At 72.0% G+C, this 112,560-nt stretch carries 111 protein-coding genes, 1 tRNA gene, 1 pseudogene and 1 riboswitch (2 of these 114 cut by a window edge); of the genes and pseudogenes, 43 read left to right on the top strand and 70 right to left on the bottom strand.

Going from position 1 to position 112,560, the window contains the following annotated elements; genetic code table 11:
• The 9 genes in view from rplP to rpsJ are tightly spaced (at most 24 nt apart) and all read right to left on the bottom strand, a layout consistent with a single transcriptional unit that may run on beyond the window.
• Positions 1-257, bottom strand: partial view of a 50S ribosomal protein L16 gene (gene rplP / locus JX575_RS03805; protein WP_186342461.1) — the 5' portion only. 163 nt of this gene lie to the left of the window's left edge; the window shows 257 of its 420 coding nt (coding positions 1-257); it begins with the start codon at positions 255-257; the stop codon falls past the left edge of the window.
• 4 nt (positions 258-261) lie between these two features.
• A complete protein-coding gene (gene rpsC, locus JX575_RS03800) occupies positions 262-1,080 on the bottom strand; it encodes a 30S ribosomal protein S3 (protein ID WP_186342462.1) in 819 nt (272 codons plus the stop codon).
• Positions 1,080-1,523: a 50S ribosomal protein L22 gene (gene rplV, locus JX575_RS03795; protein WP_186342463.1), complete on the bottom strand. Its 444-nt coding sequence runs from the start codon at positions 1,521-1,523 to the stop codon at positions 1,080-1,082. Before rplV ends, rpsC begins: the two co-directional genes overlap by 1 nt.
• Entirely contained in the window at positions 1,520-1,801 is a 282-nt protein-coding gene (gene rpsS / locus JX575_RS03790) for a 30S ribosomal protein S19 (RefSeq protein WP_090969263.1), read from the bottom strand. The genes rplV and rpsS overlap by 4 nt, the downstream gene beginning before the upstream one ends.
• 5 nt (positions 1,802-1,806) lie before the next feature.
• Positions 1,807-2,643 carry a 50S ribosomal protein L2 gene (gene rplB, locus JX575_RS03785; RefSeq protein WP_186342464.1) on the bottom strand — a complete coding sequence of 279 codons (837 nt, stop codon included), beginning with the start codon at positions 2,641-2,643 and terminating at the stop codon, positions 1,807-1,809.
• Positions 2,644-2,667: 24 nt separating this feature from the next.
• Positions 2,668-2,973 (bottom strand): 50S ribosomal protein L23, encoded by a 306-nt coding sequence (gene rplW, locus JX575_RS03780; protein WP_186342465.1) that lies wholly within the window; start codon positions 2,971-2,973, stop codon positions 2,668-2,670.
• Entirely contained in the window at positions 2,970-3,845 is an 876-nt protein-coding gene (gene rplD, locus JX575_RS03775; protein ID WP_186342466.1) for a 50S ribosomal protein L4, read from the bottom strand. The genes rplW and rplD overlap by 4 nt, the downstream gene beginning before the upstream one ends.
• A 2-nt stretch (positions 3,846-3,847) precedes the next feature.
• Positions 3,848-4,513: a 50S ribosomal protein L3 gene (rplC, locus tag JX575_RS03770; protein WP_186342467.1), complete on the bottom strand. Its 666-nt coding sequence runs from the start codon at positions 4,511-4,513 to the stop codon at positions 3,848-3,850.
• 8 nt (positions 4,514-4,521) lie between these two features.
• Positions 4,522-4,830 (bottom strand): 30S ribosomal protein S10, encoded by a 309-nt coding sequence (gene rpsJ, locus JX575_RS03765; protein WP_008360994.1) that lies wholly within the window; start codon positions 4,828-4,830, stop codon positions 4,522-4,524.
• 499 nt (positions 4,831-5,329) lie between these two features.
• Between rpsJ and JX575_RS03760 the strand changes: the two genes are divergently transcribed.
• Positions 5,330-5,752, top strand: a complete 423-nt coding sequence (locus JX575_RS03760) for a hypothetical protein (RefSeq protein WP_186342468.1) — start codon at positions 5,330-5,332, stop codon at positions 5,750-5,752.
• Here the strand turns inward: JX575_RS03760 and JX575_RS03755 are convergent.
• The 3 genes from JX575_RS03755 to JX575_RS03745 form a co-directional block, all read right to left on the bottom strand.
• On the bottom strand, positions 5,728-6,459 hold the full coding sequence (locus JX575_RS03755) for a tRNA (guanine(46)-N(7))-methyltransferase TrmB (protein ID WP_241005326.1): 732 nt from the start codon (positions 6,457-6,459) through the stop codon (positions 5,728-5,730). The two genes, JX575_RS03760 and JX575_RS03755, sit on opposite strands and share 25 nt — an antisense overlap.
• 65 nt (positions 6,460-6,524) lie before the next feature.
• Positions 6,525-7,913 (bottom strand): aspartate aminotransferase family protein, encoded by a 1,389-nt coding sequence (locus JX575_RS03750; RefSeq protein WP_186342469.1) that lies wholly within the window; start codon positions 7,911-7,913, stop codon positions 6,525-6,527.
• A complete protein-coding gene (locus tag JX575_RS03745) occupies positions 7,910-8,368 on the bottom strand; it encodes an Lrp/AsnC family transcriptional regulator (protein ID WP_186342470.1) in 459 nt (152 codons plus the stop codon). Before JX575_RS03745 ends, JX575_RS03750 begins: the two co-directional genes overlap by 4 nt.
• Before the next feature lie 195 nt (positions 8,369-8,563).
• Here JX575_RS03745 and JX575_RS03740 point away from each other — a divergent pair, with 195 nt between their 5' ends.
• The 10 genes from JX575_RS03740 to JX575_RS03695 all read left to right on the top strand — a co-directional run bounded on the left by JX575_RS03740 (position 8,564) and on the right by JX575_RS03695 (position 19,368).
• Positions 8,564-10,009 (top strand): gamma-aminobutyraldehyde dehydrogenase, encoded by a 1,446-nt coding sequence (locus tag JX575_RS03740; protein ID WP_241005325.1) that lies wholly within the window; start codon positions 8,564-8,566, stop codon positions 10,007-10,009.
• A gap of 92 nt (positions 10,010-10,101) precedes the next feature.
• The gene (locus tag JX575_RS03735; protein WP_186342472.1) at positions 10,102-11,355 is read left to right on the top strand and encodes an extracellular solute-binding protein; all 1,254 of its coding nucleotides are present in this window, start codon (positions 10,102-10,104) and stop codon (positions 11,353-11,355) included.
• A gap of 1 nt (position 11,356) precedes the next feature.
• Complete coding sequence (locus JX575_RS03730; RefSeq protein WP_186342473.1) at positions 11,357-12,457, top strand: ABC transporter ATP-binding protein; 1,101 nt, start codon at positions 11,357-11,359, stop codon at positions 12,455-12,457.
• A complete protein-coding gene (locus JX575_RS03725) occupies positions 12,454-13,368 on the top strand; it encodes an ABC transporter permease (RefSeq protein WP_186342474.1) in 915 nt (304 codons plus the stop codon). The genes JX575_RS03730 and JX575_RS03725 overlap by 4 nt, the downstream gene beginning before the upstream one ends.
• 1 nt (position 13,369) lies before the next feature.
• Positions 13,370-14,260 (top strand): ABC transporter permease, encoded by an 891-nt coding sequence (locus JX575_RS03720; protein WP_186342475.1) that lies wholly within the window; start codon positions 13,370-13,372, stop codon positions 14,258-14,260.
• Between the two features lie 30 nt (positions 14,261-14,290).
• Positions 14,291-15,574, top strand: a complete 1,284-nt coding sequence (locus JX575_RS03715) for a saccharopine dehydrogenase C-terminal domain-containing protein (protein ID WP_241005324.1) — start codon at positions 14,291-14,293, stop codon at positions 15,572-15,574.
• Entirely contained in the window at positions 15,571-16,947 is a 1,377-nt protein-coding gene (gabT, locus tag JX575_RS03710) for a 4-aminobutyrate--2-oxoglutarate transaminase (protein ID WP_186342476.1), read from the top strand. The genes JX575_RS03715 and gabT overlap by 4 nt, the downstream gene beginning before the upstream one ends.
• 29 nt (positions 16,948-16,976) lie before the next feature.
• Positions 16,977-18,428 (top strand): NAD-dependent succinate-semialdehyde dehydrogenase, encoded by a 1,452-nt coding sequence (locus JX575_RS03705; protein WP_186342511.1) that lies wholly within the window; start codon positions 16,977-16,979, stop codon positions 18,426-18,428.
• 7 nt (positions 18,429-18,435) lie between these two features.
• Complete coding sequence (locus JX575_RS03700) at positions 18,436-18,915, top strand: AraC family transcriptional regulator (RefSeq protein ID WP_186342477.1); 480 nt, start codon at positions 18,436-18,438, stop codon at positions 18,913-18,915.
• Between the two features lie 9 nt (positions 18,916-18,924).
• Entirely contained in the window at positions 18,925-19,368 is a 444-nt protein-coding gene (locus tag JX575_RS03695) for a VOC family protein (protein WP_186342478.1), read from the top strand.
• Between the two features lie 19 nt (positions 19,369-19,387).
• On the opposite strand, the gene JX575_RS03690 is transcribed toward JX575_RS03695, so the two are convergent.
• The 9 genes and pseudogenes from JX575_RS03690 to JX575_RS03650 form a co-directional block, all read right to left on the bottom strand.
• Complete coding sequence (locus JX575_RS03690) at positions 19,388-19,978, bottom strand: mismatch-specific DNA-glycosylase (RefSeq protein WP_186342479.1); 591 nt, start codon at positions 19,976-19,978, stop codon at positions 19,388-19,390.
• A gap of 27 nt (positions 19,979-20,005) precedes the next feature.
• A complete protein-coding gene (locus tag JX575_RS03685; protein ID WP_186342480.1) occupies positions 20,006-20,380 on the bottom strand; it encodes a VOC family protein in 375 nt (124 codons plus the stop codon).
• 112 nt (positions 20,381-20,492) lie between these two features.
• Positions 20,493-21,686, bottom strand: a complete 1,194-nt coding sequence (gene tuf / locus JX575_RS03680) for an elongation factor Tu (protein WP_186342481.1) — start codon at positions 21,684-21,686, stop codon at positions 20,493-20,495.
• A gap of 72 nt (positions 21,687-21,758) precedes the next feature.
• Entirely contained in the window at positions 21,759-23,876 is a 2,118-nt protein-coding gene (fusA, locus tag JX575_RS03675) for an elongation factor G (RefSeq protein WP_186342482.1), read from the bottom strand.
• 86 nt (positions 23,877-23,962) lie between these two features.
• Positions 23,963-24,433: a 30S ribosomal protein S7 gene (rpsG, locus tag JX575_RS03670; protein ID WP_186342483.1), complete on the bottom strand. Its 471-nt coding sequence runs from the start codon at positions 24,431-24,433 to the stop codon at positions 23,963-23,965.
• Positions 24,433-24,804, bottom strand: a complete 372-nt coding sequence (gene rpsL, locus JX575_RS03665; RefSeq protein WP_135266726.1) for a 30S ribosomal protein S12 — start codon at positions 24,802-24,804, stop codon at positions 24,433-24,435. The genes rpsG and rpsL overlap by 1 nt, the downstream gene beginning before the upstream one ends.
• A gap of 199 nt (positions 24,805-25,003) precedes the next feature.
• Positions 25,004-26,251, bottom strand: a pseudogene (locus JX575_RS03660) (MFS transporter); the annotation flags it as partial.
• Positions 26,252-26,307: 56 nt separating this feature from the next.
• The gene (locus JX575_RS03655; RefSeq protein WP_241005322.1) at positions 26,308-26,751 is read right to left on the bottom strand and encodes a MarR family transcriptional regulator; all 444 of its coding nucleotides are present in this window, start codon (positions 26,749-26,751) and stop codon (positions 26,308-26,310) included.
• 99 nt (positions 26,752-26,850) lie between these two features.
• Entirely contained in the window at positions 26,851-28,338 is a 1,488-nt protein-coding gene (locus JX575_RS03650) for an NCS2 family permease (RefSeq protein ID WP_186342485.1), read from the bottom strand.
• Between the two features lie 66 nt (positions 28,339-28,404).
• On the opposite strand from JX575_RS03650, the gene JX575_RS03645 reads away from it, so the two are divergent.
• On the top strand, positions 28,405-28,692 hold the full coding sequence (locus tag JX575_RS03645; protein ID WP_241005321.1) for a DUF2530 domain-containing protein: 288 nt from the start codon (positions 28,405-28,407) through the stop codon (positions 28,690-28,692).
• A complete protein-coding gene (locus JX575_RS03640; protein ID WP_186342486.1) occupies positions 28,689-29,288 on the top strand; it encodes a class I SAM-dependent methyltransferase in 600 nt (199 codons plus the stop codon). The genes JX575_RS03645 and JX575_RS03640 overlap by 4 nt, the downstream gene beginning before the upstream one ends.
• Positions 29,289-29,298: 10 nt before the next feature.
• Here JX575_RS03640 and JX575_RS03635 read toward each other — a convergent pair whose 3' ends face one another.
• Positions 29,299-30,078, bottom strand: coding sequence for a DUF3027 domain-containing protein (locus JX575_RS03635; RefSeq protein WP_241005424.1), 780 nt, complete (start codon positions 30,076-30,078; stop codon positions 29,299-29,301).
• Positions 30,079-30,188: 110 nt separating this feature from the next.
• Here JX575_RS03635 and JX575_RS03630 point away from each other — a divergent pair, with 110 nt between their 5' ends.
• Positions 30,189-31,613, top strand: a complete 1,425-nt coding sequence (locus JX575_RS03630) for an MFS transporter (RefSeq protein ID WP_241005320.1) — start codon at positions 30,189-30,191, stop codon at positions 31,611-31,613.
• A 31-nt stretch (positions 31,614-31,644) separates the two neighbouring features.
• On the opposite strand, the gene JX575_RS19785 is transcribed toward JX575_RS03630, so the two are convergent.
• Entirely contained in the window at positions 31,645-32,040 is a 396-nt protein-coding gene (locus JX575_RS19785) for a cold-shock protein (protein ID WP_186342489.1), read from the bottom strand.
• Positions 32,041-32,235: 195 nt separating this feature from the next.
• Between JX575_RS19785 and JX575_RS03620 the strand changes: the two genes are divergently transcribed.
• Positions 32,236-34,371 (top strand): S8 family serine peptidase, encoded by a 2,136-nt coding sequence (locus tag JX575_RS03620; RefSeq protein WP_186342490.1) that lies wholly within the window; start codon positions 32,236-32,238, stop codon positions 34,369-34,371.
• Between the two features lie 34 nt (positions 34,372-34,405).
• Here JX575_RS03620 and JX575_RS03615 read toward each other — a convergent pair whose 3' ends face one another.
• From JX575_RS03615 to JX575_RS03605, 3 genes are read right to left on the bottom strand one after another with little or no spacing between them, the layout of a single operon-like run.
• Entirely contained in the window at positions 34,406-35,542 is a 1,137-nt protein-coding gene (locus JX575_RS03615) for an RDD family protein (protein ID WP_186342491.1), read from the bottom strand.
• A gap of 10 nt (positions 35,543-35,552) precedes the next feature.
• On the bottom strand, positions 35,553-36,725 hold the full coding sequence (locus tag JX575_RS03610; RefSeq protein WP_186342492.1) for an FHA domain-containing protein: 1,173 nt from the start codon (positions 36,723-36,725) through the stop codon (positions 35,553-35,555).
• Positions 36,722-37,537, bottom strand: a complete 816-nt coding sequence (locus tag JX575_RS03605; RefSeq protein ID WP_186342493.1) for a PP2C family serine/threonine-protein phosphatase — start codon at positions 37,535-37,537, stop codon at positions 36,722-36,724. The genes JX575_RS03610 and JX575_RS03605 overlap by 4 nt, the downstream gene beginning before the upstream one ends.
• 320 nt (positions 37,538-37,857) lie before the next feature.
• Here JX575_RS03605 and JX575_RS03600 point away from each other — a divergent pair, with 320 nt between their 5' ends.
• The 5 genes from JX575_RS03600 to JX575_RS03580 are packed head-to-tail and all read left to right on the top strand — an operon-like array spanning position 37,858 to position 43,577.
• Entirely contained in the window at positions 37,858-39,876 is a 2,019-nt protein-coding gene (locus tag JX575_RS03600; protein ID WP_241005319.1) for a helicase C-terminal domain-containing protein, read from the top strand.
• 21 nt (positions 39,877-39,897) lie between these two features.
• Complete coding sequence (locus tag JX575_RS03595) at positions 39,898-40,422, top strand: CGNR zinc finger domain-containing protein (protein ID WP_186342495.1); 525 nt, start codon at positions 39,898-39,900, stop codon at positions 40,420-40,422.
• A 19-nt stretch (positions 40,423-40,441) separates the two neighbouring features.
• Positions 40,442-42,088 carry a DNA repair helicase XPB gene (locus JX575_RS03590; protein ID WP_186342496.1) on the top strand — a complete coding sequence of 549 codons (1,647 nt, stop codon included), beginning with the start codon at positions 40,442-40,444 and terminating at the stop codon, positions 42,086-42,088.
• 41 nt (positions 42,089-42,129) lie between these two features.
• Positions 42,130-42,996 carry an oxygenase MpaB family protein gene (locus JX575_RS03585; protein ID WP_206054508.1) on the top strand — a complete coding sequence of 289 codons (867 nt, stop codon included), beginning with the start codon at positions 42,130-42,132 and terminating at the stop codon, positions 42,994-42,996.
• Positions 42,993-43,577, top strand: coding sequence for a hypothetical protein (locus JX575_RS03580; RefSeq protein WP_186342498.1), 585 nt, complete (start codon positions 42,993-42,995; stop codon positions 43,575-43,577). The genes JX575_RS03585 and JX575_RS03580 overlap by 4 nt, the downstream gene beginning before the upstream one ends.
• On the opposite strand, the gene JX575_RS03575 is transcribed toward JX575_RS03580, so the two are convergent.
• Positions 43,564-44,286, bottom strand: coding sequence for a GntR family transcriptional regulator (locus JX575_RS03575; RefSeq protein WP_186342499.1), 723 nt, complete (start codon positions 44,284-44,286; stop codon positions 43,564-43,566). The genes JX575_RS03580 and JX575_RS03575 overlap by 14 nt on opposite strands.
• A gap of 119 nt (positions 44,287-44,405) precedes the next feature.
• On the opposite strand from JX575_RS03575, the gene JX575_RS03570 reads away from it, so the two are divergent.
• Positions 44,406-45,017, top strand: a complete 612-nt coding sequence (locus JX575_RS03570) for an alpha-ketoglutarate-dependent dioxygenase AlkB (protein WP_241005318.1) — start codon at positions 44,406-44,408, stop codon at positions 45,015-45,017.
• 4 nt (positions 45,018-45,021) lie between these two features.
• On the opposite strand, the gene JX575_RS03565 is transcribed toward JX575_RS03570, so the two are convergent.
• The 5 genes from JX575_RS03565 to JX575_RS03545 all read right to left on the bottom strand — a co-directional run bounded on the left by JX575_RS03565 (position 45,022) and on the right by JX575_RS03545 (position 50,938).
• Positions 45,022-45,708, bottom strand: coding sequence for an SRPBCC family protein (locus JX575_RS03565; RefSeq protein ID WP_186342501.1), 687 nt, complete (start codon positions 45,706-45,708; stop codon positions 45,022-45,024).
• Between the two features lie 2 nt (positions 45,709-45,710).
• On the bottom strand, positions 45,711-46,556 hold the full coding sequence (locus JX575_RS03560) for a xanthine dehydrogenase family protein subunit M (RefSeq protein ID WP_186342502.1): 846 nt from the start codon (positions 46,554-46,556) through the stop codon (positions 45,711-45,713).
• A complete protein-coding gene (locus JX575_RS03555) occupies positions 46,553-49,033 on the bottom strand; it encodes a xanthine dehydrogenase family protein molybdopterin-binding subunit (protein WP_186342503.1) in 2,481 nt (826 codons plus the stop codon). Before JX575_RS03555 ends, JX575_RS03560 begins: the two co-directional genes overlap by 4 nt.
• A complete protein-coding gene (locus JX575_RS03550; protein WP_186342504.1) occupies positions 49,030-49,515 on the bottom strand; it encodes a (2Fe-2S)-binding protein in 486 nt (161 codons plus the stop codon). The genes JX575_RS03555 and JX575_RS03550 overlap by 4 nt, the downstream gene beginning before the upstream one ends.
• A gap of 205 nt (positions 49,516-49,720) precedes the next feature.
• Positions 49,721-50,938 (bottom strand): transcriptional regulator, encoded by a 1,218-nt coding sequence (locus JX575_RS03545; protein ID WP_186342505.1) that lies wholly within the window; start codon positions 50,936-50,938, stop codon positions 49,721-49,723.
• A 139-nt stretch (positions 50,939-51,077) separates the two neighbouring features.
• On the opposite strand from JX575_RS03545, the gene JX575_RS03540 reads away from it, so the two are divergent.
• The 3 genes from JX575_RS03540 to JX575_RS03530 all read left to right on the top strand — a co-directional run bounded on the left by JX575_RS03540 (position 51,078) and on the right by JX575_RS03530 (position 54,409).
• Entirely contained in the window at positions 51,078-52,502 is a 1,425-nt protein-coding gene (locus tag JX575_RS03540; protein WP_206054507.1) for an HNH endonuclease signature motif containing protein, read from the top strand.
• A gap of 524 nt (positions 52,503-53,026) precedes the next feature.
• Positions 53,027-53,425 (top strand): VOC family protein, encoded by a 399-nt coding sequence (locus tag JX575_RS03535; RefSeq protein ID WP_186342767.1) that lies wholly within the window; start codon positions 53,027-53,029, stop codon positions 53,423-53,425.
• A gap of 660 nt (positions 53,426-54,085) precedes the next feature.
• Positions 54,086-54,409 (top strand): DUF1499 domain-containing protein, encoded by a 324-nt coding sequence (locus JX575_RS03530; protein ID WP_186342766.1) that lies wholly within the window; start codon positions 54,086-54,088, stop codon positions 54,407-54,409.
• Positions 54,410-54,567: 158 nt separating this feature from the next.
• Here JX575_RS03530 and JX575_RS03525 read toward each other — a convergent pair whose 3' ends face one another.
• Both JX575_RS03525 and JX575_RS03520 read right to left on the bottom strand, forming a co-directional pair.
• Complete coding sequence (locus JX575_RS03525; RefSeq protein WP_186342765.1) at positions 54,568-55,611, bottom strand: S66 peptidase family protein; 1,044 nt, start codon at positions 55,609-55,611, stop codon at positions 54,568-54,570.
• Between the two features lie 180 nt (positions 55,612-55,791).
• On the bottom strand, positions 55,792-56,265 hold the full coding sequence (locus tag JX575_RS03520) for a PGPGW domain-containing protein (RefSeq protein ID WP_186342764.1): 474 nt from the start codon (positions 56,263-56,265) through the stop codon (positions 55,792-55,794).
• Positions 56,266-56,494: 229 nt separating this feature from the next.
• Between JX575_RS03520 and JX575_RS03515 the strand changes: the two genes are divergently transcribed.
• A complete protein-coding gene (locus tag JX575_RS03515; RefSeq protein WP_186342763.1) occupies positions 56,495-57,055 on the top strand; it encodes a DinB family protein in 561 nt (186 codons plus the stop codon).
• A gap of 120 nt (positions 57,056-57,175) precedes the next feature.
• The gene (locus JX575_RS03510) at positions 57,176-57,655 is read left to right on the top strand and encodes a hypothetical protein (protein WP_206054506.1); all 480 of its coding nucleotides are present in this window, start codon (positions 57,176-57,178) and stop codon (positions 57,653-57,655) included.
• 22 nt (positions 57,656-57,677) lie between these two features.
• On the opposite strand, the gene JX575_RS03505 is transcribed toward JX575_RS03510, so the two are convergent.
• A complete protein-coding gene (locus JX575_RS03505) occupies positions 57,678-58,292 on the bottom strand; it encodes a GNAT family N-acetyltransferase (protein WP_186342762.1) in 615 nt (204 codons plus the stop codon).
• 115 nt (positions 58,293-58,407) lie between these two features.
• Between JX575_RS03505 and JX575_RS03500 the strand changes: the two genes are divergently transcribed.
• Entirely contained in the window at positions 58,408-59,562 is a 1,155-nt protein-coding gene (locus JX575_RS03500) for an IS30 family transposase (protein ID WP_206054361.1), read from the top strand.
• A gap of 651 nt (positions 59,563-60,213) precedes the next feature.
• Here the strand turns inward: JX575_RS03500 and JX575_RS03495 are convergent.
• The 18 genes from JX575_RS03495 to JX575_RS03410 form a co-directional block, all read right to left on the bottom strand.
• A complete protein-coding gene (locus JX575_RS03495; RefSeq protein WP_186340277.1) occupies positions 60,214-61,119 on the bottom strand; it encodes a hypothetical protein in 906 nt (301 codons plus the stop codon).
• A gap of 63 nt (positions 61,120-61,182) precedes the next feature.
• Positions 61,183-62,316 (bottom strand): XdhC/CoxI family protein, encoded by a 1,134-nt coding sequence (locus JX575_RS03490; RefSeq protein ID WP_186340276.1) that lies wholly within the window; start codon positions 62,314-62,316, stop codon positions 61,183-61,185.
• Positions 62,309-63,451: a VWA domain-containing protein gene (locus JX575_RS03485; RefSeq protein ID WP_241005317.1), complete on the bottom strand. Its 1,143-nt coding sequence runs from the start codon at positions 63,449-63,451 to the stop codon at positions 62,309-62,311. The genes JX575_RS03490 and JX575_RS03485 overlap by 8 nt, the downstream gene beginning before the upstream one ends.
• On the bottom strand, positions 63,448-64,326 hold the full coding sequence (locus JX575_RS03480) for a MoxR family ATPase (RefSeq protein ID WP_186340275.1): 879 nt from the start codon (positions 64,324-64,326) through the stop codon (positions 63,448-63,450). Before JX575_RS03480 ends, JX575_RS03485 begins: the two co-directional genes overlap by 4 nt.
• 66 nt (positions 64,327-64,392) lie before the next feature.
• Entirely contained in the window at positions 64,393-64,938 is a 546-nt protein-coding gene (locus JX575_RS03475) for an NTP transferase domain-containing protein (RefSeq protein WP_186340274.1), read from the bottom strand.
• A gap of 28 nt (positions 64,939-64,966) precedes the next feature.
• Positions 64,967-65,299 carry a cupin domain-containing protein gene (locus JX575_RS03470; protein ID WP_186340273.1) on the bottom strand — a complete coding sequence of 111 codons (333 nt, stop codon included), beginning with the start codon at positions 65,297-65,299 and terminating at the stop codon, positions 64,967-64,969.
• Between the two features lie 16 nt (positions 65,300-65,315).
• Complete coding sequence (locus JX575_RS03465; protein ID WP_186340272.1) at positions 65,316-65,786, bottom strand: hemerythrin domain-containing protein; 471 nt, start codon at positions 65,784-65,786, stop codon at positions 65,316-65,318.
• A gap of 3 nt (positions 65,787-65,789) precedes the next feature.
• Complete coding sequence (gene narI, locus JX575_RS03460; RefSeq protein ID WP_186340271.1) at positions 65,790-66,518, bottom strand: respiratory nitrate reductase subunit gamma; 729 nt, start codon at positions 66,516-66,518, stop codon at positions 65,790-65,792.
• On the bottom strand, positions 66,515-67,213 hold the full coding sequence (gene narJ, locus JX575_RS03455) for a nitrate reductase molybdenum cofactor assembly chaperone (protein WP_186340270.1): 699 nt from the start codon (positions 67,211-67,213) through the stop codon (positions 66,515-66,517). The genes narI and narJ overlap by 4 nt, the downstream gene beginning before the upstream one ends.
• On the bottom strand, positions 67,213-68,868 hold the full coding sequence (narH, locus tag JX575_RS03450; protein WP_186340269.1) for a nitrate reductase subunit beta: 1,656 nt from the start codon (positions 68,866-68,868) through the stop codon (positions 67,213-67,215). The genes narJ and narH overlap by 1 nt, the downstream gene beginning before the upstream one ends.
• Before the next feature lie 21 nt (positions 68,869-68,889).
• Positions 68,890-72,555, bottom strand: a complete 3,666-nt coding sequence (locus JX575_RS03445; protein WP_241005423.1) for a nitrate reductase subunit alpha — start codon at positions 72,553-72,555, stop codon at positions 68,890-68,892.
• Positions 72,556-72,619: 64 nt separating this feature from the next.
• Positions 72,620-73,882, bottom strand: a complete 1,263-nt coding sequence (locus JX575_RS03440) for an MFS transporter (RefSeq protein ID WP_206054504.1) — start codon at positions 73,880-73,882, stop codon at positions 72,620-72,622.
• A gap of 337 nt (positions 73,883-74,219) precedes the next feature.
• Positions 74,220-74,747 carry a hypothetical protein gene (locus JX575_RS03435; RefSeq protein WP_186340268.1) on the bottom strand — a complete coding sequence of 176 codons (528 nt, stop codon included), beginning with the start codon at positions 74,745-74,747 and terminating at the stop codon, positions 74,220-74,222.
• 200 nt (positions 74,748-74,947) lie between these two features.
• Positions 74,948-76,576, bottom strand: a complete 1,629-nt coding sequence (gene groL / locus JX575_RS03430; protein ID WP_186340267.1) for a chaperonin GroEL — start codon at positions 76,574-76,576, stop codon at positions 74,948-74,950.
• A 234-nt stretch (positions 76,577-76,810) separates the two neighbouring features.
• On the bottom strand, positions 76,811-78,580 hold the full coding sequence (locus tag JX575_RS03425) for a pilus assembly protein TadG-related protein (RefSeq protein WP_186340266.1): 1,770 nt from the start codon (positions 78,578-78,580) through the stop codon (positions 76,811-76,813).
• Between the two features lie 10 nt (positions 78,581-78,590).
• Entirely contained in the window at positions 78,591-79,244 is a 654-nt protein-coding gene (locus tag JX575_RS03420) for a TadE family protein (RefSeq protein WP_206054503.1), read from the bottom strand.
• A gap of 313 nt (positions 79,245-79,557) precedes the next feature.
• A complete protein-coding gene (locus tag JX575_RS03415; RefSeq protein WP_186340264.1) occupies positions 79,558-80,436 on the bottom strand; it encodes a hypothetical protein in 879 nt (292 codons plus the stop codon).
• On the bottom strand, positions 80,433-81,281 hold the full coding sequence (locus JX575_RS03410) for a class I SAM-dependent methyltransferase (protein WP_186340263.1): 849 nt from the start codon (positions 81,279-81,281) through the stop codon (positions 80,433-80,435). Before JX575_RS03410 ends, JX575_RS03415 begins: the two co-directional genes overlap by 4 nt.
• A gap of 165 nt (positions 81,282-81,446) precedes the next feature.
• Here JX575_RS03410 and JX575_RS03405 point away from each other — a divergent pair, with 165 nt between their 5' ends.
• Together JX575_RS03405 and JX575_RS03400 are read left to right on the top strand one after the other, a co-directional pair.
• Positions 81,447-82,688 carry a DUF2157 domain-containing protein gene (locus JX575_RS03405; protein WP_186340262.1) on the top strand — a complete coding sequence of 414 codons (1,242 nt, stop codon included), beginning with the start codon at positions 81,447-81,449 and terminating at the stop codon, positions 82,686-82,688.
• Positions 82,685-83,161: a GDYXXLXY domain-containing protein gene (locus JX575_RS03400; protein WP_186340261.1), complete on the top strand. Its 477-nt coding sequence runs from the start codon at positions 82,685-82,687 to the stop codon at positions 83,159-83,161. The genes JX575_RS03405 and JX575_RS03400 overlap by 4 nt, the downstream gene beginning before the upstream one ends.
• A 22-nt stretch (positions 83,162-83,183) precedes the next feature.
• On the opposite strand, the gene JX575_RS03395 is transcribed toward JX575_RS03400, so the two are convergent.
• The 5 genes from JX575_RS03395 to JX575_RS03375 all read right to left on the bottom strand — a co-directional run bounded on the left by JX575_RS03395 (position 83,184) and on the right by JX575_RS03375 (position 86,856).
• Positions 83,184-83,459 (bottom strand): MoaD/ThiS family protein, encoded by a 276-nt coding sequence (locus JX575_RS03395; protein ID WP_186340260.1) that lies wholly within the window; start codon positions 83,457-83,459, stop codon positions 83,184-83,186.
• A 95-nt stretch (positions 83,460-83,554) separates the two neighbouring features.
• On the bottom strand, positions 83,555-84,832 hold the full coding sequence (gene thrC, locus JX575_RS03390) for a threonine synthase (RefSeq protein ID WP_186340259.1): 1,278 nt from the start codon (positions 84,830-84,832) through the stop codon (positions 83,555-83,557).
• A 10-nt stretch (positions 84,833-84,842) separates the two neighbouring features.
• Positions 84,843-84,983: riboswitch (SAM riboswitch) on the bottom strand.
• Positions 84,984-85,054: 71 nt separating this feature from the next.
• Positions 85,055-85,891 (bottom strand): trehalose-phosphatase, encoded by an 837-nt coding sequence (gene otsB / locus JX575_RS03385; protein WP_186340258.1) that lies wholly within the window; start codon positions 85,889-85,891, stop codon positions 85,055-85,057.
• Positions 85,892-85,970: 79 nt separating this feature from the next.
• Entirely contained in the window at positions 85,971-86,525 is a 555-nt protein-coding gene (locus JX575_RS03380) for a LytR C-terminal domain-containing protein (protein ID WP_186340257.1), read from the bottom strand.
• Positions 86,526-86,562: 37 nt separating this feature from the next.
• Positions 86,563-86,856 (bottom strand): DUF3263 domain-containing protein, encoded by a 294-nt coding sequence (locus JX575_RS03375; RefSeq protein ID WP_186340256.1) that lies wholly within the window; start codon positions 86,854-86,856, stop codon positions 86,563-86,565.
• Positions 86,857-87,057: 201 nt separating this feature from the next.
• Between JX575_RS03375 and JX575_RS03370 the strand changes: the two genes are divergently transcribed.
• Positions 87,058-88,500, top strand: coding sequence for a trehalose-6-phosphate synthase (locus JX575_RS03370; protein ID WP_186340255.1), 1,443 nt, complete (start codon positions 87,058-87,060; stop codon positions 88,498-88,500).
• Between the two features lie 38 nt (positions 88,501-88,538).
• Here the strand turns inward: JX575_RS03370 and JX575_RS03365 are convergent, their stop codons facing one another.
• The 4 genes from JX575_RS03365 to JX575_RS03350 form a co-directional block, all read right to left on the bottom strand.
• Positions 88,539-90,113, bottom strand: coding sequence for an FMN-binding glutamate synthase family protein (locus JX575_RS03365; protein ID WP_186340254.1), 1,575 nt, complete (start codon positions 90,111-90,113; stop codon positions 88,539-88,541).
• 60 nt (positions 90,114-90,173) lie between these two features.
• Complete coding sequence (locus JX575_RS03360) at positions 90,174-90,953, bottom strand: anti-sigma factor (RefSeq protein ID WP_186340253.1); 780 nt, start codon at positions 90,951-90,953, stop codon at positions 90,174-90,176.
• Positions 90,940-91,530 (bottom strand): sigma-70 family RNA polymerase sigma factor, encoded by a 591-nt coding sequence (locus tag JX575_RS03355; protein ID WP_206054502.1) that lies wholly within the window; start codon positions 91,528-91,530, stop codon positions 90,940-90,942. The genes JX575_RS03360 and JX575_RS03355 overlap by 14 nt, the downstream gene beginning before the upstream one ends.
• Before the next feature lie 117 nt (positions 91,531-91,647).
• Positions 91,648-92,286 (bottom strand): fasciclin domain-containing protein, encoded by a 639-nt coding sequence (locus JX575_RS03350; protein ID WP_186340252.1) that lies wholly within the window; start codon positions 92,284-92,286, stop codon positions 91,648-91,650.
• Positions 92,287-92,384: 98 nt separating this feature from the next.
• Between JX575_RS03350 and JX575_RS03345 the strand changes: the two genes are divergently transcribed.
• Genes JX575_RS03345 through pdxY form a run of 6 tightly spaced genes read left to right on the top strand, consistent with a single transcriptional unit; the run spans position 92,385 to position 98,936 of the window.
• Entirely contained in the window at positions 92,385-93,773 is a 1,389-nt protein-coding gene (locus tag JX575_RS03345; protein ID WP_186340251.1) for an alpha/beta fold hydrolase, read from the top strand.
• Positions 93,770-95,128 carry an MFS transporter gene (locus tag JX575_RS03340; protein WP_186340250.1) on the top strand — a complete coding sequence of 453 codons (1,359 nt, stop codon included), beginning with the start codon at positions 93,770-93,772 and terminating at the stop codon, positions 95,126-95,128. The genes JX575_RS03345 and JX575_RS03340 overlap by 4 nt, the downstream gene beginning before the upstream one ends.
• Positions 95,125-96,561 (top strand): aminotransferase class V-fold PLP-dependent enzyme, encoded by a 1,437-nt coding sequence (locus tag JX575_RS03335; RefSeq protein WP_206054501.1) that lies wholly within the window; start codon positions 95,125-95,127, stop codon positions 96,559-96,561. The genes JX575_RS03340 and JX575_RS03335 overlap by 4 nt, the downstream gene beginning before the upstream one ends.
• Positions 96,558-97,253 (top strand): uracil-DNA glycosylase, encoded by a 696-nt coding sequence (locus JX575_RS03330; protein WP_186340249.1) that lies wholly within the window; start codon positions 96,558-96,560, stop codon positions 97,251-97,253. Before JX575_RS03335 ends, JX575_RS03330 begins: the two co-directional genes overlap by 4 nt.
• 22 nt (positions 97,254-97,275) lie before the next feature.
• On the top strand, positions 97,276-98,049 hold the full coding sequence (locus JX575_RS03325) for a class III extradiol ring-cleavage dioxygenase (protein ID WP_186340248.1): 774 nt from the start codon (positions 97,276-97,278) through the stop codon (positions 98,047-98,049).
• 23 nt (positions 98,050-98,072) lie between these two features.
• Positions 98,073-98,936, top strand: a complete 864-nt coding sequence (pdxY, locus tag JX575_RS03320) for a pyridoxal kinase PdxY (protein WP_186340247.1) — start codon at positions 98,073-98,075, stop codon at positions 98,934-98,936.
• Positions 98,937-98,986: 50 nt separating this feature from the next.
• On the opposite strand, the gene JX575_RS03315 is transcribed toward pdxY, so the two are convergent.
• Positions 98,987-99,062, bottom strand: a tRNA-Thr gene (locus tag JX575_RS03315).
• 150 nt (positions 99,063-99,212) lie between these two features.
• Between JX575_RS03315 and JX575_RS03310 the strand changes: the two genes are divergently transcribed.
• A complete protein-coding gene (locus JX575_RS03310) occupies positions 99,213-100,421 on the top strand; it encodes a DUF4032 domain-containing protein (RefSeq protein WP_186340246.1) in 1,209 nt (402 codons plus the stop codon).
• On the opposite strand, the gene JX575_RS03305 is transcribed toward JX575_RS03310, so the two are convergent.
• From JX575_RS03305 to cysS, 3 genes are read right to left on the bottom strand one after another with little or no spacing between them, the layout of a single operon-like run.
• Positions 100,405-101,943 (bottom strand): metallophosphoesterase, encoded by a 1,539-nt coding sequence (locus tag JX575_RS03305; protein WP_186340245.1) that lies wholly within the window; start codon positions 101,941-101,943, stop codon positions 100,405-100,407. The two genes, JX575_RS03310 and JX575_RS03305, sit on opposite strands and share 17 nt — an antisense overlap.
• Positions 101,940-102,902, bottom strand: coding sequence for a 23S rRNA (guanosine(2251)-2'-O)-methyltransferase RlmB (rlmB, locus tag JX575_RS03300; RefSeq protein WP_186340244.1), 963 nt, complete (start codon positions 102,900-102,902; stop codon positions 101,940-101,942). Before rlmB ends, JX575_RS03305 begins: the two co-directional genes overlap by 4 nt.
• A gap of 1 nt (position 102,903) precedes the next feature.
• The gene (gene cysS / locus JX575_RS03295; RefSeq protein WP_186340243.1) at positions 102,904-104,322 is read right to left on the bottom strand and encodes a cysteine--tRNA ligase; all 1,419 of its coding nucleotides are present in this window, start codon (positions 104,320-104,322) and stop codon (positions 102,904-102,906) included.
• A 110-nt stretch (positions 104,323-104,432) separates the two neighbouring features.
• Here cysS and JX575_RS03290 point away from each other — a divergent pair, with 110 nt between their 5' ends.
• Positions 104,433-105,671 (top strand): peptidase C39 family protein, encoded by a 1,239-nt coding sequence (locus JX575_RS03290; protein WP_186340242.1) that lies wholly within the window; start codon positions 104,433-104,435, stop codon positions 105,669-105,671.
• Positions 105,672-106,030: 359 nt separating this feature from the next.
• Here the strand turns inward: JX575_RS03290 and JX575_RS03285 are convergent, their stop codons facing one another.
• The gene (locus JX575_RS03285; protein WP_241005316.1) at positions 106,031-107,548 is read right to left on the bottom strand and encodes a molybdopterin-dependent oxidoreductase; all 1,518 of its coding nucleotides are present in this window, start codon (positions 107,546-107,548) and stop codon (positions 106,031-106,033) included.
• A 37-nt stretch (positions 107,549-107,585) separates the two neighbouring features.
• Here JX575_RS03285 and ispF point away from each other — a divergent pair, with 37 nt between their 5' ends.
• Both ispF and JX575_RS03275 read left to right on the top strand, forming a co-directional pair.
• On the top strand, positions 107,586-108,071 hold the full coding sequence (gene ispF, locus JX575_RS03280) for a 2-C-methyl-D-erythritol 2,4-cyclodiphosphate synthase (RefSeq protein WP_186340240.1): 486 nt from the start codon (positions 107,586-107,588) through the stop codon (positions 108,069-108,071).
• A 7-nt stretch (positions 108,072-108,078) separates the two neighbouring features.
• Positions 108,079-108,762: an IspD/TarI family cytidylyltransferase gene (locus JX575_RS03275; RefSeq protein ID WP_186340239.1), complete on the top strand. Its 684-nt coding sequence runs from the start codon at positions 108,079-108,081 to the stop codon at positions 108,760-108,762.
• Here the strand turns inward: JX575_RS03275 and JX575_RS03270 are convergent.
• Complete coding sequence (locus tag JX575_RS03270) at positions 108,743-109,324, bottom strand: 2-C-methyl-D-erythritol 4-phosphate cytidylyltransferase (RefSeq protein ID WP_186340238.1); 582 nt, start codon at positions 109,322-109,324, stop codon at positions 108,743-108,745. The two genes, JX575_RS03275 and JX575_RS03270, sit on opposite strands and share 20 nt — an antisense overlap.
• 2 nt (positions 109,325-109,326) lie before the next feature.
• Complete coding sequence (locus JX575_RS03265; protein WP_056602200.1) at positions 109,327-109,812, bottom strand: CarD family transcriptional regulator; 486 nt, start codon at positions 109,810-109,812, stop codon at positions 109,327-109,329.
• Between the two features lie 156 nt (positions 109,813-109,968).
• Between JX575_RS03265 and JX575_RS03260 the strand changes: the two genes are divergently transcribed.
• From JX575_RS03260 to JX575_RS03250, 3 genes are read left to right on the top strand one after another with little or no spacing between them, the layout of a single operon-like run.
• Positions 109,969-110,679 carry a UbiA family prenyltransferase gene (locus tag JX575_RS03260; RefSeq protein WP_186340237.1) on the top strand — a complete coding sequence of 237 codons (711 nt, stop codon included), beginning with the start codon at positions 109,969-109,971 and terminating at the stop codon, positions 110,677-110,679.
• A gap of 21 nt (positions 110,680-110,700) precedes the next feature.
• Positions 110,701-111,177, top strand: a complete 477-nt coding sequence (locus JX575_RS03255; protein WP_186340236.1) for a hypothetical protein — start codon at positions 110,701-110,703, stop codon at positions 111,175-111,177.
• A complete protein-coding gene (locus JX575_RS03250) occupies positions 111,174-111,917 on the top strand; it encodes a phosphoglyceromutase (protein ID WP_186340235.1) in 744 nt (247 codons plus the stop codon). The genes JX575_RS03255 and JX575_RS03250 overlap by 4 nt, the downstream gene beginning before the upstream one ends.
• Before the next feature lie 33 nt (positions 111,918-111,950).
• On the opposite strand, the gene phoU is transcribed toward JX575_RS03250, so the two are convergent.
• Positions 111,951-112,560 carry the 3' portion of a phosphate signaling complex protein PhoU gene (gene phoU, locus JX575_RS03245; protein ID WP_186340234.1) on the bottom strand. The gene runs 41 nt beyond the window's last position, so the window shows 610 of its 651 coding nt (coding positions 42-651); its start codon lies beyond the right edge, outside the window — the gene reads right to left on this strand; its stop codon occupies positions 111,951-111,953.

Below are 112,560 nucleotides of genomic sequence, written 5' to 3'. Positions count from 1 at the left end.
CCGGAGCCCATGCGGGTCTCGGCCGGCTTCTTGGTCAGCGGACGGTCCGGGTAGATGTTGATCCAGACCTTTCCGCCTCGCTTGATGTGGCGGGTCATGGCGATACGGGCCGACTCGATCTGCCGGTTGGTCACGTAGTGACCCTCGATCGCCTGGATGCCGAAGTCACCGAAGGCCAGCGTGGTGCCGCCCTTCGCGGCGCCACGACGCTTGGGGTGGTGCTGCTTGCGGTGCTTGACGCGACGGGGCATCAGCATGAGGTCAGGCCTCCTGTCCGGTGCTCGGTGCCGCCTCGGCGGCCGGGGCCGCAGACGTCTCGGCGGGGGCCTCGGCACGAGGGGCGCGGTCGCCGCGCGAGCCACGGCTCGGACGGTCGCCGCCACGGGTGTTGGGACGGCCACCGCGGCCGGGGGCACCGGCGCGGGCGGCCTGCTGGGCCTGGCGCTCGGCACGGGTGCCGGCGACCTCGCCCTTGTAGATCCACACCTTCACGCCGATGCGGCCGAAGGTGGTGCGGGCCTCGTAGAAGCCGTAGTCGATGTCGGCGCGGAGCGTGTGCAGGGGCACGCGGCCCTCGCGGTAGAACTCCGTGCGGGACATCTCGGCGCCGTTGAGGCGACCCGAGCACTGGATCCGGATGCCCTTGGCACCCGAGCGCATCGAGGTCTGCATCGCCTTGCGCATGGCACGACGGAACTGCACCCGGCCCGAGAGCTGCTCCGCGACGCCCTGGGCGACCAGCTGCGCGTCGACCTCGGGGTTCTTGACCTCGAGGATGTTGAGCTGCACCTGCTTGCCGGTGAGCTTCTCGAGCTCGCCGCGGATGCGGTCGGCCTCGGCGCCGCGGCGACCGATGACGATGCCCGGGCGGGCGGTGTGGATGTCGACGCGCACGCGGTCACGGGTGCGCTCGATCTCGACCTTGGAGATGCCGGCCCGCTCCATGCCCTTGGAGAGCAGCTTGCGGATGGCGACGTCCTCACCGACGTAGGACTTGTAGAGCTTGTCGGCGTACCAACGGCTCTTGTGGTCGGTGGAGATGCCCAGGCGGAAGCCGTTGGGGTTGATCTTCTGACCCATCAGGCACCCCTTCCGTTCTTGTTGGCGCGGCCGTTCTTCGTGGCCAGCACGTCGGCCGGCTGCACCGCGAGGGTGATGTGGCTGGTGCGCTTGTTGATGCGCGTGGCCCGGCCCTGGGCACGGGGACGCCAACGCTTCATCGTCGGGCCCTCGTCGACCATGGCGACGGAGAGCACGAGGTCGGCCCGGTTGAGGCCCTCGGTGGTCTCCGCGTTGGCGACGGCGCTCTCGAGCACCTTGTAGACGGTCTCGGAGGCGGCCTGCGGCGCGAACTGCAGCAGGGTCAGTGCCTCGTCGACCGGGAGGCCGCGGACCATGTCGACGACACGGCGGGCCTTCATCGGGGTGATCCGCACGTAGCGGGCGCTGGCGTACGCGCCCGGCTGGTCGCCGAGCAGCGACTCGCGGCGCGCGCTGGTGCGGCTGCGCTCGGTGGTGCTCATCGACGGCGTCCCTTCCGGTCTTCCTTGACGTGCCCGCGGTAGGTGCGGGTGGGGGCGAACTCCCCGAGCTTGTGGCCGACCATGGAGTCGGTCACGAAGACGGGGACGTGCTTGCGACCGTCGTGCACAGCGATGGTGTGACCGATCATGTCGGGCACGATCATCGACCGGCGCGACCAGGTCTTGATGACGTTGTGGCTGCCCTTCTCGTTCTCGGCGTCCACCTTCTTCTGAAGGTGGTCGTCGACGAAGGGGCCCTTCTTGAGGCTGCGAGGCATGTCGGTTACTTCCTACCCTTGCCGGACTTGCGACGACGGATGATCTGGGAGTCGCTGGCCTTGCGCTTGCGCGTGCGGCCCTCGGGCTTGCCCCAGGGGGAGACGGGGTGGCGTCCACCGGACGTCTTGCCCTCACCACCACCGTGCGGGTGGTCCACCGGGTTCATGACGACACCGCGGACGGTCGGGCGAACGCCCTTCCACCGCATGCGGCCGGCCTTGCCCCAGTTGATGTTGGACTGCTCGGCGTTGCCGACCTCGCCGATCGTGGCGCGGCAGCGCACGTCGACGAAGCGCATCTCGCCCGAGGGCATGCGCAGCGTGGCGCGGCTGCCCTCACGGGCGACCAGCTGGGCGGAGTTGCCGGCCGAGCGGGCGATCTTCGCGCCGCCGCCCGGACGCAGCTCCACGCAGTGGATGGTCGTGCCGACCGGGATGTTGCGCAGCGGCAGGTTGTTGCCGGGCTTGATGTCGGCGTTGGGGCCGGACTCCACGGGCGTGCCCTGCGCCAGGCCGCGCGGCGCGACGATGTAGCGCTTCTCGCCGTCGGCGTAGTGCAGCAGCGCGATGCGCGCGGTGCGGTTGGGGTCGTACTCGATGTGAGCGACCTTGGCCGGGACGCCGTCCTTGTCGTAGCGACGGAAGTCGATGATGCGGTAGGCGCGCTTGTGGCCGCCACCCTTGTGCCGGGTGGTGATGCGACCCTGGTTGTTGCGACCACCGTTCTTGGGCAGCGGGCGCGTCAGCGACTTCTCGGGCGTGGACCGGGTGATCTCGACGAAGTCGGCCACCGACGAGCCACGACGGCCCGGGGTGGTCGGCTTGTACTTGCGGATAGCCATATCAGTTCCTAGTCAGGAGCCCGGTCAGGAGACCGGACCTCCGAAGATGTCGATGCGGTGACCCTCGGCGAGGCTGACGATCGCACGCTTGGTGTTGGGCCGCTTGCCCAGGCCGTAGCGGGTGCGACGGGTCTTGCCCTGGCGGTTGATCGTGTTGACCGAGGTGACCTTGACGTCGAAGACCTTCTCGACCGCGATCTTGATCTCGGTCTTGTTGGCGTCCGGGTGGACGATGAAGGTGTACTTGTTGGCGTCGAGCAGGCCGTAGCTCTTCTCCGACACGACCGGGGCGATCAGGACGTCGCGGTGGTCCTTGTGCAGGGTGCTCACTTGTCGCTCTCCTTCTCCTCGGCGCGGGTCAGACCAGCGGCCTCGGCGTCCTCGACGGACTTGAACCAGAAGTCGCCGCCCGAGACGTCGTAGCCGGCGTCGCCCTCGACGAGGTAGCTGCCGGACTGCAGGCCCTGGACCTCGTAGCCCTTGGGGTTCTTGCCGCTCTTGAGCGGAGCCTTCGCGCCGGCCGGCAGGGCCGGCTCGTCGGCGGCCTGCTCGGTCGCGGCGGGCGCGGCCTGCTCGGTCTTCTCGGACTTCGTGGCCGGAGCAGCGGAGGCGCCACCCACGAAGACGTCGTAGGCACCCTTGGTGAAGACCACGTCGTCAGCGGCCAGCACGTCGTAGGTGTTGAGCTGGTCGACGGCGACGATGTGGACCTCGGGCGCGTTGCGCAGCGAGAGCCAGGTGATCGCGTCGGAACGCTCGAGCACCACGAGGTAGCCCACGCGGTCGGTCAGCGAGGTCAGCGCGGCCAGCGCGTCCTTGGTGGAGGGCTTGTCGCCCGACACCAGGCCGTCGACCACGTGGACGCGGTCGTTGCGGGCCCGGTCGGAGAGGGCGCCGCGCAGGGCGGCGGCCTTCATCTTCTTGGGGGTGCGCTGGTCGTAGCTGCGCGGCTGCGGGCCGTGGACCGTGCCACCGCCGGCGAACTGCGGGGCGCGGGTCGAGCCCTGGCGGGCGCGGCCGGTGCCCTTCTGCTTGTAGGGCTTGCGGCCACCGCCGCGGACCTCGCCGCGGGTCTTGGTGGAGTGCGAGCCCTGGCGCGCAGCGGCCTGCTGGGCCACGACGACCTGGTGGATCAGGGGGATGTTGACCTCGACGTCGAAGATCTCGGCGGGGAGGTCGACCTTGACGGTCTTGACAGCCATGCTCAGGCCTCCTGCGTCTTCTTGGCCGCCGAGCGCAGGACCACGAGTCCGCCGCGGGGGCCGGGAACGGCGCCCTTGAGCAGGATCAGGCCCTTGTCGGCGTCGACGGCGTGCACCGTCAGGTTCTGGGTGGTGACCGTGTCGTTGCCCATGCGGCCCGACATGCGGGTGCCCTTGAACACGCGACCCGGGGTGGCGCAGGCGCCGATGGAGCCGGGCTTGCGGTGGTTGCGGTGGGCACCGTGGGAGGCCGAGACGCCGGAGAAGCCGTGACGCTTCATCGTGCCGGCGAAGCCCTTGCCCTTGCTGGTGCCGGTGACGTCGATCTCGTCGCCCGCGGCGAAGGTGTCGACCCCGAGCTCCTGACCCACGGTGTAGGAGGCGGCGTCGGCGGTGCGGATCTCCGCGACGTGGCGGCGGGGGGTGACGCCGGCCTTGGTGAAGTGGCCCGTCTCGGGCGAGTTCACCTTGCGGGCCTCGATCTCGCCGAAGCCGACCTGGATGGCGTTGTAGCCGTCCACCTCGGGCTGGCGGACCTGGGTCACCACGTTGGTGCTCGCGGCGATGACGGTCACGGGGACGACGCGGTTGTTCTCGTCCCAGAGCTGGGTCATGCCGAGCTTGGTGCCCAGCAGTCCCTTGACGTTGCGTTCGAAAGTCTTAGCCATGTCGCGCCTCAGAGCTTGATCTCGATGTCGACACCGGCAGGCAGGTCGAGACGCATCAGCGAGTCGACGGTCTTCGGCGTCGGGTCGATGATGTCGATCAGGCGCTTGTGGGTGCGCATCTCGAAGTGCTCGCGGGAGTCCTTGTACTTGTGGGGCGAACGGATGACGCAGTACACGTTCTTCTCGGTCGGCAGCGGCACAGGGCCGGCGACCTTCGCACCCGTACGGGTGACGGTGTCCACGATCTTCCGCGCCGAGGTGTCGATCACCTCGTGGTCATAGGCCTTGAGCCTGATGCGGATCTTCTGTCCCGCCATAGGTCCCTGTCCTCTTCGATCTCGTACGCCTGGTCTGGTTTCGGTCCCTCGCCCCTGGTGGGCGAGTGCCGCCTGTCTCTCCTCCACCCTCCGACCCCCGCGGTCGGGCGTGTCGCACCCCCGACTGAAAACATCGGGCTTCGTGACACGACCCCTGGGGATCGGTGCTGCTCTGGGTGGCACCCGACGGTTGTCGGATCTGGTCGGGTCTCCGATCACCATGTGACCTGGTGCGGCGCACGCAGACGACTGGCTCGATCAAGGAGACGCGATTCAGAAGTCAAGTGGTGCCGCACCCCGGCGACCCGCCGGAGCAACCGGAACATCTTGACAGACTCCGCACACCCACGCCAAATCGCAGGCGACGGGTCCGACGAGGTCCGGCTCCGGGGGCTCCCCGACGCCGCGCGAGCGGTGCCGGAAGCAGTGTCCAGTCTACGCGGGATCGCGGTCCGCAGCGACTCTTGCCCCTCCCCCGGGCCCGACCTACCGTCGAGACATGACCGCCATGGTCGTGTTCGTCCTCTGCACGGTGGCGCTGGCCGGCGTCATGGGCGCCGCCGTGTGTCCCGCCGAGCTCGACCGGGCCGTGCGGCGGCTGCGGCGGCGCCTCGCCCCGCCCCCTCCCCCGTCGTCGCCGTCCGTCGCGTCCGCGCCGGCGATCGAGGAGCTGGCCGCCGACGTGCGGCGGGTGCGCCGCGTGGCGCTGGCCCCGGCCCCGGGCACCCCGATGGCGCGACGGCGCGGCATCCTGGCGGCCTACGACGACCTGCTCGCCCAGGCGGCGCGGACCCTCGAGGTGCCCGACCTGATGAGCGAGCTGCCCGAGGGCACCGAGCGCGACGCCGAGCGACTGCGGCTCGAGCACCTGCTCCGGGAGGCCGGCCTCGTGCTCGATCAGTCCCGCACGGACCTCCGGTAGCAGAGGTCGACGATGTCACGTCCGACGTCGCGGCCCTTGCGCTCGAACCTGGTGACCGGGCGCTCGGCCCAGCGCTCGACGGGCCCGCCCTCGAGGGTCGGCTCCGCGTCGAGCACCTCGCGCATCTGCACGGCGTAGTCGGCCCAGTCGGTGGCCAGCCGCCAGGCGCCGCCGGGCACGAGCCGGGACGAGGCGAGCGCGGCGTTGGCGGGATTGACCAGGCGCCGCTTGCGGTGCTTGGTCTTGCGCCAGGGGTCGGGGAAGAAGGTCCACAGCTCCTCCACGCTGCCCGGGCCGAGCAGGTTCTCCAGCGACCAGACGGCGTCGACGGCGCAGAAGCGCACGTTGTCGGCGCCCGCCTCGGCGACCCGCCAGAGCGAGTCGGCGATGCCGGGCAGCCACACCTCCAGCGCGAGGACGTTGTGCTCGGGGCGCGCGGCGGCGAGCACCGAGGTGGCCTCACCGATGCCCGAGCCGATCTCGACGATCAACGGGGCGTCGCGACCGAACCACTCGGTGAGCGAGAAGCCGGGGCGGTCGATCGCGTCCTCCGGGATCACCCAGTCGGCGTGGTGGGCCGTCCAGGACTCGGCCTGGCGCGGGGTGAAGCGGCTGCCGCGGCGCGAGTAGGTGAGCACCTCGCGCATCCGGCGCCCGTCCTCGGTGAGCTTGCGGTGCGGGCGGGCAGGGCGTACGACGTCGTTCACGCCCCCATCCTCCCCGCTCCCCCCGGCCGGACGCACATCAGCGTCGGCCGGCCGGGAGGCAGTCCTCAGAGGTGCGCGAGCGCGCCCGTGAGCACCGAGCGCAGCCGCTGCTCGATGTCGTCGAACTCGGGCTGGCCGATGATGAGCGGCGGCGCGAGCTGGATGACCGGGTCGCCGCGGTCGTCGGCGCGGCAGTAGAGCCCGGCCTCCCACAGCGCGCCGGACAGATAGCCGCGCAGCAGCCGCTCGGACTCCGCGTCGTCGAACGTCTCCTTGGTCTCGCGGTCCTTGACCAGCTCGATGCCGTAGAAGTAGCCGTGCCCGCGCACGTCGCCGACGATCGGGATGTCGAGCAGCTTCTCGAGGGTGGCGCGGAACGCCGGGGCGTTCTGCTGCACGTGGTCGGTGAGCCCCTCCCGCTCGAAGATGTCGAGGTTGGCCATCGCCACCGCGGAGGAGACCGGGTGGCCGCCGAACGTGTAGCCGTGCGCGTAGGCGGTCGTGCCCTTCTTGAAGGGCTCGAAGAGCCGCTCGCTGGCGATCATCGCGCCGATGGGCGAGTAGCCGGAGGTCATGCCCTTGGCGCAGGTGATGATGTCGGGCTGGTAGCCGAACTCGGTGGCGCCGAACATCTGGCCGACCCGGCCGAAGGCGCAGATGACCTCGTCGGAGACCAGCAGCACGTCGTACTCGTCGCAGATCTCGCGGACCCGCTCGAAGTAGCCGGGCGGCGGCGGGAAGCAGCCGCCGGCGTTCTGCACGGGCTCGAGGAACACCGCGGCGACCGTGTCGGGGCCCTCGAACTCGATGGCCTCGGCGATGCGGTCGGCGGCCCAGCGGCCGAACGCCTTCTCGTCGTCGCCGACGTGCTCGGGGCGGCGGTAGAAGTTGGTGTTGGGCACCTTGTGGGCGCCGGGCACCAGCGGCTCGAACATCTCCTTCAGCGGCGGGATGCCGGTGATCGAGAGCGCGCCCTGCGGGGTGCCGTGGTAGGCGACGGCGCGCGAGATGACCTTGTGCTTGCCGGGCTTGCCGGTGAGCTTGAAGTACTGCTTGGCGAGCTTCCAGGCCGACTCCACCGCCTCGCCGCCGCCGGTGGTGAAGAAGACCCGGTTGAGGTCGCCGGGCGCCATCGCGGCGATCCGGTCGGCCAGCTCGACCGCGCGGGGGTGCGCGAACGACCACAGCGGGAAGAAGGCCAGCTCCCTGGCCTGCCGGGCCGCGGCCTCGGCCAGCTCCTCGCGGCCGTGGCCGACCTGGACCACGAAGAGGCCGGCGAGGCCGTCGATGTACTCGCGGCCGTGGCTGTCCCAGATCTTGTGCCCCTCGCCCTTGACGATCAGCGGCATCTCCCCGCCGTCCTCGTAGGTCGAGTGCCGCGTGAAGTGCAGCCAGAGGTGGTCGCGTCCGGCGGCCTGGTGGTCGAAGGACTCGTCGTACGGGTGCAGGCTCATCTCGTTCCCCAGTTGTAGTGCTGCTTGTTGAGCTTGAGGTAGACGAAGGTCTCGGAGGAGACCACGCCCTCGAGCTCACGGACCTGACGGATCACGTCGAGCAGGTGCGGGTCGTCCTCGCACACCACCTCGACGAGGAGGTCGAAGCTGCCGGCGGTCGTGACGACGTAGTCGACCTCGCTGAGCTGGGCGAGCCGGTCCCCCACCTGCAGGGGGTCGCCCTCGGTGCGGACGCCGATCATCGCCTGCCGGGCGAACCCGACCTGCGTCGGGTCGGTGACGGCGACGACCTGCATCACCTCGGCGTCGAGGAGCTTCTGCACCCGCGAGCGGGCGGCGGCCTCGGACAGCCCCACCGCCTTCGCGATGGCGGCGTAGGAGATCCGGCCGTCCTCCTGGAGCAGCTCGATGATGCGCTTGGCGGTGTCGTCGAGGCGGACCTGTCCCTCACCCATGCACGTGCTCCCCTGGCTCGCTCATGGCGCAATGGTGGGGGTGGCGGCCCGTCGTCCGCAAGTCGGACAGCGCGGAATCCGTGTGTCGAGGCCGTTAATTCTGCGTTTCCCACACATTCGTCGGTGAGAACTGTGGCGATGGCTCGCTGCCAGGTCCTACCCTCCCTTCACCGAACCCGACCCGGGAGGACACTCGTGACCAGCCCACGCACCCTGCGCAACTTCATCGGTGGCACCTACGTCGACGGCAGCGCCGGCGCGACGAGCGACGTCGTCGACCCGACCACCGGCCAGGTCGTGGCGCACGCGCCGGTCAGCGGGGCCGAGGAGGTCGACGCCGCCTACGCGTCCGCCGAGCGCGCCTTCGGCGAGTGGGGGCGTACGACGCCCAGCGAGCGCCAGCAGGCCCTCCTCGCGATCGCCGACGCCGTGGAGGAGCACGCCGAGGAGCTGATCGCCCTGGAGTCGGAGAACACCGGCAAGATCAAGGCGCTGACCGCCACCGAGGAGATCCCGCCGATGGTCGACCAGCTCCGGTTCTTCGCCGGCGCGGCCCGGGTGCTCGAGGGCCGGGCGGCCGGGGAGTACCTCGCCGGGCACACGTCGTGGATCCGGCGCGAGCCGATCGGCGTGGTGGGCCAGGTGACGCCCTGGAACTATCCGCTCCTGATGGCGGTGTGGAAGATCGGCCCGGCGCTCGCGGCCGGCAACACCGTGGTCCTCAAGCCGAGCGACACCACGCCGACGAGCACGCTCCGCCTGGCCGAGCTCGCCGCGGAGCACCTGCCGGCCGGCACCCTCAACGTGGTCACCGGCGACCGGGAGACGGGTCGCCTGCTGGTCGAGCACCCGACCCCGGCCATGGTCGCGATCACCGGGTCGGTCCGGGCCGGCGCCGAGGTGGCCGCCAGCGCCGCGCCGCAGGTCAAGCGCGTGCACCTCGAGCTCGGCGGCAAGGCGCCGGTCGTGGTGTTCGACGACGCCGACATCGAGGCGGCGGTCGAGGGCATCGCGATCGCGGGCTACTTCAACGCCGGGCAGGACTGCACGGCCGCGACCCGCGTGCTCGTCGCCCCCGGCATCCACGACGACTTCGTCGCCGCGCTCGCCGACTACGCCCGGTCCTCGGCGCCAGTGGGCCTGCCCGACGACGCCGACGCCCTCTTCGGCCCGGTCAACAACGCCACCCAGCTGGCGCGGGTCAGCCGGTTCGTCGAGGACCTGCCCTCGCACGCCACGGTCGCGGCCGGGGGCAACCGACGCACCGACCTCGGCGACGGCTACTTCCTCGAGCCCACGGTCCTGTCGGGGCTGCGCCAGGACGACGACGCGATCCAGAACGAGATCTTCGGGCCGGTGATCACCGTGCAGCGCTTCGCCGACGAGGACGAGGCGATCCGGTGGGCCAACGGCGTCGACTACGGCCTCGCCTCCTCGGTGTGGACCAGGGACTTCGGTCGGGCGATGCGGATGTCGAAGGCCCTCGACTTCGGCTGCGTGTGGATCAACACCCACATCCCGCTTGTCGCCGAGATGCCGCACGGTGGCTACAAGAAGTCGGGCTACGGCAAGGATCTGTCGATGTACGGCTTCGAGGACTACACCCGCGTCAAGCACGTCATGGCCAACATCGAGTCGTGATCGAGTCGTGACCGAGTCGTGAACCGCATGCGGGCCGGCACCACCAGCAGCACCACACCAGACCACTCGGGGGACGAGCGGAGGACTTCTTGATGGCACCGATCACCCGGCGCTCCCGGCGCCCCCTCTCACCGCCCGCCGCCGCGCTCACGGCGGCGGCCGGCGGCGGCCTGAGCCGACGGGCACTGCTGGGCACCGGGGTCGCCGCCGGCGCCGGCGTGGCGCTGACCGGCTGCGCTCCGCCCGCGCCGCCGGCGTCCGGCGGGCTGACCAGCCTCGACCTGCCCACCGACGTCTCGGAGACCGAGAAGATCCTCAACTGGGCCAACTGGACGGCCTACCTCGACATGAACGGCAAGGAGACCCGCTCACCGACGCTCGAGGCGTTCATGGAGCAGACCGGGATCCGGGTCAGCTACACCGAGGACGTCGACGACAACGACTCCTACTACGCCAAGGTCGCCCCGCAGCTGCGCGCCGGCCAGAGCATCGACCGCGACATCTTCACCCTCACCGACTGGATGGCCGGGCGGGTCATCCGCGACCAGCTGTGCCAGCCGCTGCAGCTGATCCAGATGCCCCGGGTCGTCAACAACCTGCTCCAGCCGCTCAAGGACGTCTCGTTCGACCCCGGCCGCAACTACTCCGTCACCTGGCAGAGCGGCTTCGCCGGCATCGGCTACAACCGCGACAAGGTCGGCCGCGAGCTCAAGTCGCTCGACGACCTGTGGACCGACGACCTGAAGGGCCGTGTCGTGGTGCTGTCGGAGTTCCGCGACACCGCCGGGCTGGTGATGCAGTCGCAGGGCGTCGACATCGACAGCGACTGGGGCCGCGCGGAGTTCGAGAAGGCGCTGGACTTCATCGAGCAGAAGATCGAGGAGGGCTACATCCGCAAGGTGAAGGGCAACTCCTACATGGAGGACCTCACCAGCGGCAACGCCGTCGCCGGCATCACGTGGAGCGGCGACATCTTCGTCCTCGCCTACGACACCGACGACCCGAGCTGGACGTTCACCATCCCCGAGTCCGGCGGCACCCTCTGGTCGGACAACCTGATGGTGCCGATCACCTCCACGCACCGCAGCAACGCCCAGAAGCTCATGGACTACTACTACGACCCGGCCGTGGCCGCCCAGGTCGCCGCGTGGGTCAACTACGTGTGCCCGGTCGAGGGTGCGCAGGCCGAGATGGAGAAGCTCGACCCCGAGCTGGCCGAGAGCCCGTGGATCTTCCCCTCGGCGGACTTCATCTCCGAGAGCAACATCCAGCAGTTCCGCGCGCTCGACGCCGACGAGGACATCGAGTTCGCCGACCTGTGGTCCACGAAGGTGATGGGGAACTGACATGGCTGGATTCCGCGAGGCGCGCGGCGACCTCAGGCTCGAGAGCGTGACCAAGACGTTCGGCGACTTCACCGCCGTCGACGACATCGACCTCACCGTCCCCCGGGGCTCGTTCTTCGCCCTGCTCGGCCCCTCGGGCTGCGGCAAGACCACGACCCTGCGCATGGTCGCCGGGCTGGAGCAGCCGACCGCCGGCCGGGTGATGATCGGCGACACCGACCTCACCGGGTCGCGGCCCTACGAGCGGCCGGTCAACACGGTGTTCCAGTCCTACGCGCTGTTCCCGCACCTGACGATCCGCGACAACGTCGAGTTCGGCCCCAAGCGCCGCAAGGACAAGGACGCCGCACAGCGGGCCGACGAGGCGCTCGAGCTGGTGCAGATGAGCCAGTTCGCCGGCCGCAAGCCCGCCCAGCTCTCCGGCGGGCAGCAGCAGCGGGTCGCGCTCGCGCGGGCCCTGGTCAACCACCCCGAGGTGCTGCTGCTCGACGAGCCGCTGGGCGCGCTCGACCTCAAGCTGCGCCGGGAGATGCAGGTCGAGCTCAAGCGCATCCAGACCGAGGTCGGGCTGACCTTCATCCACGTCACCCACGACCAGGAGGAGGCCATGACGATGGCCGACACGGTCGCGGTGATGAACAGGGGCCGGATCGAGCAGCTGGGCCCGCCCGAGGAGCTCTACGACCTCCCCCGCACCCAGTTCGTGGCCAACTTCGTCGGCCAGGCCAACACCGGTGTGGCGACCGTCGAGGGCACCGACGGCGACCACCTCGTCGCCGACGTCGTCGGCACCAAGGTCAAGATCCTCCGCAACCGCTCGCAGGTGCACGACGGCCAGGTCGTGTTCGGCGTGCGCCCGGAGAAGGTGACGGTGTCGCGCACGCAGCCCGACGGCGTGGGCAACGACGTCAAGGGCGTGGTGCGCGACGTGTCGTTCCTCGGCGTGGCGACCAGCTACCTCGTCGACATGCCCAGCGGGACGACGTGGAGCTGCTACGAGCAGAACCTCGACGTCGAGCCGCTCGACCTGCGCCCGGGCGACGAGGTCTGGCTGACCTGGAACCCCGGTCACGCGTTCGGCGTCCCCGTGGCGACCCCATGAGCGGGCTCGCCCACGTGGCGGCGGGCGACACGTCGATCGCCCCGGCCCCGGCGGCCCCGGAGACCAGGAAGCGCGGCTGGACGGCCTACCTCCTGCTGCTCCCGGGCGTGCTGTGGCTCGGCGTCTTCTTCATCCTGCCGCTGGTGCAGCTGGCCTCGGTCAGCCTGCAGAGCCGCTACGCCGGCTTCCCCGGCTACTATTACCGCGACCTCAACTTCGCCAACTACGCGAGCGCGCTGACCGACTACGCGCCGCACTTCGCGCGCTCGTTCCTCTACGCCGGGCTCGCCACGCTGCTGGCGTTCGTGATCGCCTACCCGCTCGCCTACGCGATGGCGTTCAAGGCCGGGCGGTGGCGCAGCCTGATGATGATCTGCGTCGTCGCGCCGTTCTTCACCTCCTTCATCCTCCGCACGTTCGCGTGGTCGCAGATCCTCGCCGACGAGGGCCCGGTCGCCACCGTGCTCAACTTCCTGCACGTGCTGCCCGGCGGGGCCATCATCAACACCCCCGTCGCGGTGGTCGCCGGCCTCACCTACAACTTCCTGCCGTTCATGGTGCTGCCCATCTACGCCTCGCTCGAGCGGGCCGACCCACGCGTCATCGAGGCCGGGGGCGACCTCTACGCCAACGGCCTGACCACCTTCCGCACGGTGACCCTGCCGATGTCGATGCCGGGCGTCATGGCCGGCACCCTGCTGACGTTCATCCCCGCGGCCGGTGACTTCGTCAACATGGAGCTCCTCGGCCCCCAGCGCGGGAAGATGGTCGGCAACGTCATCAACGACCAGTTCCTCGCGATCCCCGGCGGCTATCCCGTCGCCGCCGCCCTCTCGTTCACGCTGATGGCCGCCATCTTGGCGATGGTGTTCCTCTACGTCCGCCGCTTCGGCACCGAGGAGCTGGTCTGACATGGCCACCACGACACGACCCCCGGCGCCGGCGCAGGAGAGCGCCGCGCCCTCCGCGCCCTACCGGCCCTCGGCCGCCAAGCGGGCGCAGCTGTGGCTGGCCAACCACTTCGCCGTCCTGGCGGCGATCCTGGTGCTGGTCTACCTCTTCCTGCCGGTGGCCTACACCTTCGCGTTCTCCTTCAACGACCACGGCAAGACCAACATCGTGTGGCAGGGGTTCACCTGGGAGCACTGGAAGGACCCGTGCGGCGTCCCGGGGGCCTGCGAGTCGCTGGTGACCTCGTTGCAGGTGGGCGCCATCTCCACCCTCGTCGCCACCGTGCTGGGCACGATGATGGCCCTGGCGATGGTGCGCTACCGCTTCCGCGGCAAGCAGGCCAGCAACATCTTGATCTTCGTGCCGATGGCGACGCCCGAGATCGTGATGGGCGCGGCACTGCTCACGATCTTCGTGCAGGGCTTCGCCAACGTCGGGATCAGCCTGGGCTTCGGCACGATCGTCTTCGCCCACATCATGTTCTGCCTGAGCTTCGTGGTCGTGACCGTCAGGGCGCGCGTCCAGTCGCTCGACCCCCGCATCGAGGAGGCCGCGCAGGACCTCTACGCCAGCCCGCTGCAGACCTTCTGGAAGGTCACCTTCCCGCTGATCCTGCCGGGCATCCTCGGCGCGGCGATGCTGGCCTTCTCGCTGTCGTTCGACGACTTCATCATCACCAACTTCGTCTCCGGCAACGAGTCGACGTTCCCCAAGTTCGTCTACGTCGCCTCGCGGCGCGGCATCCCGGCCGAGGCCAACGTCATCGGGTTCTCGATGTTCGTGCTGGCCGTCCTGCTCGTGGTGGGCGCACAGGTCGTGAGCTCGCTGCGCTCGTCGAAGCACACGAGCTGATCCCCACCCCGAGACCGAGGAGACGACGACGTGGCCCAACCGATGCGGGTGCTGATGGTGGGGGCAGGTGGCGTCGGCGACGCCGCCGCCCGGATCGCCGTCGAGCGCGACTTCTTCGAGGCCTGGGTGGTGGCCGACCACGACCTCGCGCGGGCCGAGCGCACCGTCGCCGCGGCGCGCGGACGTCGCCCGGGCGACGAGCGCCTCAGCGCCGCCCAGGTCGACGCCTCCGACACCGACGCCGTGGCGGCGCTCGCCCGCCGGGTGGGCGCCACCCACGTGTTCAACGCCGTGGACCCGCGGTTCGTGATGCCGATCTTCACCGGGGCACTCGCCGCCGGGGCCGACTACCTCGACATGGCGATGAGCCTGTCCGTGCCCCACCCCGACGCACCCCACGAGAAGGTCGGCGTCAAGCTCGGCGACGAGCAGTTCGCCCGGGCCGCCGAGTGGGAGGCGGCCGGGCGGCTCGCCCTGCTCGGCATCGGCGTCGAGCCCGGCCTCTCCGACGTCCTGGCGCGCTACGCCGCCGACGAGCTGTTCGACCACATCGACGAGATCGGCACCCGCGACGGCGCCAACCTCGTCATCCGCGACGACGACGGCAACGAGGTGTTCGCCCCCGGCTTCTCGATGTGGACGATCATCGAGGAGTGCCTCAACCCTCCCGTGGTCTGGGAGCGCGAGAGGGGCGGCGGCGACCTGGAGTCGGGGTTCTCCACGCTGCCGCCCTTCTCGGAGCCGGAGGTCTTCGACTTCCCGGAGGGGATCGGGCCGGTCGAGTGCGTGCACGTCGAGCACGAGGAGGTGCTCCTCATGCCCCGCTGGATCGAGGCCGACCGGGTGACCTTCAAGTACGGCCTGGGCGAGGAGATGATCGGCATCCTGCGCACCCTGCACACCCTCGGCCTCGACTCGACCGAGCCGGTCACCGTCAAGGGCGTGGAGGTCTCCCCCCGTGACGTGGTCGCGGCCTGCCTGCCCGACCCGGCGACCATCGGGCCGCGGATGGAGGGCAAGACCTGCGCCGGCGTCTGGGTGAGCGGCACAGGCAAGGACGGCCGACCGCGCTCGACCTACCTCTACCACGTCGTCGACAACGCCGACTCGATGCGCGACTACGGCGCGCAGTGCGTGGTCTGGCAGACCGCGATCAACCCGGTGGTCGCCCTCGAGCTGCTGGCCGACGGGACCTGGTCGGGCAGCGGGGTCCTCGGCCCCGAGGCCATGGCGCCGAAGCCGTTCCTCGACCTGCTCGCCGCACCGAGACCGGAGGGCTACGGCTCTCCCTGGCACCTGGAGGACCGTTCGTGACCACGCCCCGTGACACCCGCACCCCGCTCTCCCAGCAACGGATCCTCGCCACCGAGATCCCCGGCCCGCGCTCGCAGGCGCTGCACGCCCGCAAGCTCGCCTCCGTCTCCGCCGGGGTCGGCACCACGCTGCCCGTCTACGTCGAGCAGGCGGGCGGGGGCATCCTGCGTGACGTCGACGGCAACCAGCTCATCGACTTCGGCTCGGGCATCGCCGTCACGAGCGTCGGCAACGCCGCGCCCCGCGTCGTCGAGGCCGTGCAGCGCCAGGTCGCCGACTTCACCCACACCTGCTTCATGGTCACGCCCTACGAGGAGTACGTCGCGGTCTGCGAGAAGCTGGCCGAGCTCACGCCCGGTGAGCACGAGAAGCGCTCGGCGTTGTTCAACTCCGGTGCCGAGGCCGTGGAGAACGCCGTGAAGGTCGCGCGCCACCACACCGGCCGCGACGCGATCGTGGTGTTCGACCACGCCTACCACGGCCGCACCAACCTCACGATGGCCCTGACGGCCAAGACCATGCCCTACAAGCACCGCTTCGGGCCGTTCGCCGGCGAGGTCTACCGCGCTCCGATGGCCTACCCCTACCGCTGGCCGGGCGGCGCGGAGGCCTGTGCCGAGGAGGCGTTCGACGCCTTCGTGGCCACGGTCCACACGCAGGTCGGCGAGGACAGCTGCGCCGCCGTGCTGATCGAGCCGATCCAGGGCGAGGGCGGCTTCATCGTCCCGCCGCCCGGCTGGCTCGCCCGCGTCGCGGAGTGGTGCCGCGAGCACGGCATCCTGCTCATCGCCGACGAGATCCAGACCGGCTTCGCCCGCACGGGCGACTGGTTCGCCTGCGACCACGAGGGCGTCGTGCCCGACCTGGTGACGACCGCGAAGGGCATGGCGGGAGGGCTGCCGCTGGCCGCGGTGACCGGGCGGGCGGACGTGATGGACTCGGTCCACGTCGGCGGCCTGGGAGGCACCTACGGTGGCAACCCGGTCGCCTGCGCGGCGGCCCTCGCCGCGATCGAGACGATGGAGGCCGAGGACCTCCCGGGCCGGGCGCGCCAGGTCGAGGCGGCGTTCGTGCCGCGGCTGCGTGCCCTCGCCGAGCGGCACCCCGACCGGGTGGGCGACATCCGGGGCCGGGGAGCGATGCTCGCGGTCGAGCTGGTCGCCGACGGCCCCGGGCGTACGCCCGACCCGGCGCTCGCGGCGGCCGTCCACCGCACCTGCTCGGCGCGCGGGCTGGTGACCCTGACCTGCGGCACCTACGGCAACGTCTTCCGGTTCCTGCCGCCGCTCGCGATCGACGACGACCTGCTCGCCGAGGGGCTCGACATCTTCGAGGACGCCTTCGACGACGCGGTCGGTGGCAGGGTGGGGTGATGGCCGTGACCGACCCCCTGAAGGACCCCATGACCGCCCCCGTGATCGAGACCGTTCCCACCCAGCTCCTCATCGGCGGGGCGTGGGTGGACGCCGAGGGCGGTGGCACCCTCGAGGTGCGCAACCCCGCCGACGAGCAGGTGCTGGCGCGCGTCGCCGACGCCACGCCGGCCGACGGCGAGCGGGCCCTCGCGGCCGCGGCCGAGGCCCAGGCCGAGTGGCGCGCCACCGAGCCCCGGGTGCGCGGGGAGATCCTGCGCAGCGCCTTCGAGCTGCTCACCGAGCGGGCCGACCACTTCGCCCGCCTGATGACCCTCGAGATGGGCAAGACGCTCGCCGAGGCGAGGGGCGAGGTGGCCTACGGCGCCGAGTTCTTCCGCTGGTTCGCCGAGGAGGCGGTGCGGATCCACGGCCGCTACTCCCCCGCGCCGAGCGGCAACACCCGCCTGATCACCATGAAGGGCCCCGTCGGACCGACGCTGATGATCACCCCGTGGAACTTCCCGCTGGCGATGGGCACCCGCAAGATCGGACCCGCCGTCGCCGCCGGCTGCACGATGGTCGTCAAGCCCGCCGCGGAGACGCCCCTCACCATGCTCGCCCTGGCGGCGCTGCTCGAGGAGGTCGGCCTGCCGCCCGGAGTGCTCAACGTGGTGACCACCTCCGACTCCGGCGCGCTGTGCGAGCCGATCATCATGGACTCCCGGCTGCGCAAGCTGACCTTCACCGGGTCGACGGCCGTCGGCAAGGTCCTCGTCGCCCAGGCCGCCGACCAGCTGCTGCGGGTGTCGATGGAGCTGGGCGGCAACGCCCCGTTCCTCGTCTTCGACGACGCCGACCTCGACGCGGCGGTGGAGGGCGCGATGCTCGCCAAGATGCGCAACATCGGCGAGGCCTGCACGTCGGCCAACCGGTTCCTGGTGCACGAGTCGGTGGCCGAGGAGTTCGCCCGCCGGTTCGCCGAGCGAATGGGTGCCCTGACGGTCGGCGACGGCACCCGCGAGGGGGTCGACGTGGGCCCGTTGATCACCGAGAAGGCGCGGGCGGGTGTCCACGAGCTCGTCCACGACGCCGTCTCGTCCGGCGCCCGCGCCCTGGTCGGCGGCGAGGTCCCCGAGGGAGCGGGCCACTTCTACCCGCCGACCGTGCTCGTCGACGTCCCCCCGGGCGCCCGGGTGCTCCGCGAGGAGATCTTCGGTCCCGTCGCGCCGGTCGCCACGTTCGCCGACGAGGCCGAGGCCGTGCGGCGCGCCAACGACACCGAGTACGGCCTGGTGGCCTACGTGTTCACCCGCGACCACGCCCGGGTGCTGCGCGTCAGCGAGGCGCTGGACTTCGGCATGGTCGGGGTCAACACGGGCATCGTGTCCAACCCCGCGGCACCGTTCGGCGGCGTCAAGCACTCGGGGTTCGGTCGTGAGGGCGGCTTCGAGGGCATCGAGGAGTACCTCGAGACCAAGTACGTCGGCAGCGCCCTGTGAGGCGCCGATGACGGTCGCCGCCGGTCAGGTGAGCGAGCAGCGCCGCGTGCCCGGCGACGTCCTGGTCCACCTGCGTCGGGCGCGCGACCACCTCGACCGGCACTTCGCGGAGCCCTTCGACCTCGACCGCCTCGGCTCGATCGCCGGGATGAGCCGCTACCACTTCATCCGGTCCTTCGCCATGACCTACGGCGTGACGCCCGGGGCGTACCTCGCCGAGCGCCGGGTCGAGCGGGCGCAGGACCTGCTGCGGTCGGCGAACCTGACGGTCACCGAGGTGTGCCACGCCGTGGGCTACAGCAGCCTCGGCTCGTTCAGCTCGAGGTTCCGCGAGATCGTCGGAGAGAGCCCGCGCGAGTTCCAGGAGCGTTACGCAGCGCAGGGCAACCCCCGCATTCCCGGCTGCTACGTGTTCATGGCGAGGCTCGTCGAGCGCGGTAGCAGCACCGCAACGCAGGAGAAGCGCGACGACGACCCGCGTCCCTAGGCTCGCCGCATGATCACCAACATCTCCCTCGTGTCCGTCTGGGTGAAGGACATCGACGAGTCCCTCGCCTTCTACACCGACGTCCTGGGCTTCGAGGTCGGCGACGACCTCCAGCTCGGACCCGACTTCCGCTGGACCACCGTGGTGCACCCGAGCCAGCCCGAGGTCAACCTCCACCTCACGACGCCGGGCGGTCCGCTCCCCGACTACCTCATCGAGGCCATGAACCGGGCCCAGGACGAGGGCGGCCTCCCCGGCGTCGGGCTGACCGTCGACGACTGCCGTGCCACCTACGACAGCCTGCGCGCCAAGGGCGTGGAGTTCCTCCAGGAGCCCGAGGAGCGGCCCTACGGCGTCGAGGCCCTGATGCGCGACAACTCGGGCAACTGGATGGTCCTGGTCGAGCAGCGCGACTACACGCCCGAGGACTTCGAGGGCGTCGACATGGGCTGATTGGGCCCGCGCGTGCGGCTCAGTGCCGCGGGAGGTGCGCGACGACCCCCGCGGCCAGGGCCGCCTCGGCGTACGCCCGGGCGAGCGTCTCCACGGTCTCGTGGGCGTTGAGGCCGGACGGGTTGGGCACCACGAACACCCGCGACACGCCCCAGCGCCCGGGCTGCTCACCGACCCGGGCACCGGCCTCGCCGAACGCGGTGCGGTAGGCGGTGATGCCGGCGACAGCCACGACGGTGGGGCGCCGCTCCGCGACGAGCTCGCGGAGCCGCCGCCCGCCCTCCTTCAGCTCGACCGGGGTCAGCTCGTCGGCCCGGGCCGTGGCCCGCGGCACCACGTTGGTGATGCCGATGCCGCGCCGGCGCAGCTCGTCGCGGTCCTCGTCGCTCATGCCGGCCGCCGGGGCGATGGGCCACGGGATGATCCCGGCCCGCAGCAGGGCGGGGTAGAACCGGTTGCCGGGGCGGGCGAAGTGCGACTGCGTGGCGGCGGTCCACAGGCCGGGGTTGATGCCGACGAACAGCAGCCGCAGCGGCTGGTCGGCGTCCGGGAGCAGGTCGGGCACCTCGACGTCGCGGAACGCCTCCAGCTCTGCCTTGGTGAACCCCATGGCGCCCATCCTGCCCTGCGCTGCGGCTCAGGACGGGTCGAGCCCCGATGCGTCCGAAGCGGCCGCCACGCAGAACTGGTTGCCGTCGGGGTCGGCCAGCGTCACCCAGCGGAAGCTGTCGTCCCCCCGGCGCTCGATCAGCGTCGCGCCTGCGGCCACCAGGCGGTCGACCTCGGCGTCCAGGTCGTGCGCGGTGAGGTCGAGGTGGATCCGGTTCTTGCCGGGGGTCGGGTCGTCGACCTTCTGGAAGGCGAGCAGGCCTGGCAGTCCGCCGCCGCTCACCAGGACGTAGTGGCCGTCGTTGGTCTCGCCCACCGTGGCACCGGTCTGCTCGGCCCACCACGAGGCGAGTGACAGGGCATCGGTGGTGTCCATCGTGATCATGCCCAGGGTCAGAGTCATGGCGCCGACGCTAGCGGCCAGCACCGACGGCGAGAAGATGCACGAGACCCCGCCTCCCTGACGGGAGACGGGGTCTCGGGTGGTGCGGGTGCCGGTCAGCGACCGGCGGGGATCACTTGGTGATCTTGGTGACGCGGCCGGCGCCGACGGTGCGGCCACCCTCGCGGATGGCGAAGCGCAGGCCCTCGTCCATGGCGATGGGCTGGATGAGCTCGACCGACATCTCGGTGTTGTCGCCCGGCATGACCATCTCGGTGCCCTCGGGCAGGGTCACGACGCCCGTCACGTCCGTGGTGCGGAAGTAGAACTGCGGGCGGTAGTTGTTGAAGAACGGCGTGTGGCGGCCGCCCTCGTCCTTGCCCAGGATGTAGACCGAGGCGTCGAAGTTGGTGTGCGGGGTGGTCGTGCCCGGCTTGATCACGACCATGCCGCGCTCGACGTCCTCGCGCTTGGTGCCACGGAGCAGCAGACCGACGTTCTCACCGGCCTGGCCCTCGTCGAGGAGCTTGCGGAACATCTCGACACCGGTGACGGTGCTCTTCTGCGAGCCCTCGCGGATGCCGATGATCTCGACCTCCTCGTTGACCTTGACGATGCCGCGCTCGATGCGACCGGTGATGACGGTGCCACGACCGGTGATCGTGAAGACGTCCTCGACGGGCATGAGGAAGGGCTTGTCGGTGTCGCGCTCGGGGGTCGGGATGTAGTCGTCCACGGCCCGCATGAGCTCGGCGATCGAGTCGCCCCACTTGGCGTCGCCCTGCAGCGCCGGGAAGGCCGCCACGCGCACGACGGGGATGTCGTCGCCCGGGAACTCGTACTCGGAGAGGAGCTCGCGCACCTCCATCTCGACGAGCTCGATGAGCTCCTCGTCGTCGACCATGTCGCACTTGTTGAGCGCGACCACCAGGGCGGGCACGCCGACCTGGCGCGCGAGCAGCACGTGCTCGCGGGTCTGCGGCATGGGGCCGTCGGTGGCGGCGACCACGAGGATCGCGCCGTCCATCTGCGCCGCGCCGGTGATCATGTTCTTGATGTAGTCGGCGTGACCGGGGCAGTCGACGTGCGCGTAGTGGCGCGCCTCGGTCTGGTACTCGACGTGCGCGATCGAGATCGTGATGCCGCGCTGCCGCTCCTCGGGAGCCTTGTCGATCTGGTCGAACGCCGAAGCCTCGTTGAGGTCCGGGTACTTGTCGTGCAGCACCTTGGTGATCGCCGCGGTCAGCGTCGTCTTGCCGTGGTCGATGTGACCGATGGTGCCGATGTTGACGTGCGGCTTGGTCCGCTCGAACTTCGCCTTAGCCACTGGGGCTCCTCCTGGTTGTTGTTACTTGACTCGTGGGTGTGGGGTGGTGCTGATGCCGAGGATCCGGCGCGATTACTCGCCGCGGACCTTCTTGACGATCTCGTCGGCGATGTTCGTGGGAACCTCGGCGTACGAGTCGAACTCCATCGAGTACGACGCCTGACCGGAGGTCTTGGACCTCAGGTCGCCAACGTACCCGAACATCTCGGACAACGGCACAAGGGCGTTGACGACCATGTCGCCGTGACGCTCCTCCTGTGCCTGGATCTGGCCGCGGCGCGAGTTGATGTCGCCGATGACGGTGCCCAGGAACGTGTCCGGGGTGGTCACCTCCACGGCGAACATCGGCTCGAGCAGCACCGGCTTGGCCTTGCGTGCGGCCTCCTTGAAGGCCTGGTTGCCGGCGATCTTGAACGCGAGCTCGGACGAGTCGACGTCGTGGTAGGCGCCGTCCTCGAGCGAGAACTTCACGTCGACCATCGGGTAGCCGGCGAGGACGCCGAACTCCATGGCCTCCTGGCCACCCTGGTCGACCGAGGGGATGTACTCCTTCGGCACGCGACCGCCGGTGACGTTGTTGACGAACTCGTAGCCCGCACCGGTGCCCGTCTCCGGGTCGATGTTGGGCTCGAGCGAGATGACGACCTTCGCGAACTGGCCCGAACCACCGGTCTGCTTCTTGTGGGTGTAGCTGTGGTTGGCCACCTTGTTGCGGATGGTCTCGCGGTAGGCCACCTGCGGCTTGCCGACGGTCGCCTCGACGCGGAACTCGCGCTTCATGCGGTCGACGAGGATCTCGAGGTGGAGCTCGCCCATGCCGGCGATGATCGTCTGGCCGGTCTCCTCGTCGGTCTTGACCGTGAAGGTCGGGTCCTCGTCGGACAGGCGCTGGATCGCGGTGCCGAGCTTCTCCTGGTCGCTCTTCGTCTTGGGCTCGATCGCGACCTCGATCACCGGGGCCGGGAACGTCATCGACTCGAGCACGACCTGGTTGTTCGGGTCGCACAGCGTGTGGCCGGTCTTGGTGTCCTTGAGGCCCATGACGGCCACGATCTGCCCGGCGCCGACCGACGCGATCTCCTCACGCTTGTTGGCGTGCATCTGGTAGACCTTGCCGATCCGCTCCTTCTTGCCGTTGACCGAGTTGACCACGGTCGAGCCGGCCTCGAGCTTGCCCGAGTAGACGCGGACGTAGATCAGCTTGCCGAGGTGCGGGTCGGAGGCGATCTTGTAGGCCAGGCCGGCGAACGGCTCGTCGTCGGACGGCTTGCGGGAGATCGACTCCTCCTCGTCACGCGGCGAGTGACCGACGATGGCGTCGATGTCGAGCGGCGAGGGGAGGTACTTCACGACCGCGTCGAGCAGGGGCTGGACGCCCTTGTTCTTGAACGCGGTGCCGCACAGGACCGGGTTGACCTTGTCGGACAGGGTCGCGCGACGGATGGCTGCCTCGAGCTCCTCGACGGCGAAGCCGTCGTCACCCTCCCCGAGGTACTTCTCCATGATCTCGTCGTCGGCCTCGGCGAGGGTCTCGATGAGCTTCTCGCGGTACTCCGCGGCCTGCTCGGCGAGCGCGGCCGGGATCTCCTCGACCTCGTAGTCCTCACCCATCTTGGTCTCGCCGCGCCAAGTGAGGGCACGCATGCCGACCAGGTCGACGACACCGAGGAAGTCGGACTCCGCGCCGATGGGCAGCTGGAGCACGAGCGGGGTGGAGTTGAGGCGCTCGACCATCATGTCGACGCAGCGGAAGAAGTCCGCGCCGGTGCGGTCGAGCTTGTTGACGAAGCACATGCGGGGGACCGAGTACTTGTTGGCCTGGCGCCACACCGTCATGGTCTGCGGCTCGACACCGGCGACACCGTCGAAGACCGCCACGGCGCCGTCGAGGACGCGCAGCGAGCGCTCGACCTCGGCGGTGAAGTCCACGTGGCCGGGGGTGTCGATGATGTTGATCTGGTGGTTCTTCCACCAGCAGGTCGTCGCGGCGGACGTGATGGTGATGCCGCGCTCCTGCTCCTGCTCCATCCAGTCCATCGTGGCGCCACCCTCGTGGACCTCACCGATCTTGTAGGTGATGCCGGTGTAGAACAGGATGCGCTCGGTGGTGGTCGTCTTGCCGGCGTCGATGTGCGCCATGATGCCGATGTTGCGGACCTTGTTGAGGTCGGTGGTGATGTCGACAGCCACTGTTGTGTCTCAGTCCCTCGGAAGTTGGTGGGAGCTCGTGGGGAGAGGGGCCGTACGCCGCGGGGAGCGAGTGCGGCCCCTCGCCGTCACCAGCGGTAGTGGGCGAAGGCCTTGTTGGACTCGGCCATCTTGTGGGTGTCCTCGCGCTTCTTCACAGCGGCGCCGAGGCCGTTGCTCGCGTCGAGGATCTCGTTCATCAGGCGCTCGGACATGGTCTTCTCGCGGCGGTCGGCCGCGTAGCCCACGAGCCAGCGCAGCGCGAGCGTGGTGGAGCGGTTGGCCTTGACCTCGACCGGGACCTGGTAGGTCGCGCCGCCGACGCGGCGGGACTTGACCTCGATGGCCGGCTTGACGTTGTCCATCGCGCGCTTGAGCGTGACGACCGGGTCGGTGCCGGTCTTCTCGCGGCAGCCCTCGAGGGCGGTGTAGACGATGCGCTGCGCCACGGCCTTCTTGCCGTCCTGCAGGACCTTGCTCACGAGCTGGGTCACCAGCTGGGAGCCGTAGACGGGGTCAACGACGAGGGGGCGCTTGGGAGCGGGACCCTTGCGAGGCATTACTTCTCCTTCTTCGCGCCGTAGCGGCTGCGGGCCTGCTTGCGGTTCTTGACACCCTGGGTGTCGAGCGAGCCGCGGATGATCTTGTAGCGGACGCCGGGAAGGTCCTTCACACGGCCGCCGCGGACGAGCACGATCGAGTGCTCCTGCAGGTTGTGACCGACGCCCGGGATGTAGGCCGTGACCTCGACGCCGCTGCTCAGGCGCACGCGGGCGACCTTGCGGAGGGCGGAGTTCGGCTTCTTCGGGGTGGTCGTGTAGACGCGGGTGCAGACGCCTCGGCGCTGCGGGGATCCCTTCAGGGCAGGCGTCTTGCTCTTGGACACCTTGTCCTGGCGGCCCTTGCGGACCAGCTGGTTGATGGTGGGCACCGGGTGGTTCCCTCTCTCTGTCTGCTCTTCACGGCTCGGCGCGTTGCCGGGCTCGGGTGTGTTGCGCTGTTGCGTGTGCCTGTTGCGAATACCGTGGCCAGCCGGGGCCGCGGCAGTGGACGCCGCGAGTTCCGAGCATGGGCATGGGTCTGGACGGGCCAGACACGAGGATTGAGGCTACTCGGGCCTCACGGCAGGGTCAAAATGCCGCGTGGGCGTCCGGGCGGCTCGCCTGGGGGGTGTGCGCGCGTCGCGCCCGCTGGGACCGGAGGTAGAGGGCCGCGCAGAGGGCCGCCCCGGCGATGGTCAGCAGCCCGCCGCCCAGCAATGTCCACCGGGCACCGTACTCCTGGCCGATCCAGCCGATGATGGGGGCGCCCACGGGCGTGCCGCCCATGAAGATCATCAGGTAGAGCGCCATCACGCGCCCGCGCACCCCGGCATCGGTGTGCAGCTGCATGTAGGTGTTGGCGCTGGTGATGAAGGTGAGCGCGGCGAGGCCGGTGACGGGTGCGAGCAGGGCGAAGGTGAGGTAGGAGGGCATCAGCCCGGCCAGCATCACGGTCGCGCCGAAGGCGAGGGCGGCGCCGACGACGAGGCGGTGGCGGACCTGGTTGCGCCGGGCGGCCAGCAGCGCACCGGTGAGGGAGCCGACGGCCAGGAAGGTGCCCAGCAGGCCGAACTCCTGGGGGCCCTTGCCGAAGACCTCGGTCGCCATGAGCGCGGACGTGATCTGGAAGTTGAGCCCGAAGGTGCCCGCGAAGAACACCAGGCCGAGCACGAGCATCAGGTCGGGCCGGGCACGGACGTAGGCCACGCCCTCGCGGAGGGCGCCCGGGCCGCGGTCGGCCGGTGCCGCGGCGGCGATCCGGCTGGTGTCGAGGTGGCGCAGCGACCAGATCGGAGCGGCGTACGACACCGCGTTGAGCAGGATCACCCAGCCGGTGGCGACCGCTCCCCCACCGAACGCCGCGATGAGCACGCCGGCCAGGCCGGGGCCGACGAGCCGGGCGGCGTTGAAGCTCGCCGAGTTGAGGCCCACGGCGTTGGTGAGGTCGCCGGGATCGACCAGCTCGGAGACGAACGACTGGCGGGCCGGGCCGTCGAACGCCGAGGCCGAGCCGAGCACGAAGGCCAGCACGTAGACGTGCCACACCTCGGCGACGCCGGTGACGGCGAGGAGGCCGAGGACGGCCGCGGGCAGCGCCATGCCGAGGTTGGTCAGCTGCAGCAGGCGGTGCTTGGGCATCCGGTCGGCGATCAGGCCCGCGAACGGGGTCAGCAGCAGGACGGGCAGGAACTGGAGCCCGGTCGTGATGCCGAGGGCGGTGCCGCCCGACCCGACGGCGAGCTCGAGCACCAGCCAGTCCTGGGCGACGCGCTGCATCCAGGTGCCGGTGTTGGACACCACCCCGCCGGCTGCGTAGCGGCGGTAGTTGGCGTTGGAGAGGGAACGGAACGTGGGGCTCGTGGGAACTCCTCAGTCGTGCATCGGTCAGGTGGTCAGTCGGCGGCGGCGAGCCGCATCAGGATCGGCGCGGCGTCGCGGAGCGCGGCACGCTCCTCGCGGGTCAGACCGGCCAGGCGCTGGGCGAGCCACGCGTCGCGCCGTTGGCGGTCGGCCAGCACGGCCGCGCGCCCGGCGTCCGTGATCGACACGACGACCTGGCGCCCGTCGGTGTCGTGGGGGCGGCGCTCGACGTAGCCGTCGCCCTCGAGGCAGTTGACCGTGCGGGTCATCGACGGCGGCTGGACGCGCTCCGCGCGGGCCAGGTCGCCGACGGTCTGGTCGCCCATCCGCACGAGCAGGCCGAGCACGACCATCTGCGGGATGCTCAGGTCGTTGTCCGGGTGGCGCTCGGCGGCGAGGCGACGGCGCAGGCGCATGACCCCGGCACGGAGCTCGGAGGCGAGCCCGGCGTCGGAGCGCAGGTCGGGGGACGGCATATCGTTAGCATAAGTCATTACCTCTGCTAACCATTCCGTGACGACCGCGTCGGGTCGGTCACACCCCTCCCCGGAGGGCGGGGAGTCCCGGGACTCGGGTCAGGACAGCAGGCGGTCGATCGGCGTGTAGGCGAAGTAGACGACGAAGAGCCCGGCGACGAGCCACATGAGCGGGTGGACGGCCCGCGCCTTGCCGAGGACCACCTTGATGAACACGTAGGCCACGAAGCCCGCGCCGATGCCGACCGAGATCGAGTAGGTGAAGGGCATCAGGACGACGGTGAGGAACGCGGGGATCGCCACCTCGAGGTCGCGCCAGTCGATCTCGGAGACCTGCTGCATCATCAAGAAGCCCACCAGCACCAGCGCCGGGACGGCGGCCTCGGACGGGATGGCCGAGACGAGGGGGGTGAAGAAGGTGGCGAGCAGGAAGAGCGCGCCGGTGACGACGGCGGCCAGGCCGGTGCGGGCGCCCTCGCCGACGCCCGAGGCGCTCTCGATGTAGGAGGTGTTGGACGAGACCCCGGCGGCACCGCCGGCGATCGCGGCTACCGAGTCGACGACCAGGATGCGCTGCGCGTGCGGCGGCGTGCCGTGCTCGTCGTTGAGGCCGGCCTCGGCGCCGATGGCGGTCATCGTGCCCATCGTGTCGAAGAAGTCGGCCAGCATCAGGGAGAAGATCAGGAGCAGCGCGGCCAGGATCCCCGTGCCGGTGTCGTCGAAGGCTCCGAAGAGGTCGACCTCGCCGAGGGTGTCGAAGGACGGCAGCGCCACCACGTCGCCGCTCAGCGTGGGCACGCTGAGCGCCCAGCCCTTCGGGTTTCCCGCCGAGACCTTACCCAGGTCGCCGATCGCCTCGACCACGACCGCGACCACGCTCGTGAGGACGATCGAGATCAGGATGGCCCCGCGCACCTTGCGCACCCACAGCGCGACCATCAGGGCCAGCCCTAGGCAGAAGACCAGCACCGGCCAGCCGCCGAGGTGGCCGTCCGGACCGAGCTGGACCGGCACGCTCGTGTTGAAGGCATCGGGGACGCGGGTCACGACGCGGGCGTCGACGAACCCGATGAGCGCGATGAACAGGCCGATCCCGACCGAGATCGCCACCTTGAGCTGCTGAGGCACGGCGTGGAAGACCGCCTTGCGGAAGCCGGTGAGCACCAGCGCCAGGATCACGATGCCCTCGAGGACGACCAGGCCCATCGCCGCACCCCAGGTGGTCTCGCGGGCGATCGTGTTGGCCACGAACGCGTTGAGCCCCAGGCCGGTCGCGAGAGCGAGCGGGAAGTTGGCGAACCCGCCCATCGCGATGGTGAGCACGCCGGCGACCAGCGCGGTGCCGGCCGCGATGGCCGCGATGCCGCTGCCCGGCTCGGCGCCGCCGCCGAGGAAGGCGCCGGTCGAGTCGGGCGCGTAGCCGAGGATGAGCGGGTTGAGCACGATGATGTAGGCCATCGTCAAGAAGGTCACGACACCGCCGCGGACCTCGCGACCGACAGTGGATCCGCGCTCGCTGATCTGGAAGAACCCGTCGAGGCCGGAGCCCTGCGGCCGCCGCGGTGCTGTCTGCGTCTTCTCGCTCACGAAACCGCAGTGTGGCACGTCTGCGCCGCCCTCGGGGGGAGTGTCCGCCGCGTGTAGCGTGGAGGCGTGGACCTGGGTGACGAGCAGCCGATGCGGCACGAGATCGGCAGGCGGACCTACGTCGTCGCGCCGGTCGAGCCGCTCGACGTCGACGGCGTCCGCACGACGGAGGTCGGCACGGTCCTGTGGCTGCTCGGGTTCCTGGGCCTGCTGCCCTTCTGGGGTGCCCTCGAGGACAGCGGGCGCACCTGGTGGCTGTGGACCTGCCTGGCCGGCTTCGGGCTGGGACTGTGCGGGCTGGAGTACTGTCGGCGCCGGCGCAGGGAGCGCGCCTCGAGGCAGGACCGGGCGTGACGCTGCCCCCGACCCGCTGGGAGCTCGCCGGCGAGGACAACCGCGGCTACGGCCGCCACTTCGCCGACATCGTGGCCCGCGGCGCCGACGTGGAGGGCGAGGCCAGGCTGGCCGACGCCCTCGTCGCGCGCGAGGCCAGGATCATCGACATCGGCTCGGGCATGGGCCGGGTGGCGGCCGCGCTCGCCGCGCGGGGCCACCACGTCGTCGCGACGGAGCCCGATTCCGCGCTGCGCGAGCAGTCACGGGCGACGTACGCCGACCTCGAGGTCCTCCCCCACGACGCGCTGGCACTCGACCCGGCCGAGCTCGGCACGTTCGACCTCGCCGTGCTCGTCGGCAACGTGATGATCTTCCTCGCCGAGGGCACCGAGCGCAGCGTGCTCGAGCGGGTCCGCGACCTGCTCGCCCCCACCGGGCGGGCGCTCGTCGGCTTCCACCTCGAGGCGGTCAAGGCGGGGAGCCGCACCTACCCGGCAGACGAGTTCGTCGCCGACGCCGAGGCGGCGGGGCTGCGGGTGGTGCACCGCTTCGGCAGCTACGAGCTGCACGAGCCGGTCGACGACTACGCGGTGTGGGTGCTGGCCAAGGCCTGAGCCGGACCGGTCAGATCGGCTCGAGGTCGTCGTCGAGCAGCGTGTCGAAGACGTGGTCGGGCATCGGGATCGGCTGCTGCTTGCGCGCGAGCTTGACCTCGGAGTGGGCGCCGCAGCCGTGGTCGAAGGTCACGACCCGGCCGTCGTCGTTGGCGTTGCCGTTGGCGCACACGCCGAACCGGTCGGCCAGCGAGCCGCTGAGCCGCACCAGGAAGCCGCACGACCAGCAGGTCTCCGGGGCGCCCTTCGCCAGCGGCGAGTCGGGACCACCCGGGCCGGCGTACCAGCGCTCGGCGGCCATGTCGATGCCCTCACGGCTCAGGGTGCGCACCCGCCCGAGGCCGAGGTCGTCGGCCACCCGGCGCACCTGCGCGCGGTCGTCGGCGTCGAGCGGGTCGTCGCCCACCAGGTAGGTCGGGACCAGGCGGGCGTCCTCGTCCTCGACGGGCAGCAGGTCGCCCGGGGACAGGTCGCCGGGCTGGAGGCGCTCCTTGTAGGGCACCCACGGCGGCGCCACGATGGCGTCGTCGCCGGGCAGCAGCACGACCTCGTTGACGGTGATGTCCTTGCCGCGCTTGGCACGGGTGAGGGTGACCGACCAGTACCAGCCGGGGTAGCCGGCGCGCAGGCAGGCGAAGTGGTGGGTGACCACGCGCTCCCCCTCGGCGCGCGCGCCGAGGTGGTCGCCCACGTCGGTCGGGTCGGCGACCTCGAGGACGACGCTGCGGGCGAGCTCGACGGCCTTGGCGAGGACCGAGTCGGCCTTGCCGGCGCGGGTGGGGAGAGCGATCACCGGTGCATCATCGCAAACGATCGGCCGTCCTGTCCCGTCGGGACGGGCGCTGGGACAGGACCGGGATGTCGGGCACGGGCGTCGGACGGGTAGGCCAAGATGGTCCCGTGACGTCCGAGCGCCCCGACCCCGCCACGGGACCGCGGACCGCGGACGCCTCGGGCCCGGCCCGCCGCGGGACCGTGCGCCGCTCGCTCACCGGCGCTGCCCGGGGCGTGCGGGCCGTCGGCCACGGCGCCCGCGTCGTCGGGCGGGGCGCAGGCAGCGCCGGCCACTTCGCGGTCGCCCAGGCGCGGCGCGCCGCCCGCGCCGAGGGCGCCGGCGACTCAGGGCTCTCCCGCCTCATCGAGCTGCACGCGTTCAACGCCGCCGGCGATGCAGCGGTAGCGATCTCGCTCGCCGGCACCCTGTTCTTCCAGGTGCCCACCGGCGAGGCACGCGGCCAGGTCGCGCTGTTCCTCGGCCTGACGATGCTGCCCTTCGCCATCGTCGCGCCGCTCATCGGCCCGTTCCTCGACCGCTTCAGCCACGGCCGCCGGTGGGCGGTCGGCGCGACGATGGCCATCCGCGGCTTCCTCTGCTGGGTGCTCGCGACCGCGGTCGTCACCGAGTCGGCGTGGCTGTTCCCGGCCGCGCTCGGCTGCCTCGTCGCGTCCAAGGCCTACGGCGTGACCCGGGCGGCCGCCGTGCCGCGACTGCTGCCCCCCGACCTGACGCTCGTCAAGGCCAACGCCCGGGTCTCCCTCGCCGGCGTGGTCGGCGCCGGCGTGTCGGCACCGCTGGCGATCCTCGCCTCCACCTTCGGCCCGGAGTGGTCGCTGCGCTACGGCTTCGTGATCTTCGTCCTCGCCACGATCTGGGCCATCCGGCTGCCCGAGAAGGTCGACGCCAGCCACGGCGAGGGCGAGATGGTCCTCACCGGCTCCGCCGACGAGGACCACACGGGGCACCGGCCGCGCACCCGCATCCCGGCCGCCGTGGCGTTCGCGCTGCGGGCCAACTGCGGGCCCCGGTGGCTCTCGGGGTTCCTCACGATGTTCATGGCGTTCCTGCTGCGCGACAACCCGATCGGCGAGTGGAGACCGGAGGTCCTGCTCGCCCTGGTGATCGGCGGGGCCGGACTCGGCAACACGCTCGGCATCACGATCGGGTCGCTGCTGCGCCGCCTCAACCCGGCGATGACCGTGGTGCTCGCCCTGCTGGCCGACGCCGTGGTGGCCACGCTGGCCGCGCTGTTCTACGGGGTGGTGACGCTGGTGCTGCTCGGGCTGACCGCGGGCCTCGCCCAGTCGCTGGCCAAGCTGTCGCTCGACTCGACCATCCAGCGCGACATCCCCAGCCGCATCCAGGCGAGCGCGTTCGCGCGCTCCGACACCACGCTGCAGCTGGCGTGGGTGATCGGCGGCTTCGTCGGCATCGCCATGCCGCTGATGCCGCAGCTCGGCCTGGGCATCGCGGCCGGCGTGCTGGGGGCGTGGGCGACGTTCGTGCTGCTCAGCCGGCCCGCACGCACCGAGCCGGCCCGCGCCTGAGCGGACCCCCGGGGCGGGGGTCGGTGCCCGGTCAGGCGTCGAGCTCGTCGGCGAGGGCCCGGAGCACCTTGGCGGTGCCGCGGGCGGCCGCGCGCTCGGGGTGCCGACCGCGGCGGTAGGTCTCCTCGACGCCCTCGAGCATCTTGATGAGGTCCTCGACGATGGTGACCATGTCCTCGGGCCGCTTGCGCTGGGCGTTGCGCTGGTTGCGCGCGACGGAGGCGGGTGCGTCGAGCACCCGCACCTGCAGGGCCTGGTCGCCGCGGCGACCCTGGGCGATGCCGAACTCGACCTTGGTGCCCGCCTTGAGGGAGGTGGTGCCCTCGGGCAGGGCGTCGGCGTGGACGTAGACGTCCGGGCCGCTCTCCTGCGACAGGAAGCCGAAGCCCTTCTCCGCGTCGTACCACTTCACCTTGCCAGTCGGCACGGTCCACCCCACTCAGCTCGACGTCCGGAGCCACGTGGTGCCACGCGGCCCGGCACAGGATAGGGGGCGGCGACGAGTCGCGCCCACCTGGTTGTCGGGGGGCCTGTGATCTGGTGACATGTCTGCTGGAACCATGGGACGCTCGGGGGCTCACCGCGCTGGGGGCGGGGGCCACGTCGCGGAGCGGGAGGACACGTGCGGGCACGACGGGCAGGACGGATCATCGGCTGCGCCGTGCTCGCGCTCGGCGCCGGGATCGCCGCCCACGGCACCGCCCTCGCCGACGACGCCACCGCCGCCACCTCCGCCGCCACCGCCGCCACCGCCGCCACCGGCGAGCTCACGCTCGTCACCCTGGCGGGCGCCGGCACGTCCGCCGGCCGGGCCGAGGCGCCGGACCTCCTCGCCGAGCAGGACGCCGTCCTCGCCGCCGTCGGGGCAGGCGCACCGGTCTACCGCTGGACCACGGCCCTCAACGGGTTCGCCGTGCGGCTGACGGAGCAGCAGCTGACCGCTCTCGACGACCAGCCCGCGGTGGCGTCGGTCGAGCCCGACACGATCCGGCCGATGGCCGGGCGCACGTCGCTGGCCGCCGTCCGCGCCGCTGCCGCCAGCCCGCGCCTGCGCGGCGGGGCCGGTGTCGTGGTGGGTGTCGTCGACTCGGGCATCGCACCGCAGTCACCCGCCTTCGCCGAGGTCCCCGGGCTCGGCGCCGACCCCGAGGCCTTCGCCGGCGCGTGCGTCGAGGGCCAGGGCTGGAGCGCCGACGACTGCACCCGCAAGATCGTCGGCGCGCGGTGGTACGTCGACGGCTTCGGCGCCGACCGGGTGCGCACCTCTGAGTCGCTCTCGGCCCTCGACACCCTCGGTCACGGCACGCAGGTCTCCTCCGTCGCGGCCGGCAACGCCGGCGTCAGCGTCCGGGTCGACCAGCGGGACGCCGGCTTCTTCGGCGGGGTCGCCCCGCAGGCGCGGATCGCCGCCTACAAGGCCTGCTGGGGCGCGCCCGACCCCGCCGACGACGGCTGCTCCACCGCCGACGTGGTCTCCGCGGTCGACGCCGCCGTGGCCGACGGCGTCGACGTGCTCAGCCTCGCACTGTCCGGCGGGGAGGGCATCGACATCCTCCAGCTCGCGCTCCTGGGCGCCGCCGAGGCCGACATCGTGGTCGTCGGCGCCTCCGGCAACACCGGCGGCTCGGCCTACGCCGCCCACGCAGGGCCGTGGGTGACGACGGTCGGCTCCGCGGTGGGCCGGATGTCCCGCGGCCGGGTCACGCTGCCCGACGGCCGCTCCTGGACCGGCGGCGGCCGGCCCTCCCGGGTGAGCGCGCGCGCCGTCCTCGCGCGGCGCGCGGCAGCCCCGGACGTGTCGCGCCGGGCGGCCGCCCAGTGCCGCCTCGGCGCCCTCGACTCCCGCCTCGTGGCCGACCGGATCGTGGTGTGCGAGCGCGGCGCCATCGGCCGCATCGACAAGTCCGAGTCGGTCGCGCAGGCCGGAGGTCGGGCGATGGTGCTCGTCAACCGGCGTCCCGGCGCGATCACCGCCGACCTCCACGCCGTGCCGACCGTCCACCTCCCCGCGCGGGCGGGGCGCTCGTTCAGCCGGTGGGTGGCCCGGCACCCCGACGCCCGGGTGAGCATGGCGCGCGACGCCGGACGGCCCGGCACCCGCCGCACGGCCCGGTGGAGCGCCTCGGGTGACCCGCGCGGCGTCACCCTCAAGCCCGACGCCGTCGCCGACGGCGATGCCGTGCTGGGCGCGCTGCCGGAGTCCACCGGCCGCAGCTGGGGCGTCTTCAGCGGCAGCTCCGCCGCCACCGCGCACGCCGCCGGCCTCGCGGCGCTGGTGCGGGCCCGGCACCCCGAGCGGTCGGCAGCGGTCGTCCGGTCGCTGCTCGTGACGTCGGCCCGTCCCGTCCCGGGCGCCTCCCCGCTCGCGCAGGGCACCGGCGCCCTCCCCAGCCAGGCGCCGACCGCCCACCTCGCCCTCGACGTAGCACCGCAGGAGTGGCGTCGTGCGCTGCGCCGCCACCTGCTCGCGCGGCTCAACACCAGCTCGGTGCTGATGCCGGCGCGTCGCCAGCGCGCGGTGCGCACGGTGACCAACATCGGCACCCGCCCGGAGTACTTCTCGGTGACGGCCCGCGGCTTCTCCTCCCACCGCGTGCGCGTGCAGCCGCTCGCCGTACGCCTCGCCCCCGGCGAGTCGGCCGACTTCACCGTCACCGTCACCGGGCCGGTCACGCCGGGCCAGCTCGACGACGGCATGCTCGTGTGGCGCGGCGCCCGTGGGGGCGTGACCCGCGTGCCGGTCGCCCTGACCCGCTGACGCACCGCCCGCCGCGACGACGGCGGGGACGGGCTCAGCCCTCCCGGGAGACGACCATCTCGCGGTCGCCGTAGACGACCTTGTCGCCGTCGACGAGCGCGGCGGGCTTGCCCGGGGCGAGCTGGCGCGAGACACCCTGGCGCACGAGCACCGTGCCGTTGGTGGACCCCCGGTCCATGACGACGAGCGTGCCGTCGGATGCCGGGCCGAACTGGGCGTGCGTCTTGGAGACCGACATGTCGGCCGAGGACAGCGGGACCAGGTGGGCCACCTGCTCGCCCGCTCGCGGCTCGGGACGACGCCCGACCAGCGCGAGCCCGGCGATCACGAAGCTCTCGCCGTTGTCGAAGTGGACCCGCCAGCGCGCGGGGGCCGGCGGCATCGCCGCGGCGGCGGGCGGCCGGGGCGGCACCGGGACCGGCTGCTGGACCGGCTGCTGGGCGGGCTGGACCGGGGCCGGCGCCCACTGCGGCGGCGCGGACCGCGCCTGCTGCACCGGCTGCGGCTGCTGCGGCTGGGACTGGGACCGGTGGGCGGGGGCGGGGGCGGGGGCGGGGGCGGTCGGGTCGGCGGGGAGCGCAGGGCGGCGCGTCGAGTGCTCGGGTCGCTCCGGCGTGCGCACCGGCTCCACCGGCGGAGCCGGCACCAGTCGCATCGCGGTGAGGTTGACGATGTGGCGCGGGGCCTCCTGGACCGACGCGTCGTCGGCCTCGTCGGCCGGGCGTACGTCGACCACCACGGTGTGCGCCAGGTGGTCGTGCCAGCCGCGGCGCTGCCGGCCGCGGTCCTCCACGGCCGTCCAGGCCAGGGTGGCCACGCCGATGCCGAACGTCGGGAGCCCGGCCGCCCCCAGCACGAGCTGGCGCAGGAGGGCCGGCCCGACGCCGATCGGGGTGCCGGTGCCGTGGTGCACCACCCGGAGCCCGGTGAGCGCCTTGCCGGGCGAGGTGCCGCTGACGCCGAGCACCACCGCCTGGACGAGCCACAGCAGCGCGGTCGCGCCGGCGACCGCGCCCACCACCGTCCACGGGTCGTCGGAGACCACGAGCGCGGTCACGACGCCGACGGCGGCGATGAGGCCCCAGGCGAGGAGCCGGTCGATCGCGAACGCGACGAAGCGTCGGTCGAGCTCGGCGACGGGGTAGGTCAGGGAGTGGGGGTGGTGGGTCACGGGGCGCTGCTCAGGGGTTCGTCACCTGGATGGTGACACCGTCGCCGAGGTCGAGGACGGCGCCGGGGATCAGGCTGACGGCGATGCCGGGCTTGAGGTCCTCGGGGTCGAGACCGGGCTGGGCGAGGACGGTGCCGTTGGTGGAGCCCAGGTCGGTCGCGATCGCGGAGCCGTGGTCGGCCCCCGCACCCGGGCGGATCTCGAGGTGGGTCGAGGAGATCTCCTGGTGGGGGCTGGGCACGGTGACGACGTGCGGCAGCTCGTGGGAGGGAAAGCGCCGCGCCTCGGGGGCGCGGCCCACCAGCACGGTGCGGTCGACGGCCACGACGTCGCCGGTGGAGAAGACCAGCGAGGCGACGGGCTGTGCGACGACGTCGGGAGCCATCTCCTGGCCCGGGACGGGCGGACGGTCGAAGTCGGCGACCCGGTCCCCGGCCTGCGTCTGGCCGTCGCGGTCGGACCAGTCGTCGGCCACGACCGGGGTCTCGCCGGTGGGCGTCGGGTCGTCGCCCGGAGCGCCGAACTCCATCGGCGCCCCGGCGGCGGGAGACGCGAGGAGGTCACCGGCGGGAGCGGCGGGCTCGACACGGGGCTCGGCGGGCGCCGCGGGCTCGACCGGTTGCTCGGCGGGCGCCGCGGGCTCGACCGGTTGCTCGGCGGGAGGCTCGGGCTGGACGGGGAGCTCCGGGGCGAGGGGCGCAGGCTGCTCGACGTCGGGCTCCTGTGCGGGGGCGGCGACCGGCTCCTCGGCGGGTGACGGCGCACCGAACTCGACCACCGACACGCGGGCCAGCCCGGCGGTGAGGGGGTGGTCGGCGGAGCCCTCGCCGGTGAGGGTGACCCGCACGCTGGTGATCCCGGGGAGCACCCGCTCGGCCCAGGTGGCGCCGGGTGCGGCCGTCACGATCTCGTCCTCGCCGGCCGAGGCGACCGTCGCGGTGGGCGCGCCGCGCACGATCAGGCGCGTCGCGTCGTCGCTGTGGGCGACGAGGGCGAAGTGGTCGAGCGAGGAGAGCCCGGCGGCGAGCAGCTCGTCGAGCAGCGCGTCGGCGCCGGCCCCGGAGTCTGCGAGGTCCCACAGCCCGGCCACGCGCCCGCGCTGGCTGCCCGGCAGCAGGACCGTCACCCGGTCTCCCACCACGGCGTACCAGTCCCCCGGTGCGAACCTGGCCTCAGTGCTCACTGTCGTCCCCCCAGCTTGGATTCAAGACTCTGCAGCTGGCGCTGGGAGTCGTAGGTCGCGTCCTTGACCAATCCCACCACATCGACGACGACCGCCGTGGCGTTGTCGCGACCCCCGGCCGCCACGGCTGCCCGCACCAGCGTGTCGGCCGCGTCGCGTGGGTCGTCGACGGAGTCGAGGATCCCCTCGATCTCCGTGTCCTCGATCATCCCGGTCACCCCGTCGCTGCACAGCAGGAGACGCTCGACCGAGCCGAGGGGCAGGAGGAAGAAGTCGGGCCGGATCCCCTCGGGGCTGCCCAGCGCCCGGGTGATGACGTGTCGCTCGGGATGGACCGAGGCCTGCTCGGCGGTGATGTGCCCGGCGTCGATGAGCTCCTGCACCACCGAGTGGTCGACGCTGACCTGGTCGAGGCGACCGTCGACGATGCGGTAGATCCGGGAGTCGCCGAGGTTGGCCAGGAGCCACTTGGTGACCCCGGCGTCGTCGACGAGCACGGCCACGACGGCGGTGGTGCCGGCGTGCCAGCCGGGGTGGAGCGCGCGGTGCGCGTCGCCGTAGTCGACGATCCGCGACTGGGCCCGCGCGAAGGCCGCGGACACGAGCTCGGCGCCGCGGCGCGGGTCGTAGGCCTCGGCCAGCCTCTGGAACTCCTCGACCACGATCTGGCTCGCGACGTCACCGCCCGCGTGGCCGCCCATGCCGTCGGCGACGACGAAGACGGGCGGCGCGACGAGGTAGGAGTCCTCGTTGACCTTGCGCACCCGCCCGACGTCCGTCGACGCCCCGTGGTGCAGATCAACGTCCAGCATGTCGGCCCTCTTCGCCCCGTCTCGAGATGTGGGGCCGCGGTGACGACCCGGCGAGTAGCGTAGAAGGGATGTCCAGCTCAGAGCGGGCGACACCCGCACGTACCCTCGCCGACCAGCTGCGCAGCTGGCCCGACGAGCGTCTCGTGGCGCTGCTCAGGGCCCGTCCGGATCTCGCCACACCCGCCCCTCAGGATTCCTCGCAGCTGGCCTCGCGAGCTGCCACTCGTTCGTCGATCCACCGCGCCCTCGACGGCCTGGACCGACTCGAGCTGTTCGTCCTTGATGCCCTTCTGGTTGCAGGTCAAACCACTTCGGCGGACGTGATCTCGATCGTCAACGCCGACGAGGCGCGCACGGCGGCGGCGCTGCAGCGACTGCTCGACCTGGCGCTGGCCTGGGAGGGACCGGGCGGCGTGCGCGCCCTCACCGGCGTGGCCGACGCGATGCGCGGGATGCCCGGCCTGGTCAGCGGCCTGCGGCCCTCGAGCCCCGACCCGGCGAGCCCCGCCGAGGTGGCCGCCCGGATCGCCGAGCTGTCCCCGGCCGCGACGGCGCTGCTGCACCACGTCGACGAGCACGGAGGTGAGGCCACGACCGGCTCGGCGCGCCGCACCGCCTCCCCCGCCGACGCCCGCTCGCCGGCCGAGGAGCTCCTGAGCCGGCGCCTGCTCGTGCCCCGCGAGGGCGACGCGGTCGTGCTGCCGGGCGAGGTCGGCCTGGCGCTGCGCGGGGGCAGGACCACCCGCGAGCCGGTGGACGACGTGCCGGTGCTCGCCACCTCGCCCCGCGACCCTGCCCTGGTGGCGCGGACCGCGGCCGGCGCGGCGTTCGACGTCGTCCGCCGCGTCGAGCTGCTGCTCGACCACTGGGGCGTGCAGCCGCCGAGCGTCCTGCGCAGCGGCGGGCTGGCGGTCCGCGACCTCAAGTCAGTGGCGCGTGAGCTCCACGTCGACGAGGCCGGGGCCGCGCTGATCGTCGAGGTCGCCCTGGCGGCCGGCCTGGTCGCCGAGGCGGCCGACCGCGACGGCACCCCCGCGTGGCTGCCGACCGACGAGTTCGACGTCTGGTCCGGCCTGCCGATGCCGGAGCGGTGGGCCCGACTGGTCGGCGGCTGGCTGGCCAGCAGCCGGATGCCGTCGCTCGTGGGATCGCGCGACGCGGCGGGCAAGGCCTGGAACGCGCTCGCGCCCGAGCTCTCCAGCGGGCTCGCCGAGGAGGCGCGCCGGCTCGCCCTGCGGGTGCTGGCCGAGGTGCCCGAGGGCGAGGTGCTGGCGGTCGGCACCGGCGTCGCCTCGCTCGTGCAGCGCATCGGCTGGCTGCGCCCGCGCCGGCCCACGATCTTCTCCGACCTGGTCGCCGCCGCCCTGGCCGAGGCGGCCGCGCTCGGGGTGAGCGGCGCGGGCGGGCTGCCGCCCAGCGGGCGGCACGTGGCGGCCGGCGACCTGCCCGCGGCCGCCGCGGCGATCGACCCCCACCTGCCCCGGCCCGTCGACCACGTGCTGCTGCAGGCCGACCTCACCGCGGTCGCGCCCGGCCCGCTCGAGACCGAGGTCGCCCGCCGGCTGCACCTGCTCGCCGACGTCGAGTCCCGGGGAGGCGCCACGGTCTACCGCTTCAGCCCCGGCTCGCTGCGGCGCGGCTTCGATGCCGGGTGGTCCAGCGCGGAGGTGCGCGACTTCCTGACCTCGGTGTCGCAGACGTCCGTGCCGCAGCCACTGGAGTTCCTCGTCGACGACGTCGCGCGCACCTTCGGCAGCGTGCGCGTCGGCCACGCGGAGGCGTTCCTGCGCGCCGACGACGAGGCGGCGCTGGCCGCACTCGTGCACGACCCGCGCGGGCGGAGCCTGGGCCTGCGCCTGCTCGCGCCGACGGTCGCGATCGCCACGTCCCCCCTCGACGTCCTCCTGCCGCGGCTGCGCGAGCTCGGCGCCGCGCCCGTCGTGGAGGCCGCCGACGGCACCGTGCGGGTGAGCCGACCCGACCTGCAGCGCGCCCGCGCGCGCCGCGGGCGTCGTCCCGCCGGTGCGGTCGAGGCGCGCCAGGCCGCGCAGGTCCAGGCCGTCGCGACCGCCATCCGTGCCGGCGACCGGGCCGAGTCGTCCCGGCCGCGCAGCGCCGAGGCGACGACGACGCCGTCGGGGGCGCTGGCGGCGCTCCGCGAGGCGATCGAGTCGGGCAGCACGGTCGTCATCGGCTACGTCGACAGCCACGGCGCCACCGGCGAGCGCGTCGTCGACCCGCGACGCCTCGACGGCGGCCGGCTCTCGGCCTACGACCACCGCGCCGACGACGTGCGGGAGTTCGCCGTGCACCGCATCACACGCGTCCGCACCGCGTGATCGCGTCCGTAGACTGGGACCATGGACTTCATCCGGTACGCCGAGCGTGCTGCCGCGCTCGTCAACGCCGAGCTGCCCGACGAGGAGGCGCTGCGCGAGCACCTGGCCGACCGCTCGTGGCTGCACCGCTCGCTGGTCGCCGGCGACGTGAAGTCCGTGCAGGCGTTCCAGGCCGAGCTGCGCCCGGTCTTCGAGGCCTCCGACGTCGACGACGTGCGGCTGGTGGTGAGCTCGCTCAATGCCCTGCTCGCCCAGCACCCGGTGACGCCGATGATCTCCGACCACGACCCCGGCAACCTCCACATGCACGTCGCCAACCGTGCCGCGTCGGTCGCCGAGCTGCTCATCGGCGAGGCGCTGATGGGCCTGGCCACCTTGGTCTGCGACCTGGGCGCGACCCGGCTCGGCACCTGCTCGGAGCCGCGCTGCGACCACGTCTACGTCGACACCTCGCCCAACCAGTCGCGCCGCTACTGCTCGGACCGGTGCTCGTCGCGGGCCAACGTCGCCGCGTTCCGCGCCCGCCAGAAGGCCGCCGCCGGATGAGCCGGTCGCGAGGCCACCGATGAACGACGGTCCCCTCATCGTCCAGTCCGACAAGACGCTGCTGCTCGAGGTCGACCACCCGTCGGCCGCCGAGGCGCGCAAGGCGATCGCGCCCTTCGCCGAGCTCGAGCGCTCCCCCGAGCACATCCACACCTACCGGCTCACCCCGCTCGGGCTCTGGAACGCGCGCGCCGCCGGTCACGACGCCGAGCAGGTCGTCGACGCCCTGCTGACCTGGTCGCGCTACGCCGTGCCGCACGCGCTCCTGGTCGACGTGGCCGAGACGATGGGCCGCTACGGCCGGCTCCGCCTGGAGAAGCACCCCGTCCACGGCCTGGTGCTGTCGTCCACCGACCGGCCCGTGCTGGAGGAGGTGCTGCGCGCCAAGAAGGTCGCCGGGATGATCGGCGCCCGGATCGACGACGACAGCGTCGCGGTCCACCCCAGCGAGCGCGGCAACCTCAAGCAGGCGCTGCTCAAGCTCGGCTGGCCGGCCGAGGACTTCGCCGGCTACGTCGACGGCGAGGCGCACGACATCGACCTCGCCGAGGACGGCTGGACCCTGCGGCCCTACCAGCGCGAGGCGGCCGAGTCGTTCTGGGACGGCGGCTCCGGCGTCGTCGTGCTGCCCTGCGGCGCGGGCAAGACCATCGTCGGCGCGGCCTCGATGGCGCAGGCGCGGGCGACCACGCTCATCCTCGTCACCAACACCGTGAGCGCGCGGCAGTGGAAGGACGAGCTCGTCGCGCGCACCTCGCTCACCGCCGACGAGATCGGCGAGTACTCCGGCTCGGTGAAGGAGGTCCGCCCGGTCACCATCGCGACCTACCAGGTCCTGACCACCAGGCGGAAGGGCGTCTACCCGCACCTCGAGCTGCTGGACGCCCGCGACTGGGGCCTCATCGTCTACGACGAGGTGCACCTGCTGCCGGCGCCGATCTTCCGGATGACCGCCGACCTGCAGGCGCGTCGCCGCCTCGGCCTCACCGCGACGCTGGTGCGCGAGGACGGCCGCGAGGGCGAGGTCTTCTCGCTCATCGGGCCCAAGCGCTACGACGCCCCCTGGAAGGACATCGAGGCGCAGGGCTGGATCGCGCCGGCCGACTGCGTCGAGGTGCGGGTCAGCCTCCCCGACGGCGAGCGGCTGGCCTACGCGACGAGCGACCCCGACACCCGCTACCGCCTCGCCTCGTGCACCCACGCCAAGCTCGACGTCGTACGCCGCCTGGTGCACCAGCACGCGGGCCAGCCGACCCTGGTGATCGGGCAGTACATCGACCAGCTCGACGAGCTCGCCGAGATGCTCGACGCCCCCGTGATCAAGGGCGAGACGCCGGTCAAGGAGCGACAGCGGCTCTTCAACGCGTTCCGCTCCGGTGAGATCGGGCTGCTCGTCGTGAGCAAGGTCGCCAACTTCTCGATCGACCTGCCCTCGGCCGAGGTGGCGATCCAGGTGAGCGGGTCGTTCGGCTCGCGGCAGGAGGAGGCCCAGCGCCTCGGCCGGCTGCTGCGGCCCAAGACCGAGGGGCGCAGCGCCCACTTCTACACGATCGTGTCCCGCGACACGGTCGACGCCGACTTCGCGCAGAACCGCCAGCGGTTCCTCGCCGAGCAGGGCTACGCCTACCGGATCGTCGACGCCGGCGACCTCCCGGCCGACGCCTGACGACGGCCCGGCTTTTCGCGGCCGTGGCTAGATTCGGCGGGGTGACCCTTCGCGACCGCCTCGGTGCCGAGCTCTTCCGCAAGGTGGCCGGGCCCGACGGCCCACGCAACCGGCGGCGCGTGCACGGCACGCCCGGACCGCGCTGGTTCGAGCCCGGCTCCCCGATCGGCCGCGTCCACGGCGACGCCTCGATGTTCGTCGGCGGCATCCGCGCGATCATGCTGCAGTCGCTTCACCCGGCCGCCATGCAGGGCGTGGCCGACCACTCGGGCTACCGCGGCGACATGTGGGGGCGGCTCGCGCAGGTGTCGACCTACATCGCGATGACGACGTTCGGCGCCGAGCAGGACGCCCTGCAGATGATCCGCGCCGTCCAGCGCGCGCACGAGTCGGTGACCGGCACCCTGCCCGACGGCACGCCCTACGCCGCCTCCGACCCCCACCTGCTCGGCTGGGTGCACGCCGCGGAGATCGACAGCTTCCTCGTCGCGCACGACCGCTACGGCCACCGTCGGCTCGTCGGCGCCGAGCGCGACCTGTACGTCGCCCAGGCCGCCGTCGCGGCCGAGCACCTCGGCGTCGTCGACGCCCCGCGGTCGGAGGACGACCTGCGCGCGACGCTGGCGGCCTACGGTCCCGAGCTCCGCGGCACCCCGGCCGCCCAGGAGGCGATCCGCTTCCTGCTGCTCCACCCCGACCTGCCCCTGGCCGCGCGGCCGGGCTACCTCTCGCTCGCCACGGCCGCGATCGGGCTCCTGCCCGCGGACGCCCGCCGCGAGCTGCGCCTCCCGCCGGTGCCGCCCGTCACCAACCGGGTGCTGGGCGCCGCGGCCACCCGCGCCATCCGGTGGGCGATGGCCTCGGGCCACGCCGAGGCCCGGGAGCTGCAGGCGGCGACGGCGCGGTGAGCCTCGCGGCGCGCTGGCCCCTGCCCCACCACGAGGCGCTGCGCGACGAGCTGCTCGCGGCGTGGGACCGCCCGGGCTACCACGACCTGCTGCACCTCGACGAGGTGCTCGACCGGCTCGACCGCCTCGCCGGGGCGGGCGCCACCTTCGACCCCGTCACGACCCGGCTCGCCGCGTGGTTCCACGACGCGGTCTACGACGGCGCCCCCGACGACGAGGAACGCTCCGCCGCGTGGGCCGAGCGCGCCCTGCCCGCCGCCCACGCCGGGGAGGTGGCCCGGCTGGTGCGCCTGACCGTGCACCACAGGCCCCGGGCCGGCGACGGTGCCGGCGCGGCGCTCAGCGACGCCGACCTGGGCATCCTGGCCGCCCCGCGGGCGCGCTACGACTCCTACGCGGCGGGCGTGCGGGCCGACTTCGCGCACGTCGGCGACGACGACTTCCGCGCCGGCCGGGCGGCGGTGCTGCGCGACCTCGTCGGGCGCGCGCACCTCTTCGCCACGCCGCAGGCGCGCGAGCTGTGGGAGGACGCCGCCCGGGCCAACCTGGAGCGGGAGCTCGCCGGTCTCAGCGGTCGGTGAGCTGCAGGTAGACCGTGAACCGGTCGTGGCGGTAGCAGGTGCGCGAGACCTCCACGATGCGGCCCTCGGAGACCGCGCGGCGGGCGTGGCGCAGCACCGGGTCGCCCTCGGTGATCTCGAGGACCGCCGCCTCCTCGGCACTGGCCCGGTCGGCGCTGATCGAGTCCTCGACCTCGGTCGGACGCAGGCCGCGGGCGGCGAGCGCCTCGTAGAGGCTGGTCGGGGTGCCGTGCTGGAGGAAGCCGGGAAGCAGCACCTCGTTGAGGTAGGCGTCCTCGACGCACACGATGGCCTGGTCGGCGCGGCGCAGGCGGCGCCAGTGGAGCACGGGGTCGCCGGGTGAGATGTCGAGGGCGCGGGCCACGCCGGGCCCGGCCTGCTCCACGCGGGCGAGCAGCGTCTGCGACTCCGGCAGCATCCCGCGTCGGCGGATCTCCTCGGTGAAGGACGTGAGCCGCCCCGCGGGCTTGGGTGGCTGGGCGACGAAGGTGCCGCGTCCCGGGATGCGCTCGAGCAGGCCCTCGGCGACGAGCGCGTCGAGCGCCTGGCGCACGGTCATCCGAGCGACGCCGAAGCGGGCCACGAGCTCGCGCTCGGACGGTGCTGCCGAGCCGGGGGGCTGGGCCTCGATCAGGCCCCGCACGTGCTCGCGGACCTGGACGTGCTTCAGCGCCCGCTGACGCGGGACTGCCAGGTCCACGTGATCCATGCGTCTCAGGCTAGGACTGGGCCGGATCGGCGTCTCCCCTTTGAGCCAGACCACGGTGAAGCCTTGACGATTTCTTGATGTTCGAACGCGTGTTCGATCCATGGGGTATCGTCGTGCTCGTGGACTTCCAGACGTCCCTCTTCGCCGACGCCCCCGCCGAGCACGCGGGGCTCGCCCCCGAGCGCCGCCAGCTCTCCCGCGGCGCTTGGGTCGACGTCCAGCGCAACTGGCTCGCCGCGCCCGACGACGTCTTCAGCGCCCTCGTCGAGCGGGTGCCCTGGCGCGCCGAGCGGCGCGAGATGTACGACGCGGTGGTCGACGTGCCACGGCTGGTCCACACCTACCTCGCCGCCGACCCCCTGCCCCACCCGGCGCTCGCGCAGGCCCGCGCCGAGCTGAGCGAGCACTACCTGCCCGAGCTCGGCGAGCCGTTCGTGAGCGCCGGCTGCTGCTACTACCGCGACGGCCGCGACTCCGTCGCGTGGCACGGTGACACGATCGGCCGCGGCCGCGCGGCCGACACCATGGTCGCGATCGTCAGCGTCGGCGACCCGCGGCGCCTGCTGCTGCGCCCGCGGGGCGGTGGCGCGTCGATCGCCCTCACCATGGGCCACGGCGACCTCGTGGTGATGGGCGGCTCGTGCCAGCGCACGTGGGAGCACGCGGTGCCCAAGGTCGCCCACGCCGGGCCGCGGATCTCGGTCCAGTACCGCCCGCTCAACGTGTTCTGAGCCCCTACCTCCCGAGCAGCCGGCCGAGCAGCCGGCGCAGCACCAGCAGGCCGACGACCACCGCGAGCGCCTGCTTCCAGTAGGACCTGGCGAGCACCGGGAGCACCGTGCTGCCGAGGTCGAGCGCCTCGGGTTCCGGCTCGGGCTCCGGCTCCGGCTCCGGCTCCGGCTCCTGGGGCACGGGTGGCACCACCGCCGGCTGGGGAGCCGGCTCGGCCGCCGCCTCTGGTGCCGGCTCGGCCACCTCCGGCTCGGCGAGCCGCTGCTCCAGGCAGGCGACGAACTGGCCGAGCAGCTTGTCGGAGACGTCCTGCATCACGCCGCGCCCGAACTGCGCCGGCTTGCCGGTGATCGACAGGTCGGTCGCGACCGAGACGTCGGTGGACCCCCCGGCGTCGTCCATCGAGACCGTCACGGTCGCGCCGGCGGTGCCGTTGCCCCGCTTGTCCTTGCCCTTGGCCTCGACGACGAAGCGGTGGGCCGCGGGGTCCTTCTCCACGAAGGTGCCGCTGCCGTTGTAGAGCAGGGCGATCGGGCCGAGCTTGACCTTCACCGAGCCGGCGAACGACTCCTCGTCGGCCTCGGTGACCTGCGCGCCCGGGAAGCACTCGGCGACCGAGGCGATGTCGTTGAAGTGCGCCCAGGTCTCCTCGACGCCGATCGGGACGGTGAAGCGGTGGCTGAGCTCCACGCCTACGACCCCGCCGCCGTGAGCACCGCCCGGCCGGTGAGCACACGGGCGAGGTGCTGCCGGTAGTCGGCCGCGCCGTTGAGGTCCGACGGCGGGCTGGTGCCCTCCGACGCGAGCTGCGCCGCCTCGCGTACGCCGTCCTCGGTGGCGGTCGCGCCCGCCAGCGCCGCCTCGGTGGCGCGGGCGCGCAGCGGGGTGGAGCCCATGTTGGTCAGGCCGACCTTCGCCTCGTCGATCGACCCGCGGACCGTCGCGGCGACCGCCACGATCGGCCACTGGTGGGCGACCCGGACGAACTTCTCGTAGTGGGCGCCCCAACCGGTGTGCTTGGGGATCCGCACCTCGGTGAGGATCTCGTCCTCGCCGATCGCGGTCTCGAAGAGGTCGACGAAGAAGTCGTCGGCCTCGACCGTGCGGGTGCCGCCGGGGCCCGCGATGACGAACCGGGCGCCCAGCGCGAGCGCCGGCGCGCCGAGGTCGCCGGCAGGGTCGGCGTGCGCCAGCGCCCCGCCGAAGGTGCCGCGGTGCCGGATCTGCGAGTCGGCCACCTCGGCCGCCGCCTTCGACAGCAGCAGGGCGTGCTCCTTGACCAGGGCATGGTCGCGCACGTCGTGGTGGGTGGTCATCGCGCCGATCACGATGGCGTCGCCGTCGTCGCGGATGCCCCGCAGCGAGGAGATGCCGCCGAGGTCGATGACGACCTCCGGGGCGTTGAGCCGCATCCGCAGGACCGGCAGCAGGCTCTGCCCGCCGGCCAGGATCTTGGCGTCGTCGCCGTGCCGGCCGAGCGCGGCCAGCGCCTCCTCGACCGAGGTCGGGGCGAGGTAGTCGAACTGCACCGGGATCACTGGGCTGCTCCTTCCCCGGAGGTGGGGTCCTGGTTGAGCGCGCCCTCCTGGAAGTGGGGCATCGCGTCGGGGGGCGTCTCGGTGGCCCCGCCCTCCCTGCTGTCCTGGATCGCGCGCCACACGCGCTCGGGCGTGCACGGCATCTGGACGTCGGCGACGCCGAGGTGTCGAACGGCGTCGACGACGGCGTTGACGACCGCCGGCGTGGACGCGATGGTGCCGGCCTCGCCGACGCCCTTCGTGCCGAGCGAGTTGGTGGTGCAGACGCTGGGCTCGTCGGTGTGCACGACGTCGAAGGAGATCGTGTCGGCCGACGTCGGCAGCAGGTAGTCGACGAACGACCCGCTCACCAGCGTCCCCGACTCGTCGTGGACGGCCTCCTCCCACAGCGCCTGCGCGATCCCCTGCACCAGGCCGCCGTGCACCTGCCCGGCGACGATCAGCGGGTTGATGATCGTGCCGATGTCGTCGCAGCAGGTGTACTTGCGCATCCTCACCGCACCGGTCTCGGTGTCGACCTCCATCGCGCACAGGTGGGTGCCGTGCGGGTAGTTGAAGTTGACCGGGTCGAAGGTCGCGTCGGCGTCGAGGCTCGGCTCCATGTCCTCGGGGTAGTCGTGCGCCGCGAAGGCCGCGGTCGCGAGCTCCTGGATCGACACCCCCTGGTCGGTGCCGCGCACGGAGAAGCGGCCGCCGGCGTAGTCGAGGTCGTCCGCGCTGGCCTCGAGCAGGTGTGCCGCGAGGTGCTTGGCCTTCTCCACGACCTTGTCGACGGCGCGCACCAGCGCCTCGCCGCCGACGACGAGCGAGCGCGAGCCGTAGGTGTCGAGGCCCTTGTGGGCGATCTGGGTGTCGCCGTGCAGCACCTCGACGTCCTCGAACGGGACCCCCAGGCGGTCGGCGACGATCTGGCTGAACGCCGTCTCGTGGCCCTGGCCGTGGGCGCTGGCTCCGGTGACGATCTCGACCGTGCCGGTGGCGAGCATCCGCACGCTCGCGTGCTCCCAGCCGCCGGCGCCGTAGTCGAGGCTGCCGAGCACCCGGCTCGGGGCGAGTCCGCACATCTCGGTGAAGGTCGACACGCCGATGCCGAGCTGCACCCGGTCGCCGCGCTCGCGGCGCTCGCGCTGCTCCGCGCGGAGGGCGTCGTAGCCGAACGACTCCCGGGCCTTGGCGGTGGCGGCCTCGTAGTTGCCGCTGTCGTACTCGAGCCCGGCCACGGTGGTGAACGGGAACTCCTCGTGGGTGATCCAGTTGCGCTCGCGGATCTCGAGCGGGTCGACGCCGACCTCCGCGGCGAGCTCGTCCATCAGCCGCTCGACCGCGTAGGTCGCCTCGGGTCGGCCCGCGCCGCGGTAGGCGTCGGTGAACGTGGTGTTGGTCAGGACCGTCTGGCACTCGAACCGGTAGGCGGGGAACTTGTAGATCGCGTTGTACATGAACGCGCCGAGCACCGGCACGCCGCCGCCGACGATCGCGACGTAGGCGCCGAGGTCGGCGTCGAGGTGCACCTTCAGGCCGGTGACCCGGCCGTCGCGGTCCGCGGCCAGGGTCAGGGTCTGCACCTGGTCGCGGCCGTGGTGGGCCGCCATCAGGCTCTCGCTGCGGGTCTCGGTGTACTTGACCGGCTTGGCCAGCCGTCGCGCCACGGCCCAGGCGATCCACTCCTCGGGCGTGGTCTGCAGCTTGCCGCCGAAGCCACCACCGACGTCGGGGGCGATGACCCGGATCTTCGACTCGGGCACGCCGGTGGTGGCGGCCAGGGCGAACCGCAGGATGTGCGGGATCTGGGTCGCGGACCACATGGTGAGCTGCTCGCCCGTGGGGTCGACGACGACGCTGCGCGGCTCCATGAAGGCGGGGATCAGCCGCTGCTGGCGGTACTCGCGCTCGATGACGATGCCGCTGGTGCGGGCCTCGGCGATGGCCGCCTCGACGTCGCTGCCGGTCCCGGCCTCCTGGGAGTCGAAGACCCACAGGGCCGACTTGTTGGTGCCGAGGTCGGGGTGGGCGAGGACCTCGTCTGCCAATGCCTTCTTGATGCCGACGACGGCGGGCAGCTCGTCGTACTCCACGTCGACGAGCTCCGCGGCGTCGCGCGCCTCGGCGGCGCTGCGGGCGACCACGACCGCGACCACCTCGCCGGCGAACGCCACGCGGTCGGCGGGCATCGGCGAGTGGGCCGGCGTCTTCTGGTCGGGGGTGATCGGCCAGGCGTTGATGCAGGCGCCGAGCTCCTCACCGAAGTCCTTGCCGCTCAGCACGGTGACCACGTTGGGCGAGGCCTTGGCGGCCTCGACGTCGACGGAGACGATCCGCGCGTGGGCGAAGGGGCTGCGCACCATCGCGAGGTGGAGCATCCCCGGCAGCGTGATGTTGTCGGTCCAGCGGGTGCGACCGGTGATCAGCCGCTGGTCCTCCTTGCGGCGCCGGTCCCTGCCGATCTCGGCCGCGGGGCGGTCCTGCGTGGTGCTCATGCGGGCTCACCCGCCGCCGTCTGGCCGGCGGCGTGGAGGACGCTGCGGACGATGTTGTGGTAGCCGGTGCAGCGACAGAGGTTGCCCTCCATGCCGAGCCGCACCTCCTCCTCGGTGGGCTGCGGGTTCTCGGCGAGCAGGTCGACGGCCTGCATGATCATCCCCGGCGTGCAGAAGCCGCACTGGAGGCCGTGGCACTCCCGGAAGGCCTCCTGCACCGGGTGCAGGTCGCCCTCGGCCGCGTCGGCGAGCCCCTCGATCGTGGTGACGGTGCGCCCGGCCGCCTGCACGGCGAGCACGTTGCACGACTTCACGCTCGTGCCGTCGAGGTGGACGGTGCACGCCCCGCAGTTGGAGGTGTCGCACCCGATCACGGTGCCGGTCTTGCCGAGCCGCTCGCGCAGGTACTGCACCAGCAGCATCCTGGGCTCGACGTCGTCGGAGACCGCCGCTCCGTCCACGGTGAGTTGGATCCTGGTCATGCGGCGCCTCCGTGTGGGTGAGGTGGGTCACTCGGCGCCGACGCTAGGTCGGGCCGGGTTGGCACCCGGTTGGTCGGTGTGGACCAGCCGGCCCCGGGGCGCCGGTGCTGCCGTCCTCGGGCCCACCGGCCAGGAGGGTGACGGAGAGCCACCCGCCCTTGCCGACCTCGACGTCGGTGGGCACCGCCTCGACGTGGGGCTGGTCTCAGCGGGCGCTGGCGAGCCGGCCCTTGAGCAGCGGGGCGACGGGGTGGTGCACCGGGAGCGCGGCGAGGCAGGCCTCGACCACGGCGGTGTCGTACGGCGCGAGCTCGCTGTAGCGCAGGACCGCGTCAGGGTCGGGGGTGGCCAGCAGCGCCTCGCGCACGCTGACGGCGAGGTAGTCGCCCATCTGCGCCAGCGCGGGCGAGTCGGTGCCGGGCAGGAGGTCGCCGCCGTAGGCCCGGACCGCGGCACGCACCTCGCCGCGACGCAGCAGCCGTTGCACCTCCTCGACATCGGTGGCCACCGGCATCGTGAGCCGGTAGGGGCGCGAGGAGAGCTGGCCCGACAGGGCGGCACGCAGGTGGGAGACCTCGGCCTTGAGCGTCGAGGTGGTCACCGAGGCGTCGCCGTAGAGGAGCGCGTGGAGGTGCTCGACCGACAGGCCAGACGGGTGCAGGGCGAGCAGCGCCAGGATCTCGGTCTGGCGCCGGTTGAGCAGCAGGCGCTGGCCGTCGAGCCACACCTGCGCGGTGCCGAGGAGGGTGAGGGTGAGGCCGGGCTCGGCCGGCGCCGCGTCCCCGGCGAGCGTCGTACGCCGGTCGGCGGGCAGCGCGCCCTCGATGAGCCGGGCCATCACCCGTGCCGTCGCGAGGCCGATGGGGTGGGTGCGGTCCCACGTCGTCGACAGGTCGATCACGCCCAGCGGCCGCCCCGTGGCGGGGTCGAACACCGGCGCGGCCCAGCAGACCCAGTTGTGCACGACCTCCGCGTAGTGCTCGGCGCTGAAGACCATCGCGGGCGCGGCCGTGCGACCCGCGATCGCGAGCGCGTTGGTGCCGACGCTGCGCTCGTCCCAGCGCCCGCCGGGCACGAAGTTGACGGTCTCGGCCTTGCGGCGCATCACCCGTCCGCCGTAGGTCCACAGGATCCGGGTCTGGTCGTCGGTGACCGCGATGACGAGGTCGCCGTCCTCGGCGGTGCGCCGCAGCTCGTCCTGCACGCGGGTGACGGCGGTCTGCAGCGGGGAGGCGTTCCAGAGCTCGGCGGTGTCGCCCTCGTCGTCGAGCGGGGCCTGCGTCACGTCGGGGGACACGACTCCGGACAGCTCCCAGCTGCGCAGGATCTCCGGACGGACCGCGTCGGCGTCGCCGGCCTCGACGAAGCGGGTCCAGGCGCGCACGGCGGCCACGCGTCGGGCGTGCAGGTCATCGCTGGTCATGGCGGCTCCCGGTGGTCGCGGCCAACCTAGCCCCCGCGTGATCGCGATCACAGGGGGCCGGACCGCCGTGTCGGTCGGACATCAACGGGTCGAGCGCGCGGCATGGTCATCGTCGGCGACGGAGAGTATAATCGAACACATGATCGATATGCTGGCAGTGCCGCACGCGGGTGGGGTCGAGGAGCTCACCGCCGCCGGTGTGCTGCGTGCGATCCGCGAGCGTCGCCTCGTCGAGGAGCGGGCCGCGGCCGACCAGCTCGTGCTCGCCGCCCAGTGGGCCGACCTGCACCCGCCGGAGTCGATCCACCACGCGGCGTCGTTCACCGTGCCCGGCTGTGAGCACGAGGAGCCCATCGCGGGCGAGGGCACGCCGCTGGTCGCGGAGTTCTGCGTCGCCGAGCTCGGCTCGGTGCTTGGCGTCTCGACGGTGTCGGCGAAGCGGCTCATCGGGCACGCCCTCGAGCTGCGCCACCGCCTCCCGCGGTTGTGGGCGCAGGTCCACGCCGGACGGGTCCCCGCGTGGCGGGCCCAGGCCGTCGCCGAGGTCACGATCCACGCGACACCGTCGCTGACGGTTCAGGCCGCGGCGTACGTCGACGCGCAGGTCGCCGCCGTCGCCGGCCGCATCGGGCCGGCCCAGCTCGACCGGCTGGTCGCCGAGACCATCAAGCGCTTCGACCTCGCCGCCCCCGACCCGGCCTCCGATCCGGAGGACGGCTACCTCGACGACGACCCGCGTCACGCGACGCTCCACGACCAGCACGTGCACTTCGCCGGCACCATGCGGTTCGAGGCCGAGCTCGACCTCGCCGACGCCCTCGACCTCGACCGCGCGCTCGCGCACGGCGCCGCGACCCTGGCCGCGCTCGGCTCACCCGAGCCGCTCGACGCGCGACGGGCCGCAGCCCTCGGTGACCTCGCCCGCACCCAGACCGCCCTCGACCTCCACCACCAGGGCACCCGGACCACCACAGCGACGCGGACCGATGACGGCCTGCCGGTCGCGCGGGAGGTCGTGCTCCACGCTCACCTCGACGCCACGATCTGCGACACCACCGTGTTCGGTCCGACCGGCCGGTTGGAGGAGGGCCAGCGGCTCGTCCTGCTCGACCAGGTCAAGGACTGGTGCGCCGACTCGCGCACGAAGGTCACGATCAGGCCGGTCATCGACCTCAATGCCCACCTCACCGCGCCCGGCTACGCGATCCCCGACCGGATCCGGGAGCAAGTCGTTCTGAGGGACCGCACCTGCGTGTTCCCGTGGTGCACCCGCCCCGCCCGCGGCTGCGACATCGACCACGTCACCGAGTTCGACCACGACGCCGCCGCGGACGGGAGACCGCAGCCCGGGCCGACGGCTACGCAGAATCTCGCCGCCCTGTGCCGGTCGCACCACCGGCTCAAGACCCACACCGCCTGGCGCTACGCGACCACCGCGCCAGGCACGTTCGAGTGGACCAGCCCCCACGGCCACCGCTACCGCCGCGACCCCACCGGCACCACCCGGATCGACGAGGCAGAGACGGCCGCACCGCCGGGCATCCCCCACCCCCGCCGACCATGACCCCGCCCCACACCCCGCCACCCACCCGGTAGCGGGGCCACCGGCACGTCTCACTGGGTGTGTCCCTATTGGCGACGCCAGTTACCGGATCTACCGATGTGAGGGTGCGGGCATTGTCGCGGCTGCGGAGCGACGCTTGGCATGGGGAGTCAGGTGTGGGACTGTCTCGCCATGACGCGACCGCAGGCCCTGGACCTGTTCTTCGGCGCTGGATGGCTCGCGCTCGGTATGTGGAGCGTACAGAGTGGGGAACCACTGGTTGGCGTGGGGTTCGCTGCACTTGGATTCGCCTCGCTCGCGGCAGGCTTCTCGTCGAGAGTGCACGGGTTCATGTACCGCCCGATCCTGCGACGGGGCGCCCGCCGCTGAACGGCACCCACGCCGTGGTCCTGCCTTTGGGCGACTCACATTCACACATCCGGATCTGCCGCGTTGAGGACGGCTACGCTCGCCCGGATCTGGCCGCGACGAGTGCGTCACTCCGGCGCTAGTCGGACGCGCGGGTGCTCAGCCACACTCATGCCATGAAGTCCATCGCTCTACCCATCGCCGACCGCGAGCGGTCGTACCGGTTCTACCGTGACCTCGGCCTGGACACTCCCGGCACAACAGCCGACGATGGGGTGCCCGAGCCGCTGGTCATCGACGTCCAGGGATTCGCTGTCATTCTGGTTCCGACTGACGGCTTTCGCTACGTCCTCAACGGTCGGCCAATCAGCCCACCTACCGCGAGTGAGTGCATTCTCAGTCTCGAGCTGACAGACCCTTCCGACGTCGATTCCTGGCACCGAACGGCGGTCGCTGTCGGGGCAACATCCATCTCAGCCCCCGAAGCCAGACCCTGGGGATACACAGCCGTCGTTACCGACCCGGACGGGCATGCCTGGGAGGCGACCGCAGCGGACAGCGAGCACCCGGCCTGAGGGATCGACCACACGTCACTCCGCCACCTGCCGGCGCAGCTCCAACCGCCTGAAAGCGCCCCGATGCTGGGATGTCCGCCTCGCACCTGCTGGGGCAAGAGCACAGGTGACTCGGTTCGGCTTGAGATGCGGAGGACATGAACTACGTGCCCGCATGGGACCGACTACTGGCGTCGCTGGAGACGTGGGCGTCCCCGCGGGAGCGCCTGACCGCATCAGAAGGCGGTTACTCGCTCTCCCCGCCAACACGCCGTACCTCGTGTGCGACTCAGGCGTCGAGTTGATCGCCTCCGCCACCAGGGATCTGCCGCCCGACGACTTCACTCCAGAGCCCGGCGGGCAATGGGTCGTCACTGACCGAGAAGGCAGGGGCCCGGGGGCATCGAGGTCTCCTACGTGGACGGTTCAGGCACGAGGCGCACCGTTGAGATCGTCATGAGCCCCAACGACTGGGACGAACTTGCCGAGGTCATCGGGATCGAGTCGCGTCATCAGCCGACTCGCTGACTGGTCTGACGACGACCTCTGAACGCCCGGACATGCCGCGGCCAGTGCACTCATCTGCCGATGAGCGGACGCGGCGTTGGCAGCCTGCTTCGGCGCAGATCAGCGTGCATCTAGGCGCGACAGTGGGACTTCAACTCGCAGTACCCTCGCAAGATGACGGTCGCGGTCGAGGTTCACATGGGTATTCGCGCGCACGCAGAAGCCCAGTTCTCAGGCCCGCCTGAGGCGGCTCTTGCGCGGGCACGCGAGGCCGCTGTGCGCATTCCTCGCGCTGGCCTTCGGTCCGTCACAGATGACGCATTCGAGGTGACCGTCGGCATCACGTTCAAGTCGTGGGGTGAGGTGGTGCGCGTGACGGCACTGGCGCGCGAGGAGGGCACCTTGGTTCGCGTTGAATCGCGATCAAGACTGCGCACGACGTCGGCTGACTGGGGAAAGAACAGACGCAACGTAGAGACGGTGCTTCAAGCGCTCTAGCGGAGGCGGCCACTCGTACGCGAGGGCCAGATCAAGGCGGTGGTCCCGCCGGGTTCGCCGAGGGCGCTCGACCGGATCTGCCGATGAGCGAGCCACGCACGATGACGGCTCGGCCTGCTGATGAGGCGCTCGACATCGCCCCGCCGTTCTACTGGTTATCAGCGGTAGTCGGCAAGAATCGCCTGGCGGTGGCCATCGATCGTGACGGTGCCGCCGTAGGGCAGGATCCATTGGGGTCGCGTGTGACCGAACGGGGGACCGACAACGATGCACGCTTTAGAGTTGTATCGCCCGACGATGCTGACGGCCGCGTCCCGCTGCTCGTCTCGCATCTTCTGTCGTTCGTCGGCGGGGGGCTGAACGTCGAAGTTCATCGTCGGCGGGCGCGCGACCACCGCCGCGCGCACGGTCTCCAAGACTCCGCGCTCGCCAAGTGAACGCAGGACCCACCCGAACTGCCTCGCAGAGATGAGTTCCTCAGAAGTCTCTAGGAGCAGCACGCCGCCGTCGAGGACGGTCGAGTCGGCAGGGAAGCGCCCGGCGGTAAGGAGCCATTGGAGGACTTCGACGCATCCGCCCCAGGTGCGACCGGTCACCGTCTGCTGCGGCCCAGCCCAAGTCCATGGTTCGGTCGGTTCCCGCACCCCGTTCTCGCGGAGTGAGCGCGGGTCGTCCCAGTCGATGCCCATGTCCTCAGATTCGCCCGGCTCGACGATCTCCAGTTGTTCGCCTGTCAGCAACGCCGCGCGCAACGACTGCTCGTGAACGGGGTCGACCCCGGCACCAGGACCGAGGTGCACCTGTGTTGACCCACCGTGGAAGCCGGGTACGCCGTGGGTCCACAGCCAGTTCAGGATGTTGGTGTTGTCGCTGTAACCCAAGAACGGCTTGGGGTCGGCGATGGCCAGGTCGGGACGCAGGTGCGGAACCACGGTGATCTGGTCGTCGCCTCCGAGGGTCGAGAGGATGGCCCTGATGCTGGGGTCCGCGAACGCCGCATTGATGTCCGCCGCGCGATCGCTCGGAGTCGCGCCGAGTCTGCGAGTCGTCGGGTACTCCACGGGCTCAAGCCCGGTCACGGTCCGCAGGCGTTCCATGGCTTGCTCGTGGATCGCGGGAGCCACCGCGGGCGCAGCGAACGACGGCGACACGATCGCGACCTTGTCACCCGGTTTAGCCTTCGGCACCGTCAGGAACTCCATGACGCAAGGGTAGGGGGTGCACCGTCTTGGTGGCATGTCAGTTTTGGACGTCCCGCGACGCAGCAGCGGTCCGCCGAACGCACTCATCTGCCGCGATGCGCAGATCTGCCGATGGGCGCGGCGCACCTCCCGCGCCCTCGGCGTCTCTGGTGTCACAAGGTCGTGAAGGTGAACCCGGGATCACGGGCCAAGCTGGTCCTTAGAGGCTCCATCCTGTCCGCTCCCACGGAAGTTCAGGTAGGAGTACACGACCATGGCCCCGGCGACGAGTCCGGAGAAGATGAGGGTGGAGCCGGCGCCCCATCCGCCGAGGAGCCACCAGCGGTCGGCTATCGGCCACCAGCCCGGAACGGGTGGTCGCAACCCCCAGACGATGCCAGTGGCGACGAGAGCGACCACGCCGACGAGTGACGCGCAGATGCGTGGCCATGAGGCGACGCTGTCGGCCGCCGTTCTCAGCGCGGCATTCTTCACCGGGGAGAGTCGGCGTTCGGCCCACCGGTATTGCGTCGCAAGGAGTGCCATCCCGGCAAAGAGCGCGAGCAGACCCGGCCCGGGAAGTACCAGCGCGGCCAGTCCCAGCAGGACCAATATCCAACCAGCTGCCTGGATGGCGAGGCCCTTGACGGCATCGCCGCCGGGAACAGTGGCCATTGTGTGATCTCCTGCACGTGGTCGCCGAAGGTGGCCGACGACCCGCCTGTTGGTTGTGGGTGTCGGTCTGGTTGAGCACTCGTGTCACGAGTGCAAGACGTCTCCTCAGTACCCCTGTCCTGACATGCGCAGCCGCCTGTAGAAGTCCAGAATCGGGATACCCGGATCTGCCGCTGTGCGGAAGGTTGGATCGCTTGCGGCGCGCGCTCCTGGCCAACACCATGGCGGGATGAAGGACGTACCCGAACGCTGGAGTCAGGCGAGCGTCTACCCCGACATGTGGGCAGATCCGGCGGATGATCCCCGCTACAGTGACGGCGTCAGCCCGGATGGCGAGTTGGCGACGGTGCAGGACTACCTGAGCAGTTATCGCTTGACCCTGTTGATGAAGTGCGAGGGGTTGAGTCCCGAGCAGTTGGCGCGCCGCTCGGTGCCGCCGTCGACCATGTCGTTGCTTGGACTCCTGCGTCACCTGGCCGAGGCGGAACGGGACTGGCGCAACTGGATCGTGCCGGGGGAGCCCGCGCCGAAGGTGTACGGCGAGTGTGATGCCGACTTCGAACAAGCCGTCGGCGAGCAGACGACGGTCGACGGCGCCCTCGACGATCTTGCTCGGGAGCAGGCCGCTACTGACCTAGCGTTGGCCGAACATCCGGACCCGGCTGAGCGGATCGGCGAACGTGGTATCGCGGTGCGTGAGTTGTGGGTCCACCGGATCGAGGAGTACGCCCGGCACTGCGGGCACGCCGACCTGCTGCGCGAGTGCATCGACGGCCGAGTCGGGCAGTAGGTCAGCCTCACGCGCGTCGTCTCTTGGGACGAGACGGCAACGCACTCATCTGCCGCTGATAGTGCGCGGGAACTGCCGCGAGAGGACGCACCCGTCCATGTGGGGAACTAGCGTCACCCCATGCCCATCGCCGAGGTCACCCACGACCCTTTGATCGCCACCGCACAGTTGCGGGCCCTCGCCGAGGCTCTCCCGCACGCGGTCTCACTCGCTGTTGATTGTCCTGAGGAGCCGTACGGCGGCATGCTGCAGCCAGGTGACGTGGACGTCCGATTCCGCCAACGAGGCCCCTTCGATTCCGGCGGGCTGGACGTCGTCATCGAGGTTGGGTCGAAGTGGTTCGCAAGTCGTGCCGAGACACGTCAGGAGCGGTGTGACCGGCTCTGCGACGCGGTGGTCAAAGCCAGCGGGACGAAAGAGGTTGGGTGTACCTGTCCTTGCCGGTCGCCGCTTGGGCACAAGGCGATTGACAGGCACGACGTCGAGGGGCGTCCCGCACAGGCCGCCTTGAGGGCGGCTACGCTCGCCCGGATCTGCCGCCTTGAGGGCGGCTATGCTCGCCCGGATCTGCCGCGACTCGTGCGTCCGCCATGCCGATGACAGGCCGTGCGACAACGGACGATTAGTTCCTATCCAGTGTGGGACGCGACCACTTGGCGCGGGTAAGTTCGTAGGCCACCTCGCCGTGCTCCCAGCCAGGTATCTCTTGCCTGTCCTGAGACACCGCACCCGACGCGTACTTCGTCATCCCCAACTTCTCCAGCACGCGGCGCGACCCGGCATTCGCTGCCATGGTGGAGGCGAACACCCGGTCAATGTCGCGGCACGCGAACGCCTGTCGGATCATTACGGTGGCGCCCTCCGAGGCAAGTCCGCGGCCCCAGCCCGAGGCTCGCAGTCGGTAGCCGATGCCAGAGATCTCGGGACGTCCTTCGAATGACGACGCCGACCACCATCCCACGAAGACGCCAGCATGGAACCCGGCCCAGTATCCGAGTCCGCGCGCTGCATCGCTTTGGTGGTCAAGGCGCTGCCGCCACTCTGCGGCGGTTTCATCTGGGGTCGCGCCGCGCCCTCGAATGTAGGTCATGACTGCTGGATCGGAGTTCAGGGCGACCATCAGATCCAGATCCCCGAGTTCGACGGGTCGAAGCACGAGACGATCTGTCGACAGTGAGGGAAGTGTCTGGTGCTGGGATGCAGGGGCAACCACGCGGCGACCATAGCGCTCGGACACCTCTCAACGACGCTCGATCCATCGAAGCGGCCGCAGGTGCCGCCGCGCGCAGTGCGCGTATCAGCCGGCGTTCTCAACCGGTCAGCGCAACACTCCTTAAGTCGAGGAGGTCGCGATGGCGCGTCAGAACTATCAGAGGTTGTCGCCAGCAGACATTGATGAGATCTGGTCGCGGATGCGTGCTGGGCACGCGGTGAAGCCGACCGCGCGATCGTTGGGATTGTCGACGAGCACGGTGCGGGCCTACTTGCTGCGTTGCGGCGGGATCAGACCTGACCCACGTCACCGCTCAGCAGGCCGGTTGGGCTTCGAGGAGCGTGAGGAGATCTCCCGCGGCCTGGCCGCCGACTTGTCGTTGCGGGCGATCGCGGCCGGGTTGGGTCGCTCGCCGTCGACGATCAGCCGTGAGGTCGCGAGCAACGGCGGCCGGCGTGGCTACCGGGCCGCGTCCGCGGACCAGCACGCCTGGGCCAGGGCGACCCGACCCAAGGCATGCAAGCTAGCCACCAACCCGGTGCTGGCTGGCATCGTGGCCGCGAAGCTTCAGCGACGATGGTCGCCCCAGCAGATCGCCGGCTGGCTCAAGCTCACCTATCCCGAAGACCCGGAGATGCACGTGTCGCACGAGAGCATCTACCGCACGCTGTTCGTGCAGTCACGCGGTGCGCTGCGCAAGGAGCTGACCGCCTACCTGCGCACCGGTCGGGTGATCCGACGCGTGCACGGGGTCCGGCTCCCCGACGGTCGAGGCGGGCGGCCGGGGATCGTGAACATCAGTGAGCGTCCCGCTGAAGCCGAGGACCGTGCGGTGCCCGGACACTGGGAGGGCGACCTGGTCTTCGGCAAGCAGATGAGCCCAGTGGCCACCTTGGTCGAACGCTCTACTCGCTACCTGCTGCTCGTCGGACTACCCGGCGGCAGCCACAAGGCCGACGTCGTCGCTGACGCCCTGGCCGCCGCCGTCGCGCACCTACCTGCACAGCTGGCCAAGTCGCTGACCTGGGACCAGGGCCACGAGATGGCCGAGCACAAACGCTTCACCAACGAGACCGGGATCCAGGTCTACTTCTGTGACCCCAAGTCACCGTGGCAGCGCGGGAGCAACGAGAACACCAACGGCCTTCTACGTCAGTACCTGCCGCGGCGGGTCGACTTCAAGACCCTCACCCAAGTCGACCTCGACGCCATCGCACTCGAGCTCAACGACAGACCTCGACAGACCCTCGGGTTCAAGACACCATCGCAAGCACTAGCCGAGGTGTTGCATTGACCGCCTGAGCCCGCACCGAGATCCGGAAGCCGTGCCGAGGTGAGATGGGTCAGTGCGTAGCAGCGACGATGATGCCTCCCACCCGAAGTACCTCGGGGACTACCCGGATGGTGCGTACTTTGCTGCGGAGAGTCCATCGGGTGCGGACAAAGCCACACCCTCTGGCGAGGACTCACACGGTCTGGACATCGCGGTCGCCGGTGATGTGATCAGCATGATGTAGGGCTACGGCATACGGGTCCCAGAGGCGCCTGAGCGAGGGACACACCCAGTCAGCGCACCGAACGACCTCCGTGCCGTGCTCGCTGGACGACCGCCTGCGCGACCGCTCCGACGCCGTCCAGTCCGACTGGATGACGTCCCTGATCGTCCCGCGACACTCCCTCACCCGCAGTGGCACCCGACCACGGAGACCGGCCCGCACCTGTCCCCGCAGGGCGTTCGGCTGGCACGCGCCGTCGGCGAGCGTCTCCCGAGCGTCGATCACGTCGCTGTCGGCGACAGCCGCGACACATGGAGGCGGCACTGGCGCTCGGTCGCCGGGTCGACGAGCAGGTCGCCTGGCCGTCCGGCCGGCTACGTCGAGGGGGTGGTGGAGGCCGGAGTGGGCGTCGGCCCGTAGTCGTCGTGCGACGCCCGCGCCGACGGGCCTCAGCGCGCGCGCGTGAACGTGGCGACGATGCCCGGGTGGTCGGTGACCAGGTGACGGTAGGTCCGGGAGGAGTCGATCCGGAAGTCCGCCCTGCGCTCGGCCATCACGTAGTCGATGCCCGACCCCGTGCGGCCGGTGGCGCTGTAGTTGGTCTCGAGGCGCAGCGGCCTGGTGATCCGCCCCTTGACGAGGTCGTCGGTGGTGTCGCGGTTGTCGGTGACGTTGCAGTCGCACAGCGCCACGAACTGGTGCGGCTCGGGCGCGTCCTGCTTCAGCTCGCGGACCCGCGCCGCCATCCGCCACATGGCCTCGACGCCGGCGCGGTTGGCGTAGTTGGGCCCGCCGGTGCGGCGGTTGTGGAGGTGGTTGGGCAGGTGGAAGCTCACGGCACGGACGACGTGGCCGTTGACGCGGTGGCGGAGCACCGCCACGACGCCGTACTGGTCGTGCGCCGTCCGCCCGGTCTGCGGGCGCCGCCAGGTGGTGCCGGTCAGGAGGGCGGACCGGGTGCGCTGCAGCTTCCAGACGTCCTTGTCGAAGGCGATCGGGTTGTCGTCGGTGCCCGTGGGTCCGCTGGGCATGAGCAACGTCCACGACTTCGGCAGGCTCGCCCGCAGCGCGGGGCGGCTGGCGAGGCGCTCCTGGAACCCGATCACGGAGGCGCCGCTCTGCATCACCCGGCCGATGTCGTGGCGCATGCCACGGACCTTCATGCCCTTCTTCAGGTTGAGCGTGGCCATGCTGAAGCGGCCGGCCGGGACCCGGTCGGCGGCCTGTGGCCGTGCCTCCTCGAGTGCCTGCGCCGGGGAGCCGGCGATCATCGACCCGGCGACCAGCAGGACGACGGTGGCGGCCAGGGCACTCAGGCGGACGAGGACGTGGTGGAGCGGGGGCAGCAAAAACATCCCGTCGAGAGTAGGCGAGGCGCGCGTGGGCGACCAATCGGCGCGGCCGGGCGCCGGGTCCGGTCAGTCGTCGTGGTGGATCCGGCCCCGGGTGGACGCGAGCCGCTCGCCCGAGCCGCCCCACTGGCGCGCCACGATCTCCGCCGCGATCGACACGGCCGTCTCCTCGGGTGTGCGCGCGCCGAGGTCGAGCCCGATCGGGGACGACAGCAGCGACAGCTCGGCGTCGCCGAGACCGGCCTCCACGAGGCGAGCCAGTCGCTCCTCGTGGGTGCGCCGCGAGCCCATGGCGCCGATGTAGGCGGGTCGCACGTCGTCGTCGAGGCGGAGCGCGACCTCGAGCAGCGGCACGTCGAACCTCGGGTCGTGGGTCAGCACCGCCAGCACGGTGCGCCGGTCGACGCGGCCGGCGTCGACCTCGGCCCGCAGGTAGCGGTGGGGCCAGTCCACGACGACCTCGTCGGCGCCCGGGAAGCGCGAGGTCGTCGCGAACACGGGACGGGCATCGCAGACGGTGACGTGGTAGCCGAGGAACGAGCCGACCTTGGCCACGGCGGCCGCGAAGTCGATGGCCCCGAACACCAGCATCCGGGGCTTGGGGGCGAACCCCCACACGAACACCCGCATCCCCTCCCCGCGCCGCTCCCCGTCCGGGCCGTAGGTGAGGGTCGCGTTGCTGCCCGCGGCGAGCAGTCCGAGGGCGTCGTCGTGGACCGCGGCATCGGCCCGCGAGGACCCGAGGCTGCCCTGAGCCGGACCCTCCGGCCGCAGGACCAGCCGCCGCCCGACCCGGTCGGGGTCCGGGTGCTCGATCACGGTCGCGAGGGCGACGGGGCGTCCGGCCTCGATGTCGGCCACCACCTCGCCGAGCTGGGGGAACGTCTCGCGCGAGACCTGCTCGACGAAGACGTCGAGGATGCCGCCGCAGGTCAGGCCGACAGCGAAGGCGTCGTCGTCGGAGACGCCGTAGCGCTCGAGCACCGGCACGCCGCTCGCCACGACCGACTGGGCGAGCTCGTAGACGGCGCCCTCGACGCAGCCGCCCGACACCGATCCGACGGCCGTGTCGTCGGGGCCCACCAGCATCGAGGCACCCGGCGGGCGCGGCGCGGAGCGGAAGGTCGCCACCACGGTGCCGACCCCGACCGTCTCGCCGGCCTCCCACCACTGCAGCAGCTCGGCCAGCACGTCACGCACGGGCGATCACCTCCGTGAGGTCGGCGAAGGTCGCCAGGGAGTGCCCGGCGAGGAAGTCGTCGCAGTGCGGCAGCGCCGCCACCACCCCGCCCTGGAGCGGCTCGTAGCCCGCCTTGCCGCGGTGCGGGTTGACCCAGACCACGCGGTGCGCGACGCGCCGCAGGCGTGCCATCTGCTCGCCGAGGAGGCCCGCGTCGCCGCGCTCCCAGCCGTCGCTGAAGACGACCACGACGGCGCCGCGGGCCATCCCGCGCTGCCCCCAACGGTCGAGGAAGACCCGCAGGGTCTCCCCCAGCCGGGTGCCGCCGGACCAGTCGGGCACGACCTCACCCGCCGCCACGATCGCGCGCTCCGCGTCGGGCGTGCCGAGGGCTCGGGTGACGTGGGTGAGCCGGGTGCCGACGGTGAAGGTCTCCACCGTGCCCCCCTCCGCCCGCGCCGAGCGGGTCAGCCGGTGGGCCAGCCGCAGCAGCGCGTCGGCGTACGCGCTCATCGAGCCGCTGACGTCGACGAGCAGCACCACGCGGCGCGGGCGCGTGCCCCGCCTGCGCCAGGCGATCTCACCGGGCTCGCCGAGGTGGCGCAGCGAGTTGCGCAGGGTGCGCGAGGCGTCGAGCCGTCCACGGCGCCAGCGGCGGTGGCGGGCGGTGCGCCGCACCGGCGGGTGCAGCGACAGCCGGACGAACATCGCGGCCAGCCGCCGCCTCTCCGCGGCGTCGAGCGTCGCCACGTCGCGGTGCTTGAGCACCTCGGCCTCCGACGCCATGGCCCGCACCACGTCCTCCTCCGACTCCCCCGACCCGCCCGGCCCCTCCGCCTCGGGGAGCAGGTGGGCAGTGGAGGGTCGCGACGCCTCGCGGGGGTGGGCGCGTGGCAGGCCGTCGCGCGGGTCGAACCACGCGGCGAAGACCGCCTCGAAACGGGCGAGGTCGTCGGGCGAGCCGCACAGCGTCGCGCGCCCGGCCCAGTAGGTGGCCTGCCGGTCGTCGGCGCCGACCGCGGCGACCGCGGCGAGGAAGCCGTGCGCGCGGTCCTGGGTGACCGGCACGCCGGAGGCGCGCAGCGCGCGGGTGAAGGCGAGCAGCACCTCGTCGGCGGCGTGGCGCACCTCGCTCATCTCGCTCATCTCGCTCATCTCGACAGCATCCGGTCGAGCGCGGCCCGCACCCGGTCGGCGTCCTCGCGATACTTCAGCAGCGCGCCGAGCGTGGTGGCCGCGGACGCGAGGTCGACGTCGGTCGCGCCGAGGTGGGTCAGCGCGCGCGCCCAGTCGAGCGTCTCGGCGACGCCCGGCGGCTTGAGCAGGTCGTCGCGACCACGCAGCTCCTGGACCACGCCGACGACCTGCCGGGCGAGCTCCTCGCCGACCTCGGGGGCGCGCGAGCGGACGATCTCCACCTCGCGCGCCAGCCCGGGGTGGTCGATCCAGTGGTAGAGGCACCGGCGCTTGAGCGCGTCGTGCAGCTCGCGGGTGCGGTTGGAGGTGAGCACCACCAGCGGCGGCTCGGGGGCGGTGACCGTGCCGAACTCCGGGATCGTCACCTGCCACGTGGAGAGCACCTCGAGCAGGAACGCCTCGAACTCGTCGTCGGCGCGGTCCACCTCGTCGACCAGCAGCACCGCCGGGGCCCGGCGCAGTGCGGCGAGGACGGGGCGCGCGAGCAGGAAGCGCTCGTCGTACAGGCTCTTCTCGGCCTCGTCGGGATCGACCTCGCCGCCGGCCTCCAGCGCCCGCAGGTGCAGGATCTGGCGGGGGAAGTCCCAGTCGTAGAGCGCCTGGCTGGCGTCGATGCCCTCGTAGCACTGCAGCCGGACGAGGGGCAGGTCGAGGCTCTCGGCGAGCGCCTCGGCCAGGGCGGTCTTGCCGGTGCCCGGCTCGCCCTCGAGCAGCAGCGGGCGCTGCATCCGCGCGGCGAGGAACACGACGGTCGCCAGCTCGTCGTCGCAGAGGTAGCCGGTCGCGCCCAGCCGGGCGGCGACGTCGGCGGCGGAGTCGATCCCGTGCACCATGCGGGTCAGGCTACGACCCGGCACGTTGGCTCGACGTTGGAAACGCGGTCAGGCCACGGACGCCTCTCAGCGGCGGTCCACGTCGGCGCCGCTCGCCAGGTCGCCGCACTCGACCAACGCGACGTCGTGGGCGGCCAGGTAGTCGCGCGCCCCGCGGTCACCACGCGCGGAGGCCACCACGCCCGGCCAGTGGTCGCGGCCGAGGAGCACCGGGTGCCCCGGCACCCCGTCGTACGCCGCCCGCGCGAGGTCGGCGGGCCCGCGCGAGGCGCCGAGGAGGCGGGCGACGACCGCACCGTCGACGTCGGGCAGGTCGACGAGCGAGACGAGCACGGACTCGTGCCCGGTGGGGGTGAGCGCCTCCAGGCCGGCGCGCAGCGAGGCGCCCATCCCCTCTGCCCAGTCGTCGGCCCGGATCCGGGCGACCGACATGGGCAGCAGCGCCGCGGCGCGCTCGGCCTCGGCGCCCAGCACGACGACGATCTCCGCGCAGGGCCGCAGCGCCTGCAGCGAGCGCAGCAGCCACGAGGTGCCGTCCTCGTCCCGGGCCAGCGCCTTGGGGCCGCCGAAGCGCCGCCCGGCGCCCGCGGCGAGGAGCAGGCCGGCGGTCATGGGCCCACCGTAGGGCCCGGACGGCCGCTCAGGCGCGGGTGGCCACCGTCAGCAGCACGACGGCGTCAGTGCGCGCGACCAGGTCGTGGCGCACGGGCGGGATCACCCCGTGGTCGCCGCCACGCAGCTCGTGGGTGTCCTCGCCCGCGTGGAGGCTCACCTCGCCCTCCAGCACCTGCAGGGTGGCCTCGCCCGGCGACTCGTGCTCGCCGAGACGCGTGCCGGCCGTCATCGCGATCACCGTCTGACGCAGGTCGTGCTCGCGCCCGCCGTGCACGGTCACGGCCGAGCGGCCGGCGCTCGCCGTGCGGGCCGTCTCCAGCTGCTGGACGGCGAGCGCGGTCAACGACGTGATCTGCATGGATCCTCCTGGGGCGTCAGCGGGTCGAGACGGTCCTGCCGGGGTGCGCGCGTTCCCACGCGGCGATCGCAGCGTCCCACTCCGGGCCGCTGAACTCCACCAGGGTGACGGGGAAGATCCCGTCCTCCTCCTTGGAGATGTGGATCCGCAGCTCGGTCATCTGGTGGTGCAGGAGGTCGCGGTCGTCCGCACGGCCCAGGTCGAGGCCGGCGAGCAGCGCGCCGAGCTCGCGGTGCTCGTCGACCAGCGGGTCGATGTGCTGGCGGTAGAGCTCGTCGGTGCGCATCAGGGCGAAGATCCCCTCCTCCTCCCCCTGCCAGTGGCTGCGCAGCTCGGCGCGCATCGCCTCGACGGTGGAGCCCGCCTGCTCGAACGCGCCGTGCCCGGCCTGCTCGAGGGCCCGCATGCCGAGCTCGAGCACCAGCTCGTGCTCGGCGATGAAGTCGCGGATCAGCGGGATCTGGCGGCAGCCGCAGTAGTGGCACACGGCTCAGCCCACCCGGTCCCAGCCGCGGGGCGGCGCTGCGGTCCCCAGCGGGATGTCGTCGCGCGAGCGGTAGACGATGTAGGGCCTCGTCAGGTAGCCGACGGGCGCGGAGAACACGTGCACGAGCCGGGTGAAGGGCCACAGCGCGAACAGGCCGAAGGCGACCAGGGCGTGGAGCTGGAAGCCGATCGGCGCGTCGGCCATCAGGTCGGCGTCGGGCTGGAAGGCGAGAAAGGACCGATACCAGACCGAGACGCCCTCCCGGTAGTTGTACTCACCGCCCAGGCTGAAGATCGAGCCGGCGATGGTGTTCCACATGCCCAGCACGATGGCCGCGCCGAGGAAGGCGTACATCACCTTGTCCATCCCGGTGGTGGCGGAGAAGACCGGGCCCACGGTCCGACGGCGGTAGATCAGGATGACCATGCCCGTCAGCGCCATCAGTCCGGCGATCAGCCCGCCGATCACTGCGATGTAGTGGTAGAGCTCGTCGTCGATGCCGACCGCCTCGGTCCACGACCGCGGGACGAGCAGGCCGATGATGTGGCCGGCGACCACGCCGAGCATGCCGAAGTGGAACAGCGGCGAGCCCAGCCTGAGCAGCCGCTCCTCGTAGAGCTGCGAGGAGCGGGTGGTCCAGCCGAACTTGTCGTAGCGGTAGCGCCACACGTGGCCGACGACGAAGACCGCCAGGCACAGGTAGGGGACGATGACCCACAGGAAGACGCTCATCGGGGGGCTCCTACGGGGATGGTGGCGGACGAGATGAGGGCGGGTCCCCCGGTGAGGGCCGGGTCGGCGGCGTAGCCGGCGAGCCCGACCTCCTCGGCCGGCGGGCCCTGCTCGACGAGACGGCGTACGGCGTCGGCCTCGGTGCCGGCGAGCTCGGGGAGGGTGTCGCAGAGGGCCACCAGCGCCGCCGCCCAGGGCGACCCCGTCGAGCCGTCGTCGTTGCGCCAGCCCGTCAGCGCCAGGCGCAGCATCTCCACGCCGGCGCGGTGCTCCAGGAGCAGCGTCCGGGCGACCTCGGCGTCGACGGTCGCCCCGAGCTGCAGCACCGCGCACAGGTGGTCGGGCAGCTCGCCGAGCGCGTCGTCCCACTCCACGCCGGCCCGGCGGTAGGCGTCCTTGAAGCCCAGGAGCGCGGCCCCGCGCCGGCGGGTGTCGCCGTAGGCGAAGTAGGTGAGGTAGAGCGCGCACTTGCGCGTGTGGTCGAAGGTGGCGACGTAGTTCTGCTGCAGCCGGTCGAGCGGGGTGCGCCGGGCGTGCTCGATGAGCGGGACCAGCTGCGCGTGCCCGGGCACCAGCGCCTCGAGGTCGTCGAGCGAGTCGACCAGGTCGGGCGTGGGGTAGTCGAGCAGGGCCGAGCAGACCGCCCAGACCCGGACGGCCTGCGGGTCGGGTCGGCGCGACCGGCGCCGGAGCATCACGACCCGGCCTCGCCGTCGCGCGGCGGGAACATCCCGGCCGGGGTGCCCTTGCCGTCCCAGTTGAGCAGGTTGACGCGCGTGCCCTTGTCGTCGGGTGCGGCGAGCGTGTCGGAGGTCTGGCGGTCCTGCAGCATCCGGAAGTTGTCGACTGCGACCGGCGTCGGGTAGCCCGAGCCCTCGCCGAACAGGTCCTGCTGTCCGCCGCCGTAGTCGTTGACCGGGCAGTCGGTGGCCAGCTCCTCGAGCGCGTGCGCCTGCTCGGCGTGGGCCGGCGGGATCACGTAGCGCTCGGAGTACTTGGCGATGGCGAGCAGCCGGAACATCTCGTACATCCGCTCGCCGGTCATGCCGACCGCGGCCGCGATCGACTCGTCGGGGTCGCGGCCGAGGTTGATGTCGCGCATGTAGGACCGCATCGCGGCGAGCTTCTTCAGCACCCGGTCCACGGGCGCGGGGTCGCCGGCGGTGAACAGGTTGGCGAGGTACTCCACGGGGATGCGGAGGGTGTCGATGGCCGCGAACAGGTTGCCCCGGTCCTCGGCGTCCTCCCCCGTCTCGCGTACGACGTCGACGACCGGCGACAGCGGCGGGATGTACCAGACCATCGGCATCGTGCGGTACTCCGGGTGCAGGGGCAGGGCGACCTCGTAGGTGTTGATCAGCGCCCACACCGGCGAGCGCCCGGCGGCGTCGACCCAGTCGCCCGGGATGCCGGCCCGCTCCGCTGCCCGCCGGACCTCGGGGTCGTGCGGGTCGAGGAAGCACGCGCGCTGGGCGTCGTAGAGCTCGTGCTCGTCCTCGATGCTCGCCGCCTCGAGCACCTTGTCGGCGTCGTAGAGCATCAGGCCGATGTAGCGCAGCCGGCCCACGCACGTCTCCGAGCACACGGTCGGGATGCCGACCTCGACCCGGGGGTAGCAGAACGTGCACTTCTCGGCCTTGCCGGTCTTGTGGTTGAAGTAGACCTTCTTGTAGGGGCACCCGGACACGCACATGCGCCAGCCGCGGCAGCGGTCCTGGTCGACCAGGACGATGCCGTCCTCCTCACGCTTGTAGATCGCGCCGCTGGGGCACGACGCGGCGCACGACGGGTTGAGGCAGTGCGCGCAGATGCGCGGGAGGTAGAACATGAAGGTCTGCTCGAACTCCAGGCGCACCTTGTCCTCGATGCCCTTGAGCATCACGTCGCGGGCCGCATGCTCATGCGAGCCGCCGAGGTCGTCGTCCCAGTTGGCCGACCACTCCACGTTCATGTGCTCGCCGGAGATGAGGCTGCGGGGACGGGCGACGGGGAACGTGTCGGACTGCGGTGAGCTGGTCAGCGTCTCGTAGTCGTAGGTCCAGGGCTCGTAGTAGTCCTCGATCGAGGGCAGCTTGGGGTTGGAGAAGATGGTGAGCAGCTTCTTCATCCGCCCGCCCGCCCGGAGCGCCAGCCGGCCGTCGCGCTTGCGGACCCAGCCGCCCTGCCACTCCTCCTGGTCCTCGTAGGTCCGGGGGTAGCCCAGCCCGGGGCGGGTCTCGACGTTGTTGAACCAGACGTACTCCGTGCCGGCCCGGTTGGTCCACGCCTGCTTGCAGGTCACCGAGCAGGTGTGGCACCCGATGCACTTGTCGAGGTTCATCACCATGGCCATCTGTGCCATCACGCGCATGTCAGTCGTCTCCCGTCCCGCTCAGTACGCCACCGGCGCGGTCCGCTTGCGGATCATCGTGACCTCGTCGCGGTTGTTGCCGATCGGGCCGATGTAGTTGAAGAAGTAGGCCAGCTGGGCGTAGCCGCCGACGATGTGGTTGGGCTTGAGCAGGACCCGGGTGAGGCTGTTGTGGATGCCGCCGCGCTTGCCGTCGCGCTCCGTCAACGGCACGTCGATCAGCCGGTCCTGGGCGTGGTGCATGTAGACGGTGCCCTCGGGCATCCGGTGGCTCACGATCGCGCGGGCCGCGACGACGCCGTTGCGGTTGACCATCTCGATCCAGTCGTTGTCGCCGATCCCCACCTTCGCCGCGTCGCGGTCGGAGATCCACACCGACTGGCCACCCCGCGAGAGCGAGAGCATGAACAGGTTGTCCTGGTACTCGGAGTGGATCGCCCACTTGTTGTGCGGGGTGAGGTAGCGCACCGAGACGCCGAGCTCGGTCTGCTCCCCGACCGGCACCTCACCGAACAGCTCGGTCATGTTGAGCGGCGGGCGGTAGACCGGCAGCATCTCGCCCATCCCGAGGAACCAGTCGTGGTCGAGGTAGAACTGCTGGCGCCCGGTCAGGGTGTGGAAGGGCTTCTTGCGCTCGATGTTGATCGTGAACGGGCTGTAGCGCCGCCCGCCCGACTCCGAGCCCGACCACTCCGGCGAGGTGATCACCGGGACCGGCGCCACCTGGGTGTCGGCGAACGTGATCTGCTTCCCCTCGTGCTCCGCCGCGAGGTCGGCGAGCCCGGTGCCCGTGCGCTTCTCGAGGAAGCGGAAGCCCTCCGTGGCGAGGTGCCCATTGGAGACGCCGGAGAGGTGGAGCATGGCGTCGGCCATCTGCACGTCGGTCTCCAGACGCGGCTGGCCGTCGCCGACCCCGCCGTGGACGACGCCGTTGCGCTGGCGCAGGGCCTCCACCGCGCGCGCCGGGTCGTACGAGACCCCCTTGGTCACCATCCCGGCCTTCTCCAGGAGCGGGCCGATCGTGGTCATCTTGTCGAAGACCGCCGGGTAGTCACGCTCGGCCACGGCGATCACCGGCATCGTCCTGCCCGGCACCGGCTCCACCTCGCCGGTCCTCCAGTCCCGCACCACGCCGTGCTCGGACGCCATCGCCTCCGGGGTGTCGTGCCACAGCGGCTTGGCCACCACGTCGCGACGCGTGCCGAGGTGGTCGACGGCGAGCTCGGAGAACCTCTTCGCGATCGCCTTCCACGCGTCCCAGTCGGATCTGGTCTGCCACGGCGGCGCGATCGCGGGGTTGAACGAGTGGATGTAGGGGTGCATGTCGGTGGTCGAGAGGTCGTGCTTCTCGTACCAGGTCGCCGCGGGGAGGACGACGTCGCTGAGGATCGTCGACGACGTCATCCGGAAGTCGATCGTCAGGAGCAGGTCGAGCCGACCCTCGGCCGCGCGGTCCGCCCACACGACGTCCCGCGGCCTCTTGTCCGGCGGCGCCTCCACGGCAGTGGCGGACGAGTCGGTCCCGAGCAGGTGGCGCAGGAAGTACTCGTTGCCCTTGGCCGAGGACCCCAGCAGGTTGGAGCGCCACAGCGACAGCAGCCGGGGATGGTTGTCCTCGTGCTCGGGGTCCTCGACCGCGAAGCGCAGGCGGCCCTCCTTGAGCTCCCGGGCGACGTACGCCGGCGCCTCCATCCCCGCCGCCTCCGCGTCGTCGGCGAGCTGGAGGCTGCTGCGGTCGAAGGTGGGGTAGGAGGGCGACCACCCCAGCCGCACCGACTGGGCCAGCAGGTCCATCACCGTGCGGCCGGCGAAGATGCCCGTGCCGCAGTCGAGGTCGTCGGCGGTGAAGGTGTCATAGCGGTACTGCGAGGTGTTGACGTACCAGTACGCCGTCTGGTTCATGTGGCGCGGCGGGCGGTGCCAGTCCAGCGCGAACGCCATGTGCTGGAAGCCCATGAGCGGGCGCATCTTCTCCTGGCCGACGTAGTGCGCCCAGCCGCCGCCGTTGCGGCCCTGGGCACCCGTGATCGTGGTGAGCACCAGGATGGCGCGGTAGATCTGGTCGGAGTGGAACCAGTGGTTGACGCCCGCACCGAGCAGGATCATCCCGCGGCCCTCGGTGTCGACCGCGTTGCGCGCCCACTCGCGCGCCAGCCGGACGACCTGGGCGGCCGGGACCCCGGTGTGCTGCTCCTGCCAGGCCGGGGTGGCCGGCACGGCCGGGTCGTCGTAGCCGCGCGCGTCGGACTCGCTCGTGCGCGGCCAGGTGCCCGGCAGGCCGGGCCGGGCGACGCCGTACTGGGCGAGCAGGAGGTCGAGGACAGTGGTGACGACGCGATCGCCCACCCGCGCCACCGGCACGCCCCGGCGCTCGCGCACGACCTTGCCGTCGGCGGCGTCGAAGCGCGGCAGCTCGACCTCGACGGACTCGCGGGTCCCGCCCTGGTGGTCGCGGTACATGCTCAGCGCCGGGTCGAGGTCGCCGAGCTCGAGGTTCCACCTCCCGACGCCGGCCTCGCCGAAGCGGTCGCCGATGGAGCCGTGCGGGATGCGGACGTCGCCGGTCGTGGCGTCGACCACGGCGGGCTTCCACATGGCGTTCTCGCTGGTCCCGCCGAGGTCGCCCTCGACGAGGAACTTGCCGGGGCGGTAGCCGCCGCCTGCCGCGGGCTCGAGGCACACGAGGTGCGGGAGGTCGGTGAACTGCTTGGTGTAGGCCTCGAAGAACGGCGTGCTGGTCTCGGCGAAGAACTCCTTGAGCACGACGTGGCCCATCGCCATCGCCAGTGCACCGTCGGTGCCCGGCGCCGGGCTCACCCACTCGTCGGCGAACTTCACGCTCTCGGCGTAGTCGGGCGCGATCGCGACCACCTTCTGGCCGCGGTAGCGCGCCTCGGTCATCCAGTGGGCGTCGGGGGTGCGGGTGAGCGGGACGTTGGAGCCCCACATCATCAGGTAGCCGGCGTCCCACCAGTCGCCGGACTCCGGGACGTCGGTCTGGTCGCCGAACATCTGGGGCGAGGCGTTGGGCAGGTCGGCATACCAGTCGTAGAACGACAGCATGGGAGCCCCGACGAGCTCGAGGAACCGCGCTCCGGAGGCGTAGGACACCGGCGACATCGCGGGGATCGGCGAGAAGCCGGCGATGCGGTCGGGGCCCCACCGCTTGACCGTGTAGACGTGGGCGGCCGCCACGATCTCGGTGACCTCGTCCCAGGACGCCCGCACCAGGCCGCCCTTGCCGCGCGCCGACTTGTAGGCCCGAGCCTGCTCCTCGTCCTGGACGATCGATCCCCAGGCGACCACCGGGTCGCCGTACTGCTGCTTGGCGGCGCGGAACATCTCGAGCAGCACGCCGCGGACGTAGGGGTAGCGCACCCGGGTGGGGCTGTAGGTGTACCAGCTGAACGCCGCCCCTCGCGGGCAGCCGCGGGGCTCGTACTCCGGGCGGTCGGGCCCGGCGCTGGGGTAGTCGGTCTGCTGCGCCTCCCAGGTGATGATCCCGTCCTTGACGTAGACCTTCCACGAGCACGACCCGGTGCAGTTGACCCCGTGCGTCGACCGCACCACCTTGTCGTGGCTCCAGCGGTCGCGGTAGAACACGTCGCCCTCGCGACCGCCCTGCGCGTAGAGCACGCGGTCGTCCTCGCTCACCTGCGCCTTGGTGAAGAAGCGGCGCCCGCCGATGAGGGCCTTCTGCAGCTGGTTCTCGAGGTCGGTCACGTCGGGCCCTTTCGTGAGGTCGATCCGCTCAGGCGGCGACGCCGGCGGCGGCGGCCGACTCCGCCGCGGTGCGGCGGACGAGGGTCACGGTCAGCACCAGGGTCAGCGCGGAGGTCACGGCGAGCAGCCACAGCCCGATGGCGTAGGACTCCGTCTGGCCGTAGATCCACCCCATGAGGAGGGGCGGCACGAAGCCACCGAGCCCGCCGGCCGCGCCCACCAGCCCGGTCACGCCACCGACGCGGGCGGGTTGCGTGGCCTGCGCGATCAGGGCGAAGGTCGCGCCGGAGCCGGAGCCGAGGGCCGCGGCCATCAGCAGGAAGGTGGCGGTGCCGAGGGTGAGGTAGCTCCCGTCGGCCGCTGTCACGGGCGGGTTGGGCGCGGCGACCGCGGCGCAGACGGCCACCACGGCGAAGCCGGCGGCGAGCACGGGGATGGAGCCGAGCCGGTCCGACAGCCAGCCGCCGACGGGCCGCATCACGACCGCGACCACCACGAAGCCCGCCATCCGGTTGGCCGCGTCGGCCGGCTCGAGCCCGTGGGCGGTCTTGAGGTAGGTCGGCAGGAACACCGAGAAGGCGACGTAGCCCCCGAAGGCGACCGCGTAGAGCACGCTGGCCTGCCAGGTGATCGGCAGGCGGGCGTCGGCCGACACCCGCGCGCCGAGGCTGGTGCTGGGCGGGACCCGGCCGGGTGCGTCCCGCATCACCACCCAGGCGACCACCGCGTAGACCGCCAGGACCCCCGCGGTGATGAGGAAGGGGGCGGTCCGCCCGAGGTTCTCCCAGAGCGGGACGGTCGTCAGGGCGCTGATCGCCGTGCCGCCCATGCCGGCACCGAAGATGCCGACCGCCAGGCCCCGCTTCTCCGGCGGGAACCATGCGTTGACGAAGGGGACACCGACGGCGAACGCCGTGCCGGCGATGCCGAGGAAGAAGCCGCCGAGGAGCACCAGCGGGTAGGAGTCGAGGGCGAAGTAGGCCAGGAACAGCACCGGCACGATGGACACGCCGGACACGATCGGGAACATCAGCCGCCCGCCGTAGCGATCGGTCAGCGCGCCCACCACGATGCGGCCCAGCGAGCCGACCACCACGGGGACGGCGACCATCAACGACACCTCGGACTGGCTGAGCTGGCCGAGCGGGCTGTCGGCGCCCTGCTTGAGGAAGAGCGGGCCGAGCGGGCTGATCAGCGCCCAGGCCCAGAAGTTGACCGCGAACCCGATCGTGGCCAGGGCCAGCATCACCCACGGGTTGCCCGGGCTCCGGGGTGCGGTCGTGGCGCTCATCGTGTGCTCCTGGTGGTCGAGGAACCAACCCAAACCCACCGAACAGCTCGGGCCCTGTGCGATGTGCTCACGAAGTTACGCGCGCCGCGATCAGGCTCGCTAGGGGCCGACTGCCGGGGCCGGATGGGCCCCTGACCCGCCCCTGACGCGGCTGCGCCCCGGGCCGATCGGCCCGGTCCCCCAACGGTTCAGGCGGCGCATCCTGACGCCGAGACGCCGCCGAGTCGGCGCATCCTGACGCCGAGAGGCCGCCGAGTCGGCGCATCCTGCACGCAATGGGTGTCAGGATGCGCCGACTCGGCGATTCACTCGGGGCCGGTGCCCTTCCCAGGGCCCCTCACTGAGCGGCGTCGAAGGCCTGGTCGTAGAGCGCCTCGAGCTCCGGGGAGGTCTCCGCGGTGAAGCCGCAGAGCGTGACCCGGTCGCCGTCGGCGCTGACGAGGTAGGTGCGCCCCTCCTGGAAGTCGACGGCCATCAGCAGGTCCCCCAGCGCCTTGCTGGGTGCCTCGACGACGACGGTGGGCGTCTCGGCGCCGGCGTACCACTGCTCCACCTCGAGCGTCGCCGTCCCGTCGGCCAGGGAGGTGACGGTGCCCTCGAACGCCGTGTCGAACGTCGCGAGGACCTGCGCGGAGGGCATGGCGCACTTGCCGGCGCTCGAGCCGTCGGCGGTGAGGACCAGCGGCTCCGTCGCGGTCTCGGTCGGGGTCTCGGTCTGGCTCGTGGACTCGCTCGCGGTCGGCTCGGACGTGGGCGCGTCGTCGTCCTCCGCGCCGCAGCCGGCGAGCGTGAGGGCGAGGACGAGGCCCGCGGCCCCTGCGGGGAGCAGGCGGGCCGGGTGGCGTCGGGTGGTGTGTCGGCTCATGGCGGGCATCCCTTTCGTCGTACGGGCGGGGCGTGCCGCCCGTTCTCCGGTCCGACGCGGCGGCGGGTGGCCGGGTTCCCCGGCGGGGCTCACAGAGGGTGCCACCTGCGCCGACACGACCGGAGATGGCAGCAGGGCCCCCGCCGGAGCGGGGGCCCTGCTGGTTCTGGCTGGTGGAGCTGGTGGACCTGATCAGTCGATCAGAAGTCCATGCCGCCCATGCCGCCCATGTCGCCGCCGGGCATGGCCGGCGTCTTCTCGGGCTTGTCGGCCACGACGGCCTCGGTGGTGAGGAACAGCGCGGCGATCGACGCGGCGTTCTGCAGCGCCGAGCGGGTGACCTTGGCCGGGTCGATGATGCCCTCGGCGATCATGTCGACGTAGTCACCGGTCGCGGCGTTGAGGCCGTGACCCGCCTCGAGGTTGCGCACCTTCTCGGCGACGACGCCACCCTCGAGACCGGCGTTGACGGCGATCTGCTTGAGCGGGGCCTCGGTCGCCTTGCGGACGATCTCGGCACCGGTCGCCTCGTCGCCGGTGAGCTCGAGCTTGCCGAACGCGATGTCGGCGGCCTGGACGAGCGCCACGCCACCGCCGGCGACGATGCCCTCCTCGACGGCGGCCTTCGCGTTGCGAACGGCGTCCTCGATGCGGTGCTTGCGCTCCTTGAGCTCGACCTCGGTGGCCGCGCCGACCTTGATGACGGCCACGCCGCCGGCCAGCTTGGCGAGGCGCTCCTGGAGCTTCTCGCGGTCGTAGTCGGAGTCGGACTTCTCGATCTCGGCGCGGATCTGGTTGACCCGGCCCTCGATCTGGCCCTGGTCGCCGGCACCCTCGACGATGGTGGTCTCGTCCTTGGTGATGACGACCTTGCGCGCCTGGCCGAGCAGCTCCAGGCCGGCGGACTCGAGCTTGAGGCCGACCTCCTCGGAGATGACCTGGCCCCCGGTGAGGATGGCGATGTCCTGCAGCATGGCCTTGCGGCGGTCACCGAAGCCCGGGGCCTTGACGGCCACGGAGCGGAAGGTGCCCTTGATCTTGTTGACCACCAGGGTCGAGAGGGCCTCGCCGTCGACGTCCTCGGCGATGATCAGCAGCGGCTTGCCGGACTGCATGACCTTCTCGAGCAGCGGCAGCAGGTCCTTGACCGTCGACACCTTGGAGTTGGCGATGAGGATGTAGGGGTCCTCCAGCACGGCCTCCATGCGCTCGAGGTCGGTCGCGAAGTAGGCCGAGATGTAGCCCTTGTCGAAGCGCATGCCCTCGGTCAGCTCGAGGTCCAGCCCGAAGGTGTTGGACTCCTCGACGGTGATGACGCCTTCCTTGCCGACCTTGTCCATCGCCTCGGCGATGATCTCGCCGACGGTGGTGTCGGCGGCGGAGATCGAGGCGGTCGAGGCGATCTGCTCCTTGGTCTCGACGTCCTTGGCCATGGCGAGCAGCTGCTCGGACACGGCGGCGACGGCGGCCTCGATGCCCCGCTTGAGGCCCATCGGGTTGGCGCCGGCCGCGACGTTGCGCAGGCCCTCGCGGACCATGGCCTGGGCCAGGACGGTAGCCGTCGTCGTGCCGTCACCGGCGACGTCGTCGGTCTTCTTGGCGACCTCCTTGACCAGCTCGGCGCCGATCTTCTCGTAGGGGTCCTCCAGCTCGATCTCCTTGGCGATCGAGACACCGTCGTTGGTGATCGTGGGGGCGCCCCACTTCTTCTCCAGGACGACGTTGCGGCCCTTGGGGCCGAGGGTGACCTTGACCGCGTCGGCGAGGGTGTTCATTCCTCGCTCGAGGCCGCGGCGGGCCTCCTCGTTGAAAGCAATCAGCTTGGCCATATCGCGTGCGATTCCTATCGACATGAGTCTGTGTGTCGACGCCGGGCGGGCTGCCCGCGACGGACGATCCGCTCCGCCGGCGATCCATTCACGCCGGCTTCTGCGGACCTCAGCGTCACCCAGGTCGTTGTCACTCTCGTGACGAGAGTGCCAACCTCATGTTTAGCACTCGCCCACCGAGAGTGCAAACGCCACCCGGCGGTTGCCGGGTGGCGTCGCGTCTGCTGGAGGGCACTACTCGATCAGGCGCACGGGCTCACCGTCAATGCTCGCGGTCCAGGTCGTGGAGTCGTTCACCGGCTTGCCCGCCCCGAAGCTGACCTCGACCCGGAACCAGCAACCACCGGGGCTGGACGTCGTGCACGTGTAGTTGGCGGGAATGGGAACCCTGATGTCCTGGCTTCTCCCGTTCCACCCGGCGGCGGACGAGATTCCGGAAATCTTGCAGTTGACGAGAGAGGCGTTCACCTTCCCGGTGCCGACACATCCCGGGATGTTGGATCCCATGTTGGAGTCCGACGGCGGAACGACCTTCATGGTGCCGCCGCTTGCACCCTCGCCGACGTCGAAGAAGCTGAACACGAGCGTCTTGGACGCTGCCGCCGGGATGACCCGCACGAGGTTGAAGGTCGTGGCCGCACCAGTGGCGTTGGCGTAGATGGGCATGCGCTCGTACGCGGAGACGGAGATCGATCCTGCCGGCGCCCCGGTCGCGTGGGCCCGGATCGCATACCGGTTGGCGCCGTCACCCTTGACCGAGGTGTTGTCGCCGGTCTGCGTGAAGATGGTCATGTTGCCTTGGTACCCGCCCTGCCCGTCCGGGCTGGACGTGTTGAGCGCAACGTTCGTCCTGACCTGCAGGTAGTAGTCACCCGCGACACTCGGGACGAATGTGCAGAAGGGCACCCACTGGCGGAAGACCTTGGTGAGGTTCTCATTGGGGCTTGCGCCGGTCCGCGCTGCGCCGCTCCCCCTGATGTTGTTCGTGGTGACCGAGCTGAGGCCGTAGCCGGGGTACTGCCGAGCGCAGCTCGAGATGGGCGGGGCATTGCGCGGGTCATTGGTGATCGTCGTCCCGCGGAGACCGAACGACGTCACAGTGGGAACCGAGCCCTGCATCACGTCGCCGGTGCACATGGCATTGGTAGAGCCCTCGGACTGAGGCTTGTAGCGCAGGATGGCGTCGGTGCGCGTGTAGCTGTTCCAGGTGTTGTTGTTGACGGGGCTGCTGGTGGGCGCAGGCCCGGACTGACAGTAGTCGCCGACCTCGACGAACGCGGGGTCGTAGAGCTCGATCTTGACGCTGCGACCGACCGCGCCGGGAGCCACCCGCAGGATGTAGAAGTACCCGCGAGGATCGAACTCGTCGTTCTTGGTCCCCGTGCAACCGTCAACCCCACTCGAGCACGTCCGCGTCATGAACTGGTCCCCGTTGCCCTTGGGCCACGTGGGTCCGCCGATGTTCGCCCAGAACTGTGGGTTCGAACAGTCCGCGAGGGGGGGTGGCGTCAACACGCTGGTCGCCGACGTGCCCCGGTCGCTCGCGCCCGGCGGCTCATTGGCGAAGGTGTTGCATGGGCTGCCCATCGGTGCCGGCCCGTTGTAGTCGGCGACGGCCGAGCGCGACATCACCGAGCTGGGCACCCCAAACGTCGTCGCGAATGCGTTGTCGACCCGTGAGCTGACCGTGACCTTCAGCTGCGTGGGCTTGGAGCCGACCTGGACCTGGACTGTGGACGTCCCGCCGTTGGGAAAGCCGTTGTCGGCCGCGATCTCGCGCGCCCTCTCCACGGCGAGGTCGAAGTCGTCGGGCATGAATGTGACGCCTGCCGTGGCGGCGGCGTCCGCAGCCGCCTGGACGCGCTGGATCTCGACGTAGAGCCGGGCGATGTCGACACTCACCGCGCCCAGGGGCAGCGCGATGAAGGAGAAGAACAGCGCGACGAGGATGGCGGTCGCGCCGACCTCGTCGCGGCGTTCGGCGAGCCTGCGGGTGAGTTTCACGTCGTCTCCGTCATGAGTGCGCATTCGGGGTGCCCGGCTTGCAGCTGTCGTGCTCCAGCGGCTCGAACTTCATGACGGTCCGCTCCGTCATCTCCATGTCGCCACCCATCAGTCCACGGACGAGGCCGGTGAACCACTCGTGGTCGGCGCGCAGCGCCACACCGACCGAGTCCGACTCGTTGACACAGGCGTTGACCGACGCGGACGACCACGACCCGCTGGAGTAGCGGAACTTGTTGAGACCGGCGTCCCACACGTACTTCACGCAGTTGGCGGGACAGTTGGTAGGGATGGTGGATTCCGAGCCCGGGAAACCTTGGCTGTTCGCCTTGTAGACCATCACCCACTGGATGTCATCAGCGTTCATCGCCGTGCCGGCCGTCTGCATCGTGTCGGCCGCCGCCTGGGCGAAGCCCGGCGCGGCTGCTGGGGTGCAGGGAGGGGGGCTCGCGCTCGCTTCGCACGTGCCGGGGCCGGCATCTGCGGCAGCCGACGCGGTGCGTGCTCCCGCGCGGACGCTGCTGCTCATCGACACGTTGTCCTTCATGAACAGGGCGAGCTCGAGCGTCCCGAGCATGAAGAGCAGCAGGATCGGCACGACGAGGGCGAATTCGACGGCGGCGGCACCTCGTTCTCCGCGTTCGCGCTTCCGCGTCTGTCCCACGACGTTCCTCCCCACGTGCCGTGCACCCGTCGCGCAACGGCTTGTCGACCTGCCACGAGCGCGGTCCATCGGCCGCCGCAAGCAGGATCGGATCCATCATCGGGGGAATGGCCGGAGCGCCGCGCCCTCCGATGAGACCTTTCGCATAGCCCGTTCGGGCTATCTTTCGAGTGCCGGACGCGACCCCGGCGACGCCGCCGGCCGCGCTCGCACACCCGGTCGGACAGCCGACAGCCGCCCGTCACGGTGGTGACGCAACCGAACCGGGCGGGGCTGGCCCCCGTCCCCGGACGCGGAATTCTCGCCGGCCGGTCTAGACATGTGGCGCGGACGTCCCCGCGAGCCGGGCCATCAGCAGGTCGGCGAACGGCGCGGCGTTGGCGGGCGAGACGTCGAGGTAGAGGCCGGGCTCGATCAGCTCGAGCTCGCTCACCACCCACTCGCCGTCCCAGCGCAGCAGGTCGACCCGGAGGTAGTCGATCGGGCGGCCGAAGCGTGCGGCCATGGCGTCGTACGCCCGCTCCACCAGGTCGGCGACGTCGCCGGTCTCGACGGGGCGCACGCTGCCGCCGAACTCCTCGTTGACCCGGACGTCGCCCCCGCCGGGCCGCTTGTCGAAGCGCTGGCCGACACGGCCGTCGAGGACGTGGACCGACGCCTCGCCGTCGGTGCGGATCGACTCCACGAGCGGCTGCACGACCCACGGGCCGTCGACCTCGGGGTAGTCGGGCTGGCTGCGCACCGGCCGGCCCAGGCGCGGGTCGTCGGGGTCGGTGACCACCAGCAGGCCCGCTCCCCCGGCTCCCACCCGCGGCTTGACGACCCCCGTGCCGAAGCGGCGCACGCCCTCGGCGAGCGCGGCCCGGTCGTCGGCGAGCAGGGTGGGCACGACCGGCAGGTCGCCGAGCTCGGTCAGGTAGCGCTTGTCGTGGTTCCACTCGAACACGTCGGCGCCGTTGAGCAGGCGCGACTGGTCGAGCGAGGCCGCCCAGGCGAGGAACTCGCGGTGCCGGGTGACGTAGTCCCAGGTCGAGCGGACGGCGACCACCTCCGCCGCGTCCCAGTCGACCGCCGGGTCGTCCCACCGCGCCCAGGCGGCGTCCAGCCCGCGCTCGCGCAGGACCGCGTCGAGGACGGTCGCGCCGGGCTCCCCCTGCGGCAGGTCACCGCTGGTGGCGAGCAGGACGCTCATGCAGGGTCGGGGTCCTCGGGCAGCTCGGAGGCGCCGTAGAGCTCGTGAGCGACCCGGTCGCGGTTGGTGCCCTCGCGGTTGTCGCCCTTCTCGATGATCACGAGGTTGTGGTAGCAGTGCACGGCCCGGACCCATTGGTCGGTGTAGGTGGGCTGGTAGCCCTCGAGCAGGAACTCCTCGTGGTTGAGCCCGTCGATGAGGTCCTTGACCAGGTCCATCGACGTGCCCGGCGCCCGCGGGTCGAGCTGGCCGCCCCAGGCCGGCCAGTAGGAGGTCTGGGTGTCCTCGATGCAGTAGATGGCACCGTCGGGAAGCAGCGGGAAGAGGATGCGGAAGGACTCGCGGACGTGGGCCGGGATGTGGCTGCCGTCGTCGATGACGACCAGCGGGGCACCCTGCTCGTCGATGATCCGCCGGAGGACCTCCGGGTCGGTCTGGTCGCCGAGGTAGGTGTGGATGTGGCCCCGGGTGAGCCACGACTTGTCCTCGATGTCGAGGCCGACGATGCGGGCCTTGGGGAAGAACCAGCGCCACATCTTCATCGACGCACCGCTCTTGCGGCGCTTCTTGTAGCCGCCGATCCCGAGCTCGAGCAGCGTGAACGACTCGCCCCGCAGGTGCTGGAGGTGGCGCTCGTAGTGGGGGGTGTAGCGGTGCACGCCCCACTTGTCGGTGCGGAACTCGATGGCCAGCTCGGTCAGGTTGCTCGCCAGCAGCCGGCGACGGCGCTCGGCCCTGGGGTCGGGCGGCTCGGGCTGGGCAGGCACGGGCGATGCCTGCATCCGGCCTGCCTTCTGGGCCGCCTTCTTGACGGCCTGGCTGGCTCGTCGGGCAGTGGTGCGCACCCGCAGACCCTAGCCTGACCTGCGGCTCCGGACGTGATCCCCCACACCGCGTGCCCCGGTCCACCGGGCGTACGACGGCTCCGGGGGAGGTCCGTGACCGAACGGCAGGGCGAGATGGGTCGATGTACTCAGGACAACCCGACCGGTCCACGCCACGGTAGGGCCATGACCGACACCTCGCCCCCTACGACGGCACCGCCTCCCGCCCCTCGAGCGGTCGCGCCGCGCCAGCACGCCTGGCTCCGCGGCGAGATCGCCACATGGACCGCGGAGGGGATCCTCACCGAGGAGCAGGCGGCGCTCCTGTCCTCGCGCTATCGCGCCGAGCGCCACGCCCGCGTCGGCGTCGGCCGCGTGCTGCTCCACCTCGGCGCCGGATTCGTCGGCGTCGGACTCGTCTGGCTCGTCGCCGCCAACCTCGACCAGCTCTCCCCCGCGGCCCGCTTCGCCACCGTGGCGGCGCTGTGGCTCGCGTTCCTCGTGGGCGGCGAGGCGCTGGCCGCGCGGCGCGCCTCACCGCCGCTCGTCGGCGCGCTGCGGCTCCTCGCCGCGCTCGGCGCCGGTGCGCTCGTCTTCCAGGCCGCACAGTCCCTGCAGGTCCCGGCCTACGAGCCGCGCCTCGTCGGACTGTGGTCCGTCGCAGCCCTCCTCCACGCCTATACGACCCGGGCCCACGCGCCGTTCCTGGTCGGCGTCGCCACGGGCGTCACCTGGTGGTTCATGCAGCCCTTGTGGGACGCCCAGGACGGCACGACCGTCGTCGTGCTGCTCGGCGGGGGCGCGGTGCTCGCCGCCGCACTGGCGGTCCTGCACGACGGCTGGGTCGACGCCTTCGCGTGGACCTGGCGCACCGTCGCCGGCGGCGCGGCCCTGCTGGCGCTGTTCGTCGCCGCGATCCCCGGCTCCGGCGGCGACGGACCGGCCTGGTCGACCTGGCTGGTGATGGCCCTCGCCCTCGCCGCGGTGGCGACGGTCGCCGCCGCCGTCGTGCGACGCGGGGCGCCGGCCCTGGAGCCGGTCGGCGCCCTCGCGGTGCTGCTGGTGGCCGGGGCGCTCAGTCTTTGGGACACCGGCGCCGACACCTCCGACGTCGACGGAGCCGACTGGGCGCGCGCCGCGATCTCGATCCTCGCCTACGCCGTGCTGGCCGTCGCCGTCGTCACCGTCGGGACCGTGCGCGACCACCCGACGCTCACCTGGATGGCGATGCTGGGGCTGGTCGTGTTCACGACCTTCCAGAGCTTCGCGGTCTTCGCCCCCATCGTCACCGGCGCCTGGCTGTTCGTGGTGCTCGGCACCGTCATCCTCGGCACCGGCTTCCTGTTCGACCGGGCCCGCCGCGAGCTCGCCCAGGCCCTCGACGCGGCCGGCCCCGCACCGACCACCCCGAAGGAGACCGACCGATGACCCGCAGCCTGTCCCCCACCCTCACCACCGCCGTGGTGGCCGTGTGCCAGCTGGCGCTGGTCGGCGTGGCCGTGGCGCCCCAGCTCTCCGCCCGGGTGGCGGGCGACAGCTACGTGGTGCGGGTGGCGCCGCTCGATCCGATCGATCCGTTCCGCGGCGCCTACGTCGCCCTCGACTACCCCGACCTGCGCCTCGACGCGCCGGACGACGGCGAGTCCGGCGACGCCTACCTCGCCCTCGTCGAGGAGGACGGCGTGTGGGTCGGCGACCGGTGGACGCGCACCCGGCCCGCGCAGGGCCCCTACCTCGCGTGCGACGACCGGTCGTGGCAGGTCCGCTGCGGGATCGAGAGCTGGTTCCTGCCGCAGGACCGCGCGCGGGAGGTCGAGGACCAGCTGCGCGACGGCGCGCTCGCCGAGCTGCGCATCGACTCCCGCGGCAACGCCACCGTCGTCGACGTACGAGCGCCCTGACGTCCGCGGGCGGTCGTCGGGCTCAGCCCCCCGCGACCGCCGGGATCACCGAGATCTGCACCCCGTCGGGGGTCGCGGTGTCGAGGTCGTCGAGGAAGCGCACGTCGTCGTTGCCGACGTAGACGTTGACGAACCGGCGCAGGTGACCGGCCTCGTCGACGATGCGGCCCTTGATGCCGGCGTAGCTCGCGTCGAGGTCGTCGAGGACGGCCGCGAGGGTGTCGCCCTCGGCGCTCACCTCCGACTCACCGCCGGTGTAGGTGCGCAGGATCGTCGGGATGCGGACGGACACGCTCATGCGCGCACCCCCGTCGCTCCGTGCGCGCACGAGGCACGTGTCTCATTGTCGGGGATGGTCCGCTCGCTGCGCTCGCTCATGTGCTGATCTTCCTCTCAGAGCACGCCGGACGCCACGAAGGCGTCGTAGGACGGTGCGATGGTGGCGGCGGGTCCGACCCGGTCGGCGACGGCGTCGAGGGTCTTGAGGCCCATCCCGGTGTTGATCACGACGGTCTCCAGCGAGGTGTCGAGCTGCCCGGTCTCGACGAGCTTCTTGAGCACGCCCACCGTGGTGCCGCCCGCCGTCTCGGTGAAGATGCCCTCGGTGCGGGCCAGCAGCAGGATGCCCTCGCGCACCTCCTCGTCGGTGATGTCCTCGACGGCGCCGCCGCTGCGGCGGCAGATGTCGAGCACGTAGATCCCGTCGGCCGGGTTGCCGATGGCGAGGCTCTTGGCGATGGTGTCGGGCTTGACCGGGCGGATGGCGTCGGTGCCGGCCTTGTAGGCCACCGACACCGGCGAGCAGCCGGTCGCCTGGGCGCCGAAGATCTTGTAGGGCTTGTCCTCGACGAGGCCGAGCGCGACCAGCTCGCGGAACGCCTTGTCGACCTTGGTGAGCTGCGAGCCGGACGCCACCGGGATGACGACCTGGTCGGGGAGCCGCCAGCCGAGCTGCTCGGCGATCTCGTAGCCCAGCGTCTTGGAGCCCTCGGCGTAGAACGGCCGCACGTTGACGTTGACGAACGCCCAGCCCTCCTCCTCGCCGGCGATCTCCGAGGCGAGCTTGTTGACGTCGTCGTAGTTGCCGTCGACGGCCACCAGCCGGTCGGTGTAGACGGCCGAGTTGACCTGCTTGGGCTTCTCGAGGTCGCTCGGGATGAAGACGACGGTCCTGATGCCGGCGCGGGCGCCCGCGGCGGCGACGGCGTTGGCCAGGTTGCCGGTCGACGGACAGGCGAAGACCTTGGCGCCGAGCTCACGCGCGGCGCTGAGCGCGCAGGCGACGACCCGGTCCTTGAAGGAGTTGGTCGGGTTGGTCGAGTCGTCCTTGACCCACAGCTTCTCCAGGCCGAGCTCACGGGCCAGGTTGTTCGCCTGCAGCAGGCGGGTGAAGCCCGGCTCGGTGTTGGGGCTCTGCTCGATGTCGGACGGCACCGGCAGCAGCGCCTTGTAGCGCCAGATGTTGGGCGGGCCGGCCGCGATCTCCTCGCGGGTCACGGCCGGGAAGTCGTAGGCCACCTCGAGCGGCCCGAAGCACTCCGGACAGGCGTACGACGGGCCCAGGACGACCTCGTGGCCGCACTCGCGGCAGGCAAGGGCGCGGGCGTTGCCGAAGGCGCGCTCGCGGAACCGGGGCGACTCGGTGGTGCTTTCGTCCAGCAGGGTGCTCATGAAGTCCTCCTTCTCATCTGTCCCCGCGACTCTCGCTGGGGTCGGATTTGGCACCTGCTCCCGTGACTGCCGGAGGGGTGTCCGGACAGGAGGCACACGGGTGGTTGCCGGGACTTCGTCGGGCCGTTCCCTCAGTCCCTCGTGATGAGCAGGCTCAGCCTAGGCAGGCTGTCTCACGATGTGCACATCGTGTCCACGATGCGGACGGCCGTCCGTGGGCCGTCAGGCCAGCGAGGGCGACGCCAGGGAGGACAGCAGCTCGACGACACCGTCGGGACCGTCCACGACCACGTCGGCCAACCGCACCAGGGCCGGCTGCTCGCTCGAGGCCGAGCACACCACCAGGCCGGGCAGCCCGCCGGAGCGCAGCGCGCGGACGGCCTCGAACGCCTCCACGTCGCCCAGGTCGTCGCCGGCGAAGACGACCCCGGCGGCCTCCTGCTGGGCCACGAACGTGCGCAGCGCCTGGCCCTTGTGCATCTCGGCCGAGCGGACCTCGATCACGTTGCGGCCGGGCTCGATGCCGAGCCGGTGGCGCCGGGCGAGGGCGGTGATCGGCTCGACCAGGCGCTCGAAGGCACCGGTCGGGTCGTCCATCCGGCGGGTGTGCACGGCGACGGCGAGGCCCTTCTCCTCCACGTAGGCGTCGGCGGCCCCGGCGCGCCGCAGCACCCCGGGCAGCTCGCGCTCGAAGCTCGCCAGGCCGGCGGGCGGGCGGGGCGACCTGATCCGCGGCTCGCTGGCCGACCACCGCTCGTTGCCGTACTGGCCGAAGACGAAGAGCTCGGCACCGCGGTCGAGCATGGCGTCGCCCAGCGCGTCGAGGTCGCCCATGGCGATGGCCTGGCGCGCCGGCCGGCCGGTGATCACCGCGACGGCGCGCACCGCCTCGGCGAGGTCGAGCAGCACTCCCGGCGCCCCGGCGTGCAGCCGGGCCGCCTCGGGGTCGTCGACGACCGGCGACAGCGTCCCGTCGAAGTCGAGGCCGACGACCGTGCCGGCGAGGACCTCGCGCACGGCGTCGTAGTGCCTGCGCGCGTCGGCGGAGGTGAACTCCATGGGGCAACCCAACCATGTGGTCCGCTCGCGCGCGGCAGCCGGCCGCCCCGGGGTGTGGGGAGCGGCGCGCCGGGCCGGGTCAGCGCGGGGCGTCGGCGGTGAGGATCACGGTGAGCCGGTCGCGCTTCATCACGCCGACGGCGGGCGCCGTGCGCGTGATGCCGAGGTCGAGCGCGAGCTGCTTGCCCGCAGCCTTGAGCCGCGGCGGGTAGTAGACCGTGCTGGTGGGGATCAGGCCCTGCCAGTTGTCCTCGCCGACCACGGCCCAGCCGACCCCCGTGGCCGTCGCGGCGGTCGCCGCGGCGAGGCCGCGGATGCCGGAGTTGTTGTAGACCTCGACGTAGACCTCGCCGCGCTCGACCTGTGGCTTGGGCTTGGGCTTCGGCCTCTCCGACGGCGTCGGGGCCGGCTCGGCCGACGGCGCCTTGGTCGAGCTGGCGATCGTGGCGGTGTCGACGCGGCGCTCGGTCGGCGCCTGGTCGCGGGTGGCGACGAAGGTGATCGAGGCCATCGCGACGGCGAGGACCGAGAGCATGACGAGCGGCGACGGGAAGGCGACGCCGCGCTCGTCACGACGTCGCGTCGGGGTGCGGCCGGGGCTGGGGAAGCGGGCGAAGCTGGGGAAGGAGGTCATGGGGAAGGTGACCGATCGTGAGTGGGCGGGTGCGGCGTCAGACTTCGAACCCGAGCCGCCGCGCGGAGCGCTGGCGCTGTCGGGAGGCGCGCAGGCGGCGCAGCCGGCGCACGAGGAGCGGGTCGGCCTCGAGCGCCTCGGGGCGGTCGATGAGAGCGTTGAGCACCTGGTAGTAGCGGGTCGAGGACATGTCGAACTTCTCGCGGACAGCCTGCTCCTTGGCGCCGGCGTACTTCCACCAGTGCCGCTCGAACTCGAGGATGTCGCGGTCGCGCTGGCTCAGCCCGGCCGCAGTCTCCTGCTCGGCTGCGATGTGCTTGGCGGCGTCCATTGCCATCCCCTCCTCGACCCCACGTCGCCCGTGACCGGGCGGACGAGCACGAGTCTAGGCGACGAACGACAACCATGTCATTCGCATGCGGCGAGTCGTCTGGACAAAACCTCCGCGGCTCTCGCGCGCCCCGCCGCCACCGTGGCGGCACGACACCGCGGGGTGGTCTGCGCGCCTCGGGTTCGTCGCTAGGGTTGCGCCGTGAGCCAAGCCCCGCAGGCAGACCTCGTGATCGTGGCCAACCGGCTTCCCGTGGACCGCGTACGCCTCCCCGACGGGACGGACTCGTGGCGCCGCTCCCCCGGCGGGCTGGTGACGGCCCTCGAGCCCGTGCTGCGCTCCAACGACGGCGCCTGGATCGGCTGGCCGGGATCGGCGGACGACGACGACTTCGAGCCGTTCGTGGAGGACGGCCTCTCGCTGGTGCCGGTGTCGATGACCGCGCGCGAGGTCGAGGACTTCTACGAGGGCTTCTCCAACGGCACGCTGTGGCCGCTCTACCACGACGTGGTCGCCAAGCCGGAGTTCCACCGTGAGTGGTGGGACTCCTACGTCACGGTCAACCAGCGCTTCGCCGACCGGGCCGCCGAGGTCGCGGCCGAGGGCGCCACCGTGTGGGTGCAGGACTACCAGCTGCAGCTCGTCCCGCAGATGCTGCGCGCCCAGCGCCCCGACCTGCGGATCGGGTTCTACCTCCACATCCCGTTCCCGCCGGCCGAGCTGTTCTCCCAGCTGCCCTGGCGCCGACAGATCCTGGAGGGGCTGCTCGGTGCCGACCTCATCGGCTTCCAGCTGCCGGGAGCCGCGGCCAACTTCGTCCGCCTGGTGCGCAGCCGCGTCGGCCACAAGACCCACCGCGACACCATCTACCTGCCCGACGGCCGCCCGGTGCGGGCGACGGCCTTCCCGATCTCGATCGACACCGCCGGCTTCGAGGAGCTCGCCCGGTCCGAGGGCGTGGCGGAGCGGGCGGCCGAGATCCGCGAGGCGCTCGGCAACCCCCGCCGGATCTTCCTCGGCGTCGACCGGCTCGACTACACCAAGGGCATCCACTCCCGCCTGCGCGCCTTCGGCGAGCTCGTCCGCGACGGCCAGATCGACGTCGAGGACGCCGTCTTCGTCCAGGTGGCCACGCCCTCGCGCGAGCGCGTCGAGCAGTACCGCATCCTGCGCGACGACATCGAGCTCCTGGTGGGGCGGATCAACGGCGACCACGGGCGGATCGGCCGTCCAGCGATCTCCTACATGCACTCGTCCTACCCGCGCGAGGAGATGGCCGCGCTCTACCGCGCCGCCGACATCATGGTCGTGACCCCGCTGCGCGACGGGATGAACCTGGTCGCCAAGGAGTACGTCGCGTGCCGCTTCGACGACGACGGGGCGCTCGTGCTCTCGGAGTTCGCCGGGGCTGCCCAAGAGCTGCGCCAGGCGTGGCTGGTCAACCCCTACGACATCGACGGCATGAAGGCGGCCCTGCTCGACGCGTACGCCGCGGGCAGCAAGGAGACCTCACGCCGGATGCGCGCCCTGCGCAAGACGGTCGTCCAGCACGACGTCGCCAAGTGGGCCGCCGACTTCCTGCGCGAGCTCGAGGAGCTGCCCGACCACCACGACAAGACGGTGCGGGGCTCCAGCGCCCGCTAGCCCCCACGGGCTCCCGGCGGCGCCGACCCCGGGGGCGCTCAGGCCGGGGCGCGCCGCGACGGCGTCGTCTCGTCCTGGGCCACCATGATCTCCTCGATCCCGCGCACCAGGTCGGCCCCCAGCCGCGGCCACGCCGGGTCGTAGCCGTAGACCTCCGCCAGCCCCACCGCGGTGCGGGTGCCGTCGACGATGTCGATGTCGCCCGGGCCGATCAGCCCCGGGTGCACGACGCCCACCGCCTCGGAGACCTTGAGCAGGTCGCGGCGCAGCGAGCGGATGTAGTTGGCGGCGCGGACGCTCTTGAGGCTCACGTCCAGGCCGCGCGTGTAGCGCGGGCTCTGCGTCGCGATGCCGACCGGGCAGTGGTCGGTGTGGCACTTCTGGGCCTGGATGCAGCCGATGGACATCATCGCCTCGCGACCGACGTTGACCATGTCGGCGCCGAGCGCGAAGGCGACCACCGCGTTCTCCGGCACACCCAGCTTTCCTGCCCCGATGAACACCACGTCGTCGCTGAGCCCGGCCGCGGCGAAGCGCCGCCACACCTGGCTGAAGCCGATGCGGAACGGGTAGGCCACGGAGTCGGCGAAGATCATCGGCGCCGCACCGGTGCCGCCCTCGCCGCCGTCGATGTTGACGAAGTCGACGCCGCGCCGCGCCGAGCCGCTGCCCGACGCCATCGCCTCGACCAGCTCCTCCCACATGGTGAGGTTGCCGACGGCCGACTTGATGCCGACCGGCAGGCCGGTCGCCTGGGCGACGGACTCCACGAAGTCGAGCAGCGAGTCGATGTCGTGGAAGACCGAGTGGCGACTCGGCGAGGCACAGTCCTTGCCCGCCTCGATGCCGCGGATCTCCGCGATCTCCCTGCTGACCTTCTCCCCCGGCAGCATGCCGCCGAGGCCGGGCTTGGCCCCTTGGCTCAGCTTGACCTCGATCGCACGCACCGGCGCCGACTGCACGACGTCGACCAGCCGGTCGAGGTCGAAGCGGCCGCGCTCGTCGCGGCAGCCGAAGTAGGACGTGCCGATCTGGAAGACGATGTCTCCGCCGTGGCGGTGGTGGGGCGAGAGCGCCCCCTCGCCGGTGTTCTGCAGGCATCCGGCCATCGCCGCGCCCCGGTTGAGCGCCTCCACGGCCTTGCCCGAGAGCGAGCCGAAGCTCATGCCGGAGATGTTGACGACCGACGACGGGCGGAAGGCGTGCGTACGCCCCAGCGCTGCACCCATCACCTTGGCGCACGGCAGCACGATCTCCTCCTGCGCGTGCGGCGTGGTCGCCGCGCCCGGGCCGGCGAACGTGCGGTGCTTGATGATCGGGTAGCCCTCGACGCGCTCGACGTCGTTGTCGGTGCCGAAGCCGAAGTAGTTGTTCTCCAGCTTCGCGCTGGCGTAGACCCAGCGTCGCTGGTCACGGCTGAAGGGGCGCTCCTCGTCGTTGCTGGTGACGATGTACTGGCGCAGCTCGGGCCCGAACCTCTCCAGGAAGAAGCGGGCGTGCCCGACGACCGGGAAGTTGCGGATGATCGCGTGCTTGGTCTGGACGAGGTCGTGCACCGTCGTGGCGGCTGCTGCCGCCACGGTGCCGCCGAGGATCGCGTGCCTCCACTTCATGCCTCGTTCCTAGCCGTCCGTCGAGGCGTTGTCGAGGACGGCCCGTCCCGATGGAGGGGGTCAGGCGAGCTCGCCACGGGCGAGGCTCACCCCTGAGTGCGTGGGGTCGCCGTCGTCGGGCTCGATCGAGATGTCGACGATGCGGTAGCCCTCGTCGATGAGTCGCATCGGGACGGCGAACTCCCCCTCGTCTCCAGCGGCGAGCAGGCCGATCGAGATCATCCGCTTGCCGTCGACGTTGATCAGCCACACCTCGCGCACGCCCGGCTCGTCGCCGAGCTCGCTCGCGGAGACCCGGATGGTGAAGATGTCGTCGTGGCGCACGGCGCTCGCCTCGCCGCGCTGGGCGTCGCTGTCGAGCGCGGTGAGGGACGCAGCCGCGACCACGGTGCCGGTGTCGCCGGGCGGCTCGACCGCCTCGGGGGTCTCCTCGCCCGTGCCGATGCGTCCGAGCCCGACGCCCGCGAGGAGCGCGAGGGCGGCGGCGATCCCGGCGAGCCACATCGGCACGCCGCGGCGTCCGGACGCCCGGTCGGGCTGACCGGACCGGTCGCGCCGGCCCGGCCGCTGCTCCGACGCCTCCGGCTGGTCGGAGTGGAACGGGGCCCCCGGGAGCGGGTCCGACCCGTCGCCGGCACGCACCTCGGCCAGCACCCGCTCGCGCAGCCGCGAGGGCGGCGCGACGAGCGCGTCGGCACCCGTGCGGCGGCGGGCGCCGGTGAACGCCGCGACCACTCCCGCGCACTCGGGGCACGTCGCGACGTGCTCGCGCACGTCGGGCGGCCCGTCGCGGGGGTCGAGCGCGAGCCCGGCCAGCTGCTCGGCATCAACGTGACTCATGGCGCACCCCCTCCAGCTGCTGGTGGAGCTTCATCAGGCCACGTCGCACGTGGCTCTTCACGGTGCCGAGCGGGAGGCCGATCTTCTCGGCGATCTCGGCGTGGCTGTGGTCCTCCCAGAAGGCGAGGAGCAGGATCGTCCGGCGCGGGTCGGGTAGGTCCTCGACGGCCTGGCGCACGACCAGCCGCTCGGCGACCTCGTCGTCGGCCGACTGCACGGCGTCGTCGCGGGCGCCCGGGAGCGACACCACGGCGGCGAGCCGGTCGGCGTCGCGAGCGCGGGACGCCCGCAGGTCGGAGACCTTGTGCCGGGCGATCCCGACGAGCCAGGCCGGCAGTGCGGCAGGGCTCGGGGTCAGGGTGTGGCGGCTGCGCCAGGCGGCGACGAAGACCTGCTGGGTGACGTCCTCGGCGTCGTGGACGTCGCGGAGGGCACGGAGCGCGAACGTGTGCACCAGGGCCGACCAGCGGTCGTAGATCTCCTCGAGGGCACCCTCGTCGCCGGCGACGAGCCGCGCGGCGAGCGTCAGGACGTCCTCGTCCTGCTCGTCGTCGAACGACATCGTCCCGGTCACCACCGGGTCACCGTACCGGCGAGGCCAGCGGGCGGGGAACGGGATGATGGTCATCGTCGCCCCCCGCCCGTCTGGCTGCCTCGTGTCGTGCTCGGTCGTCCGTCGCCGCTGGAGCGGTCGTCAGAGGTCGATCGGGCGGAGCACCCGGTCGATCCCGTGAGCGATCTGCTTGTTGCCCTTGTTGAGGTCGAGGGCCTTCAGCACGACCTTGGGGTCGCGGTCGTTGGGGTCGCCGTCCTTGAGCGTGATGCTCACCCGCGGCTTGGTCTTGACCTTGACGGTGACCTTGCCGCCCTGGGCGGTCGTCAGCTTGGCGCCGTTGGACTTGAGCACCTTGCTGCTGGTGAGCGTCGCGCCCGGCACGACGTGGTAGAGCAGGACGGTCTCGATGGTGTCGACACCGGCGAGCTCGACGAGCGCGTCGAAGACCTTCTTCTCGCTCTTGATCGTCTTGCCGGACAGGTCCTTGGCCAGCTGGCGGAAGGCCTCGTCGGTCGGGGCGAAGGCGGTGAGGCGCTTGGAGCCGTCGGCGAGCAGCGCGACCGGGGAGTCGGGCTTGGCGCCGATGACGGCCAGGGCGGCCTCGGTGAGGATGTCGAAGTCCTTGTTGTTCTTGTCGAACTTGTTGCCGTCGGAGGTGAGGAGGGCGGCGAGGCTGTCCTCGCCCGCGGGCTTCGCGCTGGCGGCGGGCGCGGTGGCCCCCATCGCACCGAGGGCGAGGGCCGACGTGGCGAGGATGGCGGGAACGCGTCGCAACATGAGCTGGGTCCTTCCGTCAGGGGCGCCCGTTGGCGCCCGTCGCACCCTTCTCCGCACGAACCCCGCCACCGGATGCACCTCCTGCGTAGATTTCTTCCATGGACCTCATCCCCAAGCCCGACCAGGTGGTCGCCGCGGCCGGAAATGTCGCGCAGACGCTGCTCTACGGCGGGCTGGCAGACCTGCGACCGATGCCGCGGACGCTGATCGACGACGGGGAGCTGCGCGAGGTCTACCACTACCGACCCGCCGAGGACGTCCCCCAGACCGGCGACCCCGTGCTCCTGGTGACCCCACTGGCCGCACCGGCGCTCTGCTACGACCTGCGCCGCGACTGCTCGCTGGTGGAGCACCTGGTCACGCAGGGGCGCCCGACCTACCTCGTGGAGTACGGGCAGGTCTCGTTCCGCAACCGGTCCCTCGGCGTGGAGCACTGGGTCGACGAGGTGCTGCCGGCCGCGATCGAGGCCGTCCACCAGCACTCCGGCGGCCGCGGCGTGCACCTCGTCGGATGGAGCCTCGGCGGCATCTTCACCCTCCTCGTCGCGGCCGACCGGAAGGACCTGCCGATCGCCTCGATCACGATCGTGGGCTCCCCGGTCGACGTGACCAAGGTGCCGCTCGTGGCGCCGGTGCGCCCGCTGCTCAACCTGACGCAGGGCAGGGGGCTCGTCACCCTGGCCTACCGGGCGCTCGGCGGCGTGCCGACCCCGCTCGTCAACTGGGCGTTCACCGCCGTCTCGGCGCAGAAGGTCCTCACCAAGCCGCTGGCGGTGCTGACGCACCTCGACGACACCGACTACCTCGCCCAGATGGAGGCGGTCACGCGATTCACGTCCACCATGACCGCCTACCCCGGCCGGACCTTCGGCCAGCTCTACCACCGCTTCGTCAAGGGCAACGCGCTCGCGACGGGCCGGATGCCGGTCGGCGACCGCGAGGTCGACCTCGCCGATATCTCGGTGCCGACGCTCGTCTTCGCGGGCAACACCGACGGCATCGCGCCGCTCCCGGCCGTGCGCGCCGTGGTGCCGCTGCTGACCGGCTCGCCCGAGGTGCGCTTCGAGGTCGTCCCCGGCGGCCACCTCGGCATGCTCACCGGCCGGGCGGCTCGAGCGACGACCTGGACCGCGATCGACGAGTGGGTCTCGCGGTGGTCGCGCGGACCGCTCCCCGCGACCGCCCCGCCGGCACCGAGCGCCCGGGCCACCACGAAGCCGGCCCCCCGGAGCACGAGCAGCGCAGCGGCTGCGAAGAAGGCCGCGAACAAGAAGGCCGGCACGAGGACGCCGGCCACCAAGGCGGCAGCGAAGAAGGCGGCTGCCACGAAGAAGGCCACGAAGAAGGCCACGAAGAAGGCCACGAAGAAGGCCGCGAAGAAGGCCACGAAGAAGGCCGCCGGCTCCGCCCCCGCGGCCGGCGCGATCGGCTCCAACCCGACGCGCCGCTACGGCTCGGCGGGCTCCCGCGCGCTGGGTGGACGATGAGTGACCCGGCCGGCGCCACCGCACTGTCGCGCGCCGTCCGCATCGGCTACGGCAGCGGCTCGGTCGCGACCGGCGCCTTCGGCACGGTCCCCGGGCTGATGCTCCTGCCCTACCTCACCGACGAGCTCGGCATCGCGGCGATCTGGGCCGGCGTGATCGTGTTCCTGCCCAAGGCCTGGGACGTGGTGCTCAACCCGGTCGCCGGCCGGATCAGCGACCGCACGGTCGATCCCGACGGTCCCCGGCGGCCCTGGCTGCTGCGCGCCGGGCTGATGCTGGCGGGGGCGTTCGCGCTGATCTTCGCGGCTCCCGACCTGGACGGGAGGTGGCTCGAGGCGGGCTGGGTGCTGCTGTTCTTCGTGCTCGCGGCGTCGGCCTACGCGTTCTTCCAGGTGCCCTACGTCGCGATGCCGGCGGAGATCACCTCGTCCTACGACGAGCGCACCCGGCTGATGACCTGGCGCGTGGCCATCCTGGCCCTGACGATCATGCTCGCCGGGGCGAGCGCACCGGTGATCCGCGACGCGGTCGGCGGCCGCGACGGCTACCGGGTGATGGGCGTGGTCATGTCGGTGGTCATCCTGGCCGGCGTCCTCGGGGCGTGGTGGGGCACCCGCCGGGCGCCGATCGGCGCCGTCGTCGCCGGGGGCGGGTCGCTGGGCGAGCAGCTGCGGATCGTGGCGCGCGCCCGCGACTTCCGGGTGCTGCTGACGACGTTCGTGCTGCAGGCGCTGGCGACGGGCTGCATGCTGGCGGGCGTCGCCTACGTCGCCGAGGACCTGCTCGGCCGCAGCGGCGCGGCCACGATCCTCTTCGTCTGCTTCGTCGGCCCGGCGCTGCTGCTGACCCCGCTGTGGGCGCACTGGGGCGAGCGGGTGGGCAAGAAGCAGGGCTACGCCGCCGCATCGGTGGTGCTCGCGACGGGTGCCACGCTGGCGGTGCTGTCGCGTGGCGGCAACGACCTCTGGACGTTCGTGGCGACCGGGCTGGTCGGGGTGGGATACGCGGGCTGCCAGGTCTTCCCGATGGCGATGCTGCCCGACGTCGCGGCCGTGGACGCGGCCCGCACCGGCGAGAACCGTGCCGGCGTCTACACCGGCGTCTGGACGGCCGGCGAGACGCTGGGGCTCGCGCTCGGGACGGCTGTCTTCGCCCTGATGCTCGCGCTCGGCGGCTACCTCTCGAGCGAGGGCCGCGACCTCAGCCAGCCCGACTCGGCCCTGACCGCCATCGCGCTGGGGTTCTCGCTCGTGCCGGCGGCGCTGACTCTCGCCAGCCTGCACTGGCTGCGGCAGTACGACCTCGAGCCCGCCGACGTGGCGGCCGCCCAAGGAGCCCCCGGGAGTGCTGCGTGAGTGACCCGATGCAGAGGCTCGCGGCCCTCCAGGCCCGCGACCTGCCCGTCCACGGCGGCCGCACGCTGGCCTACGTCTACGACTCGGGCGAGCCCGAGGTAGATCGGGTCGCCCGGCAGGCGGTGGCCGCCTACGCCGCGTCCAACGCGCTCGACCCCACGGCGTTCCCCTCCCTGCTCCAGATGGAGAACGAGCTGGTCGGCTTCGCGTGCGGCCTGCTCGACGCACCGGAGTCGGCGGTCGGGACGGTGACCTCGGGCGGCACCGAGTCGATCCTGCTGGCCGTCCAGGGAGCCCGCGACAGCCGCCCCGACGTGGTCCGGCCGCGGATGGTGGTGCCCACCACCGCGCACGCGGCGTTCCACAAGGCCGCGCACTACTTCGGGGTGGAGGCCGTGCTCGTGCCGGCCGGTCCCGGCCACCGGGCCGACGCGCGGGCGATGGCCGAGGCGATCGGCGACGACACGGTGCTCGTCGTGGCCAGCGCGCCGTCGTACGCCCACGGGGTCGTCGACCCGGTCACCGAGATCGCCGCCGCCGCAGCCGCCCGCGGCGTCCGCTGCCACGTCGACGCGTGCATCGGCGGTTGGGTGCTCCCGTACGCCGCCCGGCTCGGCCGCGCGGTCGCGCCGTGGACCTTCGCTGTCGACGGCGTCACGTCGATCTCGGTGGACACCCACAAGTACGCCTATGCCCCCAAGGGCACCTCGCTCCTGCTGCACCGCGACGCGCCGTTGCGCCGGCCGCAGTACTTCGCCTCGGCCGCGTGGCCGGGCTACACGATGCTCAACGCCACGACGCAGTCGACGCGCTCGGGCGGGCCCGTGGCCGGCACCTGGGCGGTGGTGCAGCACCTCGGGGACGAGGGCTACCTCGCCCTCGCCGACCGCGCGCTGTCGGCCGTCGACGCGATCGTCGCGAGCATCGAGGCGCAGCCCGCGCTGCGGCTCGTGGCAGACCCCGACTCGACGCTGGTCGCCCTGGCCACCGACGACTCCTGCGACCCGTTCACCCTGACCGACGAGCTCGTCTCGCGGGGCTGGTACGTCCAGCCGCAGCTCTCCCACGGCGACGACGATGCGAGCATCCACCTGTCGGTGAGCGCCGGCACGCTCGCGCACGTGGCCGACTTCGCCGGCGCGCTGTCGGCGTCGGTCGCGGCGGCCCGCGAGGCCGGGCCGGTCACGGTCGACGCCGGGGTGGTGGCGTTCATCGAGGCGCTCGACCCCTCCTCCCTGGGCGACGACGACTTCGACGGCCTCCTCGCCGCGTCCGGGCTGGTGGGTGGGTCGGCGGCCGGGGAGCTCGAGCTGCCCGTCCGGATGGCCGAGGTCAACGCGATGCTCGACGTCGCCTCCCCGTCGATGCGCGAGGCGCTGCTGGTGGCGTTCCTCGACCGGCTCCAGCGCCCGGTGCGCGGGGTGGGCGGATGAGCGCGCTCGCGGGGCTGGTCGAGAAGGGGCTGGTGGCGCCCGACTGGGCGGAGGCGTTGGCCCCGGTCGATGACCGGATCGCGGCGATGGGTCGGTTCCTGCGCGAGGAGGTGGCCGCCGGGCGCGGCTACCAGCCGGCGGGCGATCTGGTCCTCCGTGCGTTCCAGCGCCCGCTCGCCGACGTCCGCGTCCTGGTGGTGGGGCAGGACCCCTACCCCAACCCCGCGCACCCGATCGGGCTGAGCTTCGCCGTCGAGCGGCACGTGTGGCCGCTGCCGCCCAGCCTGGTCAACATCTACGTCGAGCTGCGCGACGACCTCGGGATCGTGCCCCCGCGTCACGGCGACCTGTCGGCGTGGGCCGACCAGGGCGTCATGCTGCTCAACCGCACGCTCACCGTGCGGCCGGGCGACTCCAACAGCCACCGGGGCAAGGGCTGGGAGCCGATCACCGAGCGGGCGATCACCGCCCTCGCCGAACGCGGCGGTCCGTGCGCGGCGATCCTGTGGGGACGGCACGCCCAGTCGCTGCGTCCGCTCCTCGGCGAGGTGCCGTGCGTGGAGTCGCCCCACCCCTCACCGCTCAGCGCGCGGCGCGGCTTCTTCGGCTCGAAGCCCTTCAGCACCGTCAACCGACTGCTCGAGCAGCAGGGGGCGGAGCCGGTCGACTGGCGGCTTCCGGAATATAGTTGAATCCCGTACTATTGAGGATGTCATGACCACTCCCATGCCTGCCCTGTACATCGGCCACGGTGCGCCGCCCCTGCTCGACGACCCGACCTGGTCGAGCCAGCTCGCGGCGTGGGCGGGCGACCTCCCCCGTCCCACCGCGATCCTGATCGTCAGCGCCCACTGGGAGTCCGCGCCGGTCAGCCTCAGCGCCAGCGGCGCGCCGCTGGTCTACGACTTCGGTGGCTTCGCGCCGAAGTACTACCGGATGACCTACGAGACGCCCGACGCCACGGCGCTGGCCCAGCGCGTCGCGGCGATGATGCCGAGCGGCGAGCCCGTGCACCAGCACACCTCGCGCGGACTCGACCACGGCGCCTGGGTGCCCCTGAGGATCATGTACCCCGAGGCCGACATCCCGGTGCTGCAGATGTCGCTGCCGACCGACGACCCCCAGCGCCTGATGGCGCTCGGCGAGCGACTGCGCCCGCTGCGCGAGGAGGGCGTGCTGATCATCGGCTCCGGCTTCCTCACCCACGGCCTGCCGTTCCTCGAGGAGTTCCGCATCGACGCGCCGGCCCCGGGCTGGTCGGTGGACTTCGACCTCTGGGCCGCCGACGCCTTGACGCGCGGCGACGTCGACACCCTGTCGGACTACCGGGCCAAGGCCCCGGGCATGCCCTACGCCCACCCCACCGTCGAGCACTACACACCCCTGTTCGTGACGCTGGGCGCGGCGACGACGGCCGACCGGCCCGGCATCCAGGTCATCGACGGCTACTGGATGGGCCTGTCCAAGCGGTCGCTCCAGGTCGCCTGAGGCGTCTGAACTAGTCTCGGCTCGTGCGCGTCCTCTCGATCCAGTCCCACGTCGCCTACGGCCACGTCGGCAACTCTGCGGCCGTCTTCCCCCTGCAGCGCCTCGGGCACGAGGTGTGGCCGGTGCTGACGGTCAACTTCTCCAACCACACCGGGTACGGCTCGTGGCGGGGGCCGATGATCCCGGCCCAGGACGTCGCCGACGTGATCGCCGGCATCGAGGAGAGGGGCGCGTTCGAGACCTGCGACGCGATCCTGTCCGGCTACCAAGGCTCACCGGAGATCGCCGACGTCATCGTCGACGCCGTGGCCCGGGTCAAGGCCGCCAACCCCGCCGCGACCTACACCTGCGACCCGGTCATGGGCAACGCCACCTCCGGGTGCTTCGTCAACCCGGCGATCCCGCCCAAGTACCGCTCCACCGTCATCCCGGTGGCCGACGTGCTGACGCCCAACCAGTTCGAGCTCGGCTTCATCACCGGGCGCGACGCGCTGAGCGGGCCGTCCTCGCTCGACGACATCCTGTCCGCCGTCGAGGAGGTCCGGGGCCTCGGGCCCGAGACCGTCCTGGTCACCTCGGTCCATCGCGACGGTGCGCCGGACGACGTGATCGAGATGATCGCCGTGACCGGCGAGGGCGCCTGGCTCGTCACCACGCCGCGGCTGCCGATGAAGGCCAACGGGTCGGGCGACATCACCGCGGCGCTCTTCACCGCGCACCTGCGCACCACCGGCTCGCCCGCCGACGCGCTGGCGCGCACGGCCTCCTCGGTCTTCGCGATCCTCCGGCAGACCCTCGACTCCGGCGACCGCGAGCTGCGGCTCATCGACGCCCAGGACGCCATCGCCGACCCGGCCTGCGAGTTCGAGGTCGAGCAGCTCCGCTGAGCCGTCGAGCGGCGTCGAGCCGGTGACGGCCGGACTGGGCCTGGCTGGACTGGAGCCGGTGACAGGAATCGAACCCGCGACATCATTATTACAAGTAATGCGCTCTACCAACTGAGCTACACCGGCGTGCGCCCGTGAGCGCCCGGCAATCCTAGGTGAGGCAGAACGGCGCCCGTGAGCCTCCTCCACCTCCCGCACCACGACGGCTCACCGGCTCGGCCCGGAGCCGGCCTCCGCGTCGACCCGTGGGACCTCGTCAGCGAGTAGCGTGCCCCCATGGCCATGCGCATCGTCGCCAACCGGCCGGACCCGGCCATCCTCCGCCTGCCCTGGCACCGTCCCCTGGAGGAGTGGCCCGACGACGTGGTCGTGCCCCTCCCCCGCGGCCTGTCGCGCCACATCGTGCGCATCGTGCGGCTCGGCACCCGCGTCTACGCGGTCAAGGAGACCACCGGCGACATCGCCTTCCGCGAGTATCGGATGCTGCGCGACCTCCAGCGGCTCGGCATGCCGTCCGTGGTGCCTCAGGGCGTCGTCACGGGACGCGCGACGCGTGAGCGCGAGGAGCTGCCCGCCGCGCTGGTCACCCAGCACCTGCGCTTCTCCCTCCCCTACCGCACCCTCTTCGGCCGGGGCATGGACGCCGAGCACGTCCCGACGCTCATCGACGCGATCGTCGTCCTGCTGGTCCGCCTGCACCTTGCCGGCTTCTACTGGGGCGACGTGTCGCTGTCCAACGTGCTCTTCCGCCGCGACGCCGGCGCCCTCGCCGCCTACCTGGTCGACGCCGAGACCGGCGAGCTCCACGAGTCCGTCAGCGACCGGCTGCGGGAGTACGACATCACCGTGGGCTGCGAGAACATCTTCGCCGAGCTGATGGACCTGAGCGCGAGCGGCGCCGTGAAGCGACCCATCGACGGGTTCGCGATCGTCGAGCACCTGCGCACCCGCTACGAGGCGCTGTGGCGCGAGCTGACCGACCTCGAGGAGTTCGGCGGCGACGAGATGTGGCGCATCGAGCGCCGGGTCGAGCGGCTCAACGACCTCGGCTTCGACGTCGACGAGCTCGACATCGTCACCGACCTCGGCGGCGACACCATCCGCATCCAGCCCAAGGTCGTCGACCTCGGCCACCACACCCGCGAGCTGCGCGACCTGACCGGCATGACCGTGGAGGACAACCAGGCCCGCCGGCTCCTCAACGACCTGGCGTCCTACACCGCCCACAACGACCTCGGCCGCGAGGACCGCCACGTCGTGGCGAGCCGCTGGATGCACGAGATCTTCGAGCCGATCATGGCGATGATCCCGCCCGACGCCACCGGCAAGCTCGAGCCGGCGGAGGTCTTCCACGAGATCCTCGAGCACCGCTGGTACCTCTCCGAGCGCACCGGCCGGGAGGTCGACATCTTCGAGACCGCCCGCGACTACATCGACCGCTTCCTCACGACCAAGCCCGACGAGGCGATCACGGGTCAGGTGTGACCGCGGCGGCCGGAGTGATCGGCGCCCACTCGCCGACCTGCCAGGTGCCGTCGGTGCGCAGCCGCACCCACTGCAGCCCGATCGGGCGCCCCTCCGCGTAGGTGACCAGGCTGACCTCGGCGTCGCGGCGCGGCTTGCTGCCCAGCGCGATGGCGTACGCCGCGCCTCCCGTCGTGCCGTTGGTCCAGGTGTAGCCGGTGGCACCGTCCTCGCCCTCCACGGCGTCCGGGCCGGACTGCACGTGCGTGTGCCCGCCGAGCACCAGGTCGACGCAGCCCCGGGCGAGCGCCTCGCGACCGAGGTTGGCGTCGTGGACCAGCACGGTGCTGACCCGCTCGCCGTCCTCGGCGGCGGCGCAGGCCTCGTCGGCGAGCCGGACGCCCACCTCGGCGAAGCTCAGCCCGGACTCGTCGCGCCAGCTGCCCAGGCCGCTGCTGCGTGGGTCGTCGACGCCGAGCAGGGTCCCGCCCCAGGGGGCGTCGACGACCTCGCCGTCGAGCATGGTCCAGCCCAGGTCGGCGAGGTAGGCGCCGACGAAGTCGCCGTGGTCGTGGTTGCCCGCGACGCCGAAGCGCTCCCAGTCCTCGAACGTCCCGTCGAGGGAGTCGAGGCTGAACGCCTCCCACGGCTGCCCGGTCGAGGTGTCGTCGCCGGCGTCGAGCACGACGCTCGCGCCGGCCGCCTCACCGATGGCGCGCGCGACCCGGTCCATGCCGATGTTGTCGTGGCGGTCGCTGACCAGCAGCGCGACCGTCTCGTCGTCCCCGGGCGTGCGCAGGCCCTCCTCGACGAGGCCCGCCGCCGCCTCGGCGGCCGTGGAGTAGAACTCCTTGCTCTTGTCGTAGGTGTCCACCGCGCTGAGCACCAGCCGCTTGCTCTGGGTGGCGACCGGGCCGGCGCGCACCTCGATGTCGCGGACCTCCGCCGGCAGCCGCACGTCCGGGCCGACGAGCTCGGCCAGCGTCTGCCAGTCGGCGCCGTCCTCCTGGGTCTGCTCCTCGCGCTCCCACGGCTGCCACAGCAGCAGCACCAGGGCGAGCACCAGGACGAGTGCGAGCACGCCCTGCCTGGTGCGGAGCCCGCGCACCAGCTCCCCGCGACGTCGCTGACCCAGCAGCAGGAAGACGACGCCGGGCAACAGGCCGACCGCCAGCCCGCGCAGCGCCGCGGAGACGGCCATGTCGACGACGACGTCCTGGACCTTGTCGATCGGTGCGGTGGGGTCGGCCGCGATCAGCGCGTAGCGCTCGACCAGCTCCTCGATCGAGCCGACCTCGGTCTTGCCGAGCGCGAGCGTGACACCGAGCGGGCCGACGTCGCGGAAGCGGAGGTCGGGCAGCAGCGGCCCGGTCTGCACCACCGCGTCGGGGGTGAGCGTGGGGCGTACGACGGTGTCGTGACCGACGAGCACCACCGTGCGGCTGCTGGTGAGGAACAGCGAGACCGCGACCGCGAGCCCCAGCGCCAGGCTCAGCGCGGCCAGCGTGACGCCGACCAGCAGCCGGCGCTGGGTGGGGGTCATCGCTCGGCGCGGGCCTGCGAGATCGCGTAGAGCGCCACCGAGGCGGCGACCCCGGCGTTGAGCGACTCGAGCTGGCCGGACATCGGGATCGACACGATCTGGTCGCACGTCTCGGCGACCAGCCGGCCCAGGCCCTTGCCCTCGGAGCCGACGACGACCACGAGCGGGCCCTCCGCGAGGCCGCCGGGGGCGACCAGCTCGGGCAGCGAGATGTCGCCGTCGGCGGCCAGGCCGACGACCATGCAGCCGGCGTCCTGGTAGGCCTTGAGCTGGCGGGTCAGGTTGACCGTCTGCGCGACCGGCAGCCGGGCCGCGGCACCGGCGCTGGTCTTCCACGCCGAGGCGGTCATCCCCGCGGCACGGCGCTCGGGGATCAGCACGCCGTGCGCGCCGAACCCGGCCGCCGAGCGGATCACCGCACCGAGGTTGCGGGGGTCGGTGACGGAGTCGAGGGCGACGACGAGCGCCGGCTCCTTGGCCTCCGCGGCACGCTCGAGCAGGTCGTCGGCGTGGGCGTACTCGTAGGCCGGGAGCCGCGCCGCGAGTCCCTGGTGGACGGCACCGCCGGTCATCCGGTCCATCTCGTTGCGGGTGACCTCGAGCAGGTTGAGCCCCTGCTCGGCGGCGAGCTTGAACGCCTCGCGCATCCGGCCGTCGCGCTCGGCGCCCTCGGCGACGTAGACGGCCGCGACCGGCACGCCTGCCTGCAGCAGCTCGACGACGGAGTTGCGCCCGGCGGCCCACTCGGCCTCGGAGCTGGTGCGCCGCTTGGGGCGGGTGCCCTTGTCGCGCTCGGCGCGCTTGGCCGCCTTGTGCGCCTGGTGGTAGGGCCGGTCCTTGGCCTTGGGCGTGGGTCCGCGGCCCTCGAGGCCGCGCCGCACGCGACCGCCGGACCCCGCAGTGGGGTTGCCCTTGCCGGTCTTCTTGATGGCGCCCTTGCGCTGCGAGTTGCCAGCCACGTCACACACTCCCCATAACGATCGTCCACCGTGGGCCGGTCGAGGTGTCCTCGATCTCCAAGCCGGCCGACTTGATCCGGTCCCGGATGGCGTCGGCGCGGGCCCAGTCCTTCGCCTCGCGCGCCGCCGTCCGCTCCTCAAGCAGTCCCCGCACCAGCGCGTCCACGACGCCGGTGAGCGTCTCGTCGGAGCCGCCCGTCGACGCCCAGACGGGATCGGCGGGGTTGAGGCCGAGCACGTCGAGCATGGCGACCACCTCGCCGAAGCGCTGCCCCAGCTCCTCCGACGGCCCCGCGGCCAGGAGCCGGTTGCCCTCGCGGACGGACTCGTGGATCACCGCGACGGCGGCGGGGGTGCCGAGGTCGTCGTCCATCGCCGCGGTGAACGCGTCGGGCACCGAGGCGAACCAGGTGCCGACCACGCCCGAGGCGCGCTCGAGGAAGTCCTCGATGCGGCGGAACGCGCGCGCCGACTCCTCGAGGGCCTCGAAGCTGAACTCGACGTGGGAGCGGTAGTGGGCCGAGACCATGTAGTAGCGCAGCTCGACGCCGCGCACCCGCTCGAGCACCGACGGGATGAGCATCGAGTTGCCGAGCGACTTGCTCATCTTCTCGCCGGCGGTGGTGATCCAGGCGTTGTGCAGCCAGTAGGACGCGAACGGGCGCCCGGCCGCCCGGGACTGCGCCTGCTCGTTCTCGTGGTGCGGGAAGCGGAGGTCGACGCCGCCGCCGTGGATGTCGAAGGCGGGGCCGAGGTACTTGCCGGCCATCGCCGAGCACTCGATGTGCCAGCCCGGTCGCCCGCGGCCCCACGGCGAGGGCCACGACGCGGTGCGCGGCTCGGAGTCGGCCTTCCAGCCCTTCCAGAGGGCGAAGTCGCGGGGGTCGCGCTTGCCGCGGGGGTCGGCGTCGCCGGCGGGCTCCATGTCGTCCACCCCCTGGCGGGTCAGCTCGCCGTAGGCCGGCCAGCTGCGGACGTCGAAGTAGACGTCGCCGCTGCCGTCGTCGGCGGCGTAGGCGTGCCCTCGGGCGATCAGCTCCTCGATCAGCTCCACGATCTCCGGGACGTGGCCGGTGGCGCCCGGCTCGTAGGTCGGCGGCAGCACGTTGATGGCCGCCAGCGCCGCGTCGAGCTCGCGCTTCATCGCCGACGCGAGGGCGTACCAGTGGATGCCGAGCTCGGCGGACTTGGCGAGGATCTTGTCGTCGATGTCGGTGACGTTGCGGATGAAGTCGACCTCGTGGCCGGTGGCCTCGAGCCAGCGGCGGAGCACGTCGAAGTTGACCGCGGACCGGACGTGGCCGACGTGCGGCTCCGACTGCACGGTCAGCCCACACACGTAGATGCCGACCTTGCCCGGGGTCAGCGGGACGAAGTCGCGGGTCTCGCGCGTCGCGGTGTCGTGGAGCCTGAGAGTCACCGGGCAAGTCTAGGGCGAGCGGGGCGATCCGCTGGCTTCGCCGGCCACCGCACACCGCGGGCTCCTGTGACTCCTGAGACGCGTGGGACTTCTCGGGTTATCGTCGAACGGTGCTCCGACGTCTCGCGACCCTCGCCCTGCCCCTGCTGGTGGCCGCCTCACTGGTCCCCGCTGCCGTCGCGGCCGACGGCTCCGACGGCTCCGACGGCTCCGACGGCTCCGACGGCTCCGACGCGCGCACGCGCGCCACGGCGCAGGTGCAGCTGACGTCGTGGAGCAGCTATGCCGACTTCAAGGCCGGCAAGCGCCGCGGTCTCAAGCTCGGCCGGGGGCAGGTCTCGATGCTGCGCGCCACGCCGCGCACGGTCGCCGGCAAGGCCTACGAGGCCGGCACCTGGACGTCGCCGTGGGCGACGCCCGGCTTCGGCGCGAGCGCCGTCATCCCCTCGTGGGAGGCCACCACGCCCGGCCGGACGATGGTGCGGGTCGAGCTGCGGGCCCGCGACGCGAGCGGGCGCACCGGGTCGTGGGACACCGTGGCCGACTGGGCGCGCGGCAACCGTCCGGTGAAGCGGGCGACCTACTCCGGCCAGGCCGACGACCTGGGCCGGGTCAGCGCCGACACCTGGTACGCCGCGGGCGCCGTGACGTCGTGGCAGGTCCGCGTCACGCTCCTGCGGCCGAAGGGCTCGGCCAAAGCGGTCAGCCTCGAGCGCATCGGCGCGGTCGCCTCCGCCGACGCCTCGGCGCCGCGTCCGACCTCCCAGCCCGGTCCCGCCGCGGGCACCGTGCTGCCCGTGCCCACCTACTCCCAGATGGTGCACAGCGGCCACTACCCCGCCTGGGGCGGCGGCGGCGAGGCGTGGTGCTCGCCCACCTCGACCGCGATGGTCCTCGCCTACTACGGCATCTCCCCCGCGCCCGCCGGGATCACGCCAGGCCACGCCGACGCCGTGGTCGACCACACCGCCAAGATGGTCTACGACCACGGCTACCGCGGCACCGGCAACTGGGCGTTCAACACCGCCTACGCCGCCACCCTCGTCGCCGGCGACTCCTATGTCACCCGGATGCGCGACCTGCGCGAGGCCGAGGACCAGATCGTCGCCGGCGTGCCGCTGGTGGTGTCGATCGCCTTCGGCCGCAACCAGCTCGCCGGCGCCCCGATCTCGGCGAGCAACGGCCACCTGCTGGTGATCGTCGGCTTCGAGGCCGACGGCGACGTCGTGGTCAACGACCCCGCCGGCGCGACCAACGCCGAGGTGCGCCGCGTCTACGACCGCGCCCAGTTCGAGCAACTGTGGATCGCGGCCTCCGGCGGGACGGCGTACGTCATCCGCAACGGCTGAGCGGGCCCCCCGAGCTCGTGTCGAGTCGGCGCGTCCTGACCCTCAAACGACGTCGAGTCGGCGCATCCTGACGCTCAGACCCCGTCGAGTCGGCGCATCCTGACCCTCAGACAACGTCGAGTCGGCGCATCCTGACGCTCGTCGGTTAGGACGCGCCGACTGGACCTCCGTCAGGTGTCAGAACGCGCCCACTCGACCCCTGTCGGGTGTCAGAACGCGCCCACTCGACCCCCGTCAGGCGTCAGAACGCGCCCACTCGACCCCCGTCAGGCGTCAGAACGCGCCCACTCGACCTCGGTCAGGTGTCAGAACGCGCCCACTCGACCATTCGCGCCTCTGTCGGCGCCTCTGTCAGCGCCTCAGACGGCGCGGAAGTCGACGGTGTGCCAGCCGGTGGCGCCGTCGGGGTCGGGCGAGCGTACGACGCTGGTCTGGGTCTGGCCGTCCTTGCCGGTGGCGCGGACCCGCACCTCGTGGTCGCCCTCGGGGACGTCGATCGTGGCCGCCCACTGCACCCAGGTGTCCGCCGACGGCACCCGGCCGAGCTCGGCGGGGGTCCACGGGCCGCCGTCGACCTGCACCTCGACCGACTCGATCCCGGTGTGCTGGTGCCAGGCGACACCGCCGAAGGACACCGGGCCGGCCTCCACCTCGGCGCCCGCCCGCGGCACGTCGATGCGCGAGGCGATCTTGACCGGCCCCTCGGACGACCAGCCCTTGGTGGTCCAGTAGCCGGTCGAGCGGGCGAAGGTGCTCACCTCGAGGTCGACGACCCACTTGGTGGCCGAGACATAGCCGTACAAGCCCGGGACGATCGTACGCACGGGGAAGCCGTGCTCGATCGGCAGCGGGCGACCGTTCATCGCGACGGCCAGCAGGGCGTCGCGGTCGTCGGTGAGCGCCTCGAGCGGCGTCGCGCAGGTCCAGCCGTCGTGGGAGGTCTGGAGCACGCAGTCGGCCTCGGGCGAGACGCCCAGGCCGTCGAGCAGGTCGGCGATGCGCACACCGCTCCACCGGGCGTTGCCGACGAGGCCGCCGCCGATCTCGTTGCTCACGCAGGACAGCGTGATCCACGACTCGGTCATCCGGCGCGCGACGAGGGAGCTGAAGTCGAGGGTGAGCTCGCGCTCGACGAGCCCGTGGATGCGCAGCGACCACTCCTCCGGCTCGATGACCGGCTTCGCGATGGTCGTGTCGATCAGGTAGAAGTCCTCGTTGGGCGTCTGCCACGGCGCGATGCCGGCCAGGCCCACTGAGGTGTCTGCCGGCGCCTCGCGCCGCGTGACGCCGGGGATGCGGAGCAGCCGGCGGCTGGCCTCGACCTTGCGGCGCCCGGCGCCGACGACCCGGCCGGCGACGGCGATGCCGAGTGCCGCCACCGACACGGCTCCGGCGACCATGAGGAAGACGCGCCGCTCGCGCGACTCCAGGTCGGGGCGGCGCCGGCCGCGCTCGAGGGCGTCGGTGAGCGCGGAGTGGAGCGTGACCCAGGTGAGCAGGCCGACCGCCACGGGGAGCGTGTCGACGGCGCTCGCCTGGCGTTGGGTCAGGACGGCGGCCAGGCCGACAGCGGCCAGCGGGAGCCAGACCAGCAGGGGCCGGTACCAGCCGCCGCGGGCCAGCAGCCCGGCCACGGCGAAGCAGACGAGCAGCAGGAGCAGGATCACGAGGACCAGGAACGTCTTGTCGAACTGGCCCAGCACGGAGATGGCCGCCTCCGCCACCGGGCCGGGGGTGAGCCGGATGACCAGCTCGGCCACGGCCACGAGCGGCGCCTCGCGGATGGTGAGCACCATCGCGGTCGCGTAGCTGGTCGCGAGGCCGGCCAGGCCCGCGACGACTCCGGCGAGCATCCAGTGCGGACGGCGAGCGGTCACGCGGTCCATTGTGACGGGCGTCCGGCATGATGCCGACGTGACCTCCTCCCATCCCGCCCCGCGCATCGGCATCGGCACCGACGTGCACCGCCTCGTCGCCGGTGTGCCAATGCACCTCGCCGGCCTGGCCTGGCCCGACGAGCCGGCCGGGCTCGAGGGCCACTCCGACGCCGACGTCGCCGCCCACGCCGCCTGTGACGCCCTGCTCTCGGCGGCCGGGCTCGGCGACCTGGGCAGCAACTTCGGCACCTCGTCCCCCGAGTGGGCCGGAGCCGCGGGGGCCGCGCTGCTCGCGGAGACCGCCCGACGGGTGCGCGACGAGGGTTGGGAGATCGGCAACGTCGCGGTGCAGGTCATCGGCAACGTCCCGCGGCTCGGCCCGCGGCGCGGCGAGGGCGAGGTCGCCCTGTCGGACGCGCTCGGAGCGCCGGTGAGCCTGTCGGCCACCACCACCGACGGCCTCGGTCTCACGGGCCGCGGCGAGGGCGTGGCGGCGATCGCCACCGCGCTGCTCACCCGCTGAGGCGCCGGTGTCCATCGCTGTCGTCATCCTCGCCGCCGGCTCGGGCAGCCGGGTCGGGGCCGAGGTCAACAAGGTGCTGCTGCCGCTGCGCGACGTCCCGGTGCTGGCGTGGTCGGTGCGCGACGCCCTCGCGCTGCCCGACGTACGCCGCCTCGTGCTGGTCGTGCGCCCCGAGGACCGTCCCCCGGTCGCGGCGGCGATCGCGCCCCACCTCGGCGACCGGGAGGTGCTGCTCGTCGACGGCGGGGCCACCCGGCACGCCTCGGAGTGGGCCGCCCTGCGGGTGCTGGCCGCCGACATCGAGTCCGGCGAGGTCGACGTGGTCGTGGTCCACGACGGCGCGCGGCCGCTGGCGGGGCGTGGGCTGTGGGCGGCCGTGGTCTCCGCCGCCCGCGAGGTGGGCGGCGCGATCCCCGTGGTGCCGGTGACCCAGCTGCTCGGACCGGACCGGACGGTCGTCGCGCAGCAGGTCGGCGGCGTGCAGACCCCGCAGGCGTTCCGCGCCGACGCGGTGCTGGCGGCCTACCGCGGGGCCGACGCGGACGGCTTCGAGGGCACCGACACCTCGGCCTGCGTCTCGGCCTACACCGACATCGTCGTCGCGGCCGTCGAGGGCAGCGCCCTCAACCTCAAGGTCACCTTCCCCGAGGACGTGGCGCTCGCCTCGGAGCTCACGCCGGGCGCTGGGTGAGGGCAGCCAGCAGGCGTACGTCGTCGGGCGAGGACACGCGGCGGCCCTCGGGCGGCGCCTGCAGGGCCTCGACCGGGTGGCCCGCGGCCTCGAGGTCGGCCACGGCACGGGCGAGGTCGCTGGCCGGGCGCCGCGGCAGGGAGGCCAGGACGGCGGCGGGGATCACCAGCGGCGAGGCGACGGCCACGAGCGAGTCGCGGTCGAGGGTCTGCCCCACGACCCCGTCGGAGACCACCTTCACCGTGTCGGTCACCGGGCGGGTGCCCACCACCGGGTGATCGCTCTCGCGCGCCCGCTGGAGGCAGGCGTCGATGAAGTCGGGCGGGGTCATCGGGCACAGGGCGTCGTGGAGGACGACGTCGCGCCCGGACTCCACCACCGCGGCCCACGAGACACCGCCGTCGACGAGGTCGACGCCGGCGTCGCCGAGGCCCCAGGCGGCGCACGCCACCAGTGCCTCGCCGTGGATCAGCTCGTAGGGCAGGGCCCCGCGGTCCTCGTCCAGAACGACGCCGAGGCCCCTGGGAACGTCGTCCCAGGGGCCTCGGTCAGCGTCGTCCACGCTCAGGAGGCGAGCACCTCGTCGAGCATCGCCTCGGCCTTGTCCTCGTTGGTCTTCTCGGCGAGCGCGAGCTCGGAGACCAGGATCTGCCGGGCCTTGGCCAGCATCCGCTTCTCACCGGCGGACAGGCCACGGTCACGCTCACGGCGCCACAGGTCGCGCACGACCTCCGACACCTTCATCACGTCGCCGGAGTGCAGCTTCTCGAGGTTGGCCTTGTAGCGGCGCGACCAGTTGGTCGGCTCCTCCACGTGGGCCGCACGCAGCACGTCGAAGACGCGGTCGAGGCCCTCCTTGTCGACGACGTCGCGGACGCCGACGAGGTCGAGGTTGCAGGCCGGGACGCGCACGACCAGGTCCTGTTGTGCGACGATCCTGAGGACGAGGTACTGCCGGTCCTCTCCCTTGATCGTCCGCATCTCGATGTCCTCGATGACCGCGGCCCCGTGATTGGGATAGACGACCGTTTCGCCAACGGTGAAAGTCATATGTTCAGTTCCCCTTCCTAGGTGAGCATTCTAACACGGGTCCGAAGCAGCTCTTGTCGCGTTTGCGCAGGTCAGAGGCCCTATCCGGGCTTGACAGAACGGCCCGCGCTGTGGTGCGGCCCCGCTCGGGGCGCGGCGCTGGGCATACTGCGGAGCATGCTCCGGGCACTCTCGACGACCCCGTCGCTGCTGCTCGTCCGGGCGGCGCACCCACGCCAGGCGCTGCTCACCGCCGCCGCGCTGGCGGCTGCGGCGGCCGTGGCGGGCCGTGCGCCTCGCGAGGTCGCACTGGTCGGCGCCACGGTGCTGGTGGGGCAGTCGCTCCTGGGCTGGGCGGACGACCTCGCCGACCGCGAGCGCGACGCCCGGCACCGGCCCGGCAAGCCGCTTGCCGGCGGTCGCCTCGACGCCGGCACGGTGTGGTTCGCGCTCTCCTGCGCGGTGCTGCTGGTCGTGCCCCTCGCCGTCGCCAACGGTCGCCGGGCCGCGGCGACCTACCTGGCGCTGCTGGCGCTCTCGGCGCTCGGCGACCGACTGCTGCACGACCGACCGCTGTCCTTCGCCCCGTGGATGGCGAGCTTCGCGCTCTACCCCGCGTTCCTGGCCTACGGCGGCTGGGGCGGGGTCGGCTCCCCGACGCCGCCGACGCCGGCGATGGTCGTGCTGGCCGCCGCGCTCGGACTGGGCGTGCACGTGCTGGTGGCGCTGCCGGGCCTGGTGCACGACCACCTGGAGGGCGACAGGTCCCTGCCCATGCTGCTCGCGCTGCGCACCGGCACCCCACGCCTGCTCCTCCTGGCGGGGGCCTGGACCGCCCTGGTGGTCGTCGGCGTCCTGATCGCAGGGCGGACCGCAGGGCTGGCCTGAGCCAGCGCTAGGCTGTGGGCCATGCGACTTCGACCTCTCGCGACCGCTGCCGCGGTCTTCGCGCTCGCCGCGCCGCTGTCCTCCTGTGGCTTCGACGCCGCGACCGAGCGCGAGTACGACGTCAACGGTGCGGCCGAGAACCGGGAGGGCACGGTCGACGTGCTCTCGGCGGTCGTGGTCTCCGGCAACCCCGGGTCGGGCACGTTCATCGCGTCGCTCTCCAACAACGACCTGAGCGACGAGCAGACCCTCACCGGGGTCTCCGGCGCCGAGGGCGCGCCTGTCGAGCCCGCCGACTTCGACCCCGTCGCCGTCGCACCGGGCGGGTTCGTCAACCTCGCCGAGCCGCCCGCCGCGATCGTGCTGACCGGCGACTTCGAGGCCGGCGACTTCCTGCCGCTGTCGGTCGACTTCGGCAACGGGGAGCGCATCTCCCTCAACGTCCCCGTCGTCCCCGACAACGACGACGCCTACTGGGAAGGCCTCGACGTCTCATGACGCACACGCTCGTCCTGCTCCGCCACGGCGAGAGCGAGTGGAACGCCAAGAACCTGTTCACGGGCTGGGTCGACGTGCCCCTTACCGACAAGGGCCGGGGCGAGGCGGTCCGCGGGGGCGAGCTGATGCGCGAGGCCGACGTCCTGCCCGACATCGTCCACACCTCGCTGCAGCGTCGCGCGATCAGCACCGCCTGCCTCGCGCTCGACGCGGCCGACCGCCACTGGATCCCGGTGAAGCGCTCGTGGCGGCTCAACGAGCGCCACTACGGTGCACTCCAGGGCAAGGACAAGAAGCAGACGCTCGAGGAGTACGGCGAGGAGCAGTTCATGCTCTGGCGCCGCTCCTTCGACACCCCGCCGCCCCCGATCGACGACTCCTCGGAGTTCTCCCAGGCCGACGACCCGCGCTACGTCGGCCTCGGCGAGGAGCTGCCCCGCACCGAGTGCCTCAAGGACGTCATCGCGCGCTTCCTGCCCTACTGGGACGCCGAGATCGTGCCCGACCTGCAGGCCGGCCGCACCGTCCTCGTGGCCGCGCACGGCAACAGCCTCCGCGCGCTCGTCAAGCACCTCGACCAGATCAGCGACGCCGACATCGCCGGGCTCAACATCCCCACCGGGATGCCGCTGGTCTACCGCCTCGACGATCAGATGCGCCCCACCGTCGCGGGCGGGGAGTACCTCGACCCCGAGGCTGCCGCCGCCGCGGCCGCGGCCGTCGCCAACCAGGGTCGCTGAACCCTTCGCACCCCGGTCCGCCGCAGGCGTGGGTCAGGCGCGCGCCGGCAGGTCGCCGGTGACGACGAAGACCACCCGGTTGGCGACCGAGACGGCGTGGTCGGCGATGCGCTCGTAGTAGCGACCCAGCAGGGCGACGTCCACCGCCGCCTCGACGCCGTGGCGCCAGTCGGTCGACAGCAGCTCGGTGAAGCTGCGCCGGCGCAGCTGGTCCATCACCTCGTCGTCGCGCCCGAGCTCGATCGCGGCCTCCACGTCGCGGTCGACGATGATGCTCCGCACCCGCCGCACCATGTCCTCGGCCGTCAGCGCCATCCGCTCCATCGTGGGCCGCAGCTCGTCGGGCACGGCGACGGCCGGCACCCGTAGCCGGGCGATCTTGGCGACGTGCACCGACAGGTCCCCCATCCGCTCGAGCTCGCTGACCATCCGCAGGGCGGACACGATCATCCGCAGGTCGCCCGCGACCGGCTGCTGCAGCGAGAGCAGGGCGAACGCCGTGTCGTCGACCCGCTCGCGCGCGGCGTCGACCGCCCGGTCGTTGCCGATCACCTGGTCGGCGGTGTGCACGTCGCCGGTCATCAGCGCCTTGGTGGCCTCGCGTACGGCGACCTCGACCTGCCCGCAGATGTCGGACAGGTCG

The organism is Nocardioides sp. zg-1228, assembly GCF_017086465.1.
GTDB lineage: Bacteria > Actinomycetota > Actinomycetes > Propionibacteriales > Nocardioidaceae > Nocardioides.
Note: the sequence above shows the minus strand (reverse complement) of the source record. Positions and strands in the feature narration are given on the sequence as shown.

Coding starts and splice junctions, on each gene's coding strand:
- JX575_RS03605 (WP_186342493.1), bottom strand. CDS start 37,537: ATGCTGGACGTTGATCTGCACCACGGGGCGTCGACGGACGTCGGGCGG.
- JX575_RS03550 (WP_186342504.1), bottom strand. CDS start 49,515: ATGACCAGGATCCAACTCACCGTGGACGGAGCGGCGGTCTCCGACGAC.
- JX575_RS03365 (WP_186340254.1), bottom strand. CDS start 90,113: ATGAAGTGGAGGCACGCGATCCTCGGCGGCACCGTGGCGGCAGCAGCC.
- rpsG (WP_186342483.1), bottom strand. CDS start 24,433: ATGCCTCGCAAGGGTCCCGCTCCCAAGCGCCCCCTCGTCGTTGACCCC.
- rplV (WP_186342463.1), bottom strand. CDS start 1,523: ATGAGCACCACCGAGCGCAGCCGCACCAGCGCGCGCCGCGAGTCGCTG.
- JX575_RS03310 (WP_186340246.1), top strand. CDS start 99,213: ATGGCCATGCGCATCGTCGCCAACCGGCCGGACCCGGCCATCCTCCGC.
- rplD (WP_186342466.1), bottom strand. CDS start 3,845: ATGGCTGTCAAGACCGTCAAGGTCGACCTCCCCGCCGAGATCTTCGAC.
- JX575_RS03730 (WP_186342473.1), top strand. CDS start 11,357: ATGGCTGGATTCCGCGAGGCGCGCGGCGACCTCAGGCTCGAGAGCGTG.
- JX575_RS03495 (WP_186340277.1), bottom strand. CDS start 61,119: ATGTTTTTGCTGCCCCCGCTCCACCACGTCCTCGTCCGCCTGAGTGCC.
- JX575_RS03555 (WP_186342503.1), bottom strand. CDS start 49,033: ATGAGCACCACGCAGGACCGCCCCGCGGCCGAGATCGGCAGGGACCGG.
- JX575_RS03345 (WP_186340251.1), top strand. CDS start 92,385: ATGGACCTCATCCCCAAGCCCGACCAGGTGGTCGCCGCGGCCGGAAAT.
- JX575_RS03700 (WP_186342477.1), top strand. CDS start 18,436: ATGACGGTCGCCGCCGGTCAGGTGAGCGAGCAGCGCCGCGTGCCCGGC.
- JX575_RS03530 (WP_186342766.1), top strand. CDS start 54,086: ATGACGGTCGCGGTCGAGGTTCACATGGGTATTCGCGCGCACGCAGAA.
- JX575_RS03720 (WP_186342475.1), top strand. CDS start 13,370: ATGGCCACCACGACACGACCCCCGGCGCCGGCGCAGGAGAGCGCCGCG.
- JX575_RS03405 (WP_186340262.1), top strand. CDS start 81,447: ATGACCGACACCTCGCCCCCTACGACGGCACCGCCTCCCGCCCCTCGA.
- JX575_RS03480 (WP_186340275.1), bottom strand. CDS start 64,326: ATGGTGCACGGGATCGACTCCGCCGCCGACGTCGCCGCCCGGCTGGGC.
- narI (WP_186340271.1), bottom strand. CDS start 66,518: ATGAGCGTCTTCCTGTGGGTCATCGTCCCCTACCTGTGCCTGGCGGTC.
- JX575_RS03655 (WP_241005322.1), bottom strand. CDS start 26,751: ATGCCGTCCCCCGACCTGCGCTCCGACGCCGGGCTCGCCTCCGAGCTC.
- rpsJ (WP_008360994.1), bottom strand. CDS start 4,830: ATGGCGGGACAGAAGATCCGCATCAGGCTCAAGGCCTATGACCACGAG.
- JX575_RS03745 (WP_186342470.1), bottom strand. CDS start 8,368: ATGGGTGAGGGACAGGTCCGCCTCGACGACACCGCCAAGCGCATCATC.
- JX575_RS03590 (WP_186342496.1), top strand. CDS start 40,442: ATGAACGACGGTCCCCTCATCGTCCAGTCCGACAAGACGCTGCTGCTC.
- JX575_RS03510 (WP_206054506.1), top strand. CDS start 57,176: ATGCCCATCGCCGAGGTCACCCACGACCCTTTGATCGCCACCGCACAG.
- JX575_RS03255 (WP_186340236.1), top strand. CDS start 110,701: ATGCGACTTCGACCTCTCGCGACCGCTGCCGCGGTCTTCGCGCTCGCC.
- rpsC (WP_186342462.1), bottom strand. CDS start 1,080: ATGGGTCAGAAGATCAACCCCAACGGCTTCCGCCTGGGCATCTCCACC.
- JX575_RS03435 (WP_186340268.1), bottom strand. CDS start 74,747: ATGAGCCGACACACCACCCGACGCCACCCGGCCCGCCTGCTCCCCGCA.
- JX575_RS03350 (WP_186340252.1), bottom strand. CDS start 92,286: ATGTTGCGACGCGTTCCCGCCATCCTCGCCACGTCGGCCCTCGCCCTC.
- rpsS (WP_090969263.1), bottom strand. CDS start 1,801: ATGCCTCGCAGCCTCAAGAAGGGCCCCTTCGTCGACGACCACCTTCAG.
- JX575_RS03395 (WP_186340260.1), bottom strand. CDS start 83,459: ATGAGCGTGTCCGTCCGCATCCCGACGATCCTGCGCACCTACACCGGC.
- JX575_RS03595 (WP_186342495.1), top strand. CDS start 39,898: ATGGACTTCATCCGGTACGCCGAGCGTGCTGCCGCGCTCGTCAACGCC.
- JX575_RS03725 (WP_186342474.1), top strand. CDS start 12,454: ATGAGCGGGCTCGCCCACGTGGCGGCGGGCGACACGTCGATCGCCCCG.
- JX575_RS03515 (WP_186342763.1), top strand. CDS start 56,495: ATGAAGGACGTACCCGAACGCTGGAGTCAGGCGAGCGTCTACCCCGAC.
- JX575_RS03525 (WP_186342765.1), bottom strand. CDS start 55,611: ATGGAGTTCCTGACGGTGCCGAAGGCTAAACCGGGTGACAAGGTCGCG.
- JX575_RS03575 (WP_186342499.1), bottom strand. CDS start 44,286: ATGGATCACGTGGACCTGGCAGTCCCGCGTCAGCGGGCGCTGAAGCAC.
- JX575_RS03305 (WP_186340245.1), bottom strand. CDS start 101,943: ATGACCCCCACCCAGCGCCGGCTGCTGGTCGGCGTCACGCTGGCCGCG.
- JX575_RS03695 (WP_186342478.1), top strand. CDS start 18,925: ATGATCACCAACATCTCCCTCGTGTCCGTCTGGGTGAAGGACATCGAC.
- narJ (WP_186340270.1), bottom strand. CDS start 67,213: ATGCTCCGGCGCCGGTCGCGCCGACCCGACCCGCAGGCCGTCCGGGTC.
- JX575_RS03540 (WP_206054507.1), top strand. CDS start 51,078: ATGATCGATATGCTGGCAGTGCCGCACGCGGGTGGGGTCGAGGAGCTC.
- rplB (WP_186342464.1), bottom strand. CDS start 2,643: ATGGCTATCCGCAAGTACAAGCCGACCACCCCGGGCCGTCGTGGCTCG.
- JX575_RS03475 (WP_186340274.1), bottom strand. CDS start 64,938: ATGACCGCCGGCCTGCTCCTCGCCGCGGGCGCCGGGCGGCGCTTCGGC.
- thrC (WP_186340259.1), bottom strand. CDS start 84,832: ATGAGCACCCTGCTGGACGAAAGCACCACCGAGTCGCCCCGGTTCCGC.
- JX575_RS03360 (WP_186340253.1), bottom strand. CDS start 90,953: ATGAGTCACGTTGATGCCGAGCAGCTGGCCGGGCTCGCGCTCGACCCC.
- JX575_RS03690 (WP_186342479.1), bottom strand. CDS start 19,978: ATGGGGTTCACCAAGGCAGAGCTGGAGGCGTTCCGCGACGTCGAGGTG.
- groL (WP_186340267.1), bottom strand. CDS start 76,576: ATGGCCAAGCTGATTGCTTTCAACGAGGAGGCCCGCCGCGGCCTCGAG.
- rplC (WP_186342467.1), bottom strand. CDS start 4,513: ATGGCTAAGACTTTCGAACGCAACGTCAAGGGACTGCTGGGCACCAAG.
- JX575_RS03375 (WP_186340256.1), bottom strand. CDS start 86,856: ATGGACGCCGCCAAGCACATCGCAGCCGAGCAGGAGACTGCGGCCGGG.
- JX575_RS03380 (WP_186340257.1), bottom strand. CDS start 86,525: ATGACCTCCTTCCCCAGCTTCGCCCGCTTCCCCAGCCCCGGCCGCACC.
- JX575_RS03415 (WP_186340264.1), bottom strand. CDS start 80,436: ATGAGCGTCCTGCTCGCCACCAGCGGTGACCTGCCGCAGGGGGAGCCC.
- JX575_RS03735 (WP_186342472.1), top strand. CDS start 10,102: ATGGCACCGATCACCCGGCGCTCCCGGCGCCCCCTCTCACCGCCCGCC.
- JX575_RS03400 (WP_186340261.1), top strand. CDS start 82,685: ATGACCCGCAGCCTGTCCCCCACCCTCACCACCGCCGTGGTGGCCGTG.
- JX575_RS03250 (WP_186340235.1), top strand. CDS start 111,174: ATGACGCACACGCTCGTCCTGCTCCGCCACGGCGAGAGCGAGTGGAAC.
- JX575_RS03760 (WP_186342468.1), top strand. CDS start 5,330: ATGACCGCCATGGTCGTGTTCGTCCTCTGCACGGTGGCGCTGGCCGGC.
- otsB (WP_186340258.1), bottom strand. CDS start 85,891: ATGGAGTTCACCTCCGCCGACGCGCGCAGGCACTACGACGCCGTGCGC.
- JX575_RS03545 (WP_186342505.1), bottom strand. CDS start 50,938: ATGACCAGCGATGACCTGCACGCCCGACGCGTGGCCGCCGTGCGCGCC.
- JX575_RS03520 (WP_186342764.1), bottom strand. CDS start 56,265: ATGGCCACTGTTCCCGGCGGCGATGCCGTCAAGGGCCTCGCCATCCAG.
- JX575_RS03750 (WP_186342469.1), bottom strand. CDS start 7,913: ATGAGCCTGCACCCGTACGACGAGTCCTTCGACCACCAGGCCGCCGGA.
- JX575_RS03705 (WP_186342511.1), top strand. CDS start 16,977: ATGACCGCCCCCGTGATCGAGACCGTTCCCACCCAGCTCCTCATCGGC.
- JX575_RS03340 (WP_186340250.1), top strand. CDS start 93,770: ATGAGTGACCCGGCCGGCGCCACCGCACTGTCGCGCGCCGTCCGCATC.
- JX575_RS03470 (WP_186340273.1), bottom strand. CDS start 65,299: ATGCAGATCACGTCGTTGACCGCGCTCGCCGTCCAGCAGCTGGAGACG.
- JX575_RS03260 (WP_186340237.1), top strand. CDS start 109,969: ATGCTCCGGGCACTCTCGACGACCCCGTCGCTGCTGCTCGTCCGGGCG.
- JX575_RS03685 (WP_186342480.1), bottom strand. CDS start 20,380: ATGACTCTGACCCTGGGCATGATCACGATGGACACCACCGATGCCCTG.
- JX575_RS03500 (WP_206054361.1), top strand. CDS start 58,408: ATGGCGCGTCAGAACTATCAGAGGTTGTCGCCAGCAGACATTGATGAG.
- JX575_RS03535 (WP_186342767.1), top strand. CDS start 53,027: ATGAAGTCCATCGCTCTACCCATCGCCGACCGCGAGCGGTCGTACCGG.
- JX575_RS03330 (WP_186340249.1), top strand. CDS start 96,558: ATGAGCGCGCTCGCGGGGCTGGTCGAGAAGGGGCTGGTGGCGCCCGAC.
- JX575_RS03265 (WP_056602200.1), bottom strand. CDS start 109,812: ATGACTTTCACCGTTGGCGAAACGGTCGTCTATCCCAATCACGGGGCC.
- JX575_RS03325 (WP_186340248.1), top strand. CDS start 97,276: ATGACCACTCCCATGCCTGCCCTGTACATCGGCCACGGTGCGCCGCCC.
- narH (WP_186340269.1), bottom strand. CDS start 68,868: ATGCGCGTGATGGCACAGATGGCCATGGTGATGAACCTCGACAAGTGC.
- JX575_RS03485 (WP_241005317.1), bottom strand. CDS start 63,451: ATGAGCGAGATGAGCGAGATGAGCGAGGTGCGCCACGCCGCCGACGAG.
- JX575_RS03440 (WP_206054504.1), bottom strand. CDS start 73,882: ATGAGCGCCACGACCGCACCCCGGAGCCCGGGCAACCCGTGGGTGATG.